Source organism: Streptomyces tatrensis, from assembly GCF_049310065.1.
Taxonomy (GTDB): Bacteria; Actinomycetota; Actinomycetes; order Streptomycetales; family Streptomycetaceae; genus Streptomyces.
This window is the reverse complement of the sequence record NZ_JBMDLB010000011.1, coordinates 1868746-1984088: the sequence shown is the minus strand read 5'-3', so window position 1 is coordinate 1984088 and position 115343 is coordinate 1868746. Positions and strand designations below refer to the sequence as shown.

At 71.1% G+C, this 115343-nt stretch carries 105 protein-coding genes and 1 pseudogene (2 of these 106 only partly in view); 80 read left to right on the top strand and 26 right to left on the bottom strand.

Annotation, left to right across the window (positions count from 1 at the left end; all coding sequences use genetic code 11):
- The 6 genes and pseudogenes from yajC to ACODT5_RS24645 form a co-directional block, all read left to right on the top strand.
- Positions 1-58 carry the 3' portion of a preprotein translocase subunit YajC gene (yajC, locus tag ACODT5_RS24670; RefSeq protein ID WP_422521456.1) on the top strand. Its footprint begins 410 nt before the window's first position, so only the last 58 of its 468 coding nucleotides appear in the window; the start codon falls outside the window, past its left edge; the stop codon is at positions 56-58.
- A gap of 154 nt (positions 59-212) precedes the next feature.
- Positions 213-2000, top strand: a complete 1788-nt coding sequence (gene secD, locus ACODT5_RS24665) for a protein translocase subunit SecD (RefSeq protein WP_422521455.1) — start codon at positions 213-215, stop codon at positions 1998-2000.
- A 3-nt stretch (positions 2001-2003) separates the two neighbouring features.
- Positions 2004-3056, top strand: coding sequence for a protein translocase subunit SecF (gene secF / locus ACODT5_RS24660; protein ID WP_422521454.1), 1053 nt, complete (start codon positions 2004-2006; stop codon positions 3054-3056).
- Positions 3053-3607 (top strand): adenine phosphoribosyltransferase, encoded by a 555-nt coding sequence (locus tag ACODT5_RS24655; protein ID WP_385377068.1) that lies wholly within the window; start codon positions 3053-3055, stop codon positions 3605-3607. The genes secF and ACODT5_RS24655 overlap by 4 nt, the downstream gene beginning before the upstream one ends.
- Positions 3608-3901: 294 nt before the next feature.
- A complete protein-coding gene (locus tag ACODT5_RS24650) occupies positions 3902-6352 on the top strand; it encodes a RelA/SpoT family protein (protein ID WP_422521453.1) in 2451 nt (816 codons plus the stop codon).
- A gap of 90 nt (positions 6353-6442) precedes the next feature.
- Positions 6443-6892: pseudogene (locus ACODT5_RS24645) on the top strand (helix-turn-helix domain-containing protein); the annotation flags it as partial.
- Positions 6893-6934: 42 nt separating this feature from the next.
- Here the strand turns inward: ACODT5_RS24645 and ACODT5_RS24640 are convergent.
- Together ACODT5_RS24640 and ACODT5_RS24635 are read right to left on the bottom strand one after the other, a co-directional pair.
- Complete coding sequence (locus tag ACODT5_RS24640) at positions 6935-8164, bottom strand: DUF349 domain-containing protein (RefSeq protein ID WP_243334260.1); 1230 nt, start codon at positions 8162-8164, stop codon at positions 6935-6937.
- A gap of 209 nt (positions 8165-8373) precedes the next feature.
- Entirely contained in the window at positions 8374-9162 is a 789-nt protein-coding gene (locus ACODT5_RS24635) for a peptidylprolyl isomerase (RefSeq protein WP_422521452.1), read from the bottom strand.
- Positions 9163-9315: 153 nt separating this feature from the next.
- Here ACODT5_RS24635 and ACODT5_RS24630 point away from each other — a divergent pair, with 153 nt between their 5' ends.
- Together ACODT5_RS24630 and hisS are read left to right on the top strand one after the other, a co-directional pair.
- On the top strand, positions 9316-10026 hold the full coding sequence (locus ACODT5_RS24630) for an MBL fold metallo-hydrolase (RefSeq protein WP_422521451.1): 711 nt from the start codon (positions 9316-9318) through the stop codon (positions 10024-10026).
- 10 nt (positions 10027-10036) lie between these two features.
- On the top strand, positions 10037-11296 hold the full coding sequence (hisS, locus tag ACODT5_RS24625) for a histidine--tRNA ligase (protein WP_422521450.1): 1260 nt from the start codon (positions 10037-10039) through the stop codon (positions 11294-11296).
- Between the two features lie 257 nt (positions 11297-11553).
- On the opposite strand, the gene ACODT5_RS24620 is transcribed toward hisS, so the two are convergent.
- Genes ACODT5_RS24620 through ACODT5_RS24605 form a run of 4 tightly spaced genes read right to left on the bottom strand, consistent with a single transcriptional unit; the run spans position 11554 to position 15174 of the window.
- Entirely contained in the window at positions 11554-12186 is a 633-nt protein-coding gene (locus tag ACODT5_RS24620) for a response regulator (RefSeq protein WP_422521449.1), read from the bottom strand.
- A 29-nt stretch (positions 12187-12215) separates the two neighbouring features.
- Positions 12216-13454, bottom strand: coding sequence for a sensor histidine kinase (locus ACODT5_RS24615; protein WP_422521448.1), 1239 nt, complete (start codon positions 13452-13454; stop codon positions 12216-12218).
- On the bottom strand, positions 13412-14299 hold the full coding sequence (locus tag ACODT5_RS24610) for an ABC transporter permease (protein ID WP_422521447.1): 888 nt from the start codon (positions 14297-14299) through the stop codon (positions 13412-13414). The genes ACODT5_RS24615 and ACODT5_RS24610 overlap by 43 nt, the downstream gene beginning before the upstream one ends.
- A complete protein-coding gene (locus ACODT5_RS24605) occupies positions 14296-15174 on the bottom strand; it encodes an ABC transporter ATP-binding protein (RefSeq protein ID WP_422521446.1) in 879 nt (292 codons plus the stop codon). Before ACODT5_RS24605 ends, ACODT5_RS24610 begins: the two co-directional genes overlap by 4 nt.
- A gap of 152 nt (positions 15175-15326) precedes the next feature.
- Between ACODT5_RS24605 and ACODT5_RS24600 the strand changes: the two genes are divergently transcribed.
- From ACODT5_RS24600 to ACODT5_RS24590, 3 genes are all read left to right on the top strand, one after another.
- Entirely contained in the window at positions 15327-15947 is a 621-nt protein-coding gene (locus ACODT5_RS24600; protein ID WP_422521445.1) for a vitamin K epoxide reductase family protein, read from the top strand.
- 53 nt (positions 15948-16000) lie between these two features.
- Positions 16001-17356 carry a replication-associated recombination protein A gene (locus ACODT5_RS24595; protein WP_422521444.1) on the top strand — a complete coding sequence of 452 codons (1356 nt, stop codon included), beginning with the start codon at positions 16001-16003 and terminating at the stop codon, positions 17354-17356.
- 274 nt (positions 17357-17630) lie between these two features.
- Positions 17631-18341: an HNH endonuclease family protein gene (locus tag ACODT5_RS24590; RefSeq protein ID WP_422521443.1), complete on the top strand. Its 711-nt coding sequence runs from the start codon at positions 17631-17633 to the stop codon at positions 18339-18341.
- A 7-nt stretch (positions 18342-18348) separates the two neighbouring features.
- On the opposite strand, the gene ACODT5_RS24585 is transcribed toward ACODT5_RS24590, so the two are convergent.
- A complete protein-coding gene (locus ACODT5_RS24585; protein WP_422521442.1) occupies positions 18349-19239 on the bottom strand; it encodes a DUF2470 domain-containing protein in 891 nt (296 codons plus the stop codon).
- Between the two features lie 55 nt (positions 19240-19294).
- Between ACODT5_RS24585 and rpsD the strand changes: the two genes are divergently transcribed.
- Positions 19295-19906 (top strand): 30S ribosomal protein S4, encoded by a 612-nt coding sequence (gene rpsD, locus ACODT5_RS24580; RefSeq protein WP_008740451.1) that lies wholly within the window; start codon positions 19295-19297, stop codon positions 19904-19906.
- Positions 19907-19944: 38 nt separating this feature from the next.
- Here the strand turns inward: rpsD and ACODT5_RS24575 are convergent, their stop codons facing one another.
- Positions 19945-22212, bottom strand: coding sequence for an ATP-binding protein (locus ACODT5_RS24575; protein WP_422521441.1), 2268 nt, complete (start codon positions 22210-22212; stop codon positions 19945-19947).
- A 169-nt stretch (positions 22213-22381) separates the two neighbouring features.
- Here ACODT5_RS24575 and ACODT5_RS24570 point away from each other — a divergent pair, with 169 nt between their 5' ends.
- The 14 genes from ACODT5_RS24570 to nusB all read left to right on the top strand — a co-directional run bounded on the left by ACODT5_RS24570 (position 22382) and on the right by nusB (position 37004).
- Positions 22382-22834, top strand: coding sequence for a DUF948 domain-containing protein (locus ACODT5_RS24570; protein WP_422521440.1), 453 nt, complete (start codon positions 22382-22384; stop codon positions 22832-22834).
- Positions 22835-22842: 8 nt separating this feature from the next.
- Entirely contained in the window at positions 22843-23190 is a 348-nt protein-coding gene (locus tag ACODT5_RS24565) for a DUF6167 family protein (RefSeq protein WP_422521439.1), read from the top strand.
- A complete protein-coding gene (alaS, locus tag ACODT5_RS24560; RefSeq protein WP_422521438.1) occupies positions 23190-25859 on the top strand; it encodes an alanine--tRNA ligase in 2670 nt (889 codons plus the stop codon). The genes ACODT5_RS24565 and alaS overlap by 1 nt, the downstream gene beginning before the upstream one ends.
- A 258-nt stretch (positions 25860-26117) precedes the next feature.
- Positions 26118-27509, top strand: coding sequence for an RNA-guided endonuclease IscB (iscB, locus tag ACODT5_RS24555; RefSeq protein WP_422521437.1), 1392 nt, complete (start codon positions 26118-26120; stop codon positions 27507-27509).
- A gap of 103 nt (positions 27510-27612) precedes the next feature.
- Positions 27613-28083 (top strand): Holliday junction resolvase RuvX, encoded by a 471-nt coding sequence (ruvX, locus tag ACODT5_RS24550; protein ID WP_327251784.1) that lies wholly within the window; start codon positions 27613-27615, stop codon positions 28081-28083.
- A gap of 127 nt (positions 28084-28210) precedes the next feature.
- Entirely contained in the window at positions 28211-29980 is a 1770-nt protein-coding gene (mltG, locus tag ACODT5_RS24545; protein ID WP_422521436.1) for an endolytic transglycosylase MltG, read from the top strand.
- A 6-nt stretch (positions 29981-29986) separates the two neighbouring features.
- Positions 29987-30814, top strand: a complete 828-nt coding sequence (locus ACODT5_RS24540; RefSeq protein ID WP_422521435.1) for a shikimate dehydrogenase — start codon at positions 29987-29989, stop codon at positions 30812-30814.
- A gap of 176 nt (positions 30815-30990) precedes the next feature.
- Positions 30991-32175: a chorismate synthase gene (aroC, locus tag ACODT5_RS24535; protein WP_422521434.1), complete on the top strand. Its 1185-nt coding sequence runs from the start codon at positions 30991-30993 to the stop codon at positions 32173-32175.
- Between the two features lie 44 nt (positions 32176-32219).
- Positions 32220-32702, top strand: coding sequence for a shikimate kinase (locus ACODT5_RS24530; protein ID WP_422525017.1), 483 nt, complete (start codon positions 32220-32222; stop codon positions 32700-32702).
- Positions 32699-33790: a 3-dehydroquinate synthase gene (gene aroB, locus ACODT5_RS24525; RefSeq protein WP_385377014.1), complete on the top strand. Its 1092-nt coding sequence runs from the start codon at positions 32699-32701 to the stop codon at positions 33788-33790. Before ACODT5_RS24530 ends, aroB begins: the two co-directional genes overlap by 4 nt.
- Before the next feature lie 187 nt (positions 33791-33977).
- Positions 33978-34727, top strand: a complete 750-nt coding sequence (locus tag ACODT5_RS24520; protein WP_422521433.1) for an AAA family ATPase — start codon at positions 33978-33980, stop codon at positions 34725-34727.
- A 101-nt stretch (positions 34728-34828) separates the two neighbouring features.
- Positions 34829-35938, top strand: a complete 1110-nt coding sequence (locus tag ACODT5_RS24515; protein ID WP_385377008.1) for a M24 family metallopeptidase — start codon at positions 34829-34831, stop codon at positions 35936-35938.
- Positions 35939-35997: 59 nt separating this feature from the next.
- Positions 35998-36564, top strand: a complete 567-nt coding sequence (gene efp, locus ACODT5_RS24510) for an elongation factor P (RefSeq protein WP_243334327.1) — start codon at positions 35998-36000, stop codon at positions 36562-36564.
- Between the two features lie 2 nt (positions 36565-36566).
- Positions 36567-37004 (top strand): transcription antitermination factor NusB, encoded by a 438-nt coding sequence (gene nusB, locus ACODT5_RS24505; RefSeq protein ID WP_422521432.1) that lies wholly within the window; start codon positions 36567-36569, stop codon positions 37002-37004.
- A gap of 179 nt (positions 37005-37183) precedes the next feature.
- On the opposite strand, the gene bldD is transcribed toward nusB, so the two are convergent.
- Positions 37184-37684 carry a transcriptional regulator BldD gene (bldD, locus tag ACODT5_RS24500; protein ID WP_069929708.1) on the bottom strand — a complete coding sequence of 167 codons (501 nt, stop codon included), beginning with the start codon at positions 37682-37684 and terminating at the stop codon, positions 37184-37186.
- A 240-nt stretch (positions 37685-37924) separates the two neighbouring features.
- On the opposite strand from bldD, the gene pyrR reads away from it, so the two are divergent.
- From pyrR to ACODT5_RS24420, 16 genes are all read left to right on the top strand, one after another.
- Positions 37925-38533 carry a bifunctional pyr operon transcriptional regulator/uracil phosphoribosyltransferase PyrR gene (pyrR, locus tag ACODT5_RS24495; protein ID WP_422521431.1) on the top strand — a complete coding sequence of 203 codons (609 nt, stop codon included), beginning with the start codon at positions 37925-37927 and terminating at the stop codon, positions 38531-38533.
- Between the two features lie 149 nt (positions 38534-38682).
- On the top strand, positions 38683-39672 hold the full coding sequence (locus tag ACODT5_RS24490; protein WP_422521430.1) for an aspartate carbamoyltransferase catalytic subunit: 990 nt from the start codon (positions 38683-38685) through the stop codon (positions 39670-39672).
- 2 nt (positions 39673-39674) lie between these two features.
- A complete protein-coding gene (locus ACODT5_RS24485) occupies positions 39675-40961 on the top strand; it encodes a dihydroorotase (protein ID WP_243334332.1) in 1287 nt (428 codons plus the stop codon).
- On the top strand, positions 40958-41542 hold the full coding sequence (locus tag ACODT5_RS24480; protein WP_422521429.1) for a PH-like domain-containing protein: 585 nt from the start codon (positions 40958-40960) through the stop codon (positions 41540-41542). The genes ACODT5_RS24485 and ACODT5_RS24480 overlap by 4 nt, the downstream gene beginning before the upstream one ends.
- Positions 41539-42702 carry a glutamine-hydrolyzing carbamoyl-phosphate synthase small subunit gene (gene carA / locus ACODT5_RS24475; RefSeq protein ID WP_422521428.1) on the top strand — a complete coding sequence of 388 codons (1164 nt, stop codon included), beginning with the start codon at positions 41539-41541 and terminating at the stop codon, positions 42700-42702. The genes ACODT5_RS24480 and carA overlap by 4 nt, the downstream gene beginning before the upstream one ends.
- Positions 42695-46003, top strand: coding sequence for a carbamoyl-phosphate synthase large subunit (carB, locus tag ACODT5_RS24470; protein ID WP_422521427.1), 3309 nt, complete (start codon positions 42695-42697; stop codon positions 46001-46003). Before carA ends, carB begins: the two co-directional genes overlap by 8 nt.
- A 79-nt stretch (positions 46004-46082) precedes the next feature.
- The gene (locus tag ACODT5_RS24465; RefSeq protein WP_422521426.1) at positions 46083-47192 is read left to right on the top strand and encodes a quinone-dependent dihydroorotate dehydrogenase; all 1110 of its coding nucleotides are present in this window, start codon (positions 46083-46085) and stop codon (positions 47190-47192) included.
- Positions 47189-48037, top strand: a complete 849-nt coding sequence (gene pyrF / locus ACODT5_RS24460) for an orotidine-5'-phosphate decarboxylase (protein ID WP_422521425.1) — start codon at positions 47189-47191, stop codon at positions 48035-48037. Before ACODT5_RS24465 ends, pyrF begins: the two co-directional genes overlap by 4 nt.
- A 388-nt stretch (positions 48038-48425) precedes the next feature.
- On the top strand, positions 48426-49286 hold the full coding sequence (locus ACODT5_RS24455; protein ID WP_422521424.1) for a dihydroorotate dehydrogenase electron transfer subunit: 861 nt from the start codon (positions 48426-48428) through the stop codon (positions 49284-49286).
- Complete coding sequence (locus ACODT5_RS24450) at positions 49283-50248, top strand: dihydroorotate dehydrogenase (RefSeq protein WP_422521423.1); 966 nt, start codon at positions 49283-49285, stop codon at positions 50246-50248. Before ACODT5_RS24455 ends, ACODT5_RS24450 begins: the two co-directional genes overlap by 4 nt.
- A 245-nt stretch (positions 50249-50493) precedes the next feature.
- Positions 50494-50817 carry an integration host factor, actinobacterial type gene (mihF, locus tag ACODT5_RS24445; RefSeq protein ID WP_422521422.1) on the top strand — a complete coding sequence of 108 codons (324 nt, stop codon included), beginning with the start codon at positions 50494-50496 and terminating at the stop codon, positions 50815-50817.
- A gap of 61 nt (positions 50818-50878) precedes the next feature.
- Entirely contained in the window at positions 50879-51442 is a 564-nt protein-coding gene (gene gmk / locus ACODT5_RS24440) for a guanylate kinase (protein WP_327251766.1), read from the top strand.
- Positions 51443-51521: 79 nt separating this feature from the next.
- Complete coding sequence (gene rpoZ, locus ACODT5_RS24435; RefSeq protein WP_266910431.1) at positions 51522-51794, top strand: DNA-directed RNA polymerase subunit omega; 273 nt, start codon at positions 51522-51524, stop codon at positions 51792-51794.
- Between the two features lie 98 nt (positions 51795-51892).
- Positions 51893-53122, top strand: coding sequence for a bifunctional phosphopantothenoylcysteine decarboxylase/phosphopantothenate--cysteine ligase CoaBC (gene coaBC / locus ACODT5_RS24430; protein WP_422521421.1), 1230 nt, complete (start codon positions 51893-51895; stop codon positions 53120-53122).
- Positions 53123-53317: 195 nt separating this feature from the next.
- Positions 53318-54526 carry a methionine adenosyltransferase gene (metK, locus tag ACODT5_RS24425; RefSeq protein WP_422521420.1) on the top strand — a complete coding sequence of 403 codons (1209 nt, stop codon included), beginning with the start codon at positions 53318-53320 and terminating at the stop codon, positions 54524-54526.
- Between the two features lie 113 nt (positions 54527-54639).
- A complete protein-coding gene (locus ACODT5_RS24420) occupies positions 54640-56766 on the top strand; it encodes a primosomal protein N' (RefSeq protein ID WP_422521419.1) in 2127 nt (708 codons plus the stop codon).
- 352 nt (positions 56767-57118) lie between these two features.
- Here ACODT5_RS24420 and ACODT5_RS24415 read toward each other — a convergent pair whose 3' ends face one another.
- Positions 57119-57640: a hypothetical protein gene (locus ACODT5_RS24415; protein ID WP_422521418.1), complete on the bottom strand. Its 522-nt coding sequence runs from the start codon at positions 57638-57640 to the stop codon at positions 57119-57121.
- A gap of 261 nt (positions 57641-57901) precedes the next feature.
- On the opposite strand from ACODT5_RS24415, the gene fmt reads away from it, so the two are divergent.
- The 7 genes from fmt to ACODT5_RS24380 all read left to right on the top strand — a co-directional run bounded on the left by fmt (position 57902) and on the right by ACODT5_RS24380 (position 63673).
- Complete coding sequence (gene fmt / locus ACODT5_RS24410; RefSeq protein WP_422521417.1) at positions 57902-58849, top strand: methionyl-tRNA formyltransferase; 948 nt, start codon at positions 57902-57904, stop codon at positions 58847-58849.
- A gap of 67 nt (positions 58850-58916) precedes the next feature.
- Positions 58917-60371, top strand: a complete 1455-nt coding sequence (locus ACODT5_RS24405; RefSeq protein WP_422521416.1) for an RsmB/NOP family class I SAM-dependent RNA methyltransferase — start codon at positions 58917-58919, stop codon at positions 60369-60371.
- Between the two features lie 133 nt (positions 60372-60504).
- On the top strand, positions 60505-61191 hold the full coding sequence (rpe, locus tag ACODT5_RS24400; RefSeq protein ID WP_422521415.1) for a ribulose-phosphate 3-epimerase: 687 nt from the start codon (positions 60505-60507) through the stop codon (positions 61189-61191).
- Between the two features lie 138 nt (positions 61192-61329).
- Positions 61330-62343 (top strand): sugar-binding transcriptional regulator, encoded by a 1014-nt coding sequence (locus tag ACODT5_RS24395; protein ID WP_422525016.1) that lies wholly within the window; start codon positions 61330-61332, stop codon positions 62341-62343.
- A 136-nt stretch (positions 62344-62479) separates the two neighbouring features.
- A complete protein-coding gene (locus ACODT5_RS24390) occupies positions 62480-62704 on the top strand; it encodes a hypothetical protein (RefSeq protein WP_112452447.1) in 225 nt (74 codons plus the stop codon).
- 259 nt (positions 62705-62963) lie between these two features.
- Complete coding sequence (locus ACODT5_RS24385) at positions 62964-63239, top strand: guanyl-specific ribonuclease (RefSeq protein WP_422521414.1); 276 nt, start codon at positions 62964-62966, stop codon at positions 63237-63239.
- Complete coding sequence (locus ACODT5_RS24380; protein ID WP_422521413.1) at positions 63236-63673, top strand: barstar family protein; 438 nt, start codon at positions 63236-63238, stop codon at positions 63671-63673. The genes ACODT5_RS24385 and ACODT5_RS24380 overlap by 4 nt, the downstream gene beginning before the upstream one ends.
- 155 nt (positions 63674-63828) lie before the next feature.
- Here the strand turns inward: ACODT5_RS24380 and ACODT5_RS24375 are convergent, their stop codons facing one another.
- The 5 genes from ACODT5_RS24375 to ACODT5_RS24355 form a co-directional block, all read right to left on the bottom strand.
- Positions 63829-64320, bottom strand: coding sequence for a group II truncated hemoglobin (locus tag ACODT5_RS24375; protein WP_422521412.1), 492 nt, complete (start codon positions 64318-64320; stop codon positions 63829-63831).
- Positions 64317-64646 carry a putative quinol monooxygenase gene (locus ACODT5_RS24370; RefSeq protein ID WP_422521411.1) on the bottom strand — a complete coding sequence of 110 codons (330 nt, stop codon included), beginning with the start codon at positions 64644-64646 and terminating at the stop codon, positions 64317-64319. Before ACODT5_RS24370 ends, ACODT5_RS24375 begins: the two co-directional genes overlap by 4 nt.
- A 91-nt stretch (positions 64647-64737) precedes the next feature.
- Positions 64738-65235, bottom strand: a complete 498-nt coding sequence (locus ACODT5_RS24365) for a hypothetical protein (protein ID WP_422521410.1) — start codon at positions 65233-65235, stop codon at positions 64738-64740.
- Between the two features lie 60 nt (positions 65236-65295).
- A complete protein-coding gene (locus ACODT5_RS24360; RefSeq protein ID WP_422525015.1) occupies positions 65296-66939 on the bottom strand; it encodes an FAD-dependent oxidoreductase in 1644 nt (547 codons plus the stop codon).
- A gap of 149 nt (positions 66940-67088) precedes the next feature.
- Positions 67089-67361: a UBP-type zinc finger domain-containing protein gene (locus ACODT5_RS24355; RefSeq protein WP_422521409.1), complete on the bottom strand. Its 273-nt coding sequence runs from the start codon at positions 67359-67361 to the stop codon at positions 67089-67091.
- Between the two features lie 295 nt (positions 67362-67656).
- Here ACODT5_RS24355 and ACODT5_RS24350 point away from each other — a divergent pair, with 295 nt between their 5' ends.
- The 30 genes from ACODT5_RS24350 to ACODT5_RS24205 all read left to right on the top strand — a co-directional run bounded on the left by ACODT5_RS24350 (position 67657) and on the right by ACODT5_RS24205 (position 98910).
- Positions 67657-68481, top strand: a complete 825-nt coding sequence (locus ACODT5_RS24350; protein WP_274547903.1) for a type 1 glutamine amidotransferase domain-containing protein — start codon at positions 67657-67659, stop codon at positions 68479-68481.
- Between the two features lie 45 nt (positions 68482-68526).
- On the top strand, positions 68527-70191 hold the full coding sequence (locus ACODT5_RS24345; RefSeq protein ID WP_422521408.1) for a thiamine pyrophosphate-binding protein: 1665 nt from the start codon (positions 68527-68529) through the stop codon (positions 70189-70191).
- A 73-nt stretch (positions 70192-70264) separates the two neighbouring features.
- Positions 70265-70696 (top strand): nuclear transport factor 2 family protein, encoded by a 432-nt coding sequence (locus tag ACODT5_RS24340; RefSeq protein WP_422521407.1) that lies wholly within the window; start codon positions 70265-70267, stop codon positions 70694-70696.
- Between the two features lie 20 nt (positions 70697-70716).
- The gene (locus ACODT5_RS24335) at positions 70717-71172 is read left to right on the top strand and encodes a nuclear transport factor 2 family protein (RefSeq protein WP_422521406.1); all 456 of its coding nucleotides are present in this window, start codon (positions 70717-70719) and stop codon (positions 71170-71172) included.
- A gap of 5 nt (positions 71173-71177) precedes the next feature.
- Positions 71178-71558: a nuclear transport factor 2 family protein gene (locus tag ACODT5_RS24330; protein WP_422521405.1), complete on the top strand. Its 381-nt coding sequence runs from the start codon at positions 71178-71180 to the stop codon at positions 71556-71558.
- An 11-nt stretch (positions 71559-71569) separates the two neighbouring features.
- Entirely contained in the window at positions 71570-73189 is a 1620-nt protein-coding gene (locus ACODT5_RS24325) for a GMC family oxidoreductase (protein ID WP_422521404.1), read from the top strand.
- A complete protein-coding gene (locus ACODT5_RS24320) occupies positions 73182-73820 on the top strand; it encodes a DJ-1/PfpI family protein (RefSeq protein WP_422521403.1) in 639 nt (212 codons plus the stop codon). The genes ACODT5_RS24325 and ACODT5_RS24320 overlap by 8 nt, the downstream gene beginning before the upstream one ends.
- The gene (locus tag ACODT5_RS24315; protein ID WP_422521402.1) at positions 73820-74254 is read left to right on the top strand and encodes a VOC family protein; all 435 of its coding nucleotides are present in this window, start codon (positions 73820-73822) and stop codon (positions 74252-74254) included. The genes ACODT5_RS24320 and ACODT5_RS24315 overlap by 1 nt, the downstream gene beginning before the upstream one ends.
- A 1-nt stretch (position 74255) precedes the next feature.
- Positions 74256-76076, top strand: a complete 1821-nt coding sequence (locus ACODT5_RS24310; protein ID WP_422521401.1) for an AGE family epimerase/isomerase — start codon at positions 74256-74258, stop codon at positions 76074-76076.
- A gap of 36 nt (positions 76077-76112) precedes the next feature.
- Complete coding sequence (locus tag ACODT5_RS24305) at positions 76113-76475, top strand: STAS domain-containing protein (protein WP_422521400.1); 363 nt, start codon at positions 76113-76115, stop codon at positions 76473-76475.
- Complete coding sequence (gene glgX, locus ACODT5_RS24300) at positions 76472-78607, top strand: glycogen debranching protein GlgX (protein WP_422521399.1); 2136 nt, start codon at positions 76472-76474, stop codon at positions 78605-78607. Before ACODT5_RS24305 ends, glgX begins: the two co-directional genes overlap by 4 nt.
- Before the next feature lie 60 nt (positions 78608-78667).
- Positions 78668-78979 (top strand): STAS domain-containing protein, encoded by a 312-nt coding sequence (locus tag ACODT5_RS24295; RefSeq protein WP_250741370.1) that lies wholly within the window; start codon positions 78668-78670, stop codon positions 78977-78979.
- Positions 78980-79011: 32 nt separating this feature from the next.
- On the top strand, positions 79012-79449 hold the full coding sequence (locus ACODT5_RS24290; RefSeq protein WP_422521398.1) for an ATP-binding protein: 438 nt from the start codon (positions 79012-79014) through the stop codon (positions 79447-79449).
- Positions 79431-80690, top strand: coding sequence for a PP2C family protein-serine/threonine phosphatase (locus ACODT5_RS24285; protein WP_422521397.1), 1260 nt, complete (start codon positions 79431-79433; stop codon positions 80688-80690). Before ACODT5_RS24290 ends, ACODT5_RS24285 begins: the two co-directional genes overlap by 19 nt.
- Positions 80690-81442 (top strand): MinD/ParA family ATP-binding protein, encoded by a 753-nt coding sequence (locus ACODT5_RS24280; RefSeq protein WP_422521396.1) that lies wholly within the window; start codon positions 80690-80692, stop codon positions 81440-81442. Before ACODT5_RS24285 ends, ACODT5_RS24280 begins: the two co-directional genes overlap by 1 nt.
- A 72-nt stretch (positions 81443-81514) precedes the next feature.
- Positions 81515-82255 carry a type 1 glutamine amidotransferase domain-containing protein gene (locus ACODT5_RS24275; protein WP_422521395.1) on the top strand — a complete coding sequence of 247 codons (741 nt, stop codon included), beginning with the start codon at positions 81515-81517 and terminating at the stop codon, positions 82253-82255.
- Positions 82256-82303: 48 nt separating this feature from the next.
- Entirely contained in the window at positions 82304-83788 is a 1485-nt protein-coding gene (locus ACODT5_RS24270) for an aldehyde dehydrogenase family protein (protein ID WP_422521394.1), read from the top strand.
- A gap of 38 nt (positions 83789-83826) precedes the next feature.
- Positions 83827-84441 carry an NADPH-dependent F420 reductase gene (locus ACODT5_RS24265; RefSeq protein ID WP_422521393.1) on the top strand — a complete coding sequence of 205 codons (615 nt, stop codon included), beginning with the start codon at positions 83827-83829 and terminating at the stop codon, positions 84439-84441.
- Positions 84426-84965 (top strand): (2Fe-2S)-binding protein, encoded by a 540-nt coding sequence (locus ACODT5_RS24260; RefSeq protein ID WP_422521392.1) that lies wholly within the window; start codon positions 84426-84428, stop codon positions 84963-84965. The genes ACODT5_RS24265 and ACODT5_RS24260 overlap by 16 nt, the downstream gene beginning before the upstream one ends.
- 5 nt (positions 84966-84970) lie before the next feature.
- A complete protein-coding gene (locus tag ACODT5_RS24255) occupies positions 84971-87376 on the top strand; it encodes a xanthine dehydrogenase family protein molybdopterin-binding subunit (protein WP_422521391.1) in 2406 nt (801 codons plus the stop codon).
- 207 nt (positions 87377-87583) lie between these two features.
- Positions 87584-88408, top strand: coding sequence for an FAD binding domain-containing protein (locus tag ACODT5_RS24250; RefSeq protein WP_422521390.1), 825 nt, complete (start codon positions 87584-87586; stop codon positions 88406-88408).
- A gap of 35 nt (positions 88409-88443) precedes the next feature.
- Entirely contained in the window at positions 88444-89775 is a 1332-nt protein-coding gene (locus ACODT5_RS24245; RefSeq protein ID WP_422521389.1) for an MFS transporter, read from the top strand.
- A complete protein-coding gene (locus ACODT5_RS24240) occupies positions 89772-91301 on the top strand; it encodes an ATP-binding protein (RefSeq protein ID WP_422521388.1) in 1530 nt (509 codons plus the stop codon). Before ACODT5_RS24245 ends, ACODT5_RS24240 begins: the two co-directional genes overlap by 4 nt.
- A 12-nt stretch (positions 91302-91313) precedes the next feature.
- Positions 91314-91655 (top strand): nuclear transport factor 2 family protein, encoded by a 342-nt coding sequence (locus tag ACODT5_RS24235; protein ID WP_422521387.1) that lies wholly within the window; start codon positions 91314-91316, stop codon positions 91653-91655.
- A gap of 101 nt (positions 91656-91756) precedes the next feature.
- Positions 91757-92404, top strand: coding sequence for a TMEM175 family protein (locus ACODT5_RS24230; protein WP_422521386.1), 648 nt, complete (start codon positions 91757-91759; stop codon positions 92402-92404).
- 72 nt (positions 92405-92476) lie between these two features.
- Complete coding sequence (locus ACODT5_RS24225) at positions 92477-93805, top strand: IS701 family transposase (protein ID WP_422521385.1); 1329 nt, start codon at positions 92477-92479, stop codon at positions 93803-93805.
- Positions 93805-94968: an XdhC family protein gene (locus ACODT5_RS24220; RefSeq protein WP_422521384.1), complete on the top strand. Its 1164-nt coding sequence runs from the start codon at positions 93805-93807 to the stop codon at positions 94966-94968. Before ACODT5_RS24225 ends, ACODT5_RS24220 begins: the two co-directional genes overlap by 1 nt.
- A 136-nt stretch (positions 94969-95104) precedes the next feature.
- Complete coding sequence (locus ACODT5_RS24215; RefSeq protein WP_422521383.1) at positions 95105-96547, top strand: GuaB1 family IMP dehydrogenase-related protein; 1443 nt, start codon at positions 95105-95107, stop codon at positions 96545-96547.
- A gap of 139 nt (positions 96548-96686) precedes the next feature.
- Complete coding sequence (locus ACODT5_RS24210; RefSeq protein ID WP_422521382.1) at positions 96687-97988, top strand: FAD-binding protein; 1302 nt, start codon at positions 96687-96689, stop codon at positions 97986-97988.
- Between the two features lie 112 nt (positions 97989-98100).
- Positions 98101-98910 carry a VOC family protein gene (locus ACODT5_RS24205; RefSeq protein ID WP_422521381.1) on the top strand — a complete coding sequence of 270 codons (810 nt, stop codon included), beginning with the start codon at positions 98101-98103 and terminating at the stop codon, positions 98908-98910.
- Between the two features lie 96 nt (positions 98911-99006).
- On the opposite strand, the gene ACODT5_RS24200 is transcribed toward ACODT5_RS24205, so the two are convergent.
- The 11 genes from ACODT5_RS24200 to ACODT5_RS24150 form a co-directional block, all read right to left on the bottom strand.
- Positions 99007-100176, bottom strand: a complete 1170-nt coding sequence (locus tag ACODT5_RS24200; RefSeq protein WP_422521380.1) for a glycosyltransferase — start codon at positions 100174-100176, stop codon at positions 99007-99009.
- On the bottom strand, positions 100176-103067 hold the full coding sequence (locus ACODT5_RS24195; protein WP_422521379.1) for a bifunctional glycosyltransferase/CDP-glycerol:glycerophosphate glycerophosphotransferase: 2892 nt from the start codon (positions 103065-103067) through the stop codon (positions 100176-100178). Before ACODT5_RS24195 ends, ACODT5_RS24200 begins: the two co-directional genes overlap by 1 nt.
- 208 nt (positions 103068-103275) lie before the next feature.
- Positions 103276-104883, bottom strand: a complete 1608-nt coding sequence (locus ACODT5_RS24190; protein ID WP_422521378.1) for a DUF6056 family protein — start codon at positions 104881-104883, stop codon at positions 103276-103278.
- 368 nt (positions 104884-105251) lie between these two features.
- The gene (locus ACODT5_RS24185; protein WP_422521377.1) at positions 105252-106487 is read right to left on the bottom strand and encodes a sensor histidine kinase; all 1236 of its coding nucleotides are present in this window, start codon (positions 106485-106487) and stop codon (positions 105252-105254) included.
- Positions 106484-108244: a sodium/solute symporter gene (locus ACODT5_RS24180; RefSeq protein ID WP_422521376.1), complete on the bottom strand. Its 1761-nt coding sequence runs from the start codon at positions 108242-108244 to the stop codon at positions 106484-106486. Before ACODT5_RS24180 ends, ACODT5_RS24185 begins: the two co-directional genes overlap by 4 nt.
- Positions 108245-108366: 122 nt before the next feature.
- Positions 108367-108642 carry a hypothetical protein gene (locus ACODT5_RS24175; protein ID WP_422521375.1) on the bottom strand — a complete coding sequence of 92 codons (276 nt, stop codon included), beginning with the start codon at positions 108640-108642 and terminating at the stop codon, positions 108367-108369.
- Positions 108643-108872: 230 nt separating this feature from the next.
- On the bottom strand, positions 108873-109706 hold the full coding sequence (locus ACODT5_RS24170) for a LytR/AlgR family response regulator transcription factor (RefSeq protein WP_422521374.1): 834 nt from the start codon (positions 109704-109706) through the stop codon (positions 108873-108875).
- A 132-nt stretch (positions 109707-109838) separates the two neighbouring features.
- Entirely contained in the window at positions 109839-110789 is a 951-nt protein-coding gene (locus ACODT5_RS24165; protein ID WP_422525014.1) for an SCO0930 family lipoprotein, read from the bottom strand.
- A gap of 129 nt (positions 110790-110918) precedes the next feature.
- The gene (locus ACODT5_RS24160) at positions 110919-112007 is read right to left on the bottom strand and encodes a GDSL-type esterase/lipase family protein (RefSeq protein ID WP_422521373.1); all 1089 of its coding nucleotides are present in this window, start codon (positions 112005-112007) and stop codon (positions 110919-110921) included.
- Positions 112004-112879, bottom strand: coding sequence for an SDR family NAD(P)-dependent oxidoreductase (locus tag ACODT5_RS24155; RefSeq protein WP_422521372.1), 876 nt, complete (start codon positions 112877-112879; stop codon positions 112004-112006). The genes ACODT5_RS24160 and ACODT5_RS24155 overlap by 4 nt, the downstream gene beginning before the upstream one ends.
- Complete coding sequence (locus tag ACODT5_RS24150) at positions 112876-114000, bottom strand: LLM class flavin-dependent oxidoreductase (RefSeq protein WP_422521371.1); 1125 nt, start codon at positions 113998-114000, stop codon at positions 112876-112878. The genes ACODT5_RS24155 and ACODT5_RS24150 overlap by 4 nt, the downstream gene beginning before the upstream one ends.
- Before the next feature lie 310 nt (positions 114001-114310).
- On the opposite strand from ACODT5_RS24150, the gene ACODT5_RS24145 reads away from it, so the two are divergent.
- Positions 114311-115343, top strand: partial view of an amino acid permease gene (locus tag ACODT5_RS24145; RefSeq protein WP_422521370.1) — the 5' portion only. It continues 446 nt past the right edge of the window; only the first 1033 of its 1479 coding nucleotides appear in the window; the start codon lies at positions 114311-114313; its stop codon lies off the right edge, out of view.

Below are 115343 nucleotides of genomic sequence, written 5' to 3'. Positions count from 1 at the left end.
GCCCAAGGGCGACGAGCCCAAGGACGGCAAGACCGACGGCGAGGCCGGCGCGAAGTAGCGCTGGGCCGGGGACCGTGCGGGGCGCCTGATCGGCAGCCCCGGCGGCCCCCGCCAGTGACCCTTCTGCGGGGGGCAGGGGTCCCCACACACATTTCGGTGGCCGTCCACGCGCTGACCCGGCGCGGGACGGTTGGACAGGGAGATACGACAAGGTGGCAGCACCGAAGAAGGGCCGGCGGCCCACGGGGGCTCAGGGGAGGCCGGGGCGTGCCCTGGCCATCATCCTGATCGCGATGGTGGCGCTCACCGCGGGGATGTTCCTCACGAAGCAGACGACGCCGCGACTCGGCATCGACCTCGCCGGCGGTACGAGCATCACGCTCAAGGCCAAGAGCGAGCCCGGCAAGCCGGACGCGATCAACGAGACCAACATGAACACGGCGGTCGGCATCATCGAGCGCCGCGTCAACGGTCTCGGTGTGTCGGAGGCCGAGGTCCAGACCCAGGGCCGCGACCACATCATCGTGAACATCCCCAAGGGGACGAACGATCAGCAGGCGCGCGAGCAGGTCGGTACCACCGCCCAGCTGTACTTCCGCCCCGTGCTCGCCACGGCGGACGGTGCCCCGGTAGCCCCCGAGGCCAACGCGAGCGGCTCCCCGAGCGCCGCCCCGAGCGGCTCCGGCAGTCCGTCCGCCAGTGCGCCCACCCCGTCGTCCAGCGCCACTTCCCAGGGCCGTGCGGTCAGTGAGGCCCTCAAGGCCCCGAACGCCCCCTCTCCCTCGCCCTCGGCGAGCGGGTCGAAGAAGGCAGACGACAAGGCCACCCCGTCCACGTCGCCGTCCGCGCCGACCGCCGACCAGGCCGCAGCCGCGGACCTGCAGGCGAAGTTCGCCGCGCTGGACTGCACCAACGAGGCGCAGCGCACCGCCGTCAAGCAGAACGTCAAGCCCGAGGACCCGACGCTCGCCTGCGGCAAGCGCGACGGCGTCTGGGGCAAGTGGGTGCTCGGTCCGGCGCAGGTCAACGGCCAGGACGTGAAGGACGCCAAGGGCATCATCGACCCGCAGCGCGGCATGTGGATCGTCACGATGCAGTTCACCGACAGCGGTGCCGACAAGTTCGCCAAGATCACCGGTGAGCTCGCGGCCAAGCAGCAGCCGCAGAACCAGTTCGCCATCGTGCTCGACGGCGAGGTCATCTCCGACCCGTCCGTCAGCCAGGCGCTGACCGGCGGCAACGCCGAGATCTCCGGCGGCTTCACCCAGCAGTCCGCGCAGGACCTGGGCAACATGCTCTCGTACGGCGCCCTGCCGCTGTCCTTCCAGGAGGACAGCGTCACCACCGTCACCGCCGCGCTCGGCGGCGAGCAGCTGAAGGCCGGCCTCATCGCCGGCGCCATCGGCCTCGCCCTCGTGGTGATCTACCTGCTGGCGTACTACCGGGGCCTGGCGTTCGTCGCCATCATCAGCCTCATCGTCTCCGGCATCCTCACCTACACGATCATGGTGCTGCTGGGTAAGGGCATCGGCTTCGCGCTGAACCTGCCGGCCGTCTGCGGTGCGATCGTCGCGATCGGCATCACAGCCGACTCCTTCATCGTGTACTTCGAACGCATCCGGGACGAGATCCGCGAGGGCCGCACCCTGCGTCCGGCCGTCGAGCGCGCCTGGCCGCGCGCCCGTCGCACGATCCTGGTCTCCGACTTCGTGTCGTTCCTGGCCGCCGCGGTGCTGTTCATCGTCACCGTCGGCAAGGTGCAGGGCTTCGCCTTCACCCTGGGTCTGACCACCCTGCTCGACGTGGTCGTGGTGTTCCTCTTCACGAAGCCCGTCATGACGCTGCTGGCCCGTACGAACTTCTTCGCCAGCGGTCACCCGTGGTCCGGGCTGGACCCGAAGCGACTGGGCGCGAAGCCGCCGCTGCGACGCTCGCGTCGTTCCGGCTCCGACGCGGCCGCCGCGACCGTCTCCGTTCCCGTCGACGCAAAGGAGGCGTGAGAGATGTCGAAGCTCGGAGATCTCGGCGCCAAGCTGTACCGGGGTGAGGTCGGCTACGACTTCGTCGGCAAGCGCTTCGTCTGGTACGGCGTTTCCATCCTGATCACCATCACGGCGATCGTGGCCGTGGCCGTCTCGGGCCTGAACATGGGCATCGAGTTCAAGGGCGGTGCCGTCTTCACCACCCCGAAGACCTCCGTCTCGGAGGCCCAGGCCCGCGAGGACGCGGAAGAGGCCTCCGGCCACGCCGCGATCGTCCAGAAGCTCGGCACCGGCGGCCTGCGCATCCAGATCTCGGAACTGGGCACCGATGCCGCGGCCGACGTGAAGGCCAAGCTCGCCACCGACCTCAAGGTCGACGCGGCGCAGATCAACGCGGACCTGGTCGGCCCCAGCTGGGGCGAGCAGATCGCCAACAAGGCCTGGACCGGCCTCGGCGTCTTCATGGTCCTCGTGGTGATCTACCTGGCCATCGCCTTCGAGTGGCGGATGGCGGTCGCGGCGCTCATCGCGCTGATCCACGACCTCACGATCACCGTCGGCGTGTACGCGCTGGTCGGCTTCGAGGTCACCCCGGGTACGGTCATCGGTCTGCTGACCATCCTCGGTTACTCCCTCTACGACACCGTCGTCGTCTTCGACGGTCTCAAGGAGGGGTCGAAGGACATCACCAAGCAGACCCGCTACACGTACAGCGAGATCGCCAACCGCAGCATCAACGGCACCCTGGTCCGCTCGATCAACACCACCGTCGTGGCGCTGCTCCCGGTCGGGGCGCTGCTCTTCATCGGTGGCGGCATCCTCGACGCCGGCATGCTGAACGACATCTCGCTGTCGCTGTTCGTCGGCCTCGCGGCCGGTGCCTACTCGTCGATCTTCATCGCGACCCCGCTGGTCGTCGACCTGAAGGAGCGCGAGCCGGCGATGAAGGCCCTGAAGAAGCGGGTGCTCGCGAAGCGGGCGTCCGCCGAGGCCAGGGGCGAATCGGCCGACGACGCCGGCAGTGAAGGTGCGCCCGAGGTAGTGGCGCAGGGCCGGTCGGGACGGCGCCGGTGACCGCGGAGCTTCCCTCCGGCGTACGGGACCTGCTGCTCAGCCGGATCACGGACGTGGCGGACTACCCGAAGCCGGGCGTGATGTTCAAGGACATCACCCCGCTGCTGGCCGACCCGAAGGCGTTCGGCGCCCTCACGGACGCGCTGGTGGCCCTGGCCGGGCAGTACGGAGCGACCAAGATCGTCGGGCTGGAGGCGCGGGGATTCATCCTGGCGGCTCCGGTGGCCGTGCAGGCGGGCATCGGCTTCGTGCCGGTCCGCAAGGCCGGGAAGCTGCCCGGGGCGACGCTCCTGCAGTCCTACGACCTGGAGTACGGGTCGGCGGAGATCGAGATCCACGCGGAGGCGCTGTGCGCCGACGACCGGGTCATGGTCATCGACGACGTGCTGGCCACCGGTGGTACCGCCGCGGCCTCGCTGGAGCTGATCCGGCGGGCCGGGGCGGAGGTCGCCGGGGTCGCGGTCCTGATGGAGCTCTCGTTCCTGCCGGGGCGTGAGCGGCTGCTGCCCGTGCTGGGCGATGCGCCGCTGGACGCGCTGATCGTGGTCTGACCCTGCTTTCCCCGAAGCGGGCGTGCACCGGGAAATCCCGGAGCGCGCCCGCTTCGGCGTGTGCGGGCCGCTGCGCGGGGCAGCGAAGTCCCCTACCCGCCCTTCCGCCATCCCCCAGACTCCGTCCGGGGGGACCCCCAGCCGGGGCTCCGCCCCGGACCCCGGTCCTCAAACGCCGGACGGGCTGAATGCGTACTGGTCGGCGATGGCCTCGGGGAACGGGGTGGCGCAACCCTCGCTACCATGGGTTGTCCGGACCTGACCGGGGCCGCCGGATCCGCTTGAGGAGCGCTCTTGCCAGACGAGGTCCAGCCAATCTCCGCCGCGCAGCCCGATCCGCAGGCCGAGCCGGCCGCGGCGGGCACCGCCACGCCGCCGGCCGCCCCGGTTCCGCCGACCCCGGCGCCCGCGCCTCCGGTCAAGCCCGCGTCCGCGAAGTCGGCCGGGTCCTCCAATCGGGTGCGCGCCCGGCTGGCCCGCCTCGGCGGGCAGCGTTCCAACCCGTACAACCCGGTCCTGGAACCGCTGCTCCGCATAGTCCGCAGCAACGACCCGAAGATCGAGACGGCCACGCTGCGCCAGATCGAGCAGGCCTACCAGGTCGCCGAGCGCTGGCACCGCGGTCAGAAGCGCAAGAGCGGCGACCCGTACATCACCCACCCGCTCGCGGTGACCACGATCCTCGCCGAGCTGGGCATGGACCCGGCCACGCTGATGGCGGGGCTCCTCCACGACACCGTGGAGGACACCGAGTACGGGCTGGAGGACCTGCGGCGCGACTTCGGCGACGCCGTGACCCTGCTCGTCGACGGAGTCACCAAGCTCGACCGCGTGAAGTTCGGCGAGGCCGCCCAGGCCGAGACCGTCCGCAAGATGGTCGTGGCCATGGCCAAGGACCCCCGGGTTCTCGTGATCAAGCTCGCCGACCGCCTGCACAACATGCGCACCATGCGCTACCTCAAGCGGGAGAAGCAGGAGAAGAAGGCCCGCGAGACCCTCGAGATCTACGCCCCGCTGGCGCACCGGCTGGGCATGAACACCATCAAGTGGGAGCTGGAGGACCTCGCCTTCGCGATCCTCTACCCCAAGATGTACGACGAGATCGTACGGCTGGTGGCCGAAAGGGCACCCAAGCGCGACGAGTACCTCACCGTCGTCACCGACGAGGTGCAGGCCGACCTCCGGGCCGCCCGCATCAAGGCCACCGTCACCGGGCGCCCCAAGCACTACTACAGCGTCTACCAGAAGATGATCGTGCGCGGCCGCGACTTCGCCGAGATCTACGACCTGGTCGGCATCCGGGTCCTCGTCGACACCGTCCGGGACTGCTACGCCGCCCTCGGCACCGTGCACGCGCGATGGAACCCGGTCCCCGGCCGGTTCAAGGACTACATCGCGATGCCGAAGTTCAACATGTACCAGTCGCTCCACACGACGGTCATCGGACCCAGCGGCAAGCCCGTCGAGCTCCAGATCCGCACCTTCGACATGCACCGCCGCGCCGAGTACGGCATCGCCGCGCACTGGAAGTACAAGCAGCAGACCGTCGCCGGCACCTCGAAGGTACGCACCGACGTGCCGCAGGCGGCCAAGGGCAGCGCGGGCCACGACACCGTCAACGACATGGCCTGGCTGCGCCAGCTGCTGGACTGGCAGAAGGAGACCGAGGACCCGAGCGAGTTCCTCGACTCGCTGCGCTTCGACCTCTCGCGCAACGAGGTCTTCGTCTTCACGCCCAAGGGCGACGTCATCGCCCTGCCGGCCGGGGCCACCCCCGTCGACTTCGCGTACGCGGTCCACACCGAGGTCGGCCACCGGACCATAGGGGCGCGGGTCAACGGGCGGCTCGTACCGCTCGAATCGACCCTCGACAACGGCGACCTGGTCGAGGTCTTCACCTCCAAGGCCGAGGGCGCGGGCCCGTCCCGCGACTGGCTGGGCTTCGTCAAGTCCCCCCGGGCCCGCAACAAGATCCGCGCCTGGTTCTCCAAGGAGCGCCGCGACGAGGCGATCGAACACGGCAAGGACGCCATCGCGCGGGCCATGCGCAAGCAGAACCTGCCGATCCAGCGCATCCTGACCGGGGACTCCCTCGTCACCCTCGCGCACGAGATGCGCTACCCCGACATCTCCTCGCTCTACGCGGCGATCGGCGAGGGCCACGTCACCGCGCAGAACGTGGTCCAGAAGCTGGTCCAGGCCCTCGGCGGCGAGGACGCGGCCAACGAGGACATCGAGGACACCATCCCGCCGGCCCGCGGCCGCAGCTCGCGCCGCGGCAAGGCCGATCCCGGCGTGGTGGTCAAGGGCGTCGAGGACGTGTGGGTCAAGCTGGCACGCTGCTGCACACCGGTGCCGGGCGACCCCATCATCGGGTTCGTCACCCGCGGCAGCGGCGTATCGGTCCACCGTGCCGACTGCGTCAACGTGGACTCCCTCTCGCAGGAGTCCGGGCGGATGCTGGAGGTCGAGTGGGCGCCCACCCAGTCCTCCGTCTTCCTGGTCGCCATCCAGGTCGAGGCGCTGGACCGGTCCCGGCTGCTCTCGGACGTCACCCGGGTCCTGTCGGACCAGCACGTGAACATCCTGTCGGCGGCCGTGCAGACCTCCCGCGACCGGGTGGCCACCTCGCGGTTCACCTTCGAGATGGGCGACCCGAAGCACCTGGGCCACGTCCTGAAGGCCGTACGGGGCGTCGAAGGCGTCTACGACGTCTACCGCGTCACCTCGGCCCGCAGGCCTTAGCCGGGCACGAGCAGAGCACATGTGAAAGGGCCCCGGTACGCACTGCTTGGGTTCTAGGAGTCGTTGCAACACCCCAGTTCAGGGGATGCGATGGACTTCAAGATCCGGGACCGGTCCGTTGTCCAGGGGCGCCGTGCCTTGTCCGAGGAACGGCGCCTCTACCTTCAGCTCATGCAGCGGGGTGTGAGCAACAAAGAGGCGTGCCGGATCGTCGGCATCAATGAGAAGACCGGGCGGCGCTGGCGTAACGGCCGCGCCCCGTCCGGCGGGAACGTCGGGGCGTCACCGCTCAACGCGGTGGCGCCCCCGTCCGTTCCCTCGCGGTATCTGCGTGAGACCGACCGGATCCACATCGCCGACCGGCTCCGGGAGAAGGCCACGGTCCGGGCGATCGCGGCCGAGCTCGGCCGCAGCCCCTCCACCGTCAGCCGGGAGATCCGCCGCAACCGCCACCCCGTGGGCGGCCAGTACCGGCCGCACGCGGCCCAGGCCCGAGCCGATGGCCGCCGCCCCCGGCCCAAGCCGCGCAAGATCACCCGCCAGCGGATCCCGGGCCCTTTCACATGGCGTGCGTCCGCGACATCAGCCGCCGAACTCCTCGAGGCCCTTCAGCGCCTGGTCCAGCAGGGCCTGACGGCCCTCCAGCTCCCGGGACAGCTTGTCGGCCCGGGAGTTGTTGCCCTGCGCGCGCGCCGTGTCGATCTGGCCGCGCAGCTTGTCGACCGCCGCCTGCAGCTGACCCGTCAGGCCGGCCGCACGGGCCCGCGCCTCCGGGTTCGTACGGCGCCACTCGCCTTCCTCGGCTTCCTGGATGGCCCGCTCGACGGTGTGCATCCGGCCCTCGACCTTGGGACGCGCGTCCCGCGGTACGTGGCCGATGGCCTCCCAGCGCTCGTTCAGGGAACGGAACGCGGCACGGGCCGCCTTCAGGTCCGTGATCGGGACGAGCTTCTCGGCCTCGTCGGCCAGCTCCTCCTTCAGCTTCAGGTTCTCCACCTGCTCGGCGTCGCGCTCCGCGAAGACCTCGCTGCGCGCCGCGAAGAACACGTCCTGCGCGCCGCGGAAACGGTTCCACAGGTCGTCCTCGGACTCGCGCTGCGCGCGGCCCGCGGCCTTCCAGTTCTCCATCAGCTCGCGGTAGCGCGCGGCCGTCGGACCCCAGTCGGTCGACTTCGACAGCGACTCGGCCTCCGCGACCAGCTTCTCCTTGACCTTGCGGGCGTCCTCGCGCTGCGCGTCGAGCGAGGCGAAGTGGGCCTTGCGGCGCTTGGAGAAGGCGGAACGGGCGTGCGAGAAGCGGTGCCACAGCTCGTCGTCCGACTTGCGGTCGAGGCGGGGCAGACCCTTCCAGATGTCCACCAGGGCCCGCAGCCGCTCGCCGGCGCTGCGCCACTGGTCGCTCTGCGCCAGCTCCTCGGCCTCGGCCACCAGCGCGTCCTTGGCTGTACGGGCCTCGTCCGTCTGCTTGGCCTTCTGGACCTTGCGCTCCTCGCGGCGCGAGTCCACGGTCGACACCAGCTTGTCCAGCCGGACGCGCAGCGCGTCGAGGTCGCCGACGGCGTGGTGCTCGTCCACCTGCGTACGCAGGTGCTCGATGGCCGTCTGGGCGTCCTTGGCGGCCAGATCGGTGGTCCGCACCCGTCGTTCGAGGAGGCCGATCTCGACCACCAGGCCCTCGTACTTGCGCTCGAAGTAGGCCAGGGCCTCCTCCGGGGTGCCGGCCTGCCACGAGCCGACGACCTTCTCGCCATCGGCAGTTCGCACGTACACGGTGCCGGTCTCGTCGACTCGGCCCCACGGGTCGCTGCTCACAGCGCCTCCTCCACCTGATGCCTTGCGAGGGGTTCACCCCCTGGGCATCGTCCACAGTTTCCTGGGGCGGGCCGCGCCCGCCCTGCACAACGCCAACATAGGCGACCGCCGGGCCGGCTGTCCGCATCCAGCACGACGGAATATCGCCGTACCGGAGCGCCTTCGAGGAATTCGAGGAGACAGCCCGCGCCCGGGGCGCCCGGTCCCGGTCAGTTCTGGGTGACGGTGCCCTTCTCGATCGTCACGGGGGTCTTGGGTGCCCCGTCCTGGCCGCCGTCGGCCGTACCGGCCTTGGCCACCTCTTCGAGCACCTTCAGGCCGGCCGCGTCGATCTTGCCGAAGGGGGTGTACGTCGGGGCGAGCGGGCTGTCCTTGTAGACCAGGAAGAACTGGCTGCCGCCCGAGCCGGGCTGGCCGGTGTTGGCCATCGCCACCGTGCCCGCCGGGTAGACGACCTGGCCCGTCGCGTTGGGCTTGCCCAGCGAGTCGAGGTTCTCGTCCGCGATGGTGTAGCCGGGACCACCCCTGCCGGTGCCCTCCGGGTCACCGCACTGCAGGACGAAGATGCTGCCCGCCGTCAGACGGTGGCACTTGGTGTTGTCGAAGAACTTCTTGTCGGCCAGCGACTTGAACGAGTTGACCGTCTGCGGGGTCTTCGCCGCGTCCATCTCGAACTTGATGTCGCCCGCGCTGGTCTTCAGGTCGAAGGTGTACTTCGCCTTGGCGTCGATCGCCATCGCCGGGGAGGCGGACTGCTGCGGGGTGGGCGAGGCAGGGGCCGAGGGGGTCGCGGCCGGGTCGGCCGCCTCGTCCTTCTTGTCCTTGTCGAACACACCGCCGGCCACGAGGCCGACCAGCGCCGCAATGACGACGGCCACCGCCGCGCCGATCACGGCCAGCCGCTTGCGCGACTTCTGCCGCTCTTCGGCACGCCGCTTCTGCTGGCGTTCGTACTTCTCCCTGGCGAGCTGGCGCCGCCGCTGATCGCTCGTGACCACCGGGTCGTCTCCTTGTGCGTATCTGGTACCACTGTCCGGGCTGGGTTAGGCCGTACCGTATATGGGTTCGCTGTGTAATGAGCGGCGCCGGTACCCTCTGAGCAGCAGCATTCCGATCTGCAGCCTCCCGCCGGACGACGATTGAGGACGAACGTGCTGATTGCCGGATTCCCCGCCGGGGCCTGGGGGACCAATTGCTACGTGGTCGCCCCCGCCGCCGGTGAGGAGTGCGTCATCATCGACCCGGGCCACCAGGCCACCCAGGGTGTCGAAGAGACGCTGAAGAAGCATCGGCTCAAGCCCGTCGCGGTCGTCCTCACCCATGGCCACATCGATCATGTGGCCTCGGTGGTCCCGGTGTGCGGAGCACACGACGTACCGGCCTGGATCCACCCCGAGGACCGCTTCATGATGAGCGACCCGGAGAAGGCCCTCGGCCGTTCCCTCGGAGCCCAGCTCATGGGCGAGCTCACGGTGGGGGAGCCCTCCGACGTCAAGGAGCTCACGGACGGCGCGAAGCTCGCCCTGGCCGGCATGGAGCTCACCGTGTCGCACGCCCCCGGCCATACCAGGGGGTCGGTGACCTTCGGGACGCCCGCGGCGGCAGACATTCCGCCGCTGCTGTTCTCGGGCGACCTGCTCTTCGCCGGCTCCATCGGGCGTACGGACTTCCCCGGCGGCAGCCACGCCGACATGCTCGAGTCGCTGGCCCGCGTGTGCCTGCCGCTCGACGATTCGACCGTGGTGCTGCCCGGACACAACGAGCACACGACCATTGGCCGTGAGCGAGCCACCAACCCGTACCTGCGGCAGGTGGCCGCCGGCCTGGGAGACGGCTTCACGTCTCCACGACGAGGAATGTGACGAGAGTTTCGTGGCTACTTTTCAGGCCCCCAAGGGCACGTACGACCTGATCCCGCCGGTCTCCGTGAAGTACCTGGCGGTGCGCGAGGCCATCTCGGCCCCGCTGCGCAACTCCGGCTACGGCTACATCGAGACCCCCGGTTTCGAGGACGTGGGTCTCTTCGCCCGCGGTGTCGGCGAGTCCACCGACATCGTCTCCAAGGAGATGTACGCCTTCGAGACCAAGGGCGGTGACCAGCTGGCGCTCCGTCCCGAGGGCACGGCCTCCGTACTGCGCGCGGCGCTGGAGGCGAGCCTGCACAAGAAGGGCAACCTGCCGGTCAAGCTGTGGTACTCGGGCTCGTACTACCGTTACGAGAAGCCGCAGAAGGGGCGCTACCGCCACTTCTCACAGGTCGGCGCCGAGGCGATCGGAGCCGAGGACCCGGCGCTGGACGCCGAGCTGATCATCCTGGCCGACCAGGCCTACCGCTCGCTGGGCCTGCGAAACTTCCGGATCCTGCTGAACTCGCTGGGCGACAAGGAGTGCCGCCCGGTGTACCGGGAAGCGCTCCAGGCCTTCCTGAGCGGACTGGACCTCGACGAGGAGACCGTCCGCCGGGCCGAGATCAACCCGCTGCGGGTGCTCGACGACAAGCGGACCGACGTGCAGAAGCAGCTGGTCGGTGCCCCGATGCTGCGCGATTACCTCTGCGACGCCTGCAAGGCGTACCACGAGGAGGTGCGGTCGCTGGTGACGGCGGCCGGTGTCGTCTTCGAGGACGACGAGAAGCTCGTGCGCGGCCTGGACTACTACACCCGGACCACCTTCGAGTTCGTCCACGACGGTCTGGGCTCGCAGTCCGCGGTCGGCGGCGGCGGTCGCTACGACGGCCTGTCCGAGATGATCGGCGGACCGGCACTGCCTTCGGTCGGCTGGGCGCTGGGCGTGGACCGTACGGTGCTGGCGCTCGAAGCGGAGGGCGTCGAACTGGACATCCCCGCCTCGACCTCCGTCTTCGCGGTGGCGCTGGGCGCGGCGAAGCCGGTGCTGTTCGGTCTGGTGACCGAGCTGCGGCGGGCCGGTGTGGCCGCGGACATCTCCTACGGGGGCAAGGGCCTCAAGGGTGCGATGAAGGACGCGAACCGTTCGGGTGCGCGGTTCGCGGTGGTCGCGGGAGACCGTGACCTGGAGGAAGGCGTGGTTCAGCTGAAGGACATGGAGTCCGGTGAGCAGGCCCCGGTGGCCGTGGCCGATCTGGTCGCCACCCTCCAGGCCCGCCTGGGCTGAGGCTCGCCGCCTGGTGGGGCGGGGCCGGGGGATCCGCTGCGCGGAACTCTCCCCGCCCCGCCCTTTCGCCGTTTCCCGGGGCTCTGCCCCGGACCCCGTACGTGCGCTGCGCGCCCGTGCCCTCAAACGCCGGGCGGGCTGGATTGCCGCGCAGCGGCAATATCCAGCCCCGCCGGCGTTTGAGGCGCGGGGTCCGGGGCGGAGCCACGGTTTCGGGAAGGGGCGGGGCGGGGGAAGGCCCCGCGCAGCGGGCGCCGTTACAGCAAGCCGTGCCGCATGGCGGTGGTCACCGCCGCCGTGCGGTCCGCGACCTCCAGCTTCCCGAAGATGCGCAGCATGTGCGTCTTGACCGTGGACTCCGCCACGAACAGCCGCCGGCCGATCTCGGCATTGGTCGCGCCCTCCGCGACCAGCCGGAGCACCTCCACCTCCCGGTCGGAGAGCCGCGGCACCGACGGACGGCTCCGGAGCTGGTCCACCAGCCGGCCCGCCACCGTCGGGGCGAGGACCGTCTCGCCGCGCACGGCCGCCCGGACCGCGGCCGCCAGCTCCGCCCGCGCCATGTCCTTCAGCAGGTAGCCCGCCGCCCCCGCCTCCACCGCGCGCAGGATGTCCCGGTCCTCCTCGTATGTGGTCAGCACCACCACCCGTACCGGCAGCCGGGCCGCCGTGATGCGGGCGATCGATTCGACTCCGTCGCCGCCCGGCATCCGCAGGTCCATCAGGATCAGGTCCAGGCCGCCTTCGGGGACCAGCCGCGCGGCCAGCGCCTCCGCCTGCGGGCCGTTCGAGGCCTCGGCGACGACCTCCAGGTCCGGTTCGGCGGCGAGCATGCCGCGCAGGCCCTCCCGTACCACCGGGTGGTCGTCGGCCAGCAGGATGCGGATCATCTCGTACGGCTCCTCAGCGGATCGGCGGATCAGCGGACCGGAAGGGTGACGGTGACGGTGGTGCCGGCCCCGGCGGCGCTGTCGACCGCCGCGGCGCCGCCCACCTCCGCCGCGCGGGCGAACAGCCCCCGCAGGCCGTAGCCCGCTGCGGGGGCCGCCGGATCGAAGCCCCGCCCGGTGTCCCGGACCGTGAGGGTCAGCTCGGAGCCGCCGTAGGCGAGGGACACCGTGCAAGGGGCCTGCGGTCCGGCGTGCTTGGCCGCGTTCGACAGGGACTCCTGGCAGGACCGCAGGGCCACCACCTCCAGGACCGCGGCCAGCGGCCGGACCTCCCCGGTCACCGAGACGGCCGCCGGCGGATCGTGCCGGGCCGCGAGCCGCCGTACCGCGTCGGGCAGCGAGCCGCCGTCGAGATCGGCGGGCACGCCGCCCGCGACCAGGGCGCGGGCCTCGGCCAGGTTCTGCCGGGCGGTGACGGCCATCAGTTCCAGATGGTGCCTGGCCCGCTCCGGATCGGTGTCCAGCTCCGACTGCACGGCCTGTACGAGCATCAGCAGGCTGGTGAAGCCCTGGGCGAGGGTGTCGTGGATCTCGCGGGACATGCGTTCCCTTTCGGCGTGGGCGCCGCGTTCGGCGGAGAGCCGGGCCACCTCCTCCCGGCTGGCGTCGAGTTCCGCGATGAGGGAGGCCCGCTGGCCGCTCTGCTCGATGATCCGGAGGATCCAGGCACCGAAGAAGGCGGAGAAGAGGAAGGTGACGAGCGCGCCGAGCCCGCTCGCGAAGACGGAGTGCGCCTCCGGCCGCCACACCAGGGCCCAGCCCGCCACCGGCAGCAGGCACAGCAGGCCCACCGCGCCGACCGCGCGCCGCAGGGGCAGCAGCATGAAGCACTGCGGGGCGAGGGCGAAGGTGATCAGCCGGGTCTCGCCGGCCAGGGAGGCCGCCGGCAGGAAGAGGGCCAGCGCCAGGCCCAGGTAGCGGGCGGAGCGCCGGGGTGCGGCGCCGGGCTCCAGCAGGAGCAGCGGGCGTCCGGCGCCGAGGTAGCAGGGGACCAGGAGGGCGAGCAGGACGACGGCGGTGATCCGGTACGCCGGCCCGGGGGAGTCCGAGCCGAGGACGAAGGCCGCGGTCGCGATCCACACGACCCCGAAGTAGAGGTCCCACGGGCCGAACGCGCGGTCCCAGACGTGGGACTCGCGCGCTCCGGCCGCCTCGGCGAAGGCGCTCAGCCGTCGCGCCGGTTCTTCCACTTGAAGGTCAGCAGGCACAGCGCCAGCCCCCCGAGCACCCAGGCCCCCAGGACCAGGGCGACCCGCCCATACTCCCAGGCACCGGCCTGTTCGAAAACGGCCGCGGACTCGGGGAGGAACACCCCGCGCAGTCCCTGGCACATCCACTTGAGCGGGAACAGCGCCCCGATGTTCAGCAGCCAGTCGGGGATCTGGTGGACCGGGATGAACACCCCGGAGATGAACTGCAGGATCAGGAACGGCAGGACCACGACCGAGCTGGCGCTCTTGCCGGACTTGGGCAGGCTGCTGATCGCGATGCCGAGCAGGGCGCAGCCGGCCAGGCCCAGGACGAAGATCCAGGCGAACGTCAGCCACTTCGAGGCGGACGTCGGCAGATCGAGGTCGAAGAGGGTGGAGCCGACCAGCAGCAGGATCGCGGTCTCGGCGAGGCCGGTGGCCAGCACCATCCACACCTTGCCGAGGAAGTACGCCGCCGGTGGCATCGGGGTTCCGCGCAGCCGGCGCAGCACCTTCTCGTCGCGTTCGACGGCGATGGAGATGCCGAGGGACTGGAAGCTGGTGGACATGATGCCCGCGGCGACCATGCCGGCCGCGTACATCTGGGAGGCGGTGACCCCGCTGCCCTCCATGCCTTCGCTGAAGATCGAGGCGAAGAGCGCGAGGAAGACGATGGGGAAGGCGAAGGTGAAGATCACCGCGTCGCGCTGGCGGACGAACTGCCTGATCTCCAGCACCCCGCGGCTCAGACCGAGGGACCAGGCGCCGGGCAGCGCCCCGGCCCCACCGGTGCCCGTACGCGTACCCGCGCCCTTGGCCTTGCCCGTACTCGTACCCGTACCCGTACCGGTCTGCGTGCTCATCGGGACTCCTCCTGCGGCGTCGTGTTCCGGTCGAGCTGGCCCGTGAGGCGCAGGTACACGTCCTCCAGGGTGGGGCGGGTGATCCTCAGGTCCGGGACCTCCCCGCCGAAGCGGGCCGCCAGTTCGGCGACCGTACGGGTGGGCGTCTCGGTGGAGGTGCTGCGCGGGCCGCCGTCCCGGTCGGTCCACTCGACGGTGGCGCCGGTCCCGAGGCGGGCGCGCAGTGCGGCCGGTTCGCCCTCGGCCACGACCTTGCCGCGGGCGATGACCGCGAGCCGGTCGGCGAGCGCCTCGGCCTCCTCCAGGTAGTGGGTGGTGAGCACGATGGTGGTGCCCGAGTCGGACAGCAGCCGGATCAGGTCCCAGAACTGCCGCCGGGCCGCCGGGTCGAAGCCGGTCGTCGGCTCGTCCAGGAGCAGCAGCTCGGGGTCGCCGATGACCCCGAGCGCCACGTCGAGGCGGCGCCGCTGGCCGCCGGAGAGGGTCTTGAGCCGGTGACCGCGCTTGTCCTCCAGGCCGACCAGGGCGATCACCTCGGCCGGGTCGCGCGGGGCCCGGTAGTAGCGGGCGAAGTGCTCGACCGTCTCCCGCACCGTCAGTTCGGCGGGCGCCGACTCGTCCTGCCAGACGATGCCGACGCGCGAGCGCCAGGCCCGGCCGGCGGTCGCCGGGTCCGCGCCGAGGACGAGCACCTCGCCGCCGTCACGCTCCCGGTGCCCCTGGAGTATTTCCACCGTCGTGCTCTTGCCGGCGCCGTTGGGCCCCAGGAGGCCGAAGACCTCGCCCCGCCGGATCGTCAGGTCCAGTCCGTCCACTGCGGTGACTTCGCCGTACTGCTTGCGGAGCCCCCGTACTTCCACCGCGTTCTCTGTCATGTCTCCCATGGTGTGGCGGAAGCCGGCCCACCGGTCCCCCCGTGCGTACCTCCTCCTGTCCGTCGAACGATGGACAGGGGAGAGTGGACGGTCCGGCCGGGTACGGCACAATGGCCGGTGCTTGTTGACCTTGCAGATGTGGAGCGGGCCGGATGACGACACGTGGGACCGATACGGACACCGCCGAGCCGCGGACGGCCGTCGGCGGCAGCCGGGCGCTCGCCCTGCTGCTGGTGATCACGGGAGCCGCGGGACTGCTCGCCGCCTGGGTCATCACGATCGACAAGTTCAAGCTGCTGGAGGACCCGGACTTCGTCCCGGGGTGCAGCCTCAACCCGATCGTCTCCTGCGGCAACATCATGAAGAGCGACCAGGCGTCGGTCTTCGGCTTCCCGAACCCGATGCTGGGGCTGGTCGCCTACGGCATGGTCGTCTGCGTCGGCATGAGCCTGCTCGCCCGGGCGCGCTTCCCGCGCTGGTACTGGCTCACCTTGAACGCCGGGATGCTCTTCGGCGTCGGCTTCTGCACCTGGCTGATGTACCAGTCGCTGTACAACATCAACTCCCTGTGCCTGTGGTGCTGCCTGGCCTGGGTCGCCACCATCGTCATGTTCTGGTACGTCACCTCGCACAACGTCCGGAACCGGCTGCTGCCGGCCCCCGGCTGGCTGCGCGCCCTCTTCGACGAGTTCACCTGGGTGCTGCCCGTCCTGCACGTCGGGATCATCGGGATGCTGATCCTGACCCGCTGGTGGGACTTCTGGACCTCCTGAGCCCGGCCGAGGTGACGGCCGGGCCTGTCGGTGGCCTCGCATAGGCTTCCGGTGTGGAACCAGATCTCTTCACCGCCGCCGCCGAAGACCGCCAGGCGAAGGACCCCTCCAGTTCTCCGCTCGCCGTCCGGATGCGTCCGCGCACCCTGGACGAGGTCGTCGGCCAGCAGCACCTGCTGAAGCCCGGCTCCCCGCTGCGGCGGCTCGTCGGGGACGGGGCGGGCGGTCCCGCCGGCGCCTCCTCGGTGATCCTCTGGGGCCCGCCGGGCATCGGGAAGACCACGCTCGCGTACGTGGTGAGCCAGGCGACGAAGAAGCGGTTCGTCGAGCTGTCCGCGATCACCGCCGGCGTGAAGGAAGTACGGGCCGTCATCGAGGGCGCCAAGCGGGCGGCCGGCGGGTACGGCAAGGACACCGTCCTCTTCCTCGACGAGATCCACCGCTTCAGCAAGGCGCAGCAGGACTCGCTGCTGCCGGCCGTGGAGAACCGCTGGGTCACGCTGATCGCCGCGACCACGGAGAACCCGTACTTCTCGATCATCTCCCCGCTGCTGTCGCGCTCGCTGCTGCTGACGCTGGAACCGCTGACCGACGAGGACCTCAGCGCCCTGATGCACCGGGCGCTGACGGAGGAGCGGGGCCTCGGCGGCGCCGTCACCCTGCCCGCGGACGCGGAGGCACACCTGCTGCGGATCGCCGGGGGAGACGCGCGGCGCGCGCTGACGGCTCTGGAAGCGGGCGCGGGCTCGGCGATCGCCAAGGGCGAGCCGGAGATCAGCCTCCAGACCGTGGAGGAGGCCGTCGACCGGGCCGCGGTGAAGTACGACCGGGACGGCGACCAGCACTACGACGTGGCGAGCGCGCTGATCAAGTCGATCCGGGGCTCGGACGTGGACGCGGCGCTGCACTATCTGGCGCGCATGATCGAAGCGGGGGAGGACCCGCGGTTCATCGCGCGCCGGCTGATGATCTCGGCGAGCGAGGACATCGGGCTGGCCGACCCGGCGGCCCTGCCGCTCGCGGTGGCCGCGGCCCAGGCGGTGGCGATGATCGGCTTCCCGGAGGCCTCGCTCACGCTGTCGCACGTGACGATCGCGCTGGCGCTGGCCCCGAAGTCGAACACCGCGACGACGGCGATCGGCGCCGCGCTGGCCGATGTCAAGGCGGGGCTGGCGGGGTCCGTGCCGACGCACTTGCGTGACGGGCACTACAAGGGGGCGGCGAAGCTGGGGCACGCGGTGGGGTACGTGTACCCGCACGACGTGCCCGGAGCGATTGCCGCGCAGCAGTACGCGCCGGACGAGGTCCATGGCAAGCGGTACTACGAACCGACCCGGTACGGGGCCGAAGCCCGCTACGCGGACGTGGTGGAAAAGGTCCGCGAGCGGCTCCGGGGCGCCGGGTCCTGACCTGCGGCGCCGTTCCCGGGGGCCGGCCCCCGGACCCCTGCTCCTCAAACGCCGGAGGGGCTGAAAAGATCGCCTCAAACGCCGGCGGGGCTGGATATATCCAGCCCCGCCGGCGTTTGAGGCGCGGGTCCGGGCGGAGCCCGGGGAACGGGCGAAGGGCGGGCTAGGGGACTTCGCTCCGTGCAGCGGCGAGGGTCGCTGCGGGGACTTCGCCCCGCGCAGCGGCCTCGTGTCGCGGGCGCGGGGTACGGGGACCGGGCCTAGGCTCCGGAGCATGGGACGTCCCGCTCCGCTCATCGCCGCAGGCGCAGCCGTGCTGCTGCTCAGTGGGTGCCACCACGAGGACGCCGAGACGGCTCGTGCCAGCGCCGCGGCGCTGCTCGCCCAGGCCCCCCTCGCGAGCGCCGGGTTCCCGCCCGCCGCGGCCGCCGCCAAGACCCAGCTGGGCCGGCTCAAGGTCGAGTGGGGCAAGAACTGGGAGACGTACAAGCGCGAGAACTTCGGCAAGTACTGGTCCGACGAGACCGATGCGATCGGCGGCCGCAACGGCTGCGACACCCGCGACGACGTTCTGCGCCGGGACCTGCGAGAACTGCGCGAGGGCGACAGGAACCCCTGCGTCGTCCTGTCCGGGGTGCTGAAGGATCCGTACACGGGGAAGGAGCTCCCCTATACCTACCGCCGCGCCTCGCAGATCCAGACCGACCACGTCGTCGCCCTCGGCGCCGCCTGGCGCGGGGGCGCGTACGCCTGGACCCCGCAGCGGCGCCTGGAGTACGCCAACGACCTGGACGTGCTGCTCGCCGTGGACAAGCAGACGAACTACGAGAAGAGCAGCAAGACCGCGGACAAGTGGAAGCCGCCCCAGAAGGGCTACTGGTGCGAGTACGCGCGGCGGTACACCGGGATCAAGGCGAAGTACCAGCTCTCCGTGACCCCGCCGGAGAAGCAGGCGCTGCAGGAGATGCTCGGCACCTGCCCGTAGCTCCGGCCTAGCCGGCGAACAGGGTGCTCATCGCCCTGCGCAGGCCGCAGACGTCGGTCACCGGCTCCGGGAAGTCGAAGCGGGCGTCGAAGGCGGTGGCGCCGCGCGTGAAGCGCACCCGCAGGCCCAGCCGGTCCAGCGCGAGGGGGACCGCGGTCAGGCCCTCCGTCTCCCGGGTGCCCAGCAGGCCGCACAGGTCACCCATCCGGTCTCCGTGCGAAGAGGCCAGGTGCTGCAGGAGCTCCGTCTCGTGGGCCACCATCGGGTCGGGCTCGGCCCCGGCCAGCAGCTCCGGGTCCACGTGCTCGGCGCCCCACAGGTCGTCCACCGAGATCTCGCCGACCTCCAGGCGCAGCAGCATCCACGCGGGCCGGCCGGCGGGCGGTGCGTCGAGCGACTCGGTCAGGCCGAGGAGCTCGCCGACCGGGTGCCGCTCGGCCAGCAGCGCCGCGCAGGCCGCCCGGTCGGCGGCCCCGCGCACCGGCGTGAGCCACCCGGCGAGCCAGGCGCGGCCTCGGATACGATGGGGCACGGACACCGGCGCCACATCCGTGATCTCGATCACGGCGGTGAGGTCGTCGTCCTGGGCGTGAGCGGCTGCCCTGGCAGCCGCGGATTCCCCTGATACCAGGAGAATCACGTCCCCGTCCGGGGTGACGGTCCTTGCGGCCGGCATCCCTGTCCCGTACTCCCCCTGGTCCAGAGCACCCGGGAGCGTGAGGGATACTGAGGCGTTGGACTCTACGAGGGTTCGTACGCGTTCGGCTCCGGTGAGCTGCCGAACGCCTTCCCTGGGACGCGGCTGACCTTGCTTATCGTCGCCGAAAGCAGATCCTGTTTCGTTTGGATCTGAACTTCGGTGCGCACTGGGCAGGGGGATCCCATGTGGTCGAGACATTACGTCCTCCTCGCTAAGGTAAGCCTCACCTAACTTACATGGAGGTAGGTTCCACGTGAACCAGAAGCGACCCAAGGTCAAGAAGTCGCGTGCCCTCGGCATTGCGCTGACCCCGAAGGCCGTCAAGTACTTCGAGGCCCGCCCCTACCCGCCGGGCGAGCACGGCCGTGGCCGCAAGCAGAACTCGGACTACAAGGTTCGTCTGCTGGAGAAGCAGCGTCTGCGCGCTCAGTACGACATCTCTGAGCGTCAGATGGCCCGCGCGTACGACCGCGCCAAGAAGGCCGAAGGCAAGACGGGCGAGGCGCTGGTCGTCGAGCTCGAGCGTCGCCTCGACGCCCTGGTCCTGCGTTCGGGCATCGCCCGCACCATCTACCAGGCTCGCCAGATGGTCGTTCACGGCCACATCGAGGTCAACGGCGACAAGGTCGACAAGCCGTCGTTCCGCGTCCGTCCGGACGACGTCATCACGGTGCGCGAGCGCAGCCGCGAGAAGGTTCCGTTCCAGGTTGCCCGTGAGGGTGGCTACGCAGGCGAGGGCGAAACCCCGCGTTACCTGCAGGTCAACCTGAAGGCCCTGGCCTTCCGCCTGGACCGCGACCCGAACCGCAAGGAAATCCCGGTCATCTGCGACGAGCAGCTCGTCGTCGAGTACTACGCCCGCTGATCGAGCAACACCAGCGGACGTAGCCCTCACAGGCTGGTTCAGCCCGCCGGTTCCCCTTCGGGGGAGCCGGCGGGTTTCCTGCTTTTCGCGCCCGGGTGCGCCATCGGCCGCTCGGCCCGCTCCGTGGCGCCGCGCGGCCTCGGCAGCGGCCCCGCCGGCACGGGCGCCGGCTCCGGTCCCCGCAGGGCCCGCTCCACCAGGACGTCCAGGGGCAGGGTCCGGCCGTGCCGCGCGCAGGACGCGTACCGCTCGGCGCCCAGCAGCTCGCCCGCCCGCTCCTGGCACATCAGCCGCGGGGCGTTGAAGTACCCCGAGCCGAACAGCCGCATCCCCACCCCGTCCCACAGGGGCTCCGCCGCGCCCTGCAGGACCGCCGCCTCCGCCGGATGGCCCTCGGCCACCGTGACCAGCGCCAGCAGCTCCACCGCCAGCACCAGCCCGACCAGATCGCGGAACGTGTGGTTGATGGCCAGGCACTCGGCCAGCAGCCGCCGCGCCTCGGCCGTGCCCCCGGCGTCCAGCGCCGCGTACGCCAGGACGTACAGGGCGTACGCCTTGGTCCAGCGCTCCCCGCGCTCCTCGCAGATGTCCCGGACCTCCCGGCACAGGGTGAGCGCACCTGCCAGCTCGCCCTGGAAGGCCAGCGTCATCGCCAGCTCCACCTGGCACATCAGGACGTTGCTGTTGAGCTCCCCGGCCTCCCGGTAGCGCTCCAGCGCCGAGCCCAGCAGCTCCCCGGCCCGGGTCATGTCGTCCGAGACCAGCGCCAGACAGCCCATCCGGTGCACGGCGTACGCGCCCGCCACCGGGTTCTCGCTCCGCACGGCCCCGTCCCGGCATTCGTACAGCGCGCTCATCGAGGCCACCGAATCGCCCTGGAGGGCCGCGACGTACCCGAGCACCCACAGCGCCTTCAGCCGGGAGCTCTCGTACTCCGCTCCCGCGAGCCCGAGGTCGCCCTCCAGGGTCCGGTCCAGCCAGTGCCGGCCCTCGGTGAGCCGGCCGCAGCCCGCCCAGTAGAACCAGAGGGTGCCCGCCAGGTACTGGCCCAGGTGGATCTCCTCCGGCTCGTCCAGGCAGCACTCCAGGGCCAGCCGCAGGTTCGCCAGCTCCGCCTCCACCAGCGCGGCCACCTCCTCCTGGCGCGGGCTGAACCAGTCCAGCTCGCACCAGGTCGCCAGGCCCATGTACCAGTCCCGGTGCCGGCGCCGCAGCCGCCGGGCGTCGCCCAGCGACTCCAGCCAGCCCGCCCCGTAGATCCGTACGCTCTCCAGCATCCGGTAGCGGACCCCGGCCGCCGTCTCCTCCCGGATCAGCAGGGACTGCCCCAGCAGCTCCCCGACCAGGTCCAGCACCGAATCCACCGGCAGGTCCGGCCCCGCGCACACGTACTCGGCGGCGTCCAGGTCGAACTGCCCGGCGAACACCGAGAGCCGCGCCCACAGCAGCCGCTCCCCGGACGTGCACAGCTCGTGGCTCCAGCCGATCGCCGTGCGCAGCGCCCGGTGGCGGGGCAGCGCGCCGCGCGAGCCGCCCGTCAGCAGGGCGAAGCGGTCCTCCAGCCGGGACAGCACCTGCGCCGGCGACAGCGTGCGCAGCCGGCCGGCGGCCAGTTCCAGCGCCAGCGGCAGGCCGTCGAGGCGGGCGCACAGCTCGGCCAGCTCCGCCCGGTTGGCCTCCGTCAGGGCGAAGGCCGGATCGGCCGCCGAGGTCCGCTCGATCAGCAGGGCCAGGGCCTCCTCCGGGTCCAGCGGGGCCAGCGGCCAGGACAGTTCCCCGTCGAGGGTCAGCGGGCGCCGGCCGGCGGCGAGCACCCGCAGGCCGGGGGAGCGGCGCAGGAGGTCCCGTACCAGGTCGGCCGTCTCGTCGACCAGTTGCTCGAAACCGTCCAGGACCAGCAGCAGCCGCCGCTCGGCCAGGTGTTCGGCAAGGACCGTCCGGGGCGGACGGGTGGTGTGGTCGGTCAGCCCCAGCGCCTCGGCGAGCGTCAGCTCCAGCAGCGCCGGATCCCGTACGGAGGCCAGCTCGGCCAGCCACACACCATCGCAGTAGCGTTCCTGCGCCGGATCGGCGGGAGCGCCCCCGTCGGCGGGCAGAGCGGGACCGGCCGCCGCGTCGGCGGCCGCCCTGGCCGCCGCCAGTACCAGCCGGGTCTTGCCCACGCCGCCCGCGCCGGTCACCGTGACCAGCCGCGAGGCGTCCAGCAGCCGCCCCAGCTCGGAAAGTTCCCCGCCCCGCCCGACAAAGCCGCTCAGGTCCGAGGGAAGATTGCCCGGCGTCCTTCGTGGAATGGGTCTTTGTCGCATGGGACACGGAGCGTACTGGTCCGCATGCGCTGCGTACAAAGCGAGTCGATTCCCGGCACCCGGCGGGCGCGGCGCCCGGGAATTCCGGTACTGCGGCGGATCTCCGGCGCGATAGGGTCGGAGGACGACTTTTTCGCTTGGTGATCAATCTGTAGAGAGCGGTGTGAACGTGTCCGGTGGAGAGGTGGCCGGGATCCTCGTGGCCGTCTTCTGGGCCATCCTGGTCTCCTTCCTCGCCGTGGTGCTGGTGAGGCTGGCCCAGGTGCTCAAGGCGACCACCAAGCTGGTGGCCGACGTGACCGAGCAGGCCGTACCGCTGCTCGCGGACGCCTCCACCACCGTCCGCTCCGCCCGCACCCAGCTCGACCGGGTCGACGCCATCGCGAGCGACGTACAGGAAGTCACCTCCAACGCCTCCGCGCTGTCCTCCACCGTCGCCTCCACCTTCGGCGGCCCGCTCGTCAAGGTCGCGGCCTTCGGCTACGGCGTCCGCAAGGCGCTCGGCAAGGGCGGCGCGACCCCGGGCGCGACCCCCGAGGGCGCGCGGGCCAAGACCTCCCGACGGACCGTGATCGTCGGCCGTACGGTGCCGGCGGCCCGGCGCCGGAAGCAGAAGGGCTGAGATCTCCGATGTTCCGCCGAGCCTTCTGGTTCACCGCCGGCGCGGCCGCCGGCGTGTGGGCCACCACCAAGGTCAACCGGCAGCTGAAGAAGCTGACGCCGGAGAGCCTCGCCGCACAGGCCGCCGACAAGGCGATCGAGGCGGGCCACCGCCTCAAGGACTTCGCCCTCGACGTCAAGTCGGGGATGTCGCAGCGCGAGGACGAGCTGAACGACGCACTGGGACTCCACCAGGATCCCGACCTGCCCGGCAACGTCACCGCCCTTCCCGGGCCGCGGCGGCTGCGGGCCATCGAGCACGACCAGACCAAGAACCATTTTTCGAAGGTTACGTACAACCGGAATGAGGACCACTGATGGAGTCGGCTGAAATCCGCCGCCGCTGGCTGAGCTTCTTCGAGGAGCGCGGTCACACCGTTGTCCCTTCGGCGTCGCTCATCGCGGACGACCCGACTCTGCTGCTGGTGCCCGCGGGCATGGTGCCGTTCAAGCCGTACTTCCTCGGCGAGGTCAAGCCGCCCGCGTCCACGCTCACCAGCGTGCAGAAGTGCGTCCGTACGCCGGACATCGAAGAGGTCGGCAAGACCACCCGCCACGGCACGTTCTTCCAGATGTGCGGCAACTTCTCCTTCGGCGACTACTTCAAGGAAGGCGCCATCAAGTACGCCTGGGAGCTGCTCACCAGCTCCGTGGCGGACGGTGGCTACGGCCTCGAGCCCGAGAAGCTCTGGATCACGGTCTACCTCGACGACGACGAGGCCGAGGCCATCTGGCGCGACAAGGTCGGCGTCCCGCAGGAGCGCATCCAGCGCCTGGGGAAGAAGGACAACTTCTGGTCCATGGGCGTCCCGGGCCCCTGCGGTCCCTGCTCGGAGATCAACTACGACCGCGGCCCCGAGTTTGGCGTCGAGGGCGGCCCCGCGGTCAACGACGAGCGCTACGTGGAGATCTGGAACCTGGTCTTCATGCAGTACGAGCGCGGCGCCGGCGACGGGAAGGAAGACTTCCCGATCCTCGGCGACCTGCCGTCGAAGAACATCGACACCGGTCTCGGCCTCGAGCGCCTCGCCATGATCCTGCAGGGCGTACAGAACATGTACGAGACCGACACCCTGCGCGTGGTCATGGACAAGGCCACCGAGCTGACCGGCGTGCAGTACGGCGCCGAGAAGGGCACGGACGTCTCGCTGCGCGTGGTCGCCGACCACATCCGCACCTCGACCATGCTCATCGGCGACGGCGTGTCCCCCGGCAACGAGGGCCGCGGCTACGTGCTGCGCCGCATCATGCGCCGCGCGATCCGCAACATGCGCCTCATGGGCGCCACCGGCCCGGTCGTCCAGGACCTGGTCAACGTGGTCATCGAGACGATGGGGCAGCAGTACCCGGAGCTCGTGACCGACCGCAAGCGCATCGAGACCGTCGCGCTCGCCGAAGAGGCCGCCTTCCTCAAGGCCATCAAGGGCGGCACGAACATCCTCGACACCGCCGTGAGCGAGACCAAGGCCGCCGGCGGCACGGTCCTGGCCGGCGACAAGGCGTTCCTGCTCCACGACACGTGGGGCTTCCCGATCGACCTCACCCTCGAGATGGCCGCCGAGCAGGGCCTCGCCGTGGACGAGCCCGGCTTCCGCCGCCTGATGCAGGAGCAGCGCGACCGCGCCAAGGCCGACGCCAAGGCCAAGAAGACCGGCCACGCGGACATGTCCGCCTACCGGGAGATCGCCGACGGCTCCGGCGCCACCGAGTTCACCGGCTACGCCACCAACCAGGGCGAGTCCACCATCGTCGGCCTCCTGGTCAACGGCGTCTCCGCGCCCGCCGCCTCCGAGGGCGACGAGGTCGAGGTCGTCCTGGACCGCACCCCCTTCTACGCCGAGGGCGGCGGCCAGCTCGCCGACCAGGGCCGCATCAAGCTCGACTCGGGCGCCGTCATCGTCGTCCGCGACGTGCAGCAGCCGGTCCCGGGCGTCTCCGTGCACAAGGGCTCCGTCCAGGTCGGCGAGGTGACGGTGGGCGCCTCCGCGTACGCCGCCATCGACATCCAGCGCCGCCGCGCCATCGCCCGCGCCCACTCGGCCACGCACCTGACGCACCAGGCCCTGCGCGACGCGCTCGGCCCGACGGCCGCCCAGGCCGGTTCCGAGAACTCGCCCGGTCGCTTCCGCTTCGACTTCGGCTCGCCGAACGCCGTGCCCGGCTCGGTCCTCACCGACGTCGAGCACAAGATCAACGACGTGCTCTCCCGCGAGCTCGAGGTCACTGCCGAGATCCTGAGCATCGACGAGGCGAAGAAGCAGGGCGCCATCGCCGAGTTCGGCGAGAAGTACGGCGAGCGCGTGCGCGTCGTGACCATCGGCGACTTCTCCAAGGAGCTGTGCGGCGGCACCCACGTCTCGAACACCAGCCAGCTCGGCCTGGTGAAGCTGCTCGGCGAGTCCTCCATCGGCTCCGGCGTGCGCCGCGTCGAGGCCCTCGTCGGCGTGGACGCGTACAACTTCCTCGCCAAGGAGCACACGGTCGTCGCCCAGCTCCAGGAGCTGGTCAAGGGCCGTGCCGAGGAGCTGCCGGAGAAGATCGCCTCCATGCTCGGCAAGCTGAAGGACGCCGAGAAGGAGATCGAGAAGTTCCGCGCGGAGAAGGTCCTCCAGGCCGCCGCCGGTCTCGCCGCCGGCGCCCAGGACATCCGCGGCGTCGCCCTCGTCGTGGGCACCGTCCCGGACGGCACCGGCGCCGACGACCTGCGCAAGCTGGTCCTCGACGTGCGTGGCCGCATCCAGGGCGACCGCCCGGCCGTCGTGGCCCTGTTCACCACGGCGAACGACCGCCCGCTGACCGTCATCGCCACCAACGAGGCCGCCCGCGAGCGCGGTCTCAAGGCCGGCGAGCTGGTCCGTACGGCCGCCAAGACCCTCGGTGGCGGTGGCGGCGGCAAGCCGGACGTGGCCCAGGGCGGTGGCCAGAACCCGGCCGCCATCCCCGAGGCCATCGCCGCGGTCGAGCGCCTCGTCGTAGAGACGGCCTGAAGGTAACGGGATCCCCCTCCTGAAGGAGGGGGCTTTCAGCTCTACGGGCTGAGGGCCGCCGTTACCAGCACCAGCCAACAATCCGTATGTGGGAGGTGAACGAAGTTGGCTACGTACCGCGTAGGACAGAAGACCCACCCACCTGTGCTTCCTCAGCAGTTGGCTCTGGAATTCGAGTCAGCAGACACCCCCCGGATCGGGGACGAAACGGGACTCGAACGCCGTAAGGCACCCGGCGCGGTACATGTGCGAGGGGAGATGCCCGGTGCTTCACCTGGCGCCGGGCGCGTCACCCCCAACCACCAGGTTGGGGAGAAGGCCCGTGAGGGCCACCCCGTCGTGTTCGTCCTGGACAAGCACGGCACACCGCTCCAACCCACCAGCCCCCCCAGAGCCCGCAAGCTCCTCCGTGAGGGCCGGGCGGTCGTGGCCCGGCACACTCCATTCGTAATCCGGCTCAAAGACCGTACAGTCTGCGCATCGCAGGTGGACGGTGTGGAACTCGGGATCGACCCCGGCTCGAAGCACACCGGCATCGCCGTGTTGACCGCGAAGAACGGTGAGCGCCGTGGCCTGTACGCGGTCGAACTCGCCCACCGGGGCAGCGTGATCCGGGACAAACTGACCGCTCGTGCCGCCTACCGGCGTGGCAGGCGCAGCCGCAACCTGCGCTACCGCGCGCCCCGCTTCTCCAACCGGGCCCGTCCACAGGGCTGGCTCGCCCCGTCGCTGCGTCACCGCGTGGACACGACCATGTCGTGGACCGACCGGCTCGCACGCTGGGCACCCGTCCGAGCGGTGCATGTGGAGCGGGTCGCGTTCGACACCCACGCCATGTCCAACGGCGGACCGCTGGAAGGGGCCGAATACCAGCACGGCACCCTGCACGGCACAGAAGTCCGCGAATACCTCCTCGCCAAGTGGAGGAGGTCCTGCGCCTACTGCAGCATCACCGGAGTGCCCCTCAACATCGACCACATCCACCCCCGCTCACGCGGCGGCAGCGACCGTGTTTCCAACCTGTGCACCGCATGCATCCCCTGCAACGAGAAGAAGTCCAATCAGCCCGTCGAAGACTTCCTCAGGCAATCGCCGCGCCAGCTGGCCCGCATCCTTGCCCAGGCCAAAGCCCCCCTCCGCGACGCGGCAGCCGTCAATGCCACCCGCTGGGTACTCTGGCACGCCCTTGATACCGCGTTCCCCAACGTGCGCACGGCGTCCGGTGGCCGCACGAAGTGGAACCGGATGCGGACCGGTACCCCGAAGACCCACACCCTCGACGCCCTGTGCGTCGGCGAACTCGACACCATCACCCGTACCCCGGCTCGCGTCCTCGCGGTCACCGCGACCGGGCGCGGCACTTACGCCCGCACACGCACCGACAAGTACGGCTTCCCCCGCCTACGGCTGCCCAGGCAGAAACAGTTCTTCGGCTACCAGACCGGCGATTTGGCTAGCGCGGTCGTACGTACCGGCAAGAAGGCCGGTACCCACGTCGGCCGGGTCGCCGTCCGCGCCACCGGCCGCTTCAACATCAAAACCGCACACGGCCTCATCCAGGGCATCGGACACAAACACTTCCGGCTCCTCCAGCGGGCCGACGGCTACGCCTACACCGCCCGACCCGAAGGCCTCACCGTTGCCATCTGACCGCCATCGGCAGAGCGAGGAGACCTCCGGCGCTCCGCTCCTCCGGCCCAAGGGTTCGTTTCCTCCCCCAGCTAAAGCAGGGGGTATCCACGAAAGAAGTCCGATGACACTGCGCCGCGGCCGCCGTCTGGCCATCGATGTCGGCGACGCCCGGATCGGGGTCGCCTCGTGCGACCCCGACGGGGTGTTGGCCACTCCGGTGGAAACCGTTCCGGGGCGGGACATCCCCTTCGCCCACCGGCGGCTGCGGCAGCTCGTCGCGGAGTACGAGCCCATCGAGGTGGTGGTCGGTCTGCCCCGCTCGCTCAGCGGGCGGGAAGGGCCGGCCGCGGCCAAATGCCGCGCCTTCGCCATGGAACTCGCCAAGGGCATCAAGCCCGTGACGGTGCGTCTGGTGGACGAGCGGATGACCACGGTCACCGCCGCCCAGGGCCTGCGGGCCTCGGGGAAGAACGCGAAGAAGAGCCGGTCGGTCATCGATCAGGCGGCCGCCGTGGTGATCCTGCAGAACGCTCTTGAGACCGAACGGGTATCAGGTAATCCGCCCGGTGAGTGCGTCGAAGTGGTTGTCTGATCGCGATACGGTAACGTTCCGCGCGATGTGACGGCATTCGAACAGTCGTCGCTTATCAGAAGAGGCGGCACCGTGTGCCGCGGCGGACGGAGCCGCGGCCAACGCCCTGCGGCGCGCTAGGGGATCGATGACTGAGTATGGCCGGGGCCCTGGCCCCGAACCGTGGCACCCCGAGGACCCGCAGTACGGGGACCAGGGGTGGACCGGGCACGAGGCCCAGCAGGGTCAGATGCCTTACGTCGGAGGCCCGCAGCAGTACCAGCAGGAGCCTCACCCCCAGCAGGCCTACTACGCGCAGCAGCAGGGCCAGGGCCAGTACCCCCAGGCCCAGCAGATGCCGTACCCGCAGCAGCAGCCTCAGCAGCAGCAGATGCCGTATCCGCAGCACCCTCAGCAGCACCCGCAACACCAGCAGTATCCGCAGCGCCAGCAGCAGACGTACGGGGGCCAGGGCCAGGTCTGGGACACCGGTCAGAACCAGGTCTGGGACACCGGCCAGGGCCAGTACGCCGCGGTCCCGCAGACGGCCGACCCGTACGCCGGCGCGGATCCGTACGCGCAGCAGCAGACGAGCGGCTACCCCGGCGAGGCCCCCGACCTCTACGGCACCCCCGAGGCCTTTCCGCCCCCGCGGCCGCCGAGCATGCGGCACCTGGAGACCGAGGAGCCGTGGCAGGAAGAAGAGGACGCCGCGGCCGACTCCTTCCTCGCGGGCGGCGGCAGCAGCAGCGGTGACGACGGCGATGACGGTGACGGCGACGACGGCGGGCGCGGCGGCCGCCGGTCGGGCCGTTCCGGCGGCAAACCGAAGAAGCGCAGCGGCATGGCCTGCCTCATCGCGGCCGTGGTCATCATCGGCGTGGTCGGCGGTGGCGGCTACTACGGCTACAGCTACCTCAAGGCCAGGTTCTCCACGGCTGAGGACTTCTCGGGCGAAGGCATCGACGAGACCGTCGACGTGGAGATCCCCAAGGGTGCGAGCCTGGCTCAGATGGGCGGCATCCTGAAGGAGGCGGGCGTGGTCGCGAGCGCCCAGGCCTTCGTGAACGCCGCGACGGCGAACCCCGACGGCACGTCGATCCAGCCCGGCGTCTATCCGCTGAAGAAGAAGATGTCCGCCGCCGCGGCGGTCGAGTTCATGACCGACCCCACCAAGCTGCACGTGCTCACCGTCACCGAGGGCATGCGCAACAGCACGGTCTACGACGCGATCGACAAGAAGCTCGAGAAGCCGGCCGGCACCACCAAGGACATCGCCTTCAAGCAGGCCAAGACCCTCGGCCTGCCTGCCTGGGCGAACAACGACAAGAACATCATGGACCCGCTCGAGGGCTTCCTGTACCCGATGCGCTACGACCTGACGAAGGACAGCACTCCCGAGTCGCTGCTCAAGCAGATGGTCAAGAACGCGACGGACGAGTACACGAAGCTCGGGGTCGAGGGCAAGGCCAGGGAACTGGGCCTGGACAACCCGCTCCAGGTGATCACGGTCGCCAGCCTCGTCAACGCCGAGGGCATGAACCACGACGACTTCCGGAAGATGGCGGAGGTGGTCTACAACCGCCTCAAGAAGACCAACGACGTTACGAACCGGAAGATCGAGTTCGACTCGACGTACAACTACATCAAGGGCCAGAGCGAGATCAACTTCAACCTCAAGGAAGCCAAGGCCTTCGTCCACCCGTACAACACGCACAACGTGGCGGGACTGCCCCCGGGTCCGATCGGGAACCCCGGCCTGGAGGCGCTGACCGCTACGCTCGACCCGGACCGCGGCGGCTGGATGTTCTTCGTGTCGGTCGACGGCAAGAAGACGACCTTCACCAAGACGTACGACGAGCACCTCAAGCTCGTGGCCGAGTTCCAGGCACGGCAGAAGCAGAAGAACGGCGGGTAGCAGGACATGTCACGGATACGGGCCGCGGTGCTGGGTTCGCCCATCGAGCACTCGCTCTCACCGGTGCTGCACCGCGCCGCGTACCAGGAGCTCGGCCTCGGAGACCGGTCGTACGACCGCTTCGAGGTCGACGAGGCCGCGCTCCCCGGCTTCATCGCACGGCTCGGCCCCGAGTGGGCCGGGCTGTCGCTGACCATGCCGCTCAAGCGGGCGATCATCCCGCTGCTCGACGAGATCAGTGACACGGCCGCCTCCGTGGAGACGGTCAACACCGTCGTCTTCACCGAGGACGGCCGCAAGGTCGGTGAGAACACCGACATCCCCGGCCTGCTCGCGGCGCTGAGCGAGCAGGGCACCGGGAAAGTGGAGTCCGCCGCCGTCCTCGGTGCGGGCGCCACCGCTTCCTCGGCGCTCGCCGCGCTGGCCCGGATCTGCACCGGCGAGGTGACCGCGTACGTACGCTCCGAGGCCCGGGCCGCGGAGATGCGCGAGTGGGGCGAGCGGCTCGGTGTGGACGTCCGTACGGCCGACTGGTCGCGGGCGGCCGAGGCGCTGGCCGCGCCGCTGGTCATCGCCACCACCCCGGCCGGTGCCACGGACGAGCTGGCCGGCTCCGTGCCCGCCGCTCCGGGCACCCTCTTCGACGTCCTGTACGACCCCTGGCCCACGCCCCTGGCCGCGGCCTGGACGCGGCGCGGCGGCAAGGTCCTCGGCGGCCTCGACCTCCTGGTCCACCAGGCGGTCCTCCAGGTCGAGCTGATGACGGGCTGTCCCACCGCTCCGCTCGGGGCCATGCGCGCCGCGGGCGAGGCGGCGCTGCGCGCCCGCCACTGAGCCGAAGCGGAACCTTCCTAGATCCACATGTCGCACCGGGCCGGGGTGCGCCGCCGTCCGACAGCTGGACCGGAGGGCGGTGTGCGGGCCGGGACATGGGAGGATCGGGTGAAGGCGGGTCAGGGCCGCGCACCCGATCGCGCCATCGATGACAGGCGCGAGCACGAGGAGCATCGTTGAGCAGGTTGCGTTGGCTGACGGCCGGGGAATCTCACGGCCCGGCTCTGGTAGCGACGCTGGAGGGGCTTCCCGCCGGCGTCCCGGTCACCACCGCGCTGGTGGCCGACCACCTCGCCCGGCGCCGGCTCGGCTACGGCCGCGGTGCCCGGATGAAGTTCGAGCAGGACGAGGTGACATTTCTCGGGGGTGTCCGGCACGGACTTTCCCTCGGCTCCCCGGTCGCCGTGATGGTGGGCAACAGCGAGTGGCCCAAGTGGGAGACGGTCATGTCGGCCGACCCGGTCGACCCCTCGCTGCTCAAGGAGACGGGCCGCAACGCGCCGTTGACCCGGCCGCGTCCCGGTCACGCCGACCTCGCCGGCATGCAGAAGTACGGCTTCGACGAGGCCCGGCCGATCCTGGAGCGCGCCAGCGCCCGTGAGACCGCCGCCCGCGTGGCCCTCGGCGCCGTCGCCCGGTCCTTCCTCAAGGAGGTCGCGGGCATCGAGATCGTCTCCCACGTCGTGGAGCTCGCGGCCGCCAAGGCCCCGTACGGCGTCTACCCGACCCCCGCCGACGTCGAGAAGCTCGACGCCGACCCGGTGCGCTGCCTCGACGCCGACGCGTCGAAGGCGATGGTCGCGGAGATCGACCAGGCCCACAAGGACGGCGACACCCTCGGCGGCGTCGTCGAGGTCCTCGCCTACGGCGTGCCCGTCGGCCTCGGCTCGCACGTGCACTGGGACCGCCGCCTCGACGCGCGCCTCGCGGCCGCGCTCATGGGCATCCAGGCCATCAAGGGCGTGGAGGTCGGCGACGGCTTCGACCTGGCCCGCGTGCCCGGCTCGCAGGCGCACGACGAGATCGTCAACACCCCCGAGGGCATCAAGCGCACCTCCGGCCGCTCCGGCGGCACCGAGGGTGGTCTGACGACCGGCGAGCTGCTGCGCGTGCGCGCGGCGATGAAGCCGATCGCGACCGTGCCGAAGGCCCTGGCGACCGTGGACGTCGCCACCGGCGAGGCCACCGTCGCGCACCACCAGCGCTCCGACGTCTGTGCGGTGCCCGCCGCGGGCATCGTCGCCGAGGCCATGGTCGCCCTGGTGCTGGCCGACGCCGTCGTGGAGAAGTTCGGCGGCGACTCCGTCCCCGAGACCCGCCGCAACGTCCGGTCCTACCTCGACAACCTGCAGATCCGGTGACGGGCACCAGCGCGTCCGGACCCCTGGTGGTCCTCGTCGGCCCCATGGGGTCCGGCAAGTCCACCGTGGGCGAGCTGATCGCCCAGCGGCTCGGCGTCTCCTACCGGGACACCGACGCCGACATCGTCGCGGCCACGGGCCGGGAGATCTCCGACATCTTCGTGGACGAGGGCGAACCGCACTTCCGCGAGCTGGAGCGGGAGGCGGTCGCCGCGGCCCTCGCCGGCCACGAGGGCGTCCTCGCCCTCGGCGGCGGCGCCGTCCTCGACGAGAAGACGCGCGAGCTGCTGGCCGGGCTGCCCGTCGCCTACCTCTCGATGGACGTCGAGGAAGCCGTCAAGCGCGTCGGCCTCGGCGCCGCGCGCCCGCTGCTCGCCGTCAACCCGCGCCGTCAGTGGCGCGAGCTGATGGACGCCCGGCGCCCCCTGTACACCGAAGTCGCGCGCGTCGTGGTGGCCACCGACGAGCGCACCCCCGAAGAGGTCGCCCAGGCGGTCCTCGACGCTCTGGAGTTGAAGAACGCATGACGGACAAGGTGACGCGGATCCAGGTCGGCGCGAGCGCCGGGCACGAAGCGTACGAGGTGCTGGTCGGCCGGCAGCTGCTCGGCGAGCTCGGCTCCCTGATCGGTACGAAGGCCCAGCGGGTCGCCGTCATCCACCCCGAGGCCCTCGCCTCGACCGGTGAGGCCCTGCGGGACGACCTGGCCGCCCAGGGGTACGAGGCCGTCGCCATCCAGGTGCCGAACGCCGAGGAGGCCAAGACGGCCGAGGTGGCGGCGTACTGCTGGAAGGCGCTGGGCCAGTCCGGCTTCACCCGCAGCGACGCCATCGTCGGTGTCGGCGGGGGATCCACCACCGACCTCGCGGGCTTCGTCGCGGCCTCCTGGCTGCGCGGGGTGCGCTGGATCGCCGTCCCGACCACCATCCTCGCGATGGTGGACGCGGCCGTCGGCGGGAAGACCGGCATCAACACCGCCGAGGGCAAGAACCTCGTCGGCGCCTTCCACCCGCCGGCCGGCGTGCTCTGCGACCTGGCGGCGCTGGAGTCGCTGCCGGTCAACGACTACGTCAGCGGTCTCGCCGAGATCATCAAGGCCGGATTCATCTCCGACCCGGTGATCCTCGACCTGATCGAGGCGGACCCCGAGGCGGCGCGCACCCCCGCCGGCCCGCACACGGCCGAGCTGATCTGCCGCTCCATCCAGGTCAAGGCCGACGTGGTCTCCAGCGACCTCAAGGAGTCGGGCCTGCGGGAGATCCTCAACTACGGGCACACCCTCGCGCACGCCATCGAGAAGAACGAGCGCTACAAGTGGCGCCACGGCGCGGCCGTTTCGGTCGGCATGGTCTTCGCCGCCGAGCTCGGCCGGCTCGCGGGCCGGCTCGACGACGAGACGGCCGACCGGCACAAGGCCGTCCTCGCCTCGGTGGGACTGCCGCTGACCTACCGCGGCGACCAGTGGCCCAAGCTGCTGGAGACCATGAAGCTCGACAAGAAGTCCCGGGGCGACCTGCTGCGCTTCATCGTCCTGGACGGGCTGGCGAAGCCGACCGTCCTGGAGGGTCCCGACCCGGCCGTCCTCGTGGCGGCCTTCGGTGAGGTCACGGCCTGAGGCTGTCGGGCCGGTGAGCCTGCCGGGCCGGTGAGCTGCCGGGCCGGGACGAACCGGCCCGCAGCGCTCTGAACCGGTCTGTACCGGTCTGGGCAGCGCCATCTCGCGACCGCGTGACCCGGCGAGCCCCCGGGGTCATATAACGTTCTCGTATCAGTCGTGGTGGAACGAGACGGAGTGGCAGCGGATGCAGCAGGGAGTCGGAGGCGGGGGCTGGGAGCCACCGGGGAATCAGCACCCGGTGGCGCCCCCGCAGCCGCCGGTGGCGGGCTGGCCCCTGCCTCCCATGCCCTCGGGGCACGCCGCGCCCCTGGCCTCGCCGGGTCCGCCGGACGGGTTCACCGGGCACGTCCCGCTGCCGCCCGCCGTCCCCGGCACCGGCGGCGCCACCCTCGCGGTGCTGCTGATCGGCCCCGCGGGCGCCGGCAAGACCACGGTGGCCCGCCACTGGGCCGGCACCCGGCCCGTCCCCACCGCGCACATCAGCCTGGACGACGTACGGGAATGGGTCTGCTCGGGCTTCGCGGATCCGCAGGCCGGCTGGAACGACCACTCCGAGGCGCAGTACCGCCTGGCCCGCCGCACCTGCGGGTTCGCCGCCCGGAACTTCCTGGCCAACGGGATCTCCTGCATCCTCGACGACGCCGTGTTCCCGGACCGGCCGGTGGTGGGCCTCGGCGGGTGGAAGCGCCACGTCGGGCCCGCGCTGCTGCCGGTCGTCCTGCTGCCCGGCCTGGAGATCGTCCTGGAACGCAACGCCGCCCGCTCCGGGAACCGGCGGCTCTCCGACGAGGAGGTCGCGCGGATCCACGGCCGGATGGCCGGCTGGTACGGATCCGGGCTGCCGATCATCGACAACTCCCACCTGGACGTCGAGGGAACCGCCCGCGCCCTGGACGAGACCCTGGCCCGCGTCATCTCGCAACCGGCCTACTGACCTGCCGAATTCCTGTCCGCGGCGCCCGCCGGGCCCGGCCCGGCCCCCGTACGGCTGCGCTCACCAGGCCGGATGCGCGCCGCGCTCGTAGGCTCGGAAACATGTCAGACGTGTACGCGGCCCGCCGGGGCCTGCTTCGCGACCGCTGTGCGGCCGCCGGAAACGCCGCCGCACTCATCACGCGTCCGGCGAACGTCCGTTACCTCTCCGGGGCGTCGCCGCTGGGCGCGGTCCTGCTGCTCGGTCCGGGCGGTGAGGACATGCTGTTCTGCGCCGGGCAGCCCACGGGGGAGGCCGACGAGGGACGGCTCGACGAGCACCTGCGGCTCTCCGTACTGGCCGGCCCCGGAGCGGATCCGGCCGTCGCGGCGGCCGACGCGGCCTCCGCCGCCCGCGCCGAGTCCCTCGCGGTCGAGGAACACCACCTCACCGTCGGCCGGCACCGGGCGATCGGATCGGTGGCGCCCGGGCTGCGCCTGGCCGACCTGGGGACCGCGGTGGAACAGCAGCGCCTCGTCAAGGACGAGGAGGAGATCGCCTGCCTGCGGATCGCCGCCGAGATCGCCGACCAGGCCCTCGGGGAACTGCTGGAATCGATCCTGGTGGGCCGCACCGAGCGGCACCTCGCGCTGGAGCTGGAACGCCGGCTCGTGGACCACGGGGCCGACGGCCCGGCCTTCCCGACCTCCGTCGGCACCGGCCCGCACTCCGGCCGCTCCCGGCACCGGCCCTCCGACCGGCGGGTCGAGGAGGGTGATTTCCTCTCCGTCTGCCTCGGCGCGAACTACCGGGGCTACCGCTGCGAGATCGGCCGCACCTTCGTGATCGGCACGACCCCCGCCGACTGGCAGATCGAGCTCTACGAACTCGTCTTCGCCGCCCAGCGGGCGGGCCGGGAGGCCCTGCTGCCCGGTGCCGCGTACCGCGATGTGGATCACGCGGCCCGCTCCGTACTCGACTCCGCAGGTCACGGCGAGGCCCTCGCGGCGTGGACCGGACACGGTGTCGGCCTCGAAATCGACGAGGACCCGCAGCTTGCACCTACGGCCATGGGTAAACTGGACGCTTGCGTGCCGGTCACCGTCGAGCCGGGGGTTCACCTCCCTGGCCGGGGCGGTGTCCGGATCGATGACACGCTCGTCGTACGCCCCGAGGCGGACGGCGGTCCCGAGCTACTCACCATTACGACCAAGGAGCTGCTCGCGCTCTAGCCCGCGTCGCCGGGCTGTGCGCGCACCCGTGGTCCTCCAGTGCAGGAGATTCCCAAACCGTGGCTTCCACGAACGACCTCAAGAACGGCATGGTGCTCAAGCTCGACGGTGGCCAGCTCTGGTCCGTCGTCGAGTTCCAGCACGTCAAGCCCGGCAAGGGCCCGGCCTTCGTGCGCACCAAGCTGAAGAGCGTCATGTCCGGCAAGGTCGTCGACAAGACGTTCAACGCCGGCACCAAGGTCGAGACGGCCACCATCGACCGCCGCGACATGCAGTTCTCCTACATGGACGGCGAGTACTTCGTGTTCATGGACATGGAGGACTTCGACCAGCTCATGGTCGACAAGAAGGCCGTCGGCGATGCCGCCAACTTCCTGATCGAGGGCTTCACCGCCTCCGTGGCCCGCCACGAGGGCGAGGTGCTCTACGTCGAGCTCCCGGCCGCCGTCGAGCTGACCATCGAGCACACCGACCCGGGCGTCCAGGGCGACCGCTCCACCGGTGGCACCAAGCCGGCGACGCTGGAGACGGGCCACGAGATCCAGGTCCCGCTCTTCATCAACACCGGCGAGAAGATCAAGGTCGACACCCGCACCAGCGACTACCTCGGCCGGGTGAACAGCTAACCGTGGCTGCCCGGAGCAACGCGCGTAAGCGCGCTTTCCAGATCCTGTTCGAGGCCGACCAGCGCGGGGTCTCCGTGCGCGAGGTCCTCGCGGACTGGGTCCGCCACTCGCGGTCGGACACCGACCGCCAGCCCGCGGTGAACGAGTTCACCATGGAACTCGTCGAGGGGTACGCCGACAAGGTGGACCGCATCGACGATCTGATCGCCACCTACGCCGTGGACTGGGACCTCGACCGCATGCCGGTCGTGGACCGGAACATCGTGCGTCTCGGTGCCTACGAGCTGATCTGGGTCGACGGAACCCCGGACGCCGTGGCCATCGACGAGGCCGTCCAGCTGGCCAAGGAGTTCTCCACGGACGAGTCTCCCTCGTTCGTGAACGGACTGCTCGCCCGCTTCAAGGACCTCAAGCCGAAGCTGCGCCGCAGCGAGAGCTGACCCGGCGCCGCCGGTTCGGCGTGAACGGAGGGCCCGCAGTGCACACGCGCTGCGGGCCCTCCGTCGTCGTATGCCGGGTCGTCGTCGTTTGCAGGGTCGGCATGAAAAAACCGGTGGGTGCCGGGAGCCTGTCGGCTCCCGGCACCCACCGGTAAACGTTTCTGCTGAGGCCTGGGGGACTAGATGTCCTCGTGTGCCACCGCGCGACGCGCGTCCGCGTCCAGCACGCCCCAGCTGATCAGCTGCTCGGTCAGGACCGAGGGCGACTGGTCGTAGATGACGGCGAGGGTGCGCAGGTCGTCCTGGCGGATCGAGAGCACCTTGCCGTTGTAGTCGCCGCGCTGGCTCTGGATGGTCGCGGCGTAACGCTGCAGCGGACCGGCCTTCTCGGCGGGCACGTGGGCCAGGCGCTCCAGGTCCAGGCGCAGCTTCGGCGGCGGCTCGGCCGCTCCGCCGGGGGTCGTACCCGGCAGCAGTTCCTGCACCGGAACCCCGTAGAAGTCCGCCAGCTCGGCAAGACGCTGGACGGTCACGGCGCGGTCTCCGCGCTCGTAAGAACCGACCACCACGGCCTTCCACCGGCCCTGGGACTTCTCCTCGACACCATGGAGGGAAAGGCCCTGCTGGGTGCGGATGGCGCGGAGCTTGGCCCCGAGCTGTTTGGCGTATTCGCTGGACATAACGCTCCCGGACGCTGTGACGACATGACCACGTGCGGCTCCGCCGCGCGGCTGGTAACTCACTGTGAGGTTACGCAGCGTTACTTGGATGCGTCAAGCCGAATGGTCTCCAACGCCCACGTAAGAGGGGTCCTGGTCTGCCCCGATGCCAGGTCGCGGGAATCCCCCTGGTACCGTGGAACACGTAGATCCGACGTCCTTTAAGGTCCGTCCCGTGAGGCGGAGAAGGAGGTCCTTTTCATGGACACTCAGCACGATCAGCAGGACCCGCGGGATCAGAAAACAGCTGCCGACGCCATGCGCCCCGTTCTCGAAGCGCAGGACATCGCCCGCGTCCTGACCCGTATCGCCCACGAAATCGTCGAACGCGCCAAGGGCGCCGATGATGTGGTGCTCCTCGGCATTCCCACCCGCGGCGTCTTCCTCGCCCGCCGGCTGGCCGCCAAGCTCGAAGAGATCACCGGTGCGAAGATCCCGGTCGGCTCCCTCGACATCACCATGTACCGCGACGATCTGCGGATGAAGCCCGCCAGGGCGATCGGCCGCACCGAGATTCCCGGCGACGACATCGACGGCCGCCTGGTCGTCCTCGTCGACGACGTTCTCTTCTCCGGCCGCACCATCCGCGCCGCCCTCGACGCCCTCGGCGACCTCGGCCGCCCCCGCGCGGTGCAGCTCGCGGTCCTCGTCGACCGCGGCCACCGCGAACTGCCGATCCGCGCCGACTACGTCGGCAAGAACCTCCCCACGTCGCTGCGGGAGAACGTCCAGGTCCAGGTCCAGGAGGAGGACGGCCGCGACGCCGTGCTGCTCGGCCAGCGGACCGACCGGGCAGCCGTCGGGCAGTAGTCCCCACCGGCGGCCGGACTCCTCGGGGTCCGCGCCGGAGCCTGCCCTGCCCGCACCCCCGGCCGGCCCGTCTGCCCTCCCACGGCTCTGACCTCACCACGGCTTTGACTCACCACGGCTTTGACCTCAACGACTTACGGAGCACCCGGATGAAGCGCCACCTCATCTCGGCCGCCGATCTCACGCGCGACGATGCCGTCCTGATCCTCGACACCGCCGAGGAGATGGCCCGCGTCGCGGACCGGCCGATCAAGAAGCTGCCCACCCTGCGCGGCCGCACGATCTGCAACCTCTTCTTCGAGGACTCGACCCGGACCCGGATCTCCTTCGAGGCCGCCGAGAAGCGCCTTTCCGCCGATGTCATCAACTTCGCGGCCAAGGGCTCCAGCGTCTCCAAGGGCGAGTCCCTCAAGGACACCGCCCAGACCCTCGAGGCCATGGGCGTGGACGCGGTCGTCATCCGCCACCACGCCTCCGGCGCCCCCTACCGCCTCGCCACCTCCGGCTGGATCGACGCCCCGGTGATCAACGCCGGCGACGGCACCCACGAGCACCCCACCCAGGCCCTGCTCGACGCCTTCACCATGCGCCGCCGCCTCGTCGGCAAGGACGTGGGGCTCGGCAAGGACCTGAACGGACGCCGGATCACCATCGTCGGCGACGTCCTGCACAGCCGGGTCGCCCGCTCCAACGTCCAGCTGCTCCACACCCTCGGAGCCCAGGTCACCCTGGTGGCCCCGCCCACCCTGGTGCCCGTCGGCGTCGAGGCCTGGCCGTGCGAGATCTCGTACAGCCTGGACGAGGTGCTGCCGAAGTCCGACGCCGTCATGATGCTGCGCGTGCAGCGCGAGCGGATGAACGCCGCCTTCTTCCCCACCGAGCGCGAGTACTCCCGCCGCTACGGCCTGGACGGGGCCAGGATGGCCCGCATGCCCGAGCACGCCATCGTGATGCACCCCGGCCCGATGGTCCGCGGCATGGAGATCACCGCCGAGGTCGCCGACTCCGACCGCTGCACGGTCATCGAGCAGGTCACCAACGGCGTCTCGATCCGCATGGCCGTCCTGTACCTGCTGCTCGGAGGCTCCGAGCCCGCCGTCACCACCACCAGCACGCCCCGCACCGAGGAGAGCAAGTAAAGATGAGCAAGATCCTTATCCGTGGCGCGAAGGTACTCGGTGGCGACGTCCAGGACGTCCTGATCGACGGCGAGACCATCGCCGCCGTCGGCACCGGCCTCGACGCCGGCGACGCGACCGTCATCGAAGCCGCGGGCCAGGTCCTCCTCCCCGGCCTCGTCGACCTCCACACCCACCTGCGCGAGCCCGGCCGCGAGGACTCCGAGACCGTCCTCACCGGCACCCGCGCCGCCGCCTCCGGCGGCTACACCGCCGTCTTCGCCATGGCCAACACCTTCCCCGTCGCCGACACCGCCGGCGTCGTCGAGCAGGTGTGGCGCCTGGGCAAGGAGTCCGGCTACTGCGACGTCCAGCCCATCGGCGCCGTCACCGTCGGCCTGGAGGGCAAGCAGCTCTCCGAGCTGGGCGCCATGCACGAGTCCGCCGCCCGCGTCACCGTCTTCTCCGACGACGGCAAGTGCGTGGACGACGCGGTCATCATGCGCCGCGCCCTGGAGTACGTGAAGGCCTTCGGCGGCGTCGTCGCCCAGCACGCCCAGGAGCCCCGCCTCACCGAGGGCGCCCAGATGAACGAGGGCATCGTCTCCGCCGAGCTCGGCCTCGGCGGCTGGCCGGCCGTCGCCGAGGAATCGGTCATCGCCCGCGACGTCCTGCTCGCCGAGCACGTCGGCTCCCGCGTCCACATCTGCCACCTCTCCACCGCCGGCTCCGTCGAGATCATCCGCTGGGCCAAGTCCCGCGGCATCGACGTCACCGCCGAGGTCACCCCGCACCACCTGCTCCTCACCGACGAGCTCGTGCGCTCGTACAACCCGGTCTACAAGGTCAACCCGCCGCTTCGCACCGAAGCCGACGTGCTGGCCCTGCGCGAGGCGCTCGCCGACGGCACGATCGACATCGTCGCCACCGACCACGCCCCGCACCCGCACGAGGACAAGGACTGCGAGTGGGCCGCAGCCGCCATGGGCATGGTGGGCCTGGAGACCGCGCTCTCCGTCGTCCAGCAGACGATGGTGGAGACCGGACTGCTCGACTGGGCGGGCGTCGCCGAGCGCATGTCCTTCGCCCCGGCGCGCATCGGCAGCCTTCCGAACCACGGACGCCCCGTCTCGGCAGGTGAACCCGCGAACCTGACCTTGGTCGATACCTCGTACCGTGGTGTCGTGGACCCCGCACACTTCGCCTCCCGCAGCCGCAACACGCCTTACGAGGGCCGTGAGCTGCCGGGGCGCGTCACTCACACCTTCCTGCGGGGCCGGGCAACGGTCGTGGACGGGACGCTGGCGTGACACCTGCAGTAATCCAACTGGCCGCCGAGGCCGCCGAGCGACAGTCGGCGGAGGTGACGGACTGGGGCGCCCGCATCGCGTGGGTGATCGGTCTGCTCGTCTTCATCGCCTTCGTGTACTGGCTCATGCGGCAGGGCTGGAAATGGCGCGGCACCCTGCAGAGCGATCTGCCGGAGCTGCCCGCCGCCCCCGGCGGTCTCCCCGAGCACCGGCTGGCCCTGACCGGCCGGTACCACGGGTCCACCACCGCCGGGCAGTGGCTCGACCGGATCGTCGCCCACGGACTGGGCGTCCGCAGCCGGGTCGAGCTCACGCTCACCGACGCGGGCCTCGACGTGGTCCGTCCGGGTGCCACCGACTTCTACGTACCGGCCGCGCAGCTGCGCGGCGCCCGCCTCGACAAGGGAATCGCGGGCAAGGTACTCACCGAGGGCGGTCTCCTCGTCGTCACATGGGCGCACGGCGACAGGCTGATCGACTCCGGATTCCGCTCCGACCGCGCGGCGGAACACGCCGCATGGGTCGAAGCGATCAACGACATGAACCACTCAATCACCACGACGGAAGGCGCCGAACGATGACGACCTCCACCAGGGGAGCAGCCAAAGCTCCCGCCGTACTCGTCCTGGAGGACGGTCGGATCTTCCGCGGCCGCGCCTACGGCGCTGTGGGGGAGACCTTCGGCGAGGCCGTGTTCTCCACCGGCATGACCGGCTACCAGGAGACCCTCACCGACCCGTCGTACCACCGGCAGGTCGTCGTGATGACCGCCCCGCACGTGGGCAACACCGGCGTCAACGACGAGGACCCCGAGTCCTCCCGGATCTGGGTCGCCGGGTACGTCGTACGCGACCCCGCCCGCGTCCCCTCCAACTGGCGCTCCGTGCGCTCGCTGGACGAGGAGCTCGTCAAGCAGGGCGTCGTCGGGATCTCCGGCATCGACACCCGCGCCCTGACCCGCCACCTGCGCGAGCGCGGCGCCATGCGCGTCGGCATCTTCTCGGGCGAGGCCTGGGAGGGCGTGCGCGACGCGGCGCTGCTGGCCAAGGTGCAGGCCGCCCCGCAGATGAAGGGCGCCGACCTCTCCGCCGAGGTCTCCACCAAGGAGACGTACGTCGTCCCCGCGATCGGTGAGAAGAAGTTCACCGTCGCCGCCGTGGACCTCGGCATCAAGGGCATGACCCCGCACCGGATGGCCGAGCGCGGCATCGAGGTGCACGTGCTCCCCGCCACCGCCACGGCCGAGGACATCTACGCGGTCAACCCCGACGGCGTGTTCTTCTCCAACGGCCCGGGCGACCCGGCCACCGCCGACCACGCGGTCTCCGTCATGCAGGGCGTCCTCGCCCGCAAGACCCCGCTCTTCGGCATCTGCTTCGGCAACCAGATCCTGGGCCGCGCGCTCGGCTTCGGCACGTACAAGCTGAAGTACGGCCACCGCGGCATCAACCAGCCGGTGCAGGACCGCACCACCGGCAAGGTCGAGATCACCGCGCACAACCACGGCTTCGCCGTGGACGCGCCCCTCGACAAGGTGTCCGAGACCCCCTACGGCCGCGCCGAGGTCTCCCACGTCTGCCTGAACGACAACGTCGTGGAAGGCCTCCAGCTGCTCGACCAGCCGGCCTTCTCCGTCCAGTACCACCCCGAGGCGGCCGCCGGCCCGCACGACGCCGCGTACCTCTTCGACCGTTTCACGTCTTTGATGGCTACCGCCCTGATGGAGGCCGAGCGTGCCTAAGCGCACCGATATCCAGTCCGTCCTGGTCATCGGCTCCGGCCCGATCGTCATCGGCCAGGCCGCCGAGTTCGACTACTCCGGGACCCAGGCCTGCCGCATCCTCAAGGCCGAGGGCCTGCGGGTGATCCTGGTGAACTCCAACCCCGCCACGATCATGACCGACCCGGAGATCGCCGACGCCACGTACGTCGAGCCGATCACCCCCGAGTTCGTCGAGAAGATCATCGCGAAGGAGCGCCCGGACGCGCTGCTCCCGACCCTCGGCGGCCAGACCGCGCTGAACACCGCCATCTCCATGCACGAGCAGGGTGTGCTGCAGAAGTACGGCGTCGAGCTCATCGGCGCCAACGTCGAGGCGATCAACAAGGGCGAGGACCGCGACCTCTTCAAGGGCGTCGTCGAAGCCGTCCGCGCCAAGATCGGCTACGGCGAGTCCGCCCGCTCGGTCATCTGCCACACGATGGACGACATCATCCAGGGCGTCGACACCCTCGGCGGCTACCCCGTCGTCGTGCGCCCCTCCTTCACCATGGGCGGCGCCGGCTCCGGCTTCGCCCACAACGAGGAAGAGCTGCGCCGCATCGCCGGCCAGGGCCTCATGCTCTCCCCGACCACCGAGGTGCTCCTGGAGGAGTCCATCCTCGGCTGGAAGGAGTACGAGCTGGAGCTGATGCGCGACACCAAGGACAACGTCGTCGTCGTCTGCTCCATCGAGAACTTCGACCCGATGGGCGTCCACACCGGCGACTCCATCACCGTCGCCCCGGCGATGACGCTCACCGACCGCGAGTACCAGCGGCTGCGCGACATCGGCATCGCGATCATCCGCGAGGTCGGCGTCGACACCGGCGGCTGCAACATCCAGTTCGCGATCGACCCGGTCGACGGCCGCGTCATCGTCATCGAGATGAACCCGCGCGTCTCGCGCTCCTCGGCGCTCGCGTCGAAGGCCACCGGCTTCCCGATCGCCAAGATCGCCGCCAAGCTGGCCATCGGCTACACGCTCGACGAGGTCCCCAACGACATCACCGAGAAGACGCCGGCCTCCTTCGAGCCGTCCCTCGACTACGTCGTCGTCAAGGCCCCGCGCTTCGCCTTCGAGAAGTTCCCGCTGGCCGACGCCACCCTCACCACCACCATGAAGTCGGTGGGCGAGGCCATGGCCATCGGCCGCAACTTCACCGAGGCCCTGCAGAAGGCCCTGCGCTCGCTGGAGAAGAAGGGCTCGCAGTTCACCTTCGTCGGCCCCCCCGGCGACAAGGAAGAGCTCCTCGCCACCGCGGTCCGCCCCACCGACGGCCGCATCAACACCGTCATGCAGGCCATCCGCGCCGGCGCCACCCAGGAAGAGGTCTTCGAGTACACGAAGATCGACCCCTGGTTCGTCGACCAGCTCTTCCTCATCAAGGAGATCGCGGACGAGCTGGCCGCCGCCGACAAGCTCCACCCCGAGCTGCTCGCGGAGGCCAAGCGCCACGGCTTCTCCGACTTCCAGATCGCCGAGATCCGCGGCCTGCGCGAGGACGTCGTCCGCGAGGTCCGCCACGCGCTCGGCGTCCGCCCGGTCTACAAGACGGTCGACACCTGCGCCGCCGAGTTCGCCGCGAAGACCCCGTACTTCTACTCGTCCTACGACGAGGAGTCCGAGGTCGCCCCGCGCGAGAAGCCCGCGGTCATCATCCTGGGCTCCGGCCCGAACCGCATCGGCCAGGGCATCGAGTTCGACTACTCCTGCGTCCACGCCTCCTTCGCCCTCAGCGACGCCGGCTACGAGACCGTGATGGTCAACTGCAACCCGGAGACCGTCTCCACCGACTACGACACCTCCGACCGCCTGTACTTCGAGCCGCTCACGCTCGAAGACGTGCTGGAGATCGTCCACGCCGAGTCGCTCGCCGGCCCGATCGCGGGCGTCATCGTGCAGCTCGGCGGCCAGACCCCGCTGGGTCTCGCCCAGGCGCTCAAGGACAACGGCGTCCCGATCGTCGGCACCCCGCCGGAGGCCATCCACGCCGCCGAGGACCGCGGCGCCTTCGGCCAGGTCCTCGCCGAGGCCGGCCTGCCGGCCCCCAAGCACGGCACCGCCACCACCTTCAAGGGCGCCAAGGCCATCGCCGACGAGATCGGCTACCCCGTCCTCGTACGCCCCTCGTACGTGCTCGGCGGCCGCGGCATGGAGATCGTCTACGACGAGGACCGGCTGTCCTCCTACATCGCCGAGTCCACCGAGATCTCGCCGACCCGCCCCGTGCTGGTCGACCGGTTCCTCGACGACGCGATCGAGATCGACGTCGACGCCCTCTACGACGGCACCGAGCTCTACCTCGGCGGCGTCATGGAGCACATCGAGGAAGCCGGCATCCACTCCGGCGACTCGGCCTGCGCCCTGCCCCCGATCACCCTCGGCGGCTACGACATCAAGCGCCTGCGCGCCTCCACCGAGGCCATCGCCAAGGGCGTCGGCGTCCGCGGCCTGATCAACATCCAGTTCGCGATGGCGGGTGACATCCTCTACGTCCTGGAGGCCAACCCGCGCGCCTCCCGGACCGTCCCCTTCACCTCGAAGGCGACCGCCGTACCGCTCGCGAAGGCCGCCGCCCGCATCTCGCTCGGCACCACCATCGCCGAGCTCCGCGAAGAGGGCATGCTCCCGAAGACCGGCGACGGCGGCACCCTGCCGCTCGACGCGCCGATCTCCGTCAAGGAGGCCGTCATGCCGTGGTCGCGCTTCCGCGACATCCACGGCCGCGGCGTCGACACCGTGCTGGGCCCGGAGATGCGCTCCACCGGCGAGGTCATGGGCATCGACTCCGTCTTCGGCACGGCGTACGCCAAGTCGCAGGCCGGCGCCTACGGCCCGCTGCCCACCAAGGGCCGCGCCTTCATCTCCGTCGCCAACCGCGACAAGCGCACGATGATCTTCCCGGCGCGCGAGCTCGTCGCCCACGGCTTCGAGCTGATGGCCACCTCCGGCACCGCCGAGGTCCTGCGCCGCAACGGCATCAACGCCACCGTCGTGCGCAAGCTCAGCGAGGGCGAGGGCCCGGACGGCGAGAAGACCATCGTCCAGCTCATCCACGACGGCCAGGTCGACCTGATCGTCAACACCCCGTACGGCACCGGCGGCCGCCTCGACGGCTACGAGATCCGTACGGCCGCAGTGGCGCGCGGAGTCCCGTGCCTGACCACGGTCCAGGCGCTCGCCGCGGCCGTCCAGGGCATCGACGCGCTCAACCGCGGCGACGTGGGCGTCCGCTCGCTCCAGGAGCACGCGCAGCGGCTCACGGCGGCCCGCGACTAGCAGCCCGTACGAAAGGGGGGCACCGGCGACAGCGACCGGTGTCCCCCCTTTCATGAGTGCCAAAGGGATATTTCGGACGATGTACAAACTGTTCTTCAACCTGGTCTTCAAGCGGATGGACCCGGAGCAGGCCCACTACACGGCCTTCCGCTGGATCCGCCTCGCCGCCCGCACCCCGGTCCTGCGCACCTTCGTCGCCTCCTACCTGGCCCCCCGGTACGCGGCCCTGCGCACCGAGGCCCTCGGACTGCGGATGCACGGCCCCTTCGGGCTCGCGGCCGGCTTCGACAAGAACGCCGTCGCCATCGACGGCATGTCGATGCTCGGCTTCGACCACATCGAGATCGGCACCGTCACCGCCGAGCCGCAGCCCGGCAACCCGAAGAAGCGCCTGTTCCGGCTGGTTCCGGACCGCGCGCTGATCAACCGCATGGGCTTCAACAACGAGGGCTCCGCGGCCGTCGCCGAGCGCCTGGCCGCCCGTAACCCCGTCTTCAAGACGGTCGTCGGCGTCAACATCGGCAAGACCAAGGTCGTCCCCGAGGAGGAGGCCGTCGCCGACTACGTCGCCTCCACCGAGCGCCTCGCCCGGCACGCGGACTACCTCGTCGTCAACGTCTCCTCCCCGAACACCCCGGGCCTGCGCAACCTCCAGGCCACGGAGTCGCTGCGCCCCCTGCTGAGCGCCGTGCGCGAGGCGGCCGACCGCGTCGTGACCGACCGGCGGGTCCCGCTGCTCGTCAAGATCGCGCCGGACCTCGCGGACGAGGACGTGGACGCGGTCGCCGACCTGGCCCTGGAGCTGGGCCTGGACGGCATCATTGCGACGAACACGACGATCGCCCGCGAGGGCCTGGGCCTGAAGTCCGACCCCTCGCTGATCAAGGAGACCGGCGGCCTGTCCGGAGCCCCGGTCAAGGAGCGCTCCCTGGAGGTCCTGCGCCGCCTGTACGCCCGCGTGGGCGACCGGCTGGTCCTGGTCGGCGTCGGCGGCATCGAGAACGCCGAGGACGCCTGGCAGCGGATCCTGGCCGGCGCGAGCCTGGTCCAGGGCTACAGCGCCTTCATCTACGAGGGCCCCTGCTACGCCCGCGCCATCCACAAGGGCCTGGCCGCGCGCCTGGCCGCCAGCCCGTACGCGACGCTCGCCGAAGCGGTGGGCGCCGAAACCCGAAAGGCCGCGCTGTGACCTCTGCTCCTGTGATCCCCTTCGGTACGCGCCTGCGCGAGGCGATGGACGCCCGCGGGCCGCTCTGCGTGGGCATCGACCCGCACGCGGCCCTGCTGGCCTCCTGGGGCCTGAACGACGACGTCGCGGGCCTGGAGAAGTTCTCCCGCACGGTCGTCGAGGCGCTGGCCGACTCGGTCGCGGTCTTCAAGCCGCAGGCGGCGTTCTTCGAGCGGTTCGGCTCGCGCGGGATCGCGGTCCTGGAGCAGACGGTGGCCGACGCCCGCGCGGCGGGCACGCTCGTCCTCATGGACGCGAAGCGGGGTGACATCGGCTCGACGATGGCCGCGTACGCGGAGACCTTCCTGTCGCCTTCGTCGCCGCTGTTCTCCGACGCGCTGACGGTCTCGCCGTACCTCGGCTACGGCTCGCTGAAGCCGGCCGTCGACCTGGCGCGGGAGTCGGGGGCCGGCCTGTTCGTGCTGGCGCTGACCTCCAACCCCGAGGGTGCGGAGGTCCAGCGGGCGGTACGGTCGGACGGCCGCACGATCGGGGCGACGATGCTGGCGCACCTGGCGGCGGAGAACGCGGGGGCCTCCCCGATGGGCTCCTTCGGAGCGGTGGTCGGGGCGACGCTGGGGGACCTGTCCTCCTTCGACCTGGACATCAACGGGCCGCTGCTGGCCCCCGGCATCGGTGCGCAGGGCGCTACCGCGGCGGACCTGCCGGCGGTGTTCGGCGCGGCCGTCCGCAACGTCGTGCCGAACGTGTCGCGGGGCGTGCTGAAGCACGGGCCGGACGCGGCTGCGCTCCGCGCCTCCGCGCAGGCCTTCGCGGACGAGATCCGCGCCGCCGTCGCGGCGTAGCCCTGCGGGGCCGTCCCCGACCCACCCTTCCACCGTTCCCCGGGGCTCCACCCCAGACCCGTTGCCGGGTGCGGCGCCGTTCCCGGGGGCCAGCCCCCGGACCCCCGCTCCTCAAACGCCGGAGGGGCTGGATTTCCGCGCGGCGGGGCTGGATTGCCCGTAGGGCAATTCCAGCCCCGCCGGCGTTTGAGGTCTGGGGCGGAGCCCCAGGGGGTCCGGGCGCAGCCCGGGGAACGGGCGAAGGGCGGGTAGGGGAAATCCGCCCCGCGCAGCGGGCCAGGGCGTAGGGCCCGGAGGGTCGGGGCTTCGGACCGGTGCGGTGCGGGGTGGCCCCGGGCGATCATGGGGTGGGGGGTTACGGCCCCTACCCCCGGACGGAGCGCCCCGCGTGCCCCCAGTACAGACCGCCGCCACGATCCGGCAGATCACGCCCGTCGGGGCCTACCACCACCTCGTCCTCGACGCCCCGGGCGTCACCGGCGTGCGCCCCGGCCACTTCGGCGCCCTCGCCATCGGCGGCCGGGACACGAGCACACTGCTCCGCCGCGCCTTCTCCATCCACCGCGCCGACCCCGCCACCCGCACCGTCGAGTTCGTCTTCGCCGAGGCCGGCCGCGGGACCAGGGCACTGGCCGCGCACCGGCCCGGCGACACCGTCGACCTCATCGCTCCCCTCGGCACCCCCTTCCCGCTCCCCGACGGCCCGGTCGGCGCCGTCCTCGTCGCCGGCGGCTACGGCAGCGCCCCGATGTTCGCCCTCGCCGAGGAGATCCTCGGGCGCGGCGGCCGGGTCGCCTTCGTGCTCGGCGCGGCCACCGAGGACCGGCTGTTCGGAGTCGAGCGGGCCGAGGCGCTCGCCGAGCACGTGTACGTGGTCACCGACGACGGTTCGGCCGGACGGCGGGGCCGGGTGACCGACGTGCTCCCCGAGGCCATCACGGTGGCCGGCGCCACCGAGGTCCACTCCTGCGGCCCGATGGGCATGCTCAAGGCCGTCACGGAGATCGCCACGGCCGCCGGAGCCGCCAGCCACACCGCAGTCGAAGAAGCCATGGCCTGCGGCATCGGGATCTGCATGAGCTGCGTCCTGCCCGTCACCAGCCCCGACGGGGTCACCCGTTTCCTTCGCTCCTGCACATCCGGACCCGTTTTCGACGGCACCACCGTCCGCTGGGACGACGCCGGAACCCTGCCCGAGGACCTCGAAGGCGCGGCCGCCATGACCCCGAAGGCGAGCGACGACCGGTGAATGCCCTGAGCCCCGAAGACGTCGACATGTCCGCGCCCCTCGGCGCCAGCCTCACCCTCCCCAACCCCGTCTCCACCGCCTCCGGCTGCGCCGGCTACGGCCGCGAGCTGCACCGGTTCACCCCCCTGGACGAGCTCGGCACCATCACCACCAAGACCGTGATGCCCTACGTCCGCTCCGGCCGGGCCACTCCCCGGATGGCCGAGACCCCCAGCGGGATGCTGAACTCCATCGGGCTCCAGGGCTCCGGCATCGACCGCTTCGTCGAGCACGAGCTGCCCTGGCTGGCCGAGCGCGGGGCACGGGTCCTCGTATCGGTCGCGGGGGAGCGTACGGAGGAGTTCGCCGAGGCGGCCGCCCGGATGACCGGGCAGCCCGGCGTGGTCGGCATCGAGGCCAACATCTCCTGTCCCAACGTCGCGAACCGCGGCCTCGTCTTCGCCTGCGACGCCGACGCCTCCTTCGAGGTGGTCAAGGCGGTCAAGGCGGCGGCCGACCCCGCACTGCCCGTCTACGCCAAGCTGACCCCCGACGTGACGCGGATCACCGACATCGCGGCCGCCTGTACGGAGGCGGGCGCCGACGGGCTCTCGATGATCAACACCGTCCTCGGGATGACCATCGACACCGACACCCTGCGCCCGGCCCTCGCCGGGGTCACCGGGGGCCTCTCCGGCCCGGCGATCCGGCCCGTCGCCGTCCGCTGTGTCTTCCAGGTCCACGGCGCGATGCTGGCCGGCGCCGTCCGGCGGGTTCCCATCCTCGGGATGGGCGGGATCGCCTCCGGCCGGGACGCGCTCGAATTCGTCCTCGCCGGTGCTTCGGGCGTGGCGGTGGGCACCGCCCTGTTCAACGATCCGTCCGCACCCCTGCGGATCCGCGACGACCTGCGCGCGGCACTCGCCGTACGCGGGATCGGGGCGTTCGAGGACGCCGTCGGGCTGGCTCATCGCACTCGCTGACGAGATTCGAACGTCTTTCACCGGACAAATCCGGGGTGGTTTGTCCGTGATGTACGGTTCAGTGGAGGCTGACCAGGACTTTTCGTCCGTTCTCGCTGACTGGAGCGGTCATGGCCGCTAGTCTCCGAGCAGAGTGAACGAGCAGCGATCGAGCACCACCGCTGTTCGGGCGCTCGCCTGGTGTGATGCCTTCCGGCATTTCACTGGTCCGTATCCGACAGTTCGACATCCGAGGTGACGTAGGCGTGGCTCTTCCGCCCCTTACCCCTGAACAGCGCGCAGCAGCGCTCGAAAAGGCCGCCGCGGCTCGCCGGGAGCGGGCCGAGGTGAAGAATCGACTCAAGCACTCCGGCGCAACCCTGCACGACGTCATCAAGCTGGGGCAGGAGAACGACGTCATCGGCAAGATGAAGGTTTCCGCTCTCCTGGAGTCCCTGCCTGGCGTCGGCAAGGTGCGCGCCAAGCAGCTCATGGAGCGCCTCGGCATCTCCGAGTCCCGGCGTGTCCGAGGTCTCGGTTCCAACCAGATCGCCTCTCTGGAGCGCGAGTTCGGCGGCAGCGCCGCCTAAGGCGTCGTCCGAAGTTCTCCCGGCGTTCTCAGGCAGTCCCGAGAAGCTGGATAATCGCTCTATGGCAGCAGAGGTTCGTCCGCGGCTGACCGTGCTCTCCGGCCCTTCGGGGGTCGGCAAGAGCACGGTCGTCGCGCATATGCGCAAGGTTCACCCCGAGGTATGGCTCTCGGTGTCGGCCACCACCCGCAAGCCGCGGCCCGGTGAGCGACACGGAGTCCACTACTTCTTCGTCAACGACGACGAGTTCGACAAGCTGATCGCCAATGGCGAGCTGCTGGAGTGGGCCGAGTTCGCGGGCAACCGCTACGGCACACCGCGCGGCGCAGTGCTGGAACGCCTGGAGAACGGCGAGCCGGTCCTGCTGGAGATCGACCTCCAGGGCGCACGGCTCGTGCGCGAGTCCATGTCCGAGGCACAGCTGGTCTTCCTGGCTCCTCCGAGCTGGGACGAACTGGTCCGCCGGCTCACCGGCCGGGGCACCGAATCCGCGGAGGTCGTCGAGCGCAGGCTCGGCGCCGCCAAGATCGAACTGGCTGCCGAATCCGAGTTCGACACCACCCTGGTCAACACCTCGGTCGAGGACGTGGCGCGCGAGCTGCTAACGTTGATGAATGTCGTCTGATCGTTGACCGGTGTTCAACCGGTCCGGGCGGTCCGGATCCGACACTTCTAGGTCTTACCCCATCTTCGGAAGGTAGAGCGTGTCCTCTTCCATTACTGCGCCCGAGGGCATCATCAACCCGCCGATCGACGAGCTGCTCGAGGCCACGGACTCGAAGTACAGCCTCGTGATCTACGCGGCCAAGCGCGCGCGTCAGATCAACGCGTACTACTCGCAGCTCGGTGAGGGCCTGCTCGAGTACGTCGGCCCGCTGGTGGACACCCACGTCCACGAGAAGCCGCTTTCGATCGCGCTGCGCGAGATCAACGCGGGTCTGCTGACCTCCGAGGCCATCGAGGCCCCGCCTCAGTAAGGCACGATTTTCCTTTCACCACAGGCCCGGCAGAACATCTGCCGGGCCTGTGGTGTGTCATAGAGGTGTCGTCGCAGTCAGCCGAAGGGGCGTGTGTGGTGGGTAAGCCGAAGGTCGTGCTCGGAGTCAGTGGCGGGATCGCCGCTTACAAGGCGTGCGAGCTGCTGCGCCGGCTGACCGAGTCCGGGCACGACGTGCGCGTGGTGCCGACGGCGGCGTCGCTGAACTTCGTCGGGGAGGCCACCTGGGCCGCCCTCTCCGGGAACCCGGCCTCCACCGAGGTCTGGGAGAGCGTCCACGAGGTGCCGCACGTACGCATCGGGCAGGGCGCCGACCTCGTCGTCGTCGCCCCGGCCACCGCCGACATGCTGGCCAAGGCCGCCCACGGGCTGGCCGACGACCTGCTCACCAACACCCTGCTCACCGCGCGTTGCCCGGTGGTGTTCGCACCCGCGATGCACACCGAGATGTGGGAGCACCCGGCGACCCGGGAGAACGTGGCCACCCTGCGCCGGCGCGGCGCCGTGGTCATCGAGCCGGCCGTCGGCCGGCTCACCGGCAAGGACACGGGCAAGGGGCGGCTGCCCGACCCCGAGGAGATCTTCGAGGTGTGCGCCAGCGTCTTGAGGAGGCGAAGCCTCGCGCCCGGGGCGGCCGAGCCCGATCTCGCCGGGCGGCACGTGGTGATCAGCGCGGGCGGTACGCGCGAACCGCTGGACCCGGTCCGCTTCCTCGGCAACCGCTCCTCCGGCAAGCAGGGCTACGCCCTCGCCCGTACCGCGGTCGCCCGCGGGGCCCGGGTCACCCTGGTCTCCGCCAACACCGCGCTCGCCGACCCGGCCGGGGTGGACCTCGTACGGGTGGGGACGGCCCTGCAGCTGCGCGAGGCCGTGCTCAAGGCCGCCGCGGACGCCGACGCGGTGGTGATGGCCGCGGCCGTGGCCGACTTCCGGCCCGCCGAGTACGCGGGCGGGAAGATCAAGAAGAAGGACGGGCAGGACCCCGCACCGGTCGCCCTCGTACGGAATCCGGACATTCTCGCGGAGATTTCCGCCGACCGTGCCCGGGAGGGCCAGGTCGTGGTGGGTTTCGCCGCCGAGACCGACGACGTACTCGCCAACGGGCGGAGCAAGCTCCTCCGCAAGGGGTGTGACCTTCTCGTCGTCAACGAGGTGGGTGAGGCGAAGACCTTTGGTTCCGAGGAGAACGAGGCGGTCATCCTGTCCTCCGACGGAAGCGAGCTCGCCGTCCCCTACGGTCCTAAGGAATCGCTGGCAGACGTGATTTGGGATCAGGTCGCCCCGCGACTCGCGGCGCGACGCGCCTGAGCGGAGGCCCTTTCCGCAGGCTGATCCTTGGGTAAGAATGGAGTGTCGCAGGTCACACGGCTCCCATAGGGCGAGACGGGTGGTCCGGCGAACGGTGGCGACCGATAAACTGCAGCCGGAACGTGATCGGGCGCAGCCTCCGATGTGGTTCCACCAATATTTCAGCCAGCAGCCGCTGCAACCCCAGGGAGCGTTGTGTCCCGTCGTCTCTTCACCTCGGAGTCTGTGACCGAGGGTCACCCCGACAAGATCGCTGACCAGATCAGCGACACCATCCTCGACGCGCTCCTCACCGAGGACCCGACCTCGCGCGTCGCCGTGGAGACCCTCATCACCACCGGTCTCGTCCACATCGCGGGAGAGGTGACGACGAAGGCGTACGCGCCGATCGCGCAGCTCGTCCGCGACAAGATCCTCGAGATCGGCTACGACTCCTCGAAGAAGGGCTTCGACGGCGCCTCCTGTGGCGTGTCGGTGTCCATCGGCGCGCAGTCCCCGGACATCGCGCAGGGCGTCGACACCGCGTACGAGAAGCGGGTCGAGGGCGACGAGGACGAGCTCGACAAGCAGGGTGCCGGCGACCAGGGCCTGATGTTCGGGTACGCCTGCGACGAGACCCCCGAGCTCATGCCGCTCCCGATCCACATCGCGCACCGCCTGTCCAAGCGGCTGTCCGAGGTCCGCAAGAACGGGACCATCCCGTACCTGCGTCCCGACGGCAAGACCCAGGTCACCATCGAGTACGACGGCGACAAGGCCGTCCGCCTCGACACGGTCGTCGTGTCCTCGCAGCACGCGGCGGACATCGACCTGGATTCGCTGCTCGCCCCGGACATCCGCGAGTTCGTGGTCGAGCACGTGCTGGCCCAGCTCGTCGAGGACGGCATCAAGCTGGACACCGAGGGCTACCGCCTGCTGGTGAACCCGACCGGCCGCTTCGAGATCGGCGGCCCGATGGGCGACGCCGGCCTGACCGGCCGCAAGATCATCATCGACACCTACGGCGGCATGGCCCGTCACGGTGGCGGCGCCTTCTCGGGCAAGGACCCGTCCAAGGTCGACCGCTCCGCCGCGTACGCGATGCGCTGGGTCGCCAAGAACGTGGTCGCCGCCGGTCTCGCCTCGCGCTGCGAGGTCCAGGTCGCGTACGCCATCGGCAAGGCCGAGCCCGTCGGTCTGTTCGTGGAGACCTTCGGCACGCACAAGGTCGACGTCGAGAAGATCGAGAACGCCATCGGCCAGGTCTTCGACCTGCGCCCGGCCGCGATCATCCGCGACCTGGACCTGCTGCGCCCGATCTACGCCCAGACCGCCGCCTACGGCCACTTCGGCCGCGAGCTGCCGGACTTCACCTGGGAGCGCACCGACCGCGTGGACGCCCTGCGCACCGCTGTCGGCCTGTAGTACCCGCTAGTACCCGCCTGATCGACGGACGGCCCCGGACCCCAGCGGTCCGGGGCCGTCCGCGTGCGGCGCCCCGTCCGCCGTTGTCGGTGGGGTTTGGTAAGAATGCGGGTGTGAGCAGCACCAATGACGCGGGGGAGCGGAGCGGGCCGGGAGGTCCGCCGGAGCAGCTCGCGCTGATGCGGGAGATGGTCGCCGAGGCCAAGGCCAAGGCGCCCAAGGCCAAACCGAGGACCTGGCGCGGGGCCTCCGTGGCCGAGGAACTGCCCGTGGCCCGGGTCCTCGTGAACAAGGGCGTGCTCCACCTCGACCGGCTCTTCGACTACGCCGTCCCCGCCGAACTCTCCGAGTCCGCCCAGCCCGGCGTCCGCGTCCGGGTCCGCTTCGGCGCGGGCTCCCACCGGGTGCACGGCGGCCGTCGCGAGGGCGGCGGGCTCATCGACGGCTTCGTCATCGAGCGCCGTGCCGAATCCGACTACAACGGGGCCCTCGCGGCCCTCGCCCAGGTCGTCTCGCCCGAGGTCGTCCTCGGCCCCCGCATGCTCGCCCTCGCCCGCGCCGTCGCCGACCGGTACGCCGGCAGCCTCGCCGACGTGCTCCAGCTCGCGCTGCCCGCGCGCAGCGCCCGCGCCGAGTCCAAGCCGTCCCCCGAACCGCTGCCCCCGCCCGCCGCGCCCGAGCCCGCCGGCTGGGAGCGGTACGGAGCCGGGCCCGGCTTCTTGCGGGCCCTGGCGGGCGGCGGAACCCCGCGCGCCGTGTGGACGGCCCTGCCCGGCCCCGGCTGGGCCGACGAGCTGGCCCGCGCCATGGCCGCCACCCTCGCCTCCGGACGCGGCGCCCTCGCCGTGGTCCCCGACGGGCGCACCGCCGCCCGCGTCGACGCGGCGCTGACCGCCCTGCTCGGCGAGGGGCGGCACGCGCTGCTGACCGCCGAGTCCGGGCCGGAGAAGCGCTACCGCCAGTGGCTGGCCGTCAGCCGGGGCTCGGTGCGGGCCGTGGTCGGCACCCGGGCCGCGATGTTCGCTCCCGTACGGGACCTCGGGCTCGTCGCCGTCTGGGACGACGGGGACTCCAGCCACAGCGACGTCCACGCCCCCTTCCCGCACGTGCGGGAGGTGCTGGAACTGCGCGCGGTCACCGACGGCTGCGCCTTCCTGGTGGGCAGCACCAGCTGCACGGTCGAGGCCGCGCAGCTCGTCGAGTCCGGCTGGGCCCGCCCGCTGGTCGCCGACCGCGAGACCGTACGCACGTACGCGCCCCGGATCCGGACCGTCGGCGACGAGCTGCTGGCCCGGGACGGAGCGGCGCGGGCCGCGCGGCTGCCGAGCCTGGCGTGGGAGACCGTACGGGAGGGCCTGAAGGCCGGGCCCGTGCTCGTACAGGTGCCGCGGCGCGGCTACGTGCCCCGGCTGGCGTGCGAGCGGTGCCGGACACCGGCGCGGTGCACGGTCTGCGCGGGGCCGCTGGAGGCGCCCGACGCGCGGGACCTGCACTGCGGGTGGTGCGGGCGGGCCGAGCCGGCCTGGCACTGCGAGGAGTGCGGATCGTTCCGGCTGCGGGCCCAGGTGGTGGGCGCGCGGCGGACCGCCGAGGAGCTGGGGCGGGCCTTCCCGGCCGTGCCCGTACGGACCTCCGGGCGCGACCACATCCTGGACGAGGTGCCGGACCGGCCCGCGCTGGTGGTGTGCACGCCCGGCGCCGAGCCGGTCGCGGCGGGCGACGGGTACGCGGCGGCGCTGCTGCTGGACGGCTGGGCCATGCTGAGCCGGCCCGACCTGCGGGCGGGCGAGGACGCGCTGCGGCGGTGGATCGCGGCGGCCTCGCTGGTGCGCGGGGACGGGCAGGTCGTGGTCGTCGCCGAGCCGACGCTGCGGCCGGTCCAGGCGCTGGTGCGGTGGGATCCCGTCGGGCACGCGGTACGGGAGCTCGCGGAGCGGGCGCAGCTCGGGTTCCCGCCGGTCTCCCGGATGGCGGCGGTCGCCGCGGGCAGCGCGGAGATCGTCGAAGCCTTCCTGGCGGGGGCCGGGCTGCCGCCGGACGCGGAGGTGCTGGGGCCGGTGCCGGTTCCTGGGCGGCGGGGGGAGGCCTCGCCGGGGGAGCGGGCGCTCGTGCGGGTGCCGCCGGGGAGCGGGGCCGTGCTCGCTGCCGCGCTGAAGGCGGCGCAGGCCGCGCGGATGGCCCGGGGGGGCCCGTCGGAGGAGGCGGTCCGGATCCGGATCGATCCGTTGGACATCGGCTGAGGGTTCCGTACGCGGGGCCGGGTGTGCCCTGCGGGGCCGGAGTCCCCTACCCGCCCTTCCACCGTTCCCAGGGCTCCGCCCTGACCCGTCGGGCCCCGGGCTGCGCCCGAGGCCCTGGGGCTCCGCCCCGGACCCCGCGCCTCAAACGCCGGCGGGGCTGGGTGTATCCAGCCCGTCCGGCGTTTGAGGACCGGGTCCGGGCAGAGCCCGGGGAACGGTGGAAGGGCGGGTAGGGGACCCCACTCTGGCGCTTCCCGGTGCCGGGGACGACGGAGCCCCCGGCGGGGTGGCCTGGGGCCGGTTCGCCGGGGGCGGAGTCGTCGTCGGGGGTCGGCGTCCCGACGCCGATGGATCAGCCGGTGCGGGGGCCGGGGAAGGCGCCGGGGCGGGACGCGCCCGCCTCCTCGCGCACCGGCTGCGGCGGCACCGAGCGCGCCGCCGGGACGATGGGCAGGGGCCCCAGGGTCCGGGTCGTCGTGCCCTCGGCCAGCGGCTCGCGCTCGACGCTGCCGGGCTCGGCGCTCTGCGCCCGCCGGGCACCGTAGCGCCGGTGGACGGCCTGCTTGGTGACACCGAGCGCCGAGCCGACCGCGTCCCACGAGAAGCCGAGCGAGCGGTCGAAGTCCACAGCGGCGGTGACCAGCGTCTCGACGCTGTCCCGCAGCTCCTGCGCGAGGCGGACGGTGGGCGCGGGTGCCCGGCCATAGACGACGAAGCCCGTGGAGGGCCCTGAGCGGCGCGGGCGGTAGACGTTGCCGAGCTGGGCGGTGAGCGTACGCAGAGCATCCACCTGCCGGCGAACCCGCTCGATGTCCCGCACCAGGAGGTGCAGGCTGGCCCGTGCTTGGGCGTCGTGGGTGGCGTGGTCGGCCATGAAGAAGCCTCTCGAACCGGTGCTGAAGAGCGGATAGGGCCGCAGACACCGTTCTGTTTCGCGGCCCGTTTCGGTCAATCTCTCTTGACCAACGCGCTACCCGGTGGGCAGGTCACGCTGTGGGGGCGTGTCGGCATATGCGAGGAGCGCGCGTGTGTGCGTACGCCCCCTCGGGCGGGCAGCCCGCCGCAGGTGGGACCGCGGGCGGACAGACCATAGACTGATGTGCTGCTGACAGCCGAGATAGCGAGGTAGACCCCAGTGAAGCTCGTCTTCGCAGGCACCCCCGAGGTCGCCGTGCCCGCCCTGGACGCTCTGATCGCCTCCGGGCGCCACGAGGTCGCCGCCGTCGTCACCCGGCCCGACGCACCGGCGGGCCGGGGCCGTCGCCTCGTCGCCAGCCCCGTCGCCGAGCGCGCCGAGGAAGCCGGCATCGAGGTGCTCAAGCCCACCCGGCCGCGCGACCCGGAGTTCCAGGCCCGGTTGAGGGAGATCGGGCCCGACTGCTGTCCGGTGGTCGCGTACGGAGCCCTGATTCCCAAGGGCGCGTTGGACATTCCGAAGCACGGCTGGGTCAACCTGCACTTCTCGCTGCTCCCCGCGTGGCGCGGTGCCGCGCCCGTGCAGCAGTCGATCATGGCGGGGGACCAGGTCACCGGCGCCTCCACCTTCCGGATCGAGGAGGGGCTGGACACCGGCCCGGTCTTCGGGATCCTCACCGAGGAGATCCGGCCCACCGACACCAGCGGCGACCTGCTGACCCGGCTCGCCTTCGCCGGCTCCGGGCTGCTGGTCGCCACCTTGGACGGCATCGAGGACGGCACCCTGCGCGCCGTGGAGCAGCCCGCGGACGGGATCTCGCTCGCGCCGAAGATCACCGTCGAGGACGCCCGGGTCGACTGGAACGCCCCCGCGATGCGCGTCGACCGGCTGGTGCGCGGCTGCACGCCGGCGCCCGGCGCCTGGACGGTCTTCCGGGGGGAGCGCCTCAAGCTGGTCTCGGTCGGGCTGGTCGCGGACCGGACCGACCTGAAGCCGGGCGACCTGAGCGCCGCCAAGAACAACGTCCACGTCGGCACCGGCTCGCACGCCGTGGAACTGCTCTGGGTGCAGCCGCAGGGCAAGAAGCCGATGAAGGCCGCCGACTGGGCGCGCGGGGTGCGGATCGCTCCTGGCGAGAGCCTGGGTGGCGGAGCCGACGTAGGCTGATTTTCTGAGTTTCACCCGTTTGTTTTCGTTCCATCCCAGCGGTACGTAAATCCGGAGCACCTTTCACGTGAGCGAACAGCCCAAGAGCGGCGGCAAGCCGGCCAAGACGGCCAAGCCGTACCGCAGGCCCAAGAAGGACCCCGTCCGGATGCTGGCCTTCGAGGTGCTGCGGGCGGTGGACGAGCGTGACGCGTACGCGAACCTCGTGCTGCCGCCGCTGCTGAAGAAGGCCCGCAAGGACGAGACCTTCCAGGCGCGCGACGCGGCGCTGGCCACCGAGCTCGTGTACGGGACCCTGCGCCGCCAGGGCACGTACGACGCGGTCATCAGGGCCTGCATCGACCGGCCGCTGCGCGAGGTCGACCCGCCGGTGCTCGACGTGCTCTCGCTCGGCGCGCACCAGCTGCTCGGCACCCGGATCCCCACCCACGCGGCGGTGTCCGCGAGCGTGGAGCTGGCCCGGGTGGTGCTCGGCGACGGGCGGGCGAAGTTCGTCAACGCGGTGCTGCGGAAGATCTCCGCGCACGACCTGGAGGGGTGGCTGGAGAAGGTCGCCCCGCCGTACGAGGACGACGCCGAGGAGCACCTCGCGGTCTTCCACTCGCACCCGAGGTGGGTCGTCAGCGCCCTGTGGGACTCGCTGGGCGGCGGCCGAGCCGGGATCGAGGACCTGCTGGAGGCCGACAACGAGCGGCCCGAGGTCACGCTGGTGGCGCGGCCCGGCCGGTCCACGGCGCAGGAGCTGCTGGAAGCGGTGGGCGAGGACTCGGCGCTGCCCGGCCGCTGGTCCCCGTACGCGGTCAGGATGGCCGAGGGCGGCGAACCGGGCGCGCTGGAGGCGGTGCGCGACGGCCGCGCCGGTGTCCAGGACGAAGGCAGCCAGCTGGTGGCGATGGCCCTGGCGGCCGTCCCGGTCGAGGGCCGCGACGAACGCTGGCTGGACGGCTGCGCGGGCCCCGGCGGCAAGGCGGCGCTGCTCGCCGCTCTCGCCGCCCAGCGCGGGGCGTTCCTGCTGGCCTCCGAGAAGCAGCCCCACCGGGCCCGGCTGGTCGAGCGGGCGCTCGCCGGCAACCCCGGGCCGTACCAGGTCATCACGGCCGACGGAACGCGCCCGCCGTGGCTGCCGGGCTCCTTCGACCGCGTGCTGATGGACGTGCCCTGCTCCGGCCTGGGCGCCCTGCGCCGCCGCCCGGAGGCGCGCTGGCGCCGCCGGCCGGAGGACCTGGAGAGCTTCGCGCCGCTCCAGCGCGGGCTGCTGCGCGAGGCGCTGTCGGCCGTCCGGGTGGGCGGCGTCGTGGGCTACGCGACGTGCTCCCCGCACCTGGCGGAGACCCGGGTGGTCGTGGAGGACGTACTGAAGGGACGGGGCGCGGGCGCGGCGCCGATCGCGGCGGAACTGGTCGACGCGCGCCCGTACATGCAGGAGGTCCCGGCACTGGGCGACGGCCCGGACGTACAGCTGTGGCCGCACCTGCACGGGACGGACGCGATGTACCTGGCGCTGATCCGGAGGACCGGGTAGCGAGGGTGGGGGCGCCGGGGTCGGAGAGGCTCGGGCCGTCTCCAGGCGCCCCGATCCCGCCCCTTGCGCTCCGCTCACGCTCCACTTCCGGGGTAGTGGCCGGAAGGCGTTGGCGGCATGGCACGCTTGGGGCATGCCCGTTCAGATCAATCCCAGCATCTTGTCCGCCGACTTCGCCCGGCTCGCCGAGGAGGCGAAGGCTGTTCAGGGGGCCGACTGGCTGCATGTCGACGTCATGGACAATCACTTCGTCCCGAACCTCACGCTCGGCGTGCCGATCGTGGAGTCGCTCAGCCGGGCCACGGACATCCCGCTCGATCTGCACCTCATGATCGAGGACCCCGACCGCTGGGCGCCCCAGTACATCGAGGCCGGCGCCGGCTCCGTGACCTTCCACGCCGAGGCCGCCGCTGCGCCCGTGCGGCTCGCGCGGGAGATCCGGGCCAAGGGGGCGCGGGCGTCCATGGCGCTGAAGCCCGCGACGCCCATCGAGCAGTACGAGGACATCCTTCCTGAGCTCGACATGCTGCTGATCATGACCGTGGAGCCCGGCTTCGGCGGTCAGCCCTTTCTCGACATCATGCTGCCCAAGATCCGCCGTACCCGGGAGCTGATCTCCAAGCACGGTCTGGAGCTGTGGCTCCAGGTCGACGGAGGCGTCTCCGCCACGACCATCGAGCGGTGCGCGGAGGCCGGCGCGGACGTGTTCGTCGCGGGCAGCGCGGTCTACGGAGCGGTCGATCCGGCGGCAGCCGTACGCACGCTGCGTGACCAGGCGGGTGCGGCGATCGCCGCCGCGCCCTGGGCTTGCGACCACTGAACCAAGGCTTGGTGAACAGCTCGGTGAACGGGAGCTGTGCAGGCTGATCAACGGCCGTCGGATCTGACAGGATGAACGGCGAGTCGAGAGTGTGAACACGAGAGTGTGAACAGCAGTGAGGAGAACGCGGTGTCTGCAATGTCGGCGGGACGGTCAGCCCTGCGGATGGGACCCGCGGAGCTGGTGCAGGCGGCGGCCATGGCGCGCCGCTTCTACCTGGAGGGGAAGTCCAAGATCCAGATCGCCGAGGAGTTCGGCGTGAGCCGCTTCAAGGTGGCCCGGGTCCTGGAGACCGCTCTGGAGCGCGACCTCGTACGCATCGAGATCCGCGTACCGGCCGAACTGGACGCGGAGCGGTCCGACGCGCTGCGCGCCCGGTACGGGCTGCGGCACGCCGTGGTCGTGGAGTCCCCCGCCGATGCCACCGAGGACGCGCCGGACCCGGAGAACCTGGGTGCCGTGGCGGCCGATCTGCTGGGTGAGCTCGTGAACGAGGGCGATGTGCTCGGCCTCGCGTGGGGACGGTCGACCATTCACATGGCCGCCTCCCTGCACCGGCTGCCTCCGTGCACCGTCGTCCAGCTGACGGGCGTGTACGACGCGGGGACGGCCGAGCGCGGGTCCGTGGAGGCCGTGCGCAGGGCCGCGCAGGTGTCGGGCGGAGACGCCCACCCGATCTACGCGCCGATGCTGCTGCCCGATCCGGCCACCGCGGCCGCCCTCCGCAACCAGACGGGGATCGCGCGGGCCTTCGAGTACTTCGACAAGGTGACGGTCGCCGCCGTCTCCATCGGGTCCTGGGAGCCGGGCATCTCGACGGTGCACGACATGCTGAGCGACGAGGAGCGGGCGCATTACGCCTCGCTGGGCGTCGCGGCCGAAATGTCTGCCCATTTGTTTGATTCCGAGGGGCGTCGCGTCGGGCGGGACCTCGGCGAGCGGTGCATCACCGTGGAGGCGGACCGGCTGCGCCGGATCCCCGAGGTCGTCGCCATCGCCGGCGGGCTGCGCAAGGCGTCCGCGATCGGGGCGGTTCTGCGCTCGGGGCTGGTCACCAGTCTCGTCACCGACACCGCCGTCGCGGACTACCTGCTGACCGAATCGGAGCCCGGTTTGCGGCCGGCGCTGGAGCGGGCCGACCCCGACGAGTGATTGTTCGGATTGGTCCGATTGTCCGGACGAATGCCGGTCAAACGCGGGCGCGTGAGGTTCGCCGATGCGGATGGTGCCGTAATTGAGATCCGAACGGCGGACCGTTGGACGGCCTGCTGGGCGCATACTGGGTGCAATGACAAAGTCCGCAGTACCTCGCCGCCACCTGCCGTCCAGCCCGTTCAAGGCCCCCGTGGAAGCGCCGCTCCGGCACTTCAGCGTCGGCGACCGGGTTACTCACGATGAGCACGGCCTCGGCCGTGTCGTCGCCGTTGAGGAGGGGATTGCTGTCCTCGTTGAATTCGGGCCTGAGGTCCGCAAGCGCATCCTGAGCCCGTATACCAAGATGGCCGCCCTCTGAAGCCACCGCGCGATTCGCGGGCGAATCGGATATTTGGCACGATCGGTGCATGATCTTTCGGAACGTGCCCCGATCGTTGCTGCGTGTGCTGGGGGCTGTGTTCCTCTGCGCGGCGCTGGTCGGTGCGGCGGGCTGCAGCGGGAAGAAACCCGCGCCTGCCGCGGCCACCAGTACGAGCGCGAGCGCCGGCTCCGGCGTTGACGTTGCCCCGAGCGGGGCGGCGAGTTCCGCTGTGCCGACGCCCGGATGGGCGAAGGGGATGGCGACGGTACGGGCCCCGGCATTGCCGCAGCAGGCCCGGGACGTGCTCACGCTGATCGACAAGGGCGGGCCGTACCAGTACCGGCAGGACGGGACCGTCTTCGGTAATTTCGAGAAGGTCCTGCCGCAGAAGAAGCGCGGCTACTACCACGAGTTCACCGTGAAGACGCCCGGTGAGCGGGACCGTGGGGCCCGGCGGATCGTGACCGGTGGGGGCGGGGAGTTCTTCTACACGGACGACCACTACGAGACCTTCAAGGCGGTTCTCCGATGACCTTGGACCCGCAGCCCCTGGCCCCCGCGCTCGAAGCGGCCGAGGCCGCCGGCTGGGCGACCGTACGGCTGGATCTGGACGGCGTACGGAGCAAAGCGGAGCTGATGCGGCGCGTGGGGCTCGCGCTGGAGGTTCCCGAGTACTTCGGGGGGAACTGGGACGCGCTGGCCGATGCGCTGAGGGATCTGTCGTGGTTGCCGGCTGCGCCGGGGCGGCTGTTCGTGGTGACCGCCTGGCGGGCGTATGCGGAGGCTCGGCCTGCGGACTGGGAGACGTTGAGCGAGATCCTGGAGGAGGCCGTCGATTTCTGGCGGGCCGAGTCCGAGGACGAGGGTGCGGGGCCCGGACTGACGGTGCTGCTCGCCGAGTCCGGCCCGGGGCCGGCTGCCGGGGCGCCGCCCCGGACCCCGCGCCTCAAACGCCGGCGGGGCTGATTTTGCCCCGGCGGGGCCGGATGGCGCGGCGGGGCTGAAGGATTCGGGGCTCCGCCCCGGACCCCGCGCCTCAAGCGCCGGCGAGGCTGGATTTGCCCCAGCGGGGCTGGAGCTGTCCCCGGCGGAGCCCAGGGGCTCCGCCGGGGGCTGGTGGGTCAGGACTTCGGGATCCAGGGTGGGGTTTGGCCCCAGGACCAGACCGGGATGTCGGCCGCGTCGACCGGGGGTGGGTTGGGGCCCGAGTAGATCAGGGCCATGCGGGTGCCCCATTCGATGTAGTACGCGAAGACCGCGCGGAACTCCGGGTCCGTGGGGAGGCCCACTTCGTCGGCCGTGTCCGTCAGGAGGTCCACCCAGCGGCGGCGCTGCTGTTCGGTGATGCCGCGGCCCAGGTGTTTGGTGGCCATGTGCTGGTGGCCTCCGTGGGACGCGGTGTACTGCTTCGGGCCGCCGAAGACCTCCGCCAGCCAGACCGCGACGTGCTGGGGGTGCTCAGAGTCCATGCCCGCGAAGACCGGGGCCAGGATCTCGTCCTGCAGGGCTCGGGCGTAGAAGACGTCCGTGAGGCGGTTCATCGCCTCCGCGCCGCCCATCCATGCGTAGATGGTGGGAGTGGTTCCGGGCGTGGTGTCGGGAGTGGTGCTCATGACGGGGTGGAAGCCTTTCCGGGGCCGGCCACCTTCGTGACGAGGTAATGCTGCATTTCCTCGATGGCCGTGACGTACGGGCGGATCGCGGTGAAGAACGCGGGGAAGTGCTCGCCCTTGCGGAATCCGTTCAGGTGGGCGTCGATCGAGGTCCAGCGAATGCGGAGGATGTAGCGCTCGGGCTCTTCCTCACAGCGGGCGAGTTCGTAGTCGATGCACTCCGGCGTGGCGGCCAGGGCCTCGGAGGCCCTGACGTACGCGTCTTCGAAAGCCGGCTGGTCGTCCAATGCGATCCGGTAGCGGATGTATTCGACGGTGGTGGTCATGGTGCGGGCCTCTCCCTGGGGTCGGGCGTTGATCGCCGGTGGTCCGTGTCAGGCTTGCGCGATCTTGCGGGCGCCGGGGGATCTTTCGCCGTTATGACCCGGACTTCTGGGAGTCGGCGAGGTCCGGACCCTCGGCGCGGACCTGCTGGACCCGGTCCAGGGACTCGCGCAGGTCCGTCAGCCAGGTGTCGGTGTTGCGTCCGACCAGGCGCACGCACCAGGCCAGGGCGTCGGCGCGGCTGCGGGCGACGCCGCCCGCGACCAGGGTGTCGAGGACCTGGCGCTCGGGCTGGCGCAGGCGGGTCATGACGGGGACCGCGAGGTGGGTGAAGAGGGTCAGCTCCTCGCCCGACCGGGCGGCCCAGGACACCTTGCGGCGGTAGAGCTCCTCCGCGTCCCGGGCGACTTCCATGCGCTGCTCGCGGGTGCGCTCGCGGAAGGCGGCGACCGATTCGTTCTCGGGGATCGCGCCGACGACGGTGATCTCCTCCCGGTCGACCGTGACCGAGAGGAGCGAGGTGTAGACGTCCACCGGCAGGTGCTCGGCGAACCAGGTGCGGAGCTCTTCGTTCCGCTCGGTTGTAATCATGTAATCAACGGTGCGTCCGGCCGCTCCTTGATCGCAAGTGGGCCGGCTCCGTGTTCGCTCTCAGCCCATCGAGCGGTAGCGGTGGATCAGGGAGACCGCCATGGCTCCCTCGCCCACGCCCGAGGCGACCCGTTTGACCGAGTGGGCCCGTACGTCCCCCGCCGCGAAGACCCCGGGGACGCTGGTCTCCAGCGGGTACGGGGCGCGCTCCAGGCTCCACTCCTCGGGGAGTTCGCCGCCGTTGGAGATCAGGTCCGAGCCGGTCAGGACGAAGCCGTACTCGTCCCGCTCGACCACCCCGGCCAGCCACCCCGTGTGCGGGCGGGCGCCGATGAAGGTGAACATGAAGCGGGCCGGGATCTCCTTGTCCTCGCCGGTCTCGGAGTCGTGCAGCGTCAGGCGTTCGAGGTGGTCCTCGCCGTGCAGGCTGACGACCGTCGTGCGGACCCGCACCTCGATGTTGGGGGTGCGCTCGATTTCGTCGATCAGGTAGCGGGACATGCTGTCGTCGAGGGAGGCCGCGCGGACCAGGATGGTGACCCGGGCGGCGTACTTGGCGAAGTGCACGGCGGCCTGGCCGGCCGAGTTGGCCCCGCCCACGATGAACACGTGCTGCGAGATGCACGCCGAGCTCTCGGTGGTGGCCGCGCCGTAGTAGAGCCCGGCGCCCTCGAAGCGGTCGGCGCCGGGGGCGTCCAGGCGGTTGTACGAGACCCCGGTGGCCAGGAGCACCGTCTCGGCGCTGATCTCCGTACCGTCCGCCAGGGTCAGGATCTTCGCCGGGTCGTCACGGGTCAGCGAGGTGACCTCCACCGGGTGCAGGATCTCGGCCCCGAAGCGGGAGGCCTGGATGGTGGCGCGGCGGGTCAGGTCGCCACCGGAGAGGCCCGAGGGGAAGCCGAGGTAGTTCTCGATCAGGCTGGAGGTGCCGGCCTGGCCGCCCGGGGCGCGGGAGTCCAGCATCAGGGTGGAGAGGCCCTCGGAGGCCGAGTAGACGCCTGCCGCGAGGCCCGCCGGGCCCGCGCCGACGATGACGCACTCGTAGTGCGGGCGCGAGGCGGTGGTGGCCAGCCCCAGGCGCTGGGCGAGCTGCGTGTCCGTCGGCGCGGAGAGCACCGACCCGTCCGGGAAGCGGACCAGGGGCAGCGCGGCGTCGGGCTGGGCGGCGGCGATCACGGTCAGCGCCTCGGGATCCCGCTCGACGTTGAGGAAGCGGAAGGGCTGGCCGTTGCGGGTGAAGAAGTCCCGGACGGCGTGGGTGCCGGGGGAGACCAGGTGCCCCGCGACGATGATCCCGTCGTACGCTGGGCGGTAGGTGGCGAGCCAGTCGGACAGGAGGTCGTCCAGGACCGGGAAGAGCCGCTCGTGCGGGGGGTCCCAGGGCTTGAGCAGGTAGTAGTCCAGGCGGACCCGGTTGATGGCGGTGATCGCCGCGTCCGTCTCGGCGTACGCGGTGAGGAGCACGCGGCGGGCGTCGGGGAAGCGGCTGACGGCCTCCAGCAGGAACTCCACCCCGGTGACGTCCGGCATCCGCTGGTCGACGAGGAAGAGCGCCGGGTCGTGGCCGCGCTCGTCGAGGGAGTCCAGGATCTTGAGGGCGTCGGCGGCCGAGGAGGCGCCGAGCACCCGGTAGCGGTCGCCGTACGCGCTGCGCAGGTCGCGGCGGACGGCGCGCAGCACCTGCGGGTCGTCGTCCACGGCCAGGATGACGGGCTTGCGGTTCTCCGCGCGCGCCGCGGCTTCGGCGGTCGCGGTGGCGGTGCTGGTGGGGGCGGAGCTCGTGGACGCGCCGGCCGTGGGCGCGCTGCTCGCGGGCGCGCCGCCCGCGGCCGCGGCGCTCTCCGGGGCCGCGCTCACGCCGGGTCCAGCATCAGCTTGTCGGCGTAGCACCAGGCCCAGTCCTCGCCGGGCTCGCGGGAGGCCGCGATGGGGTGCGCGGTGGTCCCGTAGTGCCGGGTGGCGTGACGGTTCTTCGAGGAGTCGCAGCAGCCGACGTGCCCGCAGCTCAGGCACATCCGCAGGTGCACCCAGGTGTCACCGGAGACGAGGCACTCCTCGCAGCCCTCGGCGCCGGGTTTCACCGGACGTATCGACTCGATGTGGGTGCACAACAGGTCCATCGTCATCGTCCCCGTCCCTCTCTCGCACGATTGCGCTCTCGCGCTTCGCGCCCGTGATTGCAGCGCGCCCGTGATTCCGGCGCGTCCAGACCATAAGGCGGGGCCCCGGCAGCGGTTCAGGGATTCGGACGAAGTCAGGTAGTCCGGAAGGTACTTCATGACCTCGCCGGACGACTTCCTGAGGTGCCCCCACGACCTGGGCGACTACCTCACGAAGTCGCACACCAGCGCTTTGACGGGAACCCCGGGCGCGGCCAGTGTGGGGGACGCCAACGACAACAGGCGGCGCCTGGAGGAATCCGTGAGCAGAAAGATTCTGGTCATTGTCTCCGAACACGGTTACTGGGCCGAGGAACTGATCGGCCCCGTATCGCAGTTCGACGAGCAGGGCTATGAAGTCGTATTCGCCACGCCGACCGGAAAGCGTGCCCACGCTCTCCCGCCGAGCCTCGACGCGAACTACATCGATCCTCCGCTGGGACGCTCGGTCACCACCGAGGAGAACGCCCGGCTGGGCCGGGAGTTCGAGCAGTCGAGCCGGCTCGACTCCCCCCTCGACATCGAAGCGTGGGCCCCCGAGCGCCCGTACACGAGCGACTCGGCCTATCTGCCCAAGCTGGAGCAGTACCACCGCGATCTGGACAAGCTCCAGGCCGACATCGCCGGTTTCGACGCCGTGCTCATCGTGGGCGGCAGCGGTCCGATCGTGGACCTCGCCAACAACGAGCGCGTGCACGCCCTGATCCTCGCCTTCAAGAACGCGGGCAAGGTCGTGGCGGCCGAGTGCTACGGCGTCGCCTGCCTGGCCTTCGCCCGGGACTGGGGCGACCGCCGCAGCATCATCTGGGGCAAGCACGTGACCGGCCACTGCAAGGAGTACGACTACAAGGACGGCACCGGATTCCTCGGCACCGATTTCAACATGGGGCCGCCGCCGTATCCGCTGGAGTACATCCTGCGCGATGCGACCGGGCCGCGCGGCGCGTACCACGGGAACTTCGGCCACCCCCTTTCGGTGATCGTCGACTTCCCGTTCGTGACCGGTCGTTCGACCCCCGACTCGTATCTCACGGGGCAGAAGATCGTGGAAGTCCTGGAGAACGGCCTCACCCGGTACGGCTGGTAATTCCGGTAACTCCGGTACGACGGTGCGAAAAGGAGGGGGAGTTCGATGGGTTCTGGAGCCACTCCCGGACGGGAAAGGCTGATCGAGCAGTTCAAGGCCGACGGCCTGAACGTCATGTTCGGAAATCCGGGGACGGTGGAACAGGGATTCCTCGACGCGGTCGACGCGGCGGAGGACTTCCACTACGTCCTCGCCCTCCAGGAGACCGTGGCCGCCGGCATCGCCGACGGCTACGCCCGGGCCACCGGCGGGGCGGCGCTGCTCCAGCTCCACTCCGGGGTGGGGCTGGGCAACGGCATCGGCATGCTCTACCAGTCGCTGCGCGGCCACACCCCGCTCGTGGTGGTCGCCGGCGACGCCGGGGTGCGCTACGACGCCATGGACGCGCAGATGGCGTCCGACCTGGTGGCGATGGCGAAGCCGGTGACCAAGTACGCGACCCGGGTCACCGACCGGCACTCCGTGCTGCGCACCATCCGCCGGGCGGTGAAGATCGCCCTGACCCCGCCGCGCGGCCCGGTGTTCGTGGCGCTGCCGATGGACGTGCTGGACGAGCTCAACTCCGAGCTCGTCCTGCCCGCCACGGTGCCGCTCACGGACGTGGCCCCTTCGGCCGCCTCGGTGGGGCGGGCGGCCGAGCTGCTGGCCTCCGCCGAGCGGCCGGTCGTCCTGGTCGGGGACGGGGTCTCGCTCTCCGGGGCGCAGAGCGAACTCGTCGCCGTCGCCGAGCTGCTCGGCGCCGACGTCTACGAGGTCGACTCCTCCGAGGTGAACATCGCGGCCTCGCACCCGCTGCGCCGCGGTCAGACGGGCCACATGTTCGGCCCGCACAGCAAGGAGCTGATCGGGCAGGCGGACGGGGTGCTGATCGTCGGCACCTACGTCTTCCCCGAGGTGTTCCCGGAGCTGGAGAGCCCCTTCCGGGCCGGCGCGAGGGTCGTGCACATCGACCTGAACGCCTACGAGATCGCCAAGAACCACCCGGTGGACCTCGGGCTCGCCGCCGATCCCCGGCAGGCGCTGCGCGCACTGGCCGGCGTACTGGAACACGTGCTCACCCCCGCGCAGCGGGCGGCGGCGGCCGGGCGGCTGGACGCGCGGACCCGGGAGCGGGTGCGGGCGGGCCAGGCGGAGCGGGAGGCCAAGGCCTCCGAAGAGGCAGCCGGGTCGCCGATGGCGGTCTTCCTGCGGACCCTGGCCGAGCGCACGGGCGGGGACCTGATCGTCTTCGACGAGGCGCTGACCACCTCCCCGCTGGTCACCCGGTACCTGCCGCCGGAGCGGCCGGGCGACTACCACCTCACCCGGGGCGGATCGCTGGGCGTGGGCTTCCCGGGCGCGGTCGGCGTCAAGCTGGCCCGCCCGGAGCGGCTCGTCGTCGGCTTCGCCGGCGACGGCGGCTCGATGTACACCTACCAGGCGCTGTGGACCGCGGCCCGGCACGGCATCGAGGCCAAGTTCGTGGTCTGCAACAACCGCAAGTACCGGCTGCTGGACGACAACATCGCCCAGTACTGGCGGGAGCGGGACATCCCGCAGCACGGCTTCCCGGGCTCCTTCGACCTCTCGCACCCCGAGATCGACTTCGCCGCCCTGGCCCGGTCGCTCGGGGCGGGCGGGATGCGGGTGGAGAAGCCCGACGAGGCGATCGCCGCCGTGGGCCGGATGCTCGCCCACCCCGGACCGTTCCTGGTGGACGTACAGATCTGACGTCCGTCCCGGACGCGTCACTCCGGACACGTCACTCCGGACCAGACACCCACGCCAGACAGGAGGAGACCGCATGCCCGCCGAGCGGCTGACCGAGGACGCGATCCGCGCCTTCGCCGAGAAGTGGTACGTGGCCCTGGACCAGCACGTCCAGCCGGACCAGGTGCTGGCCCTGATCACCGAGGACCTGGAGTTCAAGGTCCCGGAGGACACCTTCGTCGGCCACCAGGGCTTCGGCCGCTGGTACGAGGCGGTCACGAACCGCTTCTTCGACGAGGTGCACACGGTCACGAAGGTGGAGCCCGTCATCGAGGGGGACCGGGCGATCGTCCGGGTCCTCGTCAACTGGCAGGCCAAGATCTGGGACCCGCCGGCCGCCCGCAGCGTGTGGCTGGGCTTCGACGCCGACCAGACCTGGACCGTGGTCGCCGGCCCCGACGGGCCGCTGATCCGGCAGTACACCGTCAACGAACTGGCGCCCATGCCCGGTTCTGCCTCCCTCTGAACGCCGAAGGAGAAGCGACGATGACCGAAGTGACACGGGAGCGGGTCGAGGCGGCGTACCGGGCCCTCGGCTCCGGCGACCGGGCCAGGATCCTGGAGTACTACGCGGAGGACCTGCGCTGGCAGGTCCCCGGCAACCACCCGCTCGCCGGCTGGTACGAGAGCCTGGACGCCTTCCTGGAGCTGATGGGCCAGACCCACAAGCTCACGGGCGGCACCTTCCGCATGGACATCGAAGCGGTCCTCGTCGGCGAGGACTGCAGTGCGGACGTCTGCCGCAACGTCGCCGTGCGCGGCGGCGCCGACGCGTCGAGCGGCTCCCCGTACGAGCGGATGGACTACCCGGTCTTCCACTTCATGCGCTGGCAGGACGGCCGGATCGTCGAGGGCCACGACGGTCTCTTCGGCGACACGGCCACCGCCTTCAGCCAGTTCTGGGCGCCCTTCGCGCCGGACGGAACCCGCAGGGACCAGTAGGGGGGATGAGCGCCATGGACGCGCGGCAGATCTTGCAGAAGTACTACGAGTACGCCAACGCCGGTGACTGGGACAGCTGGTGCGACCTGTTCGCCGAGGACCAGGTCATGGACGAACAGCTCGCCGGCCACATCGAGGGCCTGGAGCTGCTCCGGTCGATGATGAAGGGCATGGGGACGATGTACCGGGTCTTCCGCAACGAGCCCGTGCACTTCCTCGTCGACGGTGAGAAGGCCGCGGCCGTCTCCCACCTGACCGCGGTCACCCCCTCCGGGGAGGAGATCGAGGCCCAGGTCATGAACTTCTTCCGGATCGTGGACGGGAAGATCGCCTACATGGCGAACCACCACGACACGGTTCCCTTCCAGGTGCTCGGCCAGGGCTGAGGGGGCGCGCGATGGCCGTGGATGAGTACGACTACATCGTCGTGGGATCCGGCACCGCCGGCAGCGTCCTCGCGAACCGCCTCTCCGAGGACCCGGACGTCACCGTCCTGGTCCTGGAGGCGGGAGCGGGCCGCATCCCTCCCGAGGTGGACGATCCGTCCTCCTGGTACAAGCTGCTCGGCGGGCCCGTCGACTGGGGTTACACCAGCGTCCCGCAGCCCGGCCTGGACGGCCGCCGCACGTACGAACCGCGCGGCAAGGCCCCCGGCGGCAGCAGCAACCTCTACATCATGATGCACATCCGGGGCCACGCCTCGGACTTCGACAACTGGGCCTACCAGGGCGCGGCCGGCTGGGCGCACGAGGACGTACTGCCCTACTTCTCGCTGCTGGAGGGCCAGGAGGACGCCACCGCGCCGACCACCGGCACCCGCGGGCCGCAGCGGATCACCCACGCCGGGCGGCACGGCCCCAACCCGGTCTCCCGCGCCTTCATCGACGCCGCCGTCGAGCTCGGGCACGAGGAGATCGCCGACTTCAACACCGACGGGCCGCGGCGCGGACTCTTCGGCACCGGCTGGCACCACATCGACGTGGCCGACGGCCGCCGCCAGGGCGTCCTCGCCGCCTACCTGGAGCCGGCCCTCGACCGCTCCAACCTGACCCTGCGCACCAGTGCGCAGAGCACCCGGCTGCTCTTCGACGGGGACACCTGCACGGGCGTGGAGTACGTCCAGCTCCGGGCCCCGGCCACGCTTTCGGACAGCGACGTCCCCGGGCGGACCGTGCGCGACGGCCACAGTGAGGCCTCCGAGCCCGGGCTGCACACCGTACGGGCCCGCCGGGAGGTGATCGTGGCCGCCGGGGCGATCGAATCGCCGAAGCTGCTGCTGCTCTCCGGGATCGGGCACCCCGAGCAGCTGCGCGAGCACGGCATCGCCACCGTCGCGGCGCTGCCCGGGGTGGGGGAGAACTTCCACAACCACGTACTGACCGGACTGATGGCCGAGGTCACCCAGGAACTGCCGCCGCCCGCGCAGAACTTGTCGGAGAGCGCGCTGTTCCTCTCGTCCCGGCCGGGGCTGCCGGCGCCGGACCTGCAGATCGCCTTCGTGCACGTGCCGTTCGACGTGATCGTCGGCCAGGACCACCCGAACACGGTGTCCATCCTGCCCGGTGTCGTCCGTCCCGTCTCGCGGGGCTGGATCAAGCTGGCGAGCGCCGATCCGCTGGCCCACCCGCTGATCAACCCGAACTACCTGGGCGACCGCTGGGACCTGGAGCGGATGGTCCAGGGCGTCAAGACCGCCCGGGAACTCTTCGCGACCTCGGCCTTCTCGCCCTGGTACAAGCAGGAGCTCCAGCCCGGACCGGGCTACGTGTCCGACGAGGACCTGCGCACCTTCGTGAAGCAGAAGTCGGAGAGCTACCACCACCAGGCCGGCTCCTGCCGCATGGGCATCGACGACCTCTCCGTCGTCGACCCCGAACTGCGGGTGCACGGCGTACGGAACCTGCGCGTCGTCGACGCGAGCGTGATGCCCGCCGTCCCGTCGGGCAACTGCCACACCGCCATCGCGATGATCGCCGAGCGCGCGGCGGACTTCCTGAAGGGAGTGTCCCGTGCCTGACGTGGTCCTGCGCGAAGGTGCGCTGAGCGGAACCCGGATCGCGGTCCTGGTCGAGAGCGACTTCTACGAGCCGGAGATCTTCTACTACGGCCGCCGGTTCGCGGAGGAGGGCGCCGAGGTCGACTTCCTGACCCGGCTGTGGGGCAACGACTCCATCACCTTCTCCGGGCACGAGTACCGGGCGCCGTTCACCGCCGACAAGTCCCTGGAGGGGCTGAGCGACGAGGAACTGCGCCGGTACGCGGCGATCATCGTGCCCTCGGGCATGGTGGCCGACCGGCTGCGCTACACCGAGGACGTGGACGTGCTGGCGCCGGCGACGGAGCTGCTGCGCCGGGCCTTCGAGGAGCCGACCGTCCTCAAGGGGATCATCTGCCACGGCATGTGGCTGGCCGCCTCGATCCCGGACAAGATCCGCGGCCGCAAGGTCGTCTGCCACAACAACCTCATCGGCGACGTCCGCAACATGGGCGGCGAGTACGTGGACGAGGACGTGGTGGTCGACGGCGACCTGGTCACCGGCCGCACCGGGGCCCACCACCACCTGTTCGCCCGCCGGATCATCGAGCTGATCGCCGCCGGGCGCGGTGCGCGGGCCCAGGGAGACCAGAGCCGTCAGGGCGCCGGCTGATGGCCCCGATGGTCTGGTCGCACGTGGGGCTGAACTGCGCGGACCAGAAGACCACCGAGGACTTCTACACCCGGTACTTCGGCTTCGCCCGGGCCCGGGTGGTCGACCTCGGAGACGCACAGATCATCTTCCTCCGCCAGGGGGACGTGTACCTGGAGCTCTTCGCGGCCGGCACCGAGCCGGGCGACACGGCACAGCACGACGGCCCGGCGGCGCCGGGTCGGATGCGCCACCTGGCCTTCCAGACCGACAGCGTGGACGCGTTCCTGGCCACGCTCGGCGACGCGGCCGAAGTGACCCTGGGACCACTGGACTTCGACGACTTCATCTGCGGGTGGCGGAGCGTGTGGGTCCGCGATCCCGACGGGGTGATCGTCGAGGTCGGCCAGGGATTCGAGGACGAACACGGTCACCACGACAAGGACGGTGTATGACATGGCGGACGCCGTGAGCTTCTCCTTCTCCGACACGATCGCCGGCTACGTCGGCCGCTTCGACTCCGGGTCCCGGCTGCTGAGGCTGAAGACCTCGGACGGCCGCGAGTTCGACGTCTCCCTGGCCGGGGACCCCAGCGCCGAGCTGGTCCGCAACCTGGACGAGCCGTACATCGACGCCTCCGGGCACATCGACGAGATGCTCTCGCCGGGACGGTTCCTCTACGTCTACGGGGTGCACTACCCCGAGCAGGGCGGCCGCTTCGAGGCCAAGCGCCTGGTGTTCCTGGGCCGCGGGGCCGAGGACTACCGCTTCGAGGAGCCCAGCTGGTGGATCAAGCAGATCGAATCGCTGGCCGACTTCTACAAGCGGGCGCAGTTCGGCGACGGGCCGGTGGACTTCACCGAGTACCGCACCGAGATCCGGCTCGGCGGTGACAAGACCGCCAGCCACGTCCAGGAGACCGACACGATCTCCCGTCTGGTCTACGGCATGGCCTCGGCCTACCTGCTGACCGGCAAGGACGAGTACCTGGAGGTCGCCGAGCGCGGCACCGAGTACCTGCGCAAGCACATGCGCGTCGTGGACAGCGAGGAGGACGTGGTCTTCTGGTACCACGGCATCAGCGTCGACGGGGACAGCGAACGCAAGCTGTTCACCTCGGAGTTCTCCGACGACTACGACGCGATCCCGATGTACGAGCAGATCTACGCGCTGGCCGGACCGATCCAGACCTACCGGGTCACCGGCGACATCCGGATCAAGAACGACGCGGACGCCACCATCCGGCTGTTCGACAAGTTCTTCAAGGACCCGGAGCAGGGCGGCTACTACTCGCACATCGACCCGATCCTCTTCAGCGCCGACCACGAGTCCCTCGGGGAGAACGCGGAGCGCAAGAACTGGAACTCGGTCGGCGACCACGCGCCCGCGTACCTGATCAACCTGTACCTGGCGACCGGGGAGCAGCGCTACGCGGACTTCCTCGAGTACACCTTCGACACGATCGCGGACAAGTTCCCGGACTACAAGAACAGCCCCTTCGTCCAGGAGCGCTTCTTCCGCGACTGGTCCCACGACACCGCGCACAGCTGGCAGCAGAACCGCGCCGTCGTCGGCCACAACCTCAAGATCGCCTGGAACCTGATGCGGATGAACTCGCTGAAGGCCAAGCCGGCCTACGAGGAGCTCGCCCGCAAGATCGGCGAGATCATGCCGGCCGTCGGCAGCGACGTGCAGCGCGGCGGCTGGTACGACGTGGTCGAGCGCGTCAAGTCCGGGGACGAGGAGACGTATCGTTTCGCCTGGCACGACCGCAAGGCCTGGTGGCAGCAGGAGCAGGCGATCCTCGCCTACCTCATCCTGAACGGCACCGTCGGCGGCGACGCGAACCTGCGCGAGGCCCGGCAGGCCCAGGCCTTCTACAACACCTTCTTCCTCGACCACGACGAGGGCGCCGTCTACTTCAACGTGCTCGCGAGCGGGACCCCGTACCTGCTCGGGACCGAGCGGCTCAAGGGCAGCCACTCGATGTCCATGTACCACTCGGCGGAGCTCTGCTACCTGTCCGCCGTCTACAACAACCTGCTCATCAACGGCCGGGAGATGGACTTCCACTTCCAGCCCGACCCGACGAACCTGCCCGACCGCGTGCTGCGCGTCTCGCCCGACCTGCTCCCCGCCGGCTCGGTGCGGATCGCGTCCGTCGAGATCGACGAGAAGCCGTACACGGACTTCGACGCCGACGCGCTCACCGTCCGGCTGCCCGACGTACAGGGCCGGGTCAAGGTCAAGGTCCGGCTGCGCCCGACCGCCCAGTAGCGCTCAACGGGGGCGCCCCACTCAGAGGGGAAAGCAATGACCCTGAACGTGAAGGAACGCCGCAACAAGACGGGCACCGTGCTCGTCGCCACCGGCGAGATCAACAGTGAGACCTCCGGATCGCTGCTGCAGAGCCTGCTGCCGCTGGTCCGCGAGGGCCGGCCGCTGCGCATCGACCTGACGGCCGTCAGCTACGTCTCCAGCGCCGGGCTGCGCACCCTGCTCGTCGTCTACCGCGAGGCCCAGCACGCCGGGGTCGCCGTCACCCTCTACGGGGTGAGCGAGGAAGTCCGGTTCGTCATGTCGGCCACCGGCTTCCTCGACTTCTTCTCCACCGGCGAGGCCGAGGCGGCCGCAGCCAAAGCCGCCGCCAAGACGGCCGCCAAGGCCGCGCGATGAGCGAGCCGGCGTCCGAACAGGTGCTGCGTGTCGACGCGTACCCGACCCACGAGGTGGGCGGGTACCGCGTCCGCGCCGGCAAACCGTTCCCCTTCGGGGCCAACGTGGTCCCCGGCGGGGTCAGCTTCTCCGTCTTCTCCGACCAGGCCACCTCCATGACCCTGGTCATCTACAAGCGCGGAGAGCCCGAGCCGATGGCCGAGCTGGAGTTCCCCCAGGAATTCCGCACCGGCAGCGTCTTCGCCATGACGGTCTTCGGCCTCGACCACGAGAACATCGAGTACGGGTACCGGGCCGACGGCCCCTACGACCCCGTCACCGGCCACCGCTTCGACGCCCGCCAGGTGCTCTCCGACCCGTACGCCCGGCTGATCGCCGGCCGCGACGTGTGGGGCGTGGAGCCGGACCGCAGCCGCGGCTACCAGTACCGCTCCCGCGTCTGCCTGCAGGACTTCGACTGGGGCGACGACACCCCGCTGGGCATCCCCGCCGAGGACCTCGTCGTGTACGAGACCCACGTGCGCGGCTTCACCCGGCACCCCTCCTCGCAGGTCACCGCCCCCGGCACCTTCGCGGGGCTGCGGGAGAAGATCCCGTACCTGAAGGAGCTCGGGATCAACTGCATCGAGCTGCTGCCGGTGTTCGAGTTCGACGAGAGCGACAACCCGCGCACCAACCCGGAGACGGGCGAGCAGCTCTTCGACTACTGGGGCTACAACACCGTCTCCTTCTTCGCCCCCAAGGCGGGCTACGCGGCCACCGGACGCTACGGCATGCAGGGCGACGAGTTCCGCACCCTGATCAAGGACCTGCACGCGGCCGGCATCGAGGTCATCCTCGACGTCGTCTTCAACCACACGGCCGAGGGCAACGAGCACGGCCCCACGATCTCCTTCAAGGGGCTCGACAACGCCACGTACTACATGCTCACGCCCGAGGGGTACTACTTCAACTTCAGCGGCACCGGCAACACCGTCAACTGCAACCACCCCGTCGTGCGCAACTTCGTCCTCGACTGCCTGCGCCACTGGGTCGCCGACTACCACATCGACGGATTCCGCTTCGACCTCGCGGCCATCCTCGGCCGCTCCCCGGACGGCACGCCGCTGCCCAACCCGCCGCTCCTGGAACTGCTCGCCTACGACCCGGTGCTGCGGCACACCAAGCTCATCGCCGAGGCCTGGGACGCCGGCGGCCTCTACGAGGTCGGCAACTTCCCGGCGTACGGCCGCTGGGCGGAGTGGAACGGCAAGTACCGCGACACCGTGCGCAGCTTCCTCAAGGGCGACCCCGGGGTCACCGGGGAACTCGCCACCCGGCTCGCCGGCTCGCCCGACCTCTACTCCAGCCGCGGGACCTCGGCATCGGTCAACTTCCTGACCGCGCACGACGGTTTCAGCCTGGCCGACCTGGTCGCGTACAACGACAAGCACAACGAGGCCAACGGCGAGGGCAACAACGACGGCGGCAACGACAACGCCAGCTGGAACTGCGGAGCCGAGGGGCCGACCGAGGATCCCGAGGTCAACGGCCTGCGGCTGCGGCAGATGAAGAACGCCCTGGCCATCCTCTTCACCAGCCAGGGCATCCCGATGCTGCTGTCCGGCGACGAGGTGGCGCGCACCCAGCAGGGCAACAACAACACGTACTGCCAGGACAACGAACTGTCCTGGTTCGACTGGAGCCAGGTCGACGAGAACTCCGAACTGCTCCGGTTCACCCGGGAGATGATCGCCTTCCGCAAGCACCACCGCGAACTGCGCTCCACCTCCCACCCCACCGGACAGCTCCGCGACAGCCTCGGGCTGCCCGACATCAGCTGGCACGGGGAGCGGGCCTGGCAGCCCGACTGGTCGGCGGAGAGCCGGCTGCTGGCGGTGGCCCGCTGCGGCACCGGTGACGACGACGTGGTGTACGCGGCCATGAACTCCCACTGGGAAGCGCACGACCTGGAACTGCCCGCCCTCCCGGGCGGCCGCAGCTGGCACCTGTTCGCGGACACCGGGGCCGAGGCCCCGCACGACATCCGCACCCCCGGCGCCGAACTCGAACTGGAGAACGCCGGCAAGTACCTGATCGGTCCGCGCTCGGTCGTCATCCTGGTCGGCCGCACGCCCGACGCCGAGCTCTAGCCCACGGCCGAGCTCTAGCCCAAGGCCGAGCTCCGGCCCATGCAGTGAAGGAGACCTGACATGCCGCTTTCCGTGTCCCTGAGCATCGAGGGCGACACCACCGTGATCGAGCTGGAGGGCGAACTGGACGCCAAGACGGCGCCGGACTTCCACCAGACCATCGAGAAGGCCGCCGGCCACGGCACCAGCACCGTCGAGATCCGCATGGCCGGCGTCGGCTACATGGCCAGCGCCGGACTGCGCTCCCTGGTCTTCGCCCAGCAGAAGGTGGGGGAGCACGTCACCATCAAGGTGGTCGGCGCCATCGAGCCCGTGTCCCGGACCATCCGGACGGCCGGTCTCGACCGCAGCATCGTGCTCTCCGACGACTGAGCCCGATGGACGAGGCCGTCAGGACGGCGAGGATGTCCGCCGAGCTGGAAGTGCCCGCCACCCTGGGGGCCCTGGGCGACATCGCCGCGCTCGTCCTGCGGCTGGCCGGCCGGGCGGGCCTGGGCAAGGGCGCCTCGTACCGGATCCGGCTGGCCGTGGACGAGCTGGCCACCAACATCGTGATGCACGGGTACCGGAGCGGCGACGGACGGATCACCGTCCGGGGCCGCTCCGGGCCGGGCCGGGTACAGATCTCCATAGAGGACCGCGCCCCGGCCTTCGACCCCGTCCGGGGGCGACTGCCGCCCGACGCCGAAACCGCTCCCGAGCGGCGCCGGATCGGCGGACTCGGCATCCACCTCGCACTGACCAGCGTGGACGAGTTCGACTACGTACGCAGGGACGGCCGCAACATCAGCACGCTGACTGTGATGGCTGAGGGGACGGACCCATGCCCTCCACGACCGTGATCATCCTCGACGAGTACCCGCCACCTCCCCTCGAACTCCTCGGAGCGCTGGGGGAGATGGGCGCGGAACTCGTCCCGCGCACGCTGGCCGAACTGCTGGCCGGCCCACTGGAGGAGCTGCCCGAAGCGGACGTACTGCTCGCCCCGGCCCAGGCCGACGGAGAGTCCGTACGGACCGCCGTGCGCCGGCTGCGCCGCTGGGCCGGGGCCCCCATCGTGGTCGTCTGGACCGTGACGGAGTTCGCCGCCCTGGAGGAACACGTCCGGATCGGGCACGACTACCTCGTCCCCCCCTTCCTGCCCGCCCTCGTCGGGGCCCGGCTGCACAGCTGCTCGGAGCGCGCCGGACTCGGCCGCACCCTGCGCGAAGCCGACGCCCGCGCCGAACTCATGGGCTACGAGAAGGAGTTGGAGATCGGTCGCGAGATCCAGGCCGGGTTCCTGCCGGAATCACTGCCGATCCCCGAAGGCTGGGAGATCGACGTCTGCTTCCGGCCCGCCCGGCAGGTCGCAGGAGACTTCTACGACGTCTTCGAGCTCTCCCGCGGCCGGCGCCTGGCCTTCGTCGTCGCCGACGTCTGCGACAAGGGGGTCGGAGCCGCGCTCTTCATGGCGCTCATCCGCTCCCTGCTGCGGCACACCGCCGAGAACAGCGGCCTCCAGCACCTGGTGGCCGCCGGCCGCACCGGCAACAGCCGGCGCATCCCCGTGGTCGGTGCCACGCCGCTGCTCAACGCGGTCACCGCCACCAACGGCTACCTGACCCGCAACCACCTGCGGCAGGGCTACTTCGCCACCCTCTTCTTCGGGGTGCTCGACCCGCTCACCGGATCCCTCGTCTACATCAACGGCGGCCACAACCCGCCGCTGCTGCTGGACGCGGACGGCGGCGAGCCGCGCACCCTGGAGGTCACCGGCCCCGCCGTCGGGGTGCTCCCGGACTGTGTGTACACGCTCGGCTACGCCCAGTTGAACCCGGGAGACACGCTCTTCGTGTTCACGGACGGAGTGCCCGAGGCGCGCTGCCCCAGCGGCAGCTTCCTCGGCGACGAGCGGATGCTGGAGCTGCTGTCCGGCCCCCCGGTCAGCGGCAGGGAGGTGGTCGAACGGATGGACACGGCCGTACGCGAACACACCGGAACAGCCGAACAGCACGACGACGTCACCATGCTGGCCCTGCACCGGCCACGCGCGGCGCGGGGGCCGCACGCGGGCGGCGCCGATTGCCAGGTCGTGGCCTGATGACCCGGACCATCGTGGTGCACTCGTACCGCGGCGGTACCGGAAAGTCCTCGGTACTGGCGAACCTGGCCCTGCTCCTCGCGGGCGAGGGGCGCCGGGTGGGCGTGATCGACACGGACATCCAGTCGCCCACCCTGGACCTGCTCTTCCGGCTCGGCCCCGGCCCCTCGCTCGCCGACTACCTGCTCGGCCGGTGCGAGATCGAGGCCGCCGCCCAGGAGGTGGTCACGGGCTGCGGCCGCAGCCTGTACGTCGTCCCGGCGCGGACCGGTACGGCGGCCCTGCGGGAACTCATGACCACCGGCTACGACGTGGGGCTGCTTCCCGAGGGCTTCGACCGACTGGCCGTGCACCACGCCCTGGACGTCCTGCTGCTCGACACCCATGCCGGGCTCAACAACGAGTCGGTCACCGCGATGGCGAGCGCCGACGTACTCCTGATCATGGCCAGGGCCGACCGGATCGACCTCCTCGGCGTCGAGGAGACCATCGCCCTGACCGGCCGGCTCGCCTGCCGGCGGACCCTGGTGATGAGCATGGCGCCCGAGGGCATCGACCGGGCGGCCGCCCGGCGGCGGGCGGAAGAGGTCTACCGCACGCCCCTGGCCGGAATCCTGCCCTACGTTCCGGAAATGGCCGCGCTCTACGGGGAACGCATATTCTCCGAAGCTCATCCCGACCATCCCCTGGTCGGTGAATTCCGCACCATCATCTCGGCGTTGGACGCACGTGACGAAGTATCGCGTGCCTGACGCCTCCCCCTTACGCCCCTTGCGGAGGGCGTGTTGAATCGGCAGCGAATCCAGACGAAGGAGAAGAGAGTCATGAAGATTCTCGTCGTCATGACGGCCAAGGCCACGCTTCATCTGCTGGACGGGGAACAACATCCCTCGGGTTTCTGGGCCGAGGAATTCGCCGTTCCCTACACCCTCTTCAAGAACGCGGGCCACACCGTCGACGTGGCGACGATCGCGGGCCGGACCCCGACGGTCGACCAGACGAGCATCGACCCCCAGTTCCTCCAGTGGGTCCGCCCCCAGGGCTCCGCGGACACGGACACGGCCAGCGCCCAGGAGTACAGCCGCGTCATAGAGGACACCCCGCAGCTGAGAAACCCGATCGCCCTCGAGGCCCTGGGCGAGAAGGACATCGCCGGCTACGACGGCATCTACATCAGCGGCGGCCACGGAGCCATCGGCGACCTGCCCAAGTCCGACGAGCTCGCGCAGATCCTGCGCTGGGCCATCGCCCAGGACAAGCCGCTGGCCACCGTCTGCCACGGGCACACCGCCCTGCTGGCCCTGCGCGACGGCGAGGGCCAGTGGCCCTTCGCGGGCTACCGGATGACCGCCTTCTCGCACAGCGAGGAGCTCGTCACCAACATGGCCGGCCGCCTCCCGCTGATCCTGGAGGCCGAACTCACCCGGCTCGGCGCCCGCTACGAGAAGGCCGACGCGATCTGGGACTCGCACGTGGTGGTCGACCGCAAGCTCACCACCGGCCAGAACCCCTACTCCTCCAAGGCCCTCGCGGAGACGTTCTTACGTCAGCTCGCAGAGGGCTAGCCGTAGCGCCCTGCCCCTAGTACCCGAAACCGGAAGGCAGCCACAGCCATGACCCAGCGCGCGCTCAGCGACCAGCCCTTGGCCAACCCCGGGAAACTGTTCATCGGCGGCACCTGGGTCGAGGCCCGGGACGGCCGTACCGAACCGGACATCAGCCCCGTGGACGGCCAGGAGATCGTGCCGGTGGCCCAGGCCGCCGCAGCCGACGCGGACGCGGCCGTGGCCGCCGCCCGCACGGCGTACGAGGAAGGTCCCTGGAGCAGACTGTCCGCCCAGGAACGCGCGCTGCGGCTGAACCGGGTCGGGGAGCTCATCGAGCGCGACCTGGAGGAGATCGCCCTGCTGGAGACGGTGGACATGGGCAAGCCGTTCGCCTTCTCCTCCACGGTCGACGCCCCCATGGCCGCCCAGCTCATGCACTACTACGCCGGCGCCGTGACCCGGGTGGACGGCTCCTCCCGGGCCCCGGCCGGCGGGCAGCTCGCGTACACCCTGCGCGAACCGCTGGGCGTGGTCTGCGCGATCACCCCCTTCAACTTCCCGCTGCTCCTGTCGATGACGAAGATCGCCCCGGCCCTCGCGGCGGGGAACACGGTGGTCCACAAGCCCTCGCCCGCCACCCCGCTCACCGCCCTGAAGATCGCCGAGCTGTTCCAGGAGGCGGAGATCCCGGACGGAGTGCTGAACGTCATCACCGGTCCGGGCGTGGAACTGGGCGAGACCCTCACCAGCCACCCCGGCATCGACAAGATCGCCTTCACCGGCTCCACCTCGGTCGGCCAGTCGATCATCCGCAAGGCGGCCGGCACCCTGAAGAAGGTGACGATGGAGCTCGGCGGCAAGTCCGCCAACATCGTCTTCGCCGACGCGGACCTCGACGCCGCCGAGGAACTCGCCTTCTTCGGCATCTACTACAACAAGGGCGAGATCTGCACCGCCGGCTCCCGGCTGCTGCTGCACCGCCCGATCCACGACGAGATGGTCGAACGGCTCGTGGCCCGCGCCGCCGCCCTGCTGCCCGGAGACCCGCGCGACCCGGCCACCCTCTTCGGACCGCTCGCCCACCGCGGCCAGTTCGACAAGGTCAGCTCGTACATCGAGGTCGGCGAGAAGGAAGGCGCCGTCCTGCGCACCGGCGGCACCGGCTGGACCCCCGAAGGGGCCTCCTCCGAAGGCCTGTACTTCCTGCCGACCATCTTCACCGGCGTCGACAACGGCATGCGGATCGCCCAGGAGGAGATCTTCGGACCCGTCCTGTCGATCATCCCCTTCGACACCGAGGAGGACGCCGTGCGCATCGCCAACGACAGCGCGTACGGCCTCGCCGCCGGCGTCCACACCAAGGACCTGCGGCGCGCCCACCGGGTCGCCTCGCAGATCAAGGCCGGGACCGTCTGGGTCAATTGCTACAACCAGTACGACCCCGCCGTGCCCTACGGCGGCTACAAGGCCTCCGGCTACGGGCGCGAGTGCGGCCCCGAGTCCCTGGAGAGCTACACCCAGACCAAGTCGGTCTGGATCGGAATGGACTGACATCCCCCGCCCGGACTGAGACCACCTGAGGAGCCCCCATGCGGATCGGCATCATCGGAACGGGCCGGATCGGATCGACCCTGGCCAGGATCCTCGTGGCGGCGGACCACCAGGTCGTGCTCGCCAACGCCCGCGGCCCGCGGAGCCTCACGGCCCTGCTGGCCGAACTGGGCCCCGCGGCCTCGGCGGCGCACCCCGCCGAGGCCGCGGCCCTGGCCGAAGTCCTCGTACTGATGCTGCCGTTCGACAGCGTCCAGGGGCTGCTGGAGCGGGAGGCCGTACGGGACACCGTGCTGGTGGACGCCACCAACGCGTTCAGCGGTCCCGGCGCCCCCCGGGATCCCGGCGGGCGGGGTTCCAGCGAACTCGTCGCCGAATGGTATCCGGGGGCCCGGATCGTGAAATCCCTGAACACCATGCATTTCGAGACGCTCGCCGTCGCCGGAACCGCTGCGGGGCCGCGCCTGGCCCATTTCACGGCGGGCGACGACGGGAAAGCCAAAGAAATAGTCGCGGGAATCATCACGGATCTCGGATTCGCTCCCGTGGACACCGGTCCGCTGCACTCCGGGGGAATTCTCCAGCAGCCCGGCGGGCCCCTCTTCAACCGGCCGCTCACGGAAGCGCAGGCGCTGGCATGGACCTCTCACTGAACGTCAACGGAAGACCCGAGCAGTTCACGGCGCAGCCGAACGAACTGCTCGTGGAACGGCTCCGCGACGGCCTCGGACTGACCGGCACCAAGGTCGGCTGCGACACCGGACAGTGCGGAACCTGCGTCGTCCAGCTCGACGGCCGCTCCGTCAAGAGCTGCCTGATCCTCACCGCGGCGGCCGCCGGCTCCGCGGTGACCACCATCGAGGGGGTCACCACCCCCGGCGGTGAACTGAGCGGCCTCCAGGAGGCCTTGCGCCAGGAGCACGGAACCCAGTGCGGCTTCTGCACCCCCGGGATGGTCATGGCCCTGGGCGAACTGGTCGACGCCGCCGCCGACCGCGAACCGCCCACCGAGCCCGAGATCCGCGAGTGGCTCACCGGCAACCTGTGCCGCTGCACGGGCTATCACAGCGTCGTACGGGGAGTGCAGCGCGCCTGCTCCGCGGCCCGCGCGCAGGTGCCCGTGGAGCAGGCGCCCGCGCAGCCGGCCACCGCCGCCGCGTCCGGACAGGAGGGGTGAGGGAGATGACCGCAGTCACGGGGGAGACCCCGCTCCAGGGCAACGGCCTGCTCGGACAGCCGCTGGACTGCCGTGAGGATCCGCAGCTGCTGCGCGGCGAGGCCACGTACGTGGGTGACATCGACCTGCCGGGCACCGCCCACATGGCGATCCTCGGCAGCCCCGTGGCCCACGCGAAGATCCTCTCCATCGACACCAAGGCCGCCGAGCAGCTGCCCGGCGTGCTGAAGGTGGCCACCGCGGCCGACTTCACCGACGTCATGCCGCTGCCCTGCATCTGGATACCCGGCGGGGTCGAGAGCCACTTCCCGCCCCACCCCTACGGACTTCCCGGCTCCCGCCCGGTGCTGTCCGGCGACACCGTGCGCCACGTCGGCGACCCCATCGCCGCGGTCGTCGCCGAGACCCCGCGCCAGGCCGCCGCCGCCCTCGCCGCCATCTCCGTCGAGTACGAACCGCTGCCCGTGGTGACCCGCGCCGACGAGGCCCTCGCTGAAGGCGCCCCCCAGCTCCACGAAGCCGTACCCGGCAACCTGAACGCGTACTGGACCTGCGGGGACAAGGACCGCACCGCCGCGGCCATCGCCGCGGCCGAGGTCACCGTCGAGCTGGACCTGGTCAACCAGCGCACCATCAACAGCCCCATCGAGCCGCGCGGCGCGGTCGGCGACTACAACGCCGCCACCGGCGAGTACACGCTGTACGCCTCCACCCAGGGCCCGCACAACCACCGCTTCCTGCTCTCCGCCCTGGTCCTCGGCATCCCCTTCAACAAGCTCCGGGTCATCGCCCCGACCGTCGGCGGCAGCTTCGGCACCAAGGGGTACCTGTACCCCGACATGCCGCTGGTCCTGCTGCTCTCCAAGGCGCTCGGCCGGCCCGTGAAATGGGTCGACACCCGCACCGGGCTGATGAACTCCACCGTCCAGGGCCGCGACCACCGCCAGCACGTCACCCTGGCCGGCACCCGCGACGGCCGGATCACCGCCGTGCGCTGCACGAGCTACGCCAACCTCGGCGCCTACCCCTCCACCATCGGCCCCGGCGTCGCCACCGCCCTGATGGGCCGCTCCATCAGCGGCATGTACGACATCGACGCGGCCTTCTGCGAGGTCTACGCGGCCTTCACCAACACCGTTTCGCTCGGCGCCCAGCGCGGCAGCGGGCGCGCCGAGGCCGCGTTCCTGATGGAACGGCTCGTGGACCGCTACGCCTCCGAGATCGGCATGGACCCGGCGGCGGTGCGCCGCAAGAACCTGGTGCCGAAGGAGAAGTTCCCGTACGACAACGGCCTGGGCTGGACCTACGACTCGGGCGACTACCAGCTCAACTTCGACCGGGCCATCGAGCTCTCGGGCTACGCCGACATGCCCGCCCGCAAGACCGAGGCCCGCGCCCGCGGCAAGCGGCTCGGCGTCGGCATCGCCTCCTACGTGGCGATCTGCGGGGTCGGCCCCTCCACCAGGATGTCCAAGGAGGGCATGCTCGGCGGCACTTGGGAGAGCGCGAACATCCGCGTCCACCCGACCGGCGAGGTCACCGTCACCGTCGGCTCCGCCTCCACCGGCCAGAGCCACGGCACCGTCTTCGCGCAGGTCGCCGCCGACGAGCTCGGCATCGACCCGGCGACGGTCCAGGTGTACGAGGGGGACACGCTCAAGGCCCCGTACGGGCAGGGCACTTACGGCTCGCGCTCCTACAGCATGGCCGCGCCGGCCATCGCCCTCACCGCCCGGAAGATCAAGAGCAAGCTGGTCAGGGCCGGAGCCGTCTTCCTCGGCGTCCCCGAGGACAAGGTCGTCTACGCGGACGGCAAGATCTTCGAAGAGGGCAACGAGGAGAACACCAAGACCTTCGCCGAGCTGGCGATGGCCATGTGGTACGGCTGGGGGCTGCCGCCCGAGATCGAGCCCGCCCTCGACGAGACCACCCACTTCGACCCGCCGGACTTCAACTACCCCTTCGGGACGCACGTCGCGGTCGTCGAGATCGACGAACTGACCGGCGAGACCGAGGTGGTGGCCTACACCGCCGTCGACGACGCGGGCAACATCGGCAACCCGAAGATCGTGCTCGGGCAGATCGAGGGCAGCATCCTGCACGGCCTCGGCCAGGCCCTCATGGAGCACGCCGAGTACGCCCCGGACGGGCGGCTCGTCAGCAGCGACCTGAACCACTACGCGCTGCCGCGCGCCATCGACGCACCTTTCTTCACCCTCGACAAGACGGTCACCCCCTCCCCGCACAACCCGCTGGGGGCCAAGGGCGCGGGCGAGATCGCCACCGTGCCGCCCGCCGCGGCCGTCGTCAACGCCGTCGTCGACGCCCTGTCCGACCTGGGCGTCCGGCACATCGACATGCCCGTCACCCCCGAGAAGGTCTGGCGCCGCCTGAGAGGGGAAGCCCGTTGAATCCTCCCCTTCCCGGAGGAGGGGGATTCCTGACTCACGCAGCCTGGTGGACCAGCGGCCCGTCAGGTCTTCCACGATCAGCGCCAGCCGGGTTGAAACCAGCCCGGGTAACAGCAATACGAAAGGAGGGTTGCACGTGCTTGATTCTCGCTACGCACTCTCCGTAGTGCACTGTACCCGATTCTGTGACGGCGTCAGGAGGTTCAGGTGATCCTCACCGAGTTCGACTACGTACGCCCCGTCGGCCTCGATGAGGCCCTGACCCTGCTGGCCGGCCGTCCCGGCGCCCGGGTGCTGGCCGGCGGGCAGAGCCTGCTGCCCGGCCTGCGCACCGGGGAGGACCGGGCCTCCCTGCTCGTCGACGTCCGCCGGCTGGAAGAGCTCCGCGGGATCGAGTGGACCCCCGCCGGGATCCGGGTCGGGTCGATGACCACCCTGGCCGAACTGGCCGCGGACCCCCTGCTGCTGGCCGACGCGCCCGAGATCGCCGCCGCGGCCCGCGCCAACGGCGACCCCCAGGTCCGCAACCTCGGCACGGTCGGCGGCAACCTCGCCGCCACCGGCCGGGCCACCGACCTGCCCGTCGCGGCCATGGCCGCCGGAGCCACGGCCGAACTGGCCGGGCCGGGCGGGGTGTCGACGCTCACCGCCGAGGAACTGGCCGCCTCCGGCGTCCCGGCGGGCACCCTCGTCACCGCCCTGCTCGTCCCGGCCGCCGGCCGCGCCGCCGCTTTCGAGAAGACCGCCGACCGGGCGACCCGCTACCCGGTCTGCGCCGCCGCCGTACGGATCACCCCCCACGGGCCGCGCATCGCGGTCACCGGGGCCACCGCCCGCGCACTGCGGCTGCGCGGGGTCGAAGAACGGCTCGGCGGGGGCCCGTACACGACGGAGGCCGTGCTCGCGGCCTTCCGCGCCGAACCCCGGGAGCTGTTCGTCCCGGGGCGCGGCACCTCGGCCGAGTACCTCGGCCACCTCGCGGGCGTACTCACCGCCCGCGCGCTCACGAGGGCCGTGCAGGCACCCGCCTGACCGCCCACGACGGGGGAGTTGAAGCAGTGGAACCGTTGCCCACGACAGCACCGACCGTGCCGTCCGCGACCACCACGGGGGACACCTTGCGCCCAGCTCCCGGCTCCGCAGGCCCCGCCGGCCCCGCAGGCGCACCGGGAAGCTCCGGCTTCTGGGTGGTGGGCGCGGTCCTGGTCCTGCTGATGCTCTCCTCCTCCGTCCCCTCCGCCCTCTACGTGCTCTACCAGCAGGAGTGGGGCCTGTCCTCCGGCATGATCACGGTGGTCTTCGCCCTGTACGCCGTCACCGTGCTCGCCGGACTCCTGCTGTTCGGCTCGCTGTCCGACACCCTCGGCCGGCGGCCCGTACTCGCCGCGGGGCTGGTCCTCGCCATCGTCTCCATGGGCCTGTTCGCCTCGGCGCAGGGGCTCGGCCTGCTGCTCGCCGCCCGCGCCGTGCAGGGGCTGGCGGTGGGCCTGGCCACCGGGGCCATGGGCGCCGCCCTGCTGGAGCTCGCCCCGCGCTCCCGGCCCGCGCTCGGCGCCCAGGTCAACAGCGCCGGGCCGACCGTGGGCATCGGCCTCGGCGGCATCGGGGCGGGGCTGCTCGTGCAGTACGCGCCCGCTCCGACCGTCCTGACCTACCTGCTGCTCGTGGGGGCCTTCGCCGTCTCCCTGGCCGGCGTGGCCCGGATGGCGGAGAGCGCGCCCGGGCGGGCGGGCGGGAGCGCTGGGACGCGTGGGGCCGGTGGGCCTGCCGGCAGCCGGCTGAAGATCGTCCCGCACCGGATCCACATCCCCGCCGCCGTCCGCGGCCGCTTCGCCGTGCTGATCCTGACCATCGTGGCCGTCTGGTCGGTCGGCGGCTTCTACCTCTCGCTCGGCCCGCACCTGGCCCTCTCCCTGCTCCGGAGCACCAACTACCTCGTCGGCGGGGCCACCGTGGCCCTCCTGGCCGGCGCCGCCACCGCCGCCCAGCTCCTGCTGGGCCGCACCGAGGCCCTGCGCACCGCCGTCCTCGGCCTGCTCGGCCTGCTCGGCGGGCTGGCCCTGGTGCTCCTCGCGCTCGGGCTCGGCTCGGCACCCGTGTTCCTCGCGGCCACCGCCGTCCTCGGAGCCGGCTGGGGCGCCGCCTTCCTCGGCTCCTTCCGTGCGCTGAGCGCACTGGCCGAGCCGGCACACCGGGGCGAACTGACCGCCGCCGTCTACGTGTTCGCGTACCTCGCGATGAGCGTGCCGGCGGTGCTCGCCGGACTGCTCACCAACATCCACGGGCTGCACCGCACCTCGGTCGGCTTCATGGCCACCGTCGCCGCGGTGTGCGCGCTCGCCCTGCTGGCCACCCTGCGGCTCGCCGCCCGGAACAGGACGGAAGGGAGCACCACATGACGGGTACCCCGGGTACCACGGGCACCGCCACCCTCCGTACCGCCCTGCGCGCGCTGGAGATCTTCGAGGGCCTCACCGAGGAGCAGCTGGACTGGCTGGTCTCGGTCTCCGAACCCAGGGTGCTCGCCGACGGGGAGGTCCTCTTCCGCGACGGGGAGGAGGCCACGGGCTTCCACGTCCTGCTCTCCGGAGGCCTGGTGGTGACCAAGGTCGTCGACGGCCGCGAGGAGGTCCTGACCCGTCACTCCACCGAGGAGGAGAGCGCGGCCGCCGAGGAACACGACGGCAAGCCGTCGGCCGCGCACCGGTTCACCGGCGAACTGCCGCTGCTGACGGACGGGTCGTACGTGGCCACGGCCGCGGCGAGCGGGCCGGCCACCACCGTGGTGGCGTACGCCAAGCCGGTGTTCTTCGAAATGCTGACCCGCTGCCACGGGGTGGCCGCCGTACTGATCCCCGTGCTGGCCTGGCGCATCAAGTCCTCCGAGGTCCAGGCCCGCAAACGGGCCACCGTCGAAGCCCTGGGCACCCTGGCGGCGGGCCTCGCGCACGAGCTGAACAACCCCGCGGCCGCGGTGGCCCGGGCCGCGCAGGAGCTGGCGCCCGCCCTGGACCAGCTGACGCGCACCGCCCAGGTCTGGGGCGCGGCCGCCACGGACGCCGAGCGCTCCGTGTTCGACCAGCTCGCCGGCGAACTGGACAAGATGGCGCCGCCGCCGGTCACCGACCCGCTGGACCAGGCGGACGCGGAGGAGCAGATCGCCGACTGGGCCGAGGAAGCCGGCGCGGAGCGGGCCGGACTGCTCGGCTCGGGGGTCTCCGACCTCGGCCTGGACCTGGGCGGGCTGCTGGAGCGGCTGGAGGGGGTCGGGGAGCCGGCCCTGCCCGCGGCCCTGGACCACCTGGCGGCCCTCCTGGAGATCCGCTCGCTCGCCGCCGAGCTGCGGGCGGCCGGGCCGCGGATCTCGCAGCTGGTGTCGGCCACCCGGGATTACGCCAATCTCGACCGGGCCCCCGAGCAGCGCTTCGCGGTGACCGACGGACTGGAGAACACGCTGGTCGTGCTGCGTGCCAAGCTCGCCGGGATCGGGATCGTGCGCGCGTACGAACCGGACCTGCCCGAACTGACGGGCTACCCGAGCGAGCTGAACCAGGTGTGGACCAACCTGGTCGACAACGCGGCGGCCGCGATGGAGGGCGCCGGAACCCTCACCCTGCGCGCCCGGGTCGAAGGCGTCTGCATGGAGGTGGAGATCGCCGACACCGGCTCGGGCATTCCCCGGGAATCCCTGCCGAGGATCTTCGAACCCTTCTACACGACCAAGGACGTGGGGAAGGGGACCGGTCTCGGTCTGCACCTCAGCTACCGCATCGTGACCCAGCGCCACCACGGTTCGATCACGGCCCGCTCGCGCCCGGGGGAGACCCGGATGACCGTGCGGCTGCCGCTGTCCGGGACCGATCCGTCCTGCGCCGTGCCGGCCGTACCCACTGATCCCACCGATCCATCCTCATCGAAGAGTTGAAAGGGAGTCGACATGCCCAAGTACGACATCTCCACCCTGCACCCGGTGTTCGTCCGGCAGATGGACGCGATCGCCGCCCTGGACATCGAGGCGGTCATGAAGAACTACACCGACGACGCCGTGCTGTTGCGCTTCGAGGGCGCCTCCGTCGGCATCGACGCGGTGCGCGAGACGTTCACCGGGTACCTGACGGTGAAGCCGGCCCTCGTGGAACTCCAGGAGTACGTCGAGACCGACGACACCATCTTCTACCGGGCGATCATGAATCTGAACGGCGAACCGGAGCACGCGTTCGGAACGCTCGTGGTGCGGGATGGCCGAATCTGGCGGCAGACAGCGGGATTTGGCAGCTAACCTTCGAAATCTGGGTAGCGTGTGCGGGGAGGGTGGGGATGCGCACCCTCCCCGTATGCACGACAGCCGTAGATATATGCAAGAAGCGCGAAGGGGAGGTCATGGAAACGGAAACCGGCCGGGTCGAGGCATTCAGTGACGGTGTATTCGCGGTCATCATCACGATCCTCGTCCTGGAATTGAAAGTTCCGGAAGAAACCGGCTCCGACTTCTGGCACGGAGTGCGGGAACAGTGGCCGCACTACGCCGCCTATGTGGTGAGTTTCCTCATCATCGGCGTGATGTGGGTGAACCACCACACCATCTTCAGTCACATCAAGCGGGTCGACCGCCCTTTGCTGTTCCTGAACCTCCTGGTGCTGATGGTGGTGTCGGTGGTGCCGTACACCACCAATGTGCTCGCCGAACACCTCATGGAAGAAGGGGGATCGGCCAACGCGGCGGCCGTCCTCTACAGCCTCGTCACCGTGGCCTATGCCTTGGCGTTCATGGCCTTCTGGTGGTACGTCACCCGGGTCGGACACCTCTTCCACGACCAAGTGGACAAGGACGGCGCCCGAGCCACCAGGGTGCGTTTCGGCCTGGGTGCAATCGCCTACCCCTGCACCGTCGCCCTGGCGTTCTTCTCCGCTCCGCTCACCCTCGTCGCCCACTTCCTGATCGCGCTCTACTATGCGGCGAACCAGATCCCCATCCCCCTCGTGGTAGAGGAAGAGCGGCTCGAATCTGTCAGCGACCTCAGGAAGTAGCCGCAGGGACCTACGGCCGTTCTCCACGGTCAAGTAGGCTAATGGATCTAGCTGGTCGCGGGGGAGGCCCAGATGTCTCGCGTAGTCCTGCCGGAGGAATCCACGAAGGAAATCTCCGAATTGATCGACGTCCTGATCTCGCTCTTCTTCGAGTCGTTACCCCGGCGGGACCAGCGAAACTGGGCCCGCGTATACCTGAACGGCCTGGTGCGGACCAACGGAAAGAAAACAATTCGTAACATCGCCGGAACCGGGGCCAGTTCCGTCGAGCAGAGCCTGCAGCAGTTCATCAGCAAATCGCCCTGGGACTGGACCCCCGTACGGCGCTCCCTCGCCCAGCACCTGGAACGCACCGCGCAGCGCCCGCTGGCCTGGGTGGTGCAGCCCATGGTCATCGAGAAGGCCGGCGACCGGTCGGTCGGCGTGGGGCGGCAGTTCGTGCCCCAGCTGGGCCGCACCGCCAACTGTCAGCAGGCCAGCGGCATCTGGCTCACCTCCAGCGATGCAGGCTTCCCCGTCGAATGGACCCTCACCCTCCCCGGGCCCTGGACGGCGGAGCTCCTGCGGCGCCGGCGGGCCGGGATACCCGACACGGCCCGCTCGCTCACCCCCGCTCAGGACGCGGTACACGCGGTCCAGCGGATGGCCGCCACCTGGCAACTCCAGCGCAGGCCCGTGGTGATGGAAGTCTCCAACAGCGAACTGCCGCAGTGCATCGAGTCGTTCGCGATGCAGGACATCCCCTTCGTATTCAAAGTGGACGGCACCCTGCCCGTCTCCTTCGGCGGGGCGGGCCGGCACAAGCCCGGCCCGCACACCGCGCCGGCCCGCGAGCTCATCGACTCCCTGCGCTCCCAGCGGCGCGTCGTCGAATGGACCCGGCACGGCCGCGCCGAGGGAGCGGTCACCCTGCTCACCTCGGCCGCCATCTTCGCCACCCCCGGGGAGGACCGCCTCGTACCCGCCCCGCCCACCCCGCTGCTGCTCGTCGGGGCCTGGACCGAGGCGGCCCTGCTGCCCTCGGAGTTCTGGATCACCAACATCGGCGACCGGCCGCTCGCGCAGCTGTTCCTCCTCGCCAAACTCACCGACCGGGTCGCGCTCGACTTCACCGAGGTCTGCGAACCCGCCGGAATCCGTGACTTCGAAGGCCGCTCCTTCCGAGGCTGGCACCACCACGCCACCCTCGCCAGCGTCGCCCACGCCGCGATGCTGCTCGGCGCGCGCGGACGGGGACCCCACCCGTCACAGCCCGAGCCGTACCCCGGCCCGGCCCGCCCCGCCCCCACACGCACCGCCCCCACCCGTACGGTCACCGCCGCGCACGCCGCGGCGGCGCCCGTCCTGCCGCCGAGACCGGTCATCCCCGGGCAGAGCCCGCGCCGCGAGTACATCCGCTGATGCTCGACATCGCCGAAGAGCTACGCGCGTGGTGCGCCGCCGGACGGGACTTCGCCGTGGCCACGGTGGTCGCCGTCAGCGGCAGCGCGCCGCGCGGTCCGGGCGCCTCCCTGGCCGTCGACAGCGGGGGCGCCGCGCTCGGCTCCCTCTCCGGCGGCTGCGTGGAATCGGCCGTGCACGAGCTGTGCCTGGAGGCGCTCGCCTCCGGGCACGGCGGCGTGCACCGCTTCGGGTACAGCGACGACGACGCCTTCGCGGTGGGGCTGACCTGCGGTGGAGTCCTCGACGTCCTGATCACCCCGGTACGCCGGCACGACCCGGTGCGGCCCGTCATCGGCGCCGTCCTCGACGCGGCCTGCGCCGGTGCCCGCTCCGCGCTGGCCCGGGTGGTCTGCGGGCCGCCGGAACAGGTGGGCCGGGCCATCGCCGTGCACGCCGACGGTTCCTACGAGGGCCGCCTCGGCGGGGGCGCCGAGCTGGACCGGGCCGCCGCCGAGCGGGTCCGGGGCTGGCTCGCGGCCGGCCGCACCGGCACCACCGACCTGGGCACCGCGGGCGGGCTCTGCGGGCAGCCCCTGACCCTGCTGGTCGAATCGGCCGCCGAGCCGCCCCGGCTGCTGGTCTACGGGGCCATCGACTTCGCCGCCGCCCTCACCCGGATCGGCGCCTTCCTGGGCTACCGGGTCACGGTCTGCGACGCCCGGCCCGTCTTCGTCACGGCCGCCCGGTTCCCCGACGCCGCCGAGGTGGTCGTGGACTGGCCGCACCGGCACCTGGCCGCGGAATGGGAGGCGGGCCGCCTGGATCCCCGTACGACGGTGTGCGTCCTGACCCACGACGCCAAGTTCGACGTCCCCCTGCTGGCCCTCGCGCTGCGGCTGCCGCTCGGGTACGTGGGCGCCATGGGCTCGCGGCGCACCCACGAGGACCGGGCGCGGCGGCTGCGGGCGGAGGGCGTGGAGGCGGCCGCACTGGCCCGGCTGCGCTCACCGATCGGCCTGGACCTCGGCGGGGGGACCCCCGAGGAGACCGCGCTGGCCATCGCCGCCGAGTTCACGGCCGTCCGGTACGGAGGAACGATTCTTCCCCTGGCCCGGAACGGCGGCCCCGTCCATCGCCGGGCGGACCCGCCCCTACCCGGCCGGAGGACCAAGGTCCCGTAGGAAGCGACCATCCGGCCCCAAATGTCCTGGACGATCGGCCGGGGCGGTGTGAACTCCAGGTCGTGTGAGAATGAAGTACGTGCGTTCCTCGACTGCCCTGTCGGGGTCACCTCCGAACGACTGGGATGTTCAGCACGTGCGTTTTCTCAATGACCTGAAGCCGCCGTACGACCTGACGTACGACGATGTGTTCATGGTGCCGAGCCGCTCCGCGGTCGGTTCCCGGCAGGGCGTCGACCTCTCCGCGCCTGACGGCACCGGCACCACCATTCCGCTGGTCGTGGCCAACATGACCGCCATCGCCGGCCGCCGCATGGCCGAGACGGTCGCCCGCCGCGGCGGCATCGTCGTCATCCCGCAGGACATCCCGATCGACGTCGTCATCGACGTGATCTCCTGGGTGAAGACCCGCCACCTCGTGCTCGACACCCCGATCACGCTGGCCCCCACCCAGACCGTCGCCGACGCGCTGTCGCTGCTGCCCAAGCGCGCGCACGGCGCCGGCGTCGTCGTCGACGCCGACGGCCGCCCGGTGGGCGTCGTCACCGACCACGACCTGACCGGCGTGGACCGCTTCACCCAGCTCTCCGAGGTCATGTCGAGGGAGCTCCTGCTCATCGACGCCGACATCGACCCCCGCGAGGCCTTCACCAAGCTCGACGCCGGCCACCGCAAGCTGGCCCCCGCCGTCGACAAGGACGGCAAGCTCGTCGGCATCCTCACCCGCAAGGCCGCGCTGCGCGCGACCCTGTACACCCCCGCCACGGACGCCAACGGCAGGCTGCGCATCGCCGCCGCCGTCGGCATCAACGGCGACTTCGTGGCCAAGGCCAAGCAGCTGCTCGACGCGGGCGTGGACACGCTCGTCATCGACACCGCGCACGGCCACCAGGAATCGATGATCAGCGCGATCAAGGCCGTCCGCGCCCTCGACCCGCAGGTCCCGATCGTGGCCGGCAACATCGTCGCCGCCGAGGGCGTCAAGGACCTGATCGACGCCGGCGCCGACATCATCAAGGTCGGTGTGGGCCCCGGTGCCATGTGCACCACCCGCATGATGACCGGCGTGGGCCGCCCGCAGTTCTCCGCGGTGCTGGAGTGCGCGGCCGAGGCGAAGAAGCACGGCAAGCACGTCTGGGCCGACGGCGGCGTCCGTCACCCGCGCGACGTGGCGATGGCGCTGGCCGCCGGTGCGTCCAACGTCATGATCGGCTCCTGGTTCGCCGGTACGTACGAGTCCCCGGGCGACCTGCAGCAGTCGGCCGACGGCCGCCTGTACAAGGAGTCCTTCGGCATGGCCTCCGCGCGCGCGGTCCAGAACCGCACCTCGGAGGAGTCCTCCTACGACCGCGCCCGCAAGGGTCTCTTCGAGGAGGGCATCTCCACCTCGCGGATGTTCCTGGACCCGGCCCGTCCGGGCGTCGAGGACCTGATCGACTCGATCATCGCGGGCGTCCGCTCCTCCTGCACCTACGCCGGTGCGGCCTCCCTCGCGGAGTTCGAGGAGAAGGCCGTCGTCGGCATCCAGTCCGCCGCGGGCTACGCCGAGGGCAAGCCGCTGCACGCCAGCTGGAGCTAGTCGCACCTCACCACTGCGCCGGGGTCCCCGTGGGGCCCCGGCGCAGTGCTGTCCGGCCCCGGTCCGAGCCGTGCTCTAGCACGGGGGAACAGGATGTCCACCGCTCCTTCCCTTTGTTGCCGTGGAAAGGTCGGGCCAGGTGGACACATTCAGCCGGGACTTCGGACGCACCTCCGTCGTTCCTCCCGGGAAAGTGGTGCGGGAGGACGAGCACGGAACCGTCGCGGAGGCCATGCGCGAGGCGGCGGAGGCGGGCCGGGACATGACCGTCCGGGGAGCCGGCCGCTCGACCAACACCCAGACGCTGTCCCCCGGGGTCGTCATCGACAACTACCGCCCCGATGCCGTTCCGCGCTTCGTCGGGGACGGCGGGGACGGCGGGGACGGTGGGGACGGTGGGGACGGCGGGGACGAACACCTGGTGGAAGTCCCGAGCGGGATCACCTGGCTCGAACTGGAGAGGTGGCTGAACCGGCACGGCCGCTCCAACCCCGTCCTCCCCAGCTACCTGAACATCACGGTGGGGGGAAACCTCTCCATCGGAGGATTCGGCCTCGCCTCCTGCCGCTCCGGACTGCAGAGCGACCAGGTGCACGAGATCGAGCTCGTCGACGGAACGGGCCGCTCGCTGCGGTGTTCCGAGCGGGAGAACTCCGAGCTGTTCCGGTACGCCCTGGGCGGCCTGGGGCAGGTGGGGTTCATCAAGAAGGTGGTTCTGAGGACCGTGCCGTACCAGCCCGTCACCCGCGCGGCCAGGGTCGAGCACACCGGACTGGCCGACCTCACGGAGTTCATGCTGAACGGCGTACAGGAGCCGTGGGTGTCGAGCTTCTTCGGCATGTACGACCGGGCGTCCTGGTACTCGCACGTATCGCTCACCGACGACGCACCCGCGCCCGCGGATCCGGCGCAGGAGTTCCTGGTCCCCGACTACATGCAGTTCAGCCACGGGGAAACCGCGAAGGCCCTCCACCACCTGCTCGAAGAGGACTCCCACGCGAACATGTGGGTCGACCACATCTTCGACGAGGACGGCTTCAAGCTCTTCACGAAGAAGGTGGAGGGGATGCTCGAGGAGTATCCGCTCTCCGAGACCCTGGTCGCCCTGTACTTCCTGGTGATCAAGCGCCCCGAATCCGCCACCCCCTTCGTCCTCGCACCCGTGGTGGACGCCCCCGTGCAGTACCTGATCGGCATCTTCACGGCAGCCGGAACCGCCGATTCCCGGGGGATCTCCGAGACGCGGCGCGTCCTGCGGGAGCTGCTGGAGGCCTGCGCGGAGGCCAAGGGCCGTCCGTACCTCTACGGCACCCACGATTTCGACACGGACCTGCTGGAGCGCTTCTACGGAGCCCCGGCCCTCCAGCGCCTCCGGGAACTGCGCGAGGAGCACGGGCTGACCCACTTCGCCCGCCGCGCCTTCGGGGAGGTCGCCCCGTAGCGGCCGTGCCCCGCCGGCGCCCGGCCCGCCCCCGCCCGCCCGCCGGACCGACGGGCGGGGGCAGGTGTCCGGTGCCACGCTGGTCGTACTCGATCCGCGAAAGGCAGTCGTCATGATCACCACTGACTTCGTCACCGGCTCCCCCTGCTGGCTCGACCTCGGCGTCCCCGACGTCCCCGCCGCCGCGGCCTTCTACGGCGCCGTCCTCGGGTGGGACTACGAGTCCATGGGCGCGGGGGAGGACCCGGCGCAGGACATGGAAGGCGGCATGTTCCGCAAGGACGGCAAGATCGTCGCCGGGCTGGGCAAGCTCACCGAGGAGGGCGCCCGCCCGGCCTGGATGATCTACTACAGCGTCCCCGACGCCGAGGCCACGACCAGCGCCGTCCGCGGCGCCGGCGGCACTGTACGGGTGGAGCCGCGCAAGCTCGACGAGTGGGGCACGATGGCGCAGTACAGCGACCCGCTGGGGGGCCAGTTCGCCGTCTGGCAGCCCGGGGAGAACAAGGGCGTCGACCTCGTGGACCAGCCGGGCTCGCTGTCCTGGACCGAGCTGTACACGAGCGACGCCACGGCCGCCCGGGAGTTCTACGGGGGCGTCTTCGGCTGGCAGTTCAGCGATATGCAGATGCCGGGCGGCGGGGGCACGTACACCCTGATCACCCCCGCCGGGCTGCCCGAGGGGCGGATGCAGGGCGGCCTGATGGAGCTCTCCGCGGAGGACCTGGCCGTGGCGGGCGGACGGCCGTACTGGCACCCGGTCTTCCACGTCACCGACTGCGACGCGGCGGTCGCCGAGGTCGCCGCGCGCGGCGGCAGCGTACAGATGGGGCCCGTGGACGCAGAGGGCGTCGGCCGGCTGGCCGTCTGCCTCGACCCGTCGAACGCCGACTTCGTGGTGCTGACCCCGTCCCAGGACTGAACCCCGGCCACGGGCACGGCCACCGCCGGCCGTGAGCGCCGAAGGGGGCCACCGGCGATGTGCCGGTGGCCCCCTTCAGGTCGCGTACAGGAGGGTCTACTCGTCCAGAAGGGCGAACAGGCCTTCCCAGCGGCTCACGATCCGGTCGGTCGAGTAGCGCTGGATGTTCTCGCGGGCAGCCTCGCCCATGCTGTCGCGAAGCTCCTTGTCCGCCAGCAACTTGCCGATCTGGCGGGCCAGTTCAGCGGTGTTGCCGGGGGACGCGAGCAGTCCGTCCGTGCCGTCGGTGATGATCTCCCGGACTCCGGGGGCGACGTCGAAGGCGACACAGGGCACGGCGGTGGCCATGGCCTCCATGGGAGCGAGCGGGAAGCCCTCGCCACGGGAACTCAGGACGAACACGGAAGCGTCGCGCAGCGCCCCCGGGACGTCGCTGGTACGGCCCATCCACTCCACGGAGGATTCGATGCCCAGCGCCGCGCTCTGCTTGTGCAGCGCCTCCTGCTCCTCGCCCGCGCCGTAGATGCGCAGCGTCCAGTCCGCGTGGTCCGGTGCGACCTGGGCCCAGGCGTCGAGGAGCAGGTCGACCCCCTTCTCCTCGTGCAGACGGCCGATGCTCACCACCGTCTTGTTCTCGCGCCCGGACGGCTCGTCCGGGAAGAACGGCAGGGGGTTGGGCATGAAGCCGACGTTGTCGAACCGCTGGCGTATCCAGAGGTCCGCGTCCTCGCGCGTGAGCGTGAGCATGCGGTCCACGTCCTTGTAGAGCCGCTTCACGCGCTGGAAGCGCGAAGAGGCGCGGCAGGTCTCGAAGGACTCGTGGCTCATGCCGATCACGGTGAGCCCGGCGGTGTCGGCGAGCGCCACCCATTCCATGGCCCACACCTGGGTGACGATGACGATCGCACCCGGGCGGGCGGCCCGGAACAGCTCCGTGAGCTTCGCGGCCTGCTCGCGCATGCCGGCTTCGCGGGCGGCCTGCCGGCGCTGCTCGGCGATGTTCAGCTTGCCCTTGAGCCCGCGGAGGGCCTTGGGGCTCGGGGGGTGCGCGTCGTAGAGCGTGGTGGTCCGGTAGGGCAGGTGGTCGCCGAGTTCCTGGCTGCGCCCCGCGGGCGGCGGGGTGACGCCCAGGACGTGGACCCGGTGGCCCCGTCCGCTGAAGAGGCGGGCCATCTGGTGGGACCAGCTGGTGATGCCGCCCAGCTCGTTCACGCTGTTGGAGACGAAGAAGATGTCCCGGGTCGTGGCTGCGGTCTGCTGGGTCATTAACGCCTCCAGTGCGCGAAGAACTGATCGATGATGCTCTGGCTGGCATTGCCCTGGTCGTACTCGCCGAACCGCGCGCCGAACTGCTCCCGCTTCGAGGCGTACTCGGACGCCTGGGCGTCCAGGGTCCGCACCGCTTCGTGGAACTCGTCCTCGGTGTTGAACACCGGACCGGGCGCGTGCTCCAGCAGGTCGAAGTAGGTGCCGCGGTCCTCGTGGACGTACGCCTCGTAGTCGTACGTGAAGAAGAGCATCGGCCGGTCGAGCAGCGCGTAGTCGAACATCACGGAGGAGTAGTCCGTGATCATCGCGTCGGCGAGGTCGAGCAGGGGCGTCACGTCGTGGTGCGCGGAGACGTCGATGACCCGGCCGCGCACGGTGGGTGGCAGGACCACGTGGTTGAGGTAGTGCGCCCGGACGAGGAGCACGTAACGGTCACCGAACTCGTCGGCGAAGCGCTCCACGTCGAAGGGCAGCTCGAAGTGGGCCTGCCGGCCTCCCGCCTTGCGGAAGGTGGGGGCGTAGAGCAGGACCTTCTTGTCGGCGGGGATGCCCAGCTCGGCCGCGAGCGGGCCCCGCTCGCGTGCTCCGCCGTCGGCCTCGCGCTGACGGGCCTGCGCCAGCGCGTCGTTGCGCGGATAGCCCACCCGCAGCAGGGCCTTCTCCGGCAGGCGGAAGGCCTTGGCCAGGGTCTGGACGTCGTGCTCGGACCGGATCAGGAACCGGTCGAAGCGGTCCAGGCCGGCCTGCTGTGCGTCCTGCCGGGCTCGCGTGGCGGCCTTGAGCTCGGGCAGGTCGAAGCCCATGCGCTTGAGCGCCGAGCCGTGCCAGGTCTGGATGTAGGTGGTCTCGGGACGCTTCGTCAGCTTGAGCGGGAAGCTCTGGTTGTCCACCCAGAACTCGGCCTGCGCGAGCGCCTTGAGGTAGGGCAGCGACCAGGCGCGCACCAGGGTGGCGTCCTTGGGGAACCCCTTCGGGCTGCCGCGGTAGGACCAGATCGCTTCGAATTCGAGGCCCTGGCGGCGCATCTCCTCGTAGATGGCGCGCGGGCTGTCGCTGTACTGCCGGCCGATCATGCTCTCGAAGACGACCGTGCGCTTCTTGATGGGCAGCCGGCTGAAGACCTCGTGGTAGAGGCGGAGCTTGGTCTCGGTGGAAGTGAGGGTCTTGCGCACCGACTTCGCCTTGCGGTACCCCGACTTGGCCAGGGCTCCGGGCTTGCCCCGCACGCCGCGCTCGATCAGTTCGAGGACGCGCTCGTTCGTCTGGTTCTCGGTGACGAGGCGGAAGGCGAGGTGCCCCTTCGCGGAGGCGTGGGGCTCCAGGTGATCGGCCACCATGCGGGTCAGCCGGGGGCGTACGGGCAGCACGCCGGCGGACAGGTCGACGTCGCCCACGGTGAGCCGTGTCGTCGTACGGGCACCGTTCACGTCCAGGGAGAGGCGCAGGTCCCAGACGGTGTCGATGATCCCCAGGGGGCGCAGGTCCTTGGTGAGGTCCGCCTCCGCTTCCCAGTGGACCGATTCGCCGTCGTGCCGCAGGACCTGCACGGGGAACGCGAAGGACTGCAGGCTGCGGCGCCGGGCGCTGAACAGCAGCTCGCCCTCCAGGCGGGCGCCGGCGGCGATCACGCCCAGGGGGTTGGTGATGCGCCCGGTCATCCGGATCGTGGTGCCGTCGGCAGTGAGGCTGGTGAGCTCGTTGCGCAGGAACATCTGGGCGAGCGGCTTCTGGTGGTAGCCGAGGTCGGTCACGTCCAGGACGCTGCGGGCGAAGTCGTCGTCGAGGTACTCGTCGCACCAGTAGATCCGGCCCTCGTGCTCGGCCAGGGGGGAGGAGATCTTGACGCGGTTCGTGAGGCTGTCGACCGCCGGGATCAGGCGCTCCCAGTCGCCCTGGCCGAGCAGGTACGCGCAGATGGCCTGGATCGGCAGGACCTTCTCGTAAGCGGCCGGGGAGATGCCCTTGAGGTACTCCTGGGAGTGCTTGGCGAACTCCAGGCGGTAGGCCTCGTCGCGGAACGGCAGGTCGCGCAGGTGCAGCACCAGGTCGTGCTTGAGGAACTTGACGTCCTTGGCGAGCTTGAGGTCGCTCAGCCCGTGCCGTTCCAGCAGCGCGTCGATGCGGCGGTGGATCTCCAGCCGGTGGATGTAGTTGGCCATCTCGTGGCGGCTGTTGGTCACCGACTTCTCAGCGGCCTGCTCGTGCACGTGCCAGAAGTAGACCTGGTTGGGGATCAGCGTGATGCGCTTGGCCGCCAGGTACGCGTCGGCGATGAACATCAGGTCCTCGTAGAGCATCCCCTTGGGGAAGCGGAGGTCGTTCTCGAGGAGGAAGTCACGGCGGTAGCACTTGTTCGTCGACAGGGTGTCCCAGACGAACAGGTCGGGGAACTCGGTGACGGATTCCAGCGTGCGCGTGGCCGAGTAGATCCACGAGTACCACTCGTCGCGCTTCTGGTTCCGGGTGTCCTTGTGCAGTCGGACGCACAGTCCGGACACGATGTCGGACCCGGTCTCCTCCGCCGACTCGAACAGGTTCCTGCAGGCGTTGCGCTCCAGGACGTCGTCGCTGTCGAGGAACATGACGTACCGGCCCGTGGCCTGCTGGATGCCGACGTTGCGGGGCTCGCCGCCGGCGCCGCTGTTCTCCGGGAGCTGGAAGGCGCGGACCTTCCCGGGGTGCGCTGCGGCCAGCTCCTGGGCTACCTCGAACGAGCGGTCGGAACTGCAGTCGTCGACGATCACGACCTCGACGCTCTGCAGCGTCTGCTCCAGTACGGACTGGACCGCAGCCGGCAGCCGGTCGGCATCGTTAAATACGATCACGACCACGGATATGTCCGGCACAGCAACCTCAACCTTCTCCTCGACGGCATTGCCCTCAAACATATCTCCCTATCAGTCACACTATGGTCACAGGAGGGGAGTGTCGGCGGCTGGCGATGCGCGATGGCAATTCTGGGCAAGTCGGTTCGTTAGGGAAACGTGATGGGGCAGCCGCTCCACTGCCTGCCGGCTCGGACCTGCTCAGAGGCGGGCGCCTGCGGTCGGGGTGCCGTCATGGCCCGCTGTCCTCGGGCCATGACGACGGAACCTCTCAGCGACGGTGGATCCGGTCGATGCCGTACCACTGCGAGACGCAGGCGGAGACCCAGTCCCGCTTGTAGTTCTTGGTGTAGAAGGGCTCGGCCAGGTTCCCGATGGGCAGGGGCCGGTACCCGACGTCGGAGGAGCCCTGCCGGGCTTCCTTCTGGATGCGGGCGTTCTGGGCGTCCCAGGCCACCGAGCGGGTGACCGTGCTGGTGGTGAGCTTCTGCAGGCTCGGGACGAGCGCGGCCATCGAGCCCAGTACCAGGGCGCCCGCGGCCACGACGGCGACCGGCGCGTACCGGGCCGTGGTCGTCCCGCTCGCCAGGAGCCGGCCGGCCCACCGGCCGAGCAGGGCCCCGTAGAGGCAGAGCGCCAGCACCATCGGGACCAGGTAGTTCGTCCAGGTCCGGGCGTACGTCCACCCGGTCGGGCCGTAGCCGCTGCGCAGGCCCGCCGCCACGGCGAACGAACCCAGTACCACCACGAGGACCGGGAGCAGCCACAGGGCGATCCGTGTCATCCGCGGGACGGTGTGGAGTCCCTCCGGCCGGTCGGAGGCGGAGGTCGGGGCGGAGGTCGAGGTGCGCAGACCGACCGCGAGGCCGATCAGGACGCCGACGGCGGCGGCACCGAGATAGGCCCACTGGCCGGCCACGGAGTCCCACATCAGCTGCCAGTCGTGGACGGTGGCCCGCAGCCCCTCCGGGGTGAGCAGGGACTCCTTGGACGGGTTCTGGGCGCGGCGCCAGCGGGCACCGGGGGAGGTGTAGAGGAAGAGCAGACCGCTGAGGAGTCCGAAGCACCAGACCGTGCACCAGGTGAAGGGGCGCCAGGTCCGCGCGAGCCCGAAGCGGGGCACGGCCAGCAGTCCGGCGCCGGCCCCGAGGAGACCGGTGACCAGCGTGAACGGCTCGCTCAGGGTGCCGAGCGCGGCGGCGATGAGGAACGTCGCCACGAACCCGGCCGTCCGGGCGCGGCCGCCGGGCCGGCGGACGGTCCATATGCCGAGCAGGAGCGCCCACACCCCGATGACGCTGGGAATGGTGTGGGAGATGGTGGCCGGGGCCCACAGCAGGGCCTGGTAGCTGCGGGTTCCGGCGAAGTAGAGGAGGGCCTGGAGGACCAGGGCGGCGGCGATCAGGAGCAGCAGCCGCGGCTTGGCGCCGAGGAACCGCATGAACTGGCTGCCGAGCAGGACCAGGCCGAGCGTGAAGGTGACGGCGATGACGGTCGGCAGGATCTTGGCGCCCAGCAGTCCGTCGCCGTAGATGACGCCGCTCAGGAAGGCGTTGGCGACCCGGCCGTTCTGGGTCATGTAGAAGTCGGACGTGATGCCGAAGACGCCCATGTCGCGGGCTTTCCAGGCGGCGCACCAGTCGTCCGAGGTGGGTCGCACGTAGAGCCCGAGGAAGCACCCGACGGCGACCATGGCCCCGGATACGGCCACGAGGATCCCGGAGGTGCCGATCATGAGCCCGCGGGCGAACGCGCGAAGATCGCCGCCCCGGCCGGCTGAAGGGGAAGCGCCGGGGGAATCCGTCCGGGGGGTTTCCTCCCCCTCGAACCCGCGCTCGGCTCCGGCTTCCCCTGTCCCCTGGGGCACGTCAGTCCTCATTCACCAAATCCTTCACAGTGGCGCCGGTCGGGCCGTCGGCCGATCGCGCCTGCCGTGACGGTCAGCGCAGGGGTGGGCCCGGTCGCATCGATGTGCACGGTGCGCGCCCACCGGCATCCGGAGGCTGCGCGGGACCTGTGAGCCTCCGTCCACACCATGGAACTTACTCCATATGAGTGAGCGGGACCCCATTGGGCCCTTCCGCCGCCGGGCCTCGGGCCTGTTCCGGCGGGCTCCGCGCGTCCCGTCCGCGAAGGGTGCAAATGGGTGTGAAGGGGCCGCCCTTGGACCGGCTGCGGTCACGGGGGAGCCGTCACGGTCGGTGACGAAAGTCTCCCCGGCGGATCCTCGGGAGAACGCTGCTGCGGTCAGCGCCGGGGGAAGCGGCCGGGTGGCGTCGAGCTGTGGACGCCCGCGCGGTACTTGGGGATCCGCACGGTGATCTTCATGCCCGCGCCCACGCCCGTCTCGATGACGAGCCCGTGGCCGTCCCCGTAGACCTGGCGCAGCCGCTCGTCCACGTTGGTCAGCCCGATGCCCGGGGAGGAGCCCGCGTGCTCCCCGGCCAGGATCCGGCGCAGCAGGGCCGGATCCATGCCGACGCCGTTGTCCTCGATGGTGATCAGCGCCTCCGCGCCCGCGTCCCGGGCCGCGATGGTGATCTTGCACTCCTCGGTGGAGTCCTCCAGCCCGTGCTTGACCGCGTTCTCCACCAGCGGCTGCAGGCACAGGAACGGCAGCGCCACCGGCAGCACCTCGGGCGCCACCTGCAAGGTCAGCTTGAGCCGCTCCCCGAAGCGGGCCCCGGCCAGCGCCAGGTACTGCTCGATGGACCGCAGCTCCTCGGCCAGCGTGGTGAACTCCCCGTGCCGCCGGAAGGAGTAGCGGGTGAAGTCCGCGAACTCCAGCAGCAGGTCCCGTGCCCGCTCCGGATCGGTCCGCACGAACGAGGCGATCGCGGCGAGCGAGTTGAAGATGAAGTGCGGGGATATCTGCGCGCGCAGCGCCTTGATCTCGGCCTCCATCAGCCGGGTCCGCGAACGGTCCAGCTCGGACAGCTCCAGCTGTACGGACACCCAGCGCGCGACCTCGGTGGCCGCCCGCACCAGCACCGCCGACTCCCGCGACCCGTAGGCCACCAGCGCGCCCAGCATCCCGTCCTCGCCGGTCAGCGGGGCCACCACGGCCCACTTGAGGGGGCAGTCGGGCCGCTCGCACTCGGTGCGCACGCTCTGGCTGCGCCCCGAGTCCAGCATCACCGCGACCCGGGCCATTACCCGGTGCTCGTGGTGGTCGGAGCCCGGGCCGTCCCAGGCGAGGACGTGTCCGCGGTCGGTCAGGCACAGGGCCTCGGTGCCGAGGAGGGAGCGCAGGCGCCGGGCGGCCTTGCGGGCGGCGTCCTCGGTGAGGCCGGCGCGCAGCGGGGGAGCGGCGAGGGAGGCGGTGTGCAGGGTGTGGAAGGTGGCCCGTTCGACGGGGGTGCCGAGGTCGAGGCCGAGGGCGCGCTCGCCCCGCCGGGCCTGCCGGCGGCCGCCGATCCAGCCGAGGCCGAGCAGCAGGGCCCCGCCGGCCGCGCCGAGCACCGAGAGCAGTGCTCCGGTCATGGTGTGCCGCCCTTCGCCGAGAGCGGTGCTCCGCCGGCCGCGGGGGCCGGGTCCGCCACGTCCTCCGGCAGGTGCAGCCGCGCCAGTGTCGCCGCCGTGCCCGGCGGGATCCGCCCGCGCGTGGCCAGCGACACCAGCACCATCGTCAGGAACCCCAGCGGGACCGACCACACCGCCGGCCACGCCAGCAGCGTGTTCGCCCACCCCGACGGCGCCAGTCCGGCCCGCGTCGCCAGAACCGCGCCGAGCGCCGCCCCGCCCCCCGTCACCAGCCCGGCCACCGCCCCCGGCGGCGTCAGCCCGCGCCACCAGATCCCCAGCACCAGCAGCGGACAGAACGAGGACGCCGACACCGCGAAGGCCAGCCCCACCGCGTCCGCCACCGGCACCTCCGTCACCAGCGCGCTCCCCGCCAGCGGCACCAGGATCGCCACCAGCACCGCGACCCGGAAACTGCGCACCCCGCGCGAAGGCAGCACGTCCTGGTGCAGCACCCCCGCCACCGCCATCGTCAGTCCCGAAGCCGTGGACAGGAACGCCGCGAACGCGCCGCCCGCCAGCAGCGCCCCCAGCAGTTCCCCGGCGAGCCCGCCGACCATCCGCGCCGGCAGCACGAGCACCACCGCGTCCGCCTCCCCGGTCAGGGCCAGCTCCGGGGTGTAGATCCGGCCCAGCGTCCCGTACACCGGCGGCAGCAGGTAGAAGGCGCCGACCAGGCCGAGCACCACCAGCGTGGTGCGCCGCGCCGCCCGCCCGTTCGGGCTCGTGTAGAAGCGCACCGCCACGTGCGGCAGCCCCATGGTCCCGAGGAAGGTGGCCAGGATCAGCCCGTACGTCGCGTACAGCCGCAGCTCCGGCCGGTCCCCGGACAGCGGCTCCGACCAGCTCGAGACGCCCGGTCCCGCCTCCGCCCGGCTCTGCGGCACCGCGGAGTGCGGGGCGAACTCCAGCCGCGCGTCCGCCCGTACGGAATGCTGCCCGGCGCCGAGGGTCACGGACTGCCCGGCGTACGCGTGCCCGTCCACCTGCCCGGTCACCGTCACCGTCAGCGGCTCGTCCAGGGACAGCCGTACGTCCTCGGCCAGCGTGACGGCGGTGTGCTCGCGGAACACCGCCGGGGCGTCGAAGGAGGCGCGCGGGGCGCCGTCCCCCGCCCAGGCGGCCAGCAGGAAGAACGCGGGCACCAGCAGGGCGGTGAGCTTCAGCCAGTACTGGAAGGCCTGCACGAAGGTGATGGACCGCATCCCGCCGGCCGCCACCGCCGCCGTCACCACACAGGCGACGACCACCCCGCCCACCCAGTGCGGGGCCCCCGTCAGGATCTCCAGGGTCAGCCCCGCGCCCTGGAGCTGCGGCAGCAGGTACAGCCAGCCGACGCCGAGCACGAACAGCACCGCGATCCGGCGCACCGCCTGCGATTCGAGCCGGGCCTCGGCGAAGTCGGGCAGGGTGTACGCCCCCGAGCGCCGCAGCGGGGCCGCGACCAGCACCAGCAGCACCAGGTACCCGGCGGTGTAGCCCACCGGGTACCAGAGCATCTGCGGCCCCTGGAGCAGCACCAGCCCGGCCACGCCGAGGAAGGAGGCCGCCGAGAGGTACTCGCCGCCGATGGCCGCCGCGTTGAGGCGCGGGCCGACCGTGCGCGAAGCCACGTAGAAGTCCGAGGTGGTCCGGGATATCCGCAGGCCCAGCGCGCCGACCAGCACCGTGACCAGGACGACGACGGCGACCGCGGTCAGCGCGTACGTCTGGTTCACCGGCGGGTCCTTCGGCTGGGGCGCGGGCGGGGCGCGGCCCTGCGCGGGGTCGGGGTTCCGGGAGTCTACGCACGCGTCCGGACCGCGCGACAGGCCCTCTCGCAGGTCAGGCCGGATCCGGTTCAGCAGGCGGGATCGCGGTGCTCCGCACAGTCCCGCAGGGCGATCTCCAGCTCCACGTACGATTCCTCGGCCCGCCGGAAGGCCAGCGTCAGTGCCGCTTCGGCCCGGGGCGGCAGGTGTCCGTACGCGCCCTCGTGGGCCTCGTACAGTACGTCGGCCCAGCGTGCGGCCGCGCTCCGCAGGCGGGCCAGCAGCACCTCGGCCTCGGCGGGCCCGGCCGGACGGGTGCGGGGCAGTGCGGTCAGTGCGTCGAGCAGCGCCTGGATTTCGGACATCTGCTTCCTCCCGGGGCCGAAGATCGACCATACCCGCGGGGGTCCGCCGTGGGCGGCCGGCCCGGCCACCGCTGCGGCCGACGGCCCGGGCGGATCGCCGTACGCCCCTCCGGGCGCGGTGAACGGTGCGCCGCCGCGCCGGACGGTCGGCGGGCCGGACGGTCGTTCCCCCACCCCGCCCCACACCACCCCTTCCCGAAACCGGGGCTGCGCCCCGGACCCGGGGTGGTTCAGCTCATTGCCTGGCGCATCAGCAGGTCCCGCAGTTCCCGGGTGTGTCTGCGGCTCACCTGGAGTTCGGCCGCGCCGACGCGGACCGTGGTGGTCCCGGAGTCCAGGCGCAGTTCGTCGATGCGGGCCAGTGCGACCAGGTGGCGGCGGTGGATGCGGATGAATCCGCGTGCCGCCCAGCGCTCCTCCAGCGTGGCCAGCGGTATCCGTACCAGGTGGCTGCCCTCGTCGGTGTGCAGCCGGGCGTAGTCGCCCTGGGCCTCCACGTACGCGATGTCCGCGATCGCCACGAAGCGGGTGACGCCGCCCAGTTCGACGGCCATCTGCTCGGGCGCGCGGTCGGGGGCCCGGTCCCCGCCGCCGCGTGCGGCGGCGACCGCCGTCACGGGGGCGCCGGGGGACTCGGGAGCGGGGGCGGCCGCCGCGGGCTGCTCCCCGGAGCGGCCGGACTGCGCGCAGGCCCGCCGTACGGCCTCGGCCAGCCGCTCCGGCCGCACGGGCTTCAGCACGTAGTCCACGGCCTTGAGGTCGAAGGCCTGTACGGCGAACCCCTCGTGCGCGGTGACGAACACGATCAGCGGCGGCCGCGCGAACCCGGCCAGCAGCCGGGCGATGTCCAGCCCGGTCAGCCCCGCCATGTGGATGTCGAGGAAGACCACGTCGATGACGTCGGCCCCGTCCGGGCCGCTCTCCAGCGCCCTGCTGATCCGGCGCAGCGCCTCGGTGGCGTCCGAGGCGCCCTCGGCGCTGAGCACCCGGGGGTCCGAGCGCAGCAAGTAGAGGAGCTCCTCGAGCAGAGGCTTCTCGTCGTCGACGGCCAGTACGCGCAGCATGATGCGGAGTCTAGGTTCCGCCCGGACGGGGCGAAACGGTGCGCGGCCCCCGCCCCGGGGGGAGGGGAGGCGGGGGCCGCGCGGTCGGCCGGTCCACGGGGCCGGTCGGCCGGCCCGGGTCACCGGCCGGGTCTACTGGACGGTGATGAGCTTGCCGTCGGGGGCCACCGCGTACCAGGTGCCGCCGACGCCCTGCCCGTTGATGTCGCCGGCCTTCTTGTCACCGGTGAAGGTGTAGACGGGCCAGCAGTTCACCGTCTGCTGCTTCTTGCCGTCGGGGCGGTCGAGCACCAGGTAGTTCTTCTCGATGATCCCCTTGGCGTTCGCCCGGTCCACCGGCGGTACGACCGGCCACTTGGCCACGCAGGCGCCCTCGCACTTGGAGACCATGGGCCACGCGGTGTCCGGCTTGAACCGGTAGACCGTCATCCCGTTGCCGTCGACGATGTGCTCGCCGAGCTTCGGGTCCTTGGCCACGGTCAGCGCACCCGAGGTCTGGGCCGCGCCGCCGGGCGCGGGGGCCGCCTTCGCCGCCTTCTTGCCGTCGGGGGCCGCCGCGAACCAGGTGCCGCCGACGCCCTGCCCGTTGGTGTCGCCCGCCTTGGCGTCCTTGCTGTACCGGTACACGGGCCAGCCCGCCACCGTCAGCTGCTTGCTGCCGTCGGTACGGACCACCTCGCCCAGCAGCGCCGGGTCCATGCCCGCCGCGGCGGTGGCGTCGCCGGCCGCGACCACGGGCCAGACCTTCGCGCAGTCCCCGTCGCAGGAGGACTTGGACGGCTTCGCGGTGTCCTTGTCGAAGCGGTAGAGGGTGAAGCCCGCGCTGTCGGCGAGGACGGAGCCGAGCTTCTCGTCCTGGGCGATGGCCAGTTGGCCGGCGGGCTCGGCGGCGCCGTCCGCGCCGGCGTCGGCGCCCGAACCGGATCCGTAGCCGTCGCCCGAGGAGGGGGCCTGGGAGGGAGCGGCGACCGCTCCGGCCGGCTTGGCGGCGTCGCCCGCCGCGTCGTTCCCGCCGCACGCGGTCGCGGTGAGTGCGACGACGACCGCCACGGCCGCCAGGGTGGTTCCGCGCTTGATGCCCATCTTGATCTCTCCCACGTCGGTGTCCCTGCCTGCGCCGCCGCCCCCTTCGAGCGGGGCGGCGGCAACTGTGTGCAGGACACGCCTGGTCGGAGCCGATCTGTTCAATCCTGCCGATGTGGGCTGTTTCACTCACCCCGCGTCGAACCCGGCCCGCTTCAGGGCCGTGGCCACAGCGAGGCCGAGCGTGCGGTGTCCGGCGTCGTTGGGGTGCAGGCCGTCCGCCAGGTGCTCGGGGCCCAGCACCTCCCGCCCCGGCAGCAGCACCAGCCGCTCGTCCCCGGCCGCGATCCGCTCCCGGGTGGCGCGCTCCATCGCGTCGCGCAGGGCGCCCAGGGTGGCGCCCAGCTTGTTCGGGGTGCGTTCCGCGTCGGGGCGCAGCACGGGGGAGAGGAGGAGCAGCGGGGTCCGGGGGTGTCCCTGGCGGACCAGTTCGAGGAACGCGCGGGTGGTCTCGTACAGGAGCGGGGCCGAAAAGGGCACGCGGGACCAGCAGTTGGTGCCGAAGGCGAGGGTGAGGACGTCGGCGGGGAGTCCGGCGAGCTGCTCGGCGCAGGCCAGTTCCCCGCGCGCGGCGCCCGCGTAGCCGAGGTTGACGGTGTCCCAGCCGAGCGCCCGCCCGGTCACCGAGGGCCAGCCGTGCGCGGGCCGGGTGGACCACCAGCCCTCGGTGATGGAGTCGCCGTGCACCACCCAGCGGGTGGCGGGCGGCGCGGGGGCGAGGGGGCCGCCGATCCCGCGCAGGCCGAGGATCAGCGGGGACTGGGTCTCGGGCGGATGGATGGTGAACGGGCCGGAGCCGCCCGGCAGTTCGAGGCGCACGACGGCCTCGGCGGCCGGCTCGGTGTACAGCTCGCCGACCACCCCGTGCCGGTCCCACAGGGCGAACCCGTGCGCGAGGTCGCGGAGCGCGTCGGTGGGGCCGGGCACGGTCGCCCGGTAGTGGATCTCCACCGCGCGGGTGCCGGGCGCGGTGAACTCCAGGCGCACCCCGATGGGCAGGGTGGCCCGCTCGCCGGTGTCCCAGGGCAGCCGCATGGTGTCGGCCGGGTCGGCCCGCACGGGGCGGCCGCCGTCGAGCCAGGCCACGCCGCGCAGGAAGGGGCCGGGGTCCAGCCACGGCCCGGCGCCGTCGCTGCCGGCGCTGCCACCATCCGTGCGCGCGGCCGTGGCCGTCGCCGTGGCCGTGATCTCGTCCGGTCCGGGTTCCCGTGTGCTCATCGTGTGCCTCCGACCGTCGGGTACGGGAACTTCACGCCGACGCCGCCGTCCACGACCAGCGTCTGGCCCGTCATGTACGAGGACTGCGGCGAAGCCAGGAAGTACAGCGCGGCCGCGATGTCCCGGGTCTCCGCGACCCGGCCCAGCGGGGCGTTCTCCGCGTTGAGCCGGCGCCCCTCGGGGCCCAGCAGGGCGGCGACCCGCGGGGTCCACACCACCCCCGGTGCCACCGCGTTGACCCGTACCCCGCGCGGGCCCAGCTCTACCGCCGCCGAGCGCACCAAGGACATCAGGCCGGCCTTCGCGGCCCCGTAGGCGGCGTGCAGCGGGGCCGCGGTGAGCCCGGAGACGGAGGCGACGAAGACCAGGGGGCCGCCGCCCGCCGCGGCGACGGCCTCGCCGCCGTACTGGACGGCGAGCCAGGCGTGCCGCAGCACCAGGTCGAAGTGCCAGTCCCAGCCGGCGTCGTCCACCTCGGGCAGCGCGGCGTACCGGGCCATGCCGACGATGTCGACCACCCCGCCGACCGGGCGGCCGCCGAGCAGCTCCGGCGCGGCGGCGAAGAGCTCCCGTACGGCCTCGCGGCGCGTGACGTCGGCGGCGTACGGGACGCCCCCGGTCTCGGCGGCGACCGCGCGGGCGCGCTCCTCGTCCACGTCCACGCACAGCACGCGGGCACCGCCCGCGGCCAGCGCGTGCGCGGTCTGGCGGCCGATGCCGTTGCCCGCGCCGAGCAGGACGAGGGCGCGGTCGTCGAGGCGGTGCAGGGCGGCGTAGTCGGGGACGGGAGAGGTGTCGGGGGAGGCGGCGGGGGAGGCATCGGGGGACGGGGAGGTGTCCGGGACCGAGGAGGCGTCGCGGCCGCCGCTCACGCGGAGGCCTTCCGGGGCGTGTAGCGGGCCAGCTCCGGGATGACTTCCTTGCCCAGGATCTCCAGGGTCCGCAGGATCTCCCGGTGCTCCAGGTACCCCCACTGGACGTAGCAGATGAGCTGGTCGACGCCGAGGTCCGCGTACCGCTTGGCCTTGGTGACGATCGTCTCCGCGTCCCCGATGAGGATCATGTCCCCGTCGCTGAACTCCCGTACGGGCACGTTCCCTTCGAGGATCGGCGTGAGCAGGGGGAAGGTCCGCTCCCGTTCCTCGGGGCTCAGGTGGGGCAGCTCCCACTCCAGGGTGAACTGCGCCAGGTTGGAGTACCACCAGGCGACCGAGTCCCAGACCCGCGGGCCCGGAGCGGTCCGCGGCGGGGTGGCGTGGACCAGGGTGTAGGCGGCGACCCGGTCCGTGGTGACGTCGGTGAGCGGGCTCGGGGTGGCCGCCGCGGCCCGGTAGGCGGCCACCTGGGCGGCCATCGCCTCCAGCGGCTGCATGATCGAGAAGGAGAGCAGCCCGAGGCCGTGCCCGCCCGCGACCTCCGCGGAGCCGGGGGAGGTGGCCGCCATCCAGGCCGGCGGGTGCGGATCCTGCACCGGCTTGGGGGTGACCATGCGGCGCGGGAAGGTGAAACGCTCCGATTCGTACGCGAAGTACTCCTCGCGCCACATTCCGGTCACGATCTCGATGGCCTCGCGCCAGTCGTCGCGGGACTTCTCCCGGTCCACCCCGAAGGCCGCCTGCTCCATGGGCGTGGACCGGCCGGTGCCCCATTCCACCCGGCCGCCGGAGAGCACGTCGACGGTGGCGACCTTCTCCGCGATGCGCTGCGGCGGGGTGAAGGCGAAGGGGGTCAGGGTCACGCCGAAGCCCAGCCGGATCTGCTCGGTGAGCCCGGCCAGGTGTCCGAGGAGCACCTCGGGGGCCGGGCAGTGCGAGCGGCCCTCGCGGAAGTGGTGTTCGACCGCCCAGACGGTACGGAAGCCCATGCGGTCGGCGTGCCGGATCTGTTCCACCGCCTCCCGGTAAGCGCGCTGCTCAGCGGCCCGCTGGCCGTGCGGGTGGGCTCCCCGCCAGGGCCGCGGCACGTCGATCTCGTAGAGCACGTCCAGGTCCATGGCGGCACGCTGCGGCACATCTGACGAAGTGTCAAGAATGCGGGTCGGGATCGCCCGCGCACTGATCGATCATCCCCGCGCAACAAAGGACCATCCAGGACAGATCCACGCAACGATCAGTCGCCAATGTGCAAGGATGGTGCATTACGGGCGGTATCACTCAGCTCGTAGGCTCACTCGCTGTACGTGGAGTGGCGCGGACCGCCTGCTCGGCGGTCCCCCATGCCCAGGCCCTTCTCGGCTTGCTCCTGCTCCGGACCGCTGCGGTCGACGCCTGAAACCCCACCCGCAGTGACAAAGGAGTCCCCTCGTGCTCGACCACGGCCAGGCGCCACCGCTCGCTCCCGCCCCCGAGGCGCCGCGCAAGCCCGCCCACCCGCTCCTGCGCCGCAAGCCGGTGGAGCAGCTGGTCGCCGAAGGCGGCCAGGGTGAGGGCGGCGCGCTGAAGCGGTCGCTCACCATGTGGCAGCTGACCATGATCAGCATCGGCGCGACCCTGGGCACCGGCATCTTCGTCGTCCTCGGCGAGGCCACCCCGATCGCCGGCCCGGCCGTCTTCATCGCGTTCATCGTGGCGGGCCTGACCGCGCTCTTCTCAGCGCTCTCCTACGCCGAGCTGGCCGGCTCCATACCGGTCTCGGGCTCCTCGTACTCCTACGCCTACGCCACCATGGGCGAGCTCGTCGCCTGGGTCTGCGGCTGGTGCCTGGTCCTGGAGTACGGCGTCTCGGTCGCGGCCGTCGCCGTCGGCTGGGGCCAGTACCTCAACGAGTTCCTCGACGGCACCATCGGGTACACCATCCCCGAGGGCTTCTCCGCCCCGCTCGGCGAGGGCGGCTACATCAACATGCCCGCGCTGGTCGTGGTGATGCTCTGCATGGTCTTCCTGCTCCGCGGGGCCAAGGAGAGCGCCCGGATCAACTCGATCATGGTCGCCGTCAAGATCGTGACCCTGGTCATGTTCTGCGTCATCGGCTTCATGGGCATCAAGGCCGGCAACTACACCCCGCTGGCCCCGCTCGGCGTCACCGCCATCAGCACCGCCGCCTCGATGCTCTTCTTCTCCTACATCGGCTTCGACGCCGCCTCCACCGCCGGTGAGGAGGCCAAGAACCCGAAGAAGGACCTGCCGCGCGCGATCATGCTCTCGCTGGCCATCGTCACCGCCCTGTACTGCCTCGTCGCCCTGGTCGCCGTCGGCGCCATGCCGTGGCAGGAGTTCGAGGGCAGCGAGGCCGCCCTGGCCAAGATCATGGAGAACGTGACGGGGCACGCCTTCTGGAGCGTCATCCTCGCGGCCGGCGCGATCGTCGCCATCGCCAGCGTCGTCTTCGCCGTCCTCT

Excerpts from the sequence above, each read along its gene's own strand:
- secF (WP_422521454.1), top strand. The coding sequence starts at position 2,004 with ATGTCGAAGCTCGGAGATCTCGGCGCCAAGCTGTACCGGGGTGAGGTC.
- ACODT5_RS24620 (WP_422521449.1), bottom strand. The coding sequence starts at position 12,186 with ATGATCCGCATCCTGCTGGCCGACGACCACCCGGTGGTACGGGAGGGC.
- ACODT5_RS24610 (WP_422521447.1), bottom strand. The coding sequence starts at position 14,299 with ATGAGCACGCAGACCGGTACGGGTACGGGTACGAGTACGGGCAAGGCC.
- ACODT5_RS24605 (WP_422521446.1), bottom strand. The coding sequence starts at position 15,174 with ATGACAGAGAACGCGGTGGAAGTACGGGGGCTCCGCAAGCAGTACGGC.
- ACODT5_RS24600 (WP_422521445.1), top strand. The coding sequence starts at position 15,327 with ATGACGACACGTGGGACCGATACGGACACCGCCGAGCCGCGGACGGCC.
- ACODT5_RS24590 (WP_422521443.1), top strand. The coding sequence starts at position 17,631 with ATGGGACGTCCCGCTCCGCTCATCGCCGCAGGCGCAGCCGTGCTGCTG.
- ACODT5_RS24585 (WP_422521442.1), bottom strand. The coding sequence starts at position 19,239 with ATGTCTCGACCACATGGGATCCCCCTGCCCAGTGCGCACCGAAGTTCA.
- ACODT5_RS24575 (WP_422521441.1), bottom strand. The coding sequence starts at position 22,212 with ATGCGACAAAGACCCATTCCACGAAGGACGCCGGGCAATCTTCCCTCG.
- ACODT5_RS24565 (WP_422521439.1), top strand. The coding sequence starts at position 22,843 with ATGTTCCGCCGAGCCTTCTGGTTCACCGCCGGCGCGGCCGCCGGCGTG.
- alaS (WP_422521438.1), top strand. The coding sequence starts at position 23,190 with ATGGAGTCGGCTGAAATCCGCCGCCGCTGGCTGAGCTTCTTCGAGGAG.
- iscB (WP_422521437.1), top strand. The coding sequence starts at position 26,118 with ATGCCCGGTGCTTCACCTGGCGCCGGGCGCGTCACCCCCAACCACCAG.
- ruvX (WP_327251784.1), top strand. The coding sequence starts at position 27,613 with ATGACACTGCGCCGCGGCCGCCGTCTGGCCATCGATGTCGGCGACGCC.
- mltG (WP_422521436.1), top strand. The coding sequence starts at position 28,211 with ATGACTGAGTATGGCCGGGGCCCTGGCCCCGAACCGTGGCACCCCGAG.
- ACODT5_RS24540 (WP_422521435.1), top strand. The coding sequence starts at position 29,987 with ATGTCACGGATACGGGCCGCGGTGCTGGGTTCGCCCATCGAGCACTCG.
- ACODT5_RS24530 (WP_422525017.1), top strand. The coding sequence starts at position 32,220 with ATGGGGTCCGGCAAGTCCACCGTGGGCGAGCTGATCGCCCAGCGGCTC.
- aroB (WP_385377014.1), top strand. The coding sequence starts at position 32,699 with ATGACGGACAAGGTGACGCGGATCCAGGTCGGCGCGAGCGCCGGGCAC.
- ACODT5_RS24520 (WP_422521433.1), top strand. The coding sequence starts at position 33,978 with ATGCAGCAGGGAGTCGGAGGCGGGGGCTGGGAGCCACCGGGGAATCAG.
- ACODT5_RS24515 (WP_385377008.1), top strand. The coding sequence starts at position 34,829 with ATGTCAGACGTGTACGCGGCCCGCCGGGGCCTGCTTCGCGACCGCTGT.
- bldD (WP_069929708.1), bottom strand. The coding sequence starts at position 37,684 with ATGTCCAGCGAATACGCCAAACAGCTCGGGGCCAAGCTCCGCGCCATC.
- pyrR (WP_422521431.1), top strand. The coding sequence starts at position 37,925 with ATGGACACTCAGCACGATCAGCAGGACCCGCGGGATCAGAAAACAGCT.
- ACODT5_RS24490 (WP_422521430.1), top strand. The coding sequence starts at position 38,683 with ATGAAGCGCCACCTCATCTCGGCCGCCGATCTCACGCGCGACGATGCC.
- ACODT5_RS24485 (WP_243334332.1), top strand. The coding sequence starts at position 39,675 with ATGAGCAAGATCCTTATCCGTGGCGCGAAGGTACTCGGTGGCGACGTC.
- carA (WP_422521428.1), top strand. The coding sequence starts at position 41,539 with ATGACGACCTCCACCAGGGGAGCAGCCAAAGCTCCCGCCGTACTCGTC.
- ACODT5_RS24465 (WP_422521426.1), top strand. The coding sequence starts at position 46,083 with ATGTACAAACTGTTCTTCAACCTGGTCTTCAAGCGGATGGACCCGGAG.
- gmk (WP_327251766.1), top strand. The coding sequence starts at position 50,879 with ATGGCAGCAGAGGTTCGTCCGCGGCTGACCGTGCTCTCCGGCCCTTCG.
- ACODT5_RS24415 (WP_422521418.1), bottom strand. The coding sequence starts at position 57,640 with ATGGCCGACCACGCCACCCACGACGCCCAAGCACGGGCCAGCCTGCAC.
- rpe (WP_422521415.1), top strand. The coding sequence starts at position 60,505 with ATGCCCGTTCAGATCAATCCCAGCATCTTGTCCGCCGACTTCGCCCGG.
- ACODT5_RS24395 (WP_422525016.1), top strand. The coding sequence starts at position 61,330 with ATGTCGGCGGGACGGTCAGCCCTGCGGATGGGACCCGCGGAGCTGGTG.
- ACODT5_RS24390 (WP_112452447.1), top strand. The coding sequence starts at position 62,480 with ATGACAAAGTCCGCAGTACCTCGCCGCCACCTGCCGTCCAGCCCGTTC.
- ACODT5_RS24385 (WP_422521414.1), top strand. The coding sequence starts at position 62,964 with ATGGCGACGGTACGGGCCCCGGCATTGCCGCAGCAGGCCCGGGACGTG.
- ACODT5_RS24380 (WP_422521413.1), top strand. The coding sequence starts at position 63,236 with ATGACCTTGGACCCGCAGCCCCTGGCCCCCGCGCTCGAAGCGGCCGAG.
- ACODT5_RS24375 (WP_422521412.1), bottom strand. The coding sequence starts at position 64,320 with ATGAGCACCACTCCCGACACCACGCCCGGAACCACTCCCACCATCTAC.
- ACODT5_RS24370 (WP_422521411.1), bottom strand. The coding sequence starts at position 64,646 with ATGACCACCACCGTCGAATACATCCGCTACCGGATCGCATTGGACGAC.
- ACODT5_RS24365 (WP_422521410.1), bottom strand. The coding sequence starts at position 65,235 with ATGATTACAACCGAGCGGAACGAAGAGCTCCGCACCTGGTTCGCCGAG.
- ACODT5_RS24355 (WP_422521409.1), bottom strand. The coding sequence starts at position 67,361 with ATGACGATGGACCTGTTGTGCACCCACATCGAGTCGATACGTCCGGTG.
- ACODT5_RS24345 (WP_422521408.1), top strand. The coding sequence starts at position 68,527 with ATGGGTTCTGGAGCCACTCCCGGACGGGAAAGGCTGATCGAGCAGTTC.
- ACODT5_RS24340 (WP_422521407.1), top strand. The coding sequence starts at position 70,265 with ATGCCCGCCGAGCGGCTGACCGAGGACGCGATCCGCGCCTTCGCCGAG.
- ACODT5_RS24335 (WP_422521406.1), top strand. The coding sequence starts at position 70,717 with ATGACCGAAGTGACACGGGAGCGGGTCGAGGCGGCGTACCGGGCCCTC.
- ACODT5_RS24330 (WP_422521405.1), top strand. The coding sequence starts at position 71,178 with ATGAGCGCCATGGACGCGCGGCAGATCTTGCAGAAGTACTACGAGTAC.
- ACODT5_RS24325 (WP_422521404.1), top strand. The coding sequence starts at position 71,570 with ATGGCCGTGGATGAGTACGACTACATCGTCGTGGGATCCGGCACCGCC.
- ACODT5_RS24315 (WP_422521402.1), top strand. The coding sequence starts at position 73,820 with ATGGCCCCGATGGTCTGGTCGCACGTGGGGCTGAACTGCGCGGACCAG.
- ACODT5_RS24310 (WP_422521401.1), top strand. The coding sequence starts at position 74,256 with ATGGCGGACGCCGTGAGCTTCTCCTTCTCCGACACGATCGCCGGCTAC.
- ACODT5_RS24305 (WP_422521400.1), top strand. The coding sequence starts at position 76,113 with ATGACCCTGAACGTGAAGGAACGCCGCAACAAGACGGGCACCGTGCTC.
- glgX (WP_422521399.1), top strand. The coding sequence starts at position 76,472 with ATGAGCGAGCCGGCGTCCGAACAGGTGCTGCGTGTCGACGCGTACCCG.
- ACODT5_RS24295 (WP_250741370.1), top strand. The coding sequence starts at position 78,668 with ATGCCGCTTTCCGTGTCCCTGAGCATCGAGGGCGACACCACCGTGATC.
- ACODT5_RS24290 (WP_422521398.1), top strand. The coding sequence starts at position 79,012 with ATGTCCGCCGAGCTGGAAGTGCCCGCCACCCTGGGGGCCCTGGGCGAC.
- ACODT5_RS24285 (WP_422521397.1), top strand. The coding sequence starts at position 79,431 with ATGCCCTCCACGACCGTGATCATCCTCGACGAGTACCCGCCACCTCCC.
- ACODT5_RS24280 (WP_422521396.1), top strand. The coding sequence starts at position 80,690 with ATGACCCGGACCATCGTGGTGCACTCGTACCGCGGCGGTACCGGAAAG.
- ACODT5_RS24275 (WP_422521395.1), top strand. The coding sequence starts at position 81,515 with ATGAAGATTCTCGTCGTCATGACGGCCAAGGCCACGCTTCATCTGCTG.
- ACODT5_RS24270 (WP_422521394.1), top strand. The coding sequence starts at position 82,304 with ATGACCCAGCGCGCGCTCAGCGACCAGCCCTTGGCCAACCCCGGGAAA.
- ACODT5_RS24265 (WP_422521393.1), top strand. The coding sequence starts at position 83,827 with ATGCGGATCGGCATCATCGGAACGGGCCGGATCGGATCGACCCTGGCC.
- ACODT5_RS24260 (WP_422521392.1), top strand. The coding sequence starts at position 84,426 with ATGGACCTCTCACTGAACGTCAACGGAAGACCCGAGCAGTTCACGGCG.
- ACODT5_RS24255 (WP_422521391.1), top strand. The coding sequence starts at position 84,971 with ATGACCGCAGTCACGGGGGAGACCCCGCTCCAGGGCAACGGCCTGCTC.
- ACODT5_RS24240 (WP_422521388.1), top strand. The coding sequence starts at position 89,772 with ATGACGGGTACCCCGGGTACCACGGGCACCGCCACCCTCCGTACCGCC.
- ACODT5_RS24235 (WP_422521387.1), top strand. The coding sequence starts at position 91,314 with ATGCCCAAGTACGACATCTCCACCCTGCACCCGGTGTTCGTCCGGCAG.
- ACODT5_RS24230 (WP_422521386.1), top strand. The coding sequence starts at position 91,757 with ATGGAAACGGAAACCGGCCGGGTCGAGGCATTCAGTGACGGTGTATTC.
- ACODT5_RS24225 (WP_422521385.1), top strand. The coding sequence starts at position 92,477 with ATGTCTCGCGTAGTCCTGCCGGAGGAATCCACGAAGGAAATCTCCGAA.
- ACODT5_RS24220 (WP_422521384.1), top strand. The coding sequence starts at position 93,805 with ATGCTCGACATCGCCGAAGAGCTACGCGCGTGGTGCGCCGCCGGACGG.
- ACODT5_RS24205 (WP_422521381.1), top strand. The coding sequence starts at position 98,101 with ATGATCACCACTGACTTCGTCACCGGCTCCCCCTGCTGGCTCGACCTC.
- ACODT5_RS24200 (WP_422521380.1), bottom strand. The coding sequence starts at position 100,176 with ATGACCCAGCAGACCGCAGCCACGACCCGGGACATCTTCTTCGTCTCC.
- ACODT5_RS24195 (WP_422521379.1), bottom strand. The coding sequence starts at position 103,067 with ATGTTTGAGGGCAATGCCGTCGAGGAGAAGGTTGAGGTTGCTGTGCCG.
- ACODT5_RS24190 (WP_422521378.1), bottom strand. The coding sequence starts at position 104,883 with ATGAGGACTGACGTGCCCCAGGGGACAGGGGAAGCCGGAGCCGAGCGC.
- ACODT5_RS24185 (WP_422521377.1), bottom strand. The coding sequence starts at position 106,487 with ATGACCGGAGCACTGCTCTCGGTGCTCGGCGCGGCCGGCGGGGCCCTG.
- ACODT5_RS24175 (WP_422521375.1), bottom strand. The coding sequence starts at position 108,642 with ATGTCCGAAATCCAGGCGCTGCTCGACGCACTGACCGCACTGCCCCGC.
- ACODT5_RS24170 (WP_422521374.1), bottom strand. The coding sequence starts at position 109,706 with ATGCTGCGCGTACTGGCCGTCGACGACGAGAAGCCTCTGCTCGAGGAG.
- ACODT5_RS24165 (WP_422525014.1), bottom strand. The coding sequence starts at position 110,789 with ATGGGCATCAAGCGCGGAACCACCCTGGCGGCCGTGGCGGTCGTCGTC.
- ACODT5_RS24160 (WP_422521373.1), bottom strand. The coding sequence starts at position 112,007 with ATGAGCACACGGGAACCCGGACCGGACGAGATCACGGCCACGGCGACG.
- ACODT5_RS24150 (WP_422521371.1), bottom strand. The coding sequence starts at position 114,000 with ATGGACCTGGACGTGCTCTACGAGATCGACGTGCCGCGGCCCTGGCGG.